This is a genomic window from Klebsiella sp. HC6 (assembly GCF_022605325.1).
In the GTDB taxonomy this organism is placed as follows: domain Bacteria; phylum Pseudomonadota; class Gammaproteobacteria; order Enterobacterales; family Enterobacteriaceae; genus Klebsiella; species Klebsiella terrigena.
Genome location: NZ_CP093276.1, coordinates 510,893 through 623,549 on the forward strand (window position 1 = coordinate 510,893; position 112,657 = coordinate 623,549).

Here is a 112,657-nt window from a genome sequence, read left to right on the forward strand (position 1 = left end):
ATGTCCCGCTGCGGGAAGCTTACTACCGGCACGATGCGGGCCTGCTGGGCGCGGCATTATGGGGACAGGGAGATAACCAATGATTTTGGGCAATGTTCAGCAGCCATTCGCTGCCGGCCTTCCGCCGGCGCTGGCGCAGGCAATTCTTCTGGCGCAGGCTCACGACCTGCAAAGCATCGCGCCGGGGCGCTACGAGCTGCAGGGTGACAGCGTATTTATGAACGTGATGCGGTTCAGTAGCGGGGTGCCGGCAGAGAAAAAGGCGGAGCTGCATACGCGGTTTATTGATATCCAGATCCTGCTTGCGGGGGAAGAGCGGATATTTTTCGGCGTAGCGGGAGCCGCTCGCGAGTGCGAAGACGCGTACGATGAGGATGATTATCAGCTGTGTCGAAGCATTGACGGCGAACAGGTATTGACCCTGCAGGCCGGTATGTTTGCGGTATTCATGCCCGATGAACCGCATAAACTGGGCTGCATGGTGACGCAGGCCGCTGAGATTAAAAAGGTGGTGATCAAAGTTAGCGCCAGCCTGCTGGTGAAATAGAAAAAGCCCGATGGCGACAAACCATCGGGCTTTTTTTGGCGACCCGGATAAGCAGCTATCCGGGCCCTGGCGTTACACTTCCAGGTAGTTGAGGATCCCGTCAGCCGCTTTGCGACCTTCGGCAATCGCCGTCACCACCAGGTCAGAACCGCGCACGATATCGCCACCGGCGAAGATCTTCGGGTTGCTGGTCTGGAACGCGTTTTCGTTACCTTCAGGGGCAATAATACGCCCCTGTGAGTCGAGCTCAACGCTGTGTTTCGCCAGCCATTCCATGCTGTGCGGACGGAAGCCAAACGCCATAACTACCGCATCGACTGGAATGACGTGCTCGGAGCCGGCAACGATTTCGGCCCGACGGCGGCCCTTCGCATCCGGCTGGCCCATCTCGGTGCGCGCCATCTTCACGCCGCACACTTTACCGTTGGCATTCACCTCAACGCCCAGCGGCTGAACGTTGAACTGGAACTCCACGCCCTCTTCACGCGCGTTTTTGACTTCGCGTTTCGAGCCCGGCATGTTCTCTTCGTCACGGCGGTAGGCGCAGATAACGTGAGTAGCGCCCTGGCGGATAGAAGTACGCACGCAGTCCATTGCGGTGTCGCCACCGCCGAGAACCACGACGCGCTTGCCTTCCATGCTGACGTACGGCTCGTCCGGCGTTTCGCCAAAGCCCATCGTCTGCTTGGTGTTGGCGATCAGGAACGGCAGCGCATCATACACGCCGTTCGCATCTTCGTTTTCCAGCCCGCCGCGCATCGACTGATAGGTGCCGACGCCGAGGAACACTGCATCGTACTCTTTCAGCAGGTCGTCGAGCTGAACGTCGCGGCCCACTTCAACGTTGAGTTTGAACTCAATCCCCATGCCGGTGAAAATTTCCCGGCGGCGGGTCATGACCTCTTTTTCCAGCTTAAATGCCGGAATACCGAAGGTCAGCAGGCCGCCGATTTCCGGATGGCGGTCGAACACCACCGCCTTCACGCCGTTGCGGGTCAGGACGTCAGCACAGGCGAGGCCCGCCGGGCCCGCGCCAATGATGGCGACCGTTTTGCCGACCGGCTTGACGCCGGAAAGGTCGGGACGCCAGCCCATCTCGAACGCTTTATCGTTGATATAGCGCTCGATATTGCCGATGGTCACGGCGCCAAACTCATCGTTCAGCGTACAGGAACCTTCACACAGACGGTCCTGCGGGCACACGCGGCCGCACACTTCCGGCAGGGTGTTGGTTTGATGCGACAGCTCAGCCGCTTCAAAAATACGACCTTCATTGGCCAGCTTCAGCCAGTTAGGGATGTAGTTGTGAACCGGGCACTTCCATTCACAGTACGGGTTGCCGCAGGAGAGGCAGCGGTCTGCCTGCGCCTTAGCCTGGCCCTCTGAAAACGGCTCGTAAATCTCGACAAATTCAATTTTGCGGATCTTCAGCGGCTTCTTTGGCGGATCAACGCGCTGTAAGTCGATAAACTGGTATACGTTCTGGCTCATCTGAATTCCTTACTGCGCCTGCACACGCAGCTCTGCTGCGCTACGACTACGGTGACCCAACAGTGCTTTAACATCGCTGGACTTTGGTTTAACCAGCGCGAATTTCGCCGAGAAGGCCGGCCAGTTGGCCAGGATCTCTTCCCCGCGCGACGAGCCGGTCAGCTGCACGTGTTCGGTAATCAAACCGCGCAGATGCTCCTCGTGGATAGCCAGAGAGTCAACGTCCAGCATTTCCACCAGCTCAGGGTTCACGCGTTTGCGGAAGTCGCCGGCTTCATCCAGCACGTAGGCGAATCCGCCGGTCATCCCTGCGCCAAAGTTGACGCCGGTTTTACCGATCACGCAGACGATGCCGCCGGTCATATATTCGCAGCCGTTATCGCCAATGCCTTCAACGACGGTGATGGCACCGGAGTTACGCACCGCAAAACGTTCACCTGCACGACCCGCCGCGTACAGACGACCGCCGGTCGCGCCGTACAGGCAGGTATTGCCGATGATGCTCGCCTCGTGGCTGCGGAAGGCGGAGCCCACCGGAGGACGAATCGCGAGCAGGCCGCCGGCCATACCTTTACCGACGTAGTCGTTCGCATCACCGGTCAGGTGCAGCTCCACGCCGCCGGCGTTCCACACGCCGAAGCTCTGGCCCGCGGTACCGCTGAAGTGGGCGGTAATCGGGTCGGCAGCCAGCCCCTGGTCGCCGTGAGTCTGGGCAATATAGCCGGACAGCGAGGCGCCAACGGAGCGGTCGGTGTTGCGGATATCAAACCAGAACGTTTTGCTCTGCTTGCCGTCAACGAACGGTTTTGCCTGCTGCAGCAGCTGCGCGTTCAGCACGCCGTTATCAAACGGCGGGTTGTTCTCGGTGCAGTACAGCGCTTTGCCCGCATGCGGCTCGGCGGTTTCCAGCAGTTTTGACAGATCCAGCTTCTGCTGTTTCGCGGTAAAGCCGTCCAGCACCTTCAGCAGATCGGTGCGACCGATCAGATCCACCAGACGCTTCACGCCCAGCTGAGCCATCAGCTCGCGGGTTTCGCGGGCGATGAATTCAAAGTAGTTGGTCACTTTGAACGGCAGGCCGTGGTAGTGGTTCTTACGCAGTTTGTCATCCTGGGTTGCTACGCCGGTTGCGCAGTTGTTCAGGTGGCAAATACGCAGGTATTTACAGCCCAGCGCTACCATCGGACCGGTGCCGAAGCCGAAGCTTTCCGCGCCGAGGATCGCCGCTTTGATGATATCGAGGCCGGTTTTCAGGCCGCCATCTACCTGCAGGCGAATCTTATGCCGCAGGCCGTTGGCCACCAGCGCCTGCTGGGTTTCCACCAGGCCGAGCTCCCACGGACATCCCGCATATTTCACCGAGGAGAGCGGGCTGGCGCCGGTGCCGCCGTCATAGCCGGCGATAGTGATAAGGTCGGCATAGGCTTTCGCCACGCCGGTGGCAATGGTGCCAACGCCCGGCTCGGAGACCAGCTTCACGGAAATCATCGCTTTCGGATTGACCTGTTTCAGGTCAAAAATCAGCTGCGCCAGATCTTCGATCGAGTAAATATCGTGATGCGGCGGCGGTGAAATCAGCGTCACGCCCGGTACCGAGTAGCGCAGTTTGGCAATGTACGGGGTGACTTTATCACCCGGCAGCTGGCCACCTTCGCCCGGTTTGGCGCCCTGAGCGACTTTAATCTGAATAACGTCGGCGTTAACCAGGTAAGCCGGGGTGACGCCGAAGCGGCCGGAAGCAACCTGCTTGATGCGCGACACTTTGTTGGTGCCGTAGCGCGCCGGGTCTTCGCCGCCTTCGCCGGAGTTGGAGAAGCCGCCGATGCCGTTCATCGCTTCCGCCAGCGATTCATGCGCTTCCGGGCTTAATGCGCCGATAGACATGGCCGCGGTATCGAAGCGTTTGTACAGCTCTTTTGCCGACTCAACGTGGGCGATATCGATCGCTTCATCGCCAGGATTCAGCGCCAGCAGATCGCGCAGCGTAGCGGCCGGGCGCTCGTTGACCAGCTGAGAATACTGTTGGTAATCGCGGTATTCACCGCTCTGAACCGCCTGCTGCAGGGTGCGTACGACGTCCGGGTTATAGGCGTGATATTCGCCGCCGTGAACGTATTTCAGCAGACCACCCTGGTCCAGCGGTTTGCGGACCAGCCAGGCGCGTTTCGACAGATTCAGCAGGTCCTGCTGGAAGTCGTCGAAGCCTGCACCGCCGATGCGGCTGACTACGCCGAGGAAGCAGAGGTCGGAAACGTCGCGATGCAGGCCAACGGCTTCAAACAGCTTCGAGCAGCGATAGGAGGCGATGGTTGAAATACCCATCTTCGACATGATCTTGTAGAGGCCTTTGTTGATGCCGTTACGGTAGTTTAGCATCACCGTGCGGTAGTCTCTGTCGATGGCTTTGCTATCCACCAGTCTTGCCAGGGTTTCATAGGCCAGATAGGGGTAGATAGCCGTTGCGCCGAAGCCCAGCAGGACTGCGAAGTGGTGCGGGTCGCGGGCGCTGGCGGTTTCAACAATGATGTTGGCATCGCAGCGCAGGCTCTTATCGACCAGACGAGTCTGGATAGCACCGACCGCCATTGGCGCCGGTACCGGCAGGCGATCTTTCGCAATGTTGCGATCCGACAGCACCAGCAGCACGGTACCGTTGCGCACCATCTGCTCCGCTTTGTCGCACAGCGCCTTCACCGTCTCGGCCAGGGTTGTTTCCGCGGCGTTGAAGGTAATGTCCAGGGTATCGGCGCGATAGTGCTCCTCTTCCATGGTGGTCAGCTGTTTGAAATCAGAGTACAGCAGGATCGGCGATTTGAAGCTCAGGCGATGCGCCTGGCCTTCCGCTTCGCAGAAGACGTTCATTTCGCGGCCAATGCTGGTGGCCAGAGACATCACGTGCGCTTCACGCAGCGGGTCGATCGGCGGGTTGGTCACCTGCGCGAACTGCTGGCGGAAGTAGTCGTAAATAATACGCGGCTGGCTGGAGAGCACGGCAAACGGCGTGTCGTCGCCCATGGAGCCGACGGCTTCCTGGCCGTTCTCGCCCAGCACGCGCAGCACGGAATCCAGCTCTTCAGCGCTGTAGTTAAACTGTTTCTGATAGCTGGCGAGCGTATCGTCATCCAGCTGGCGGCTGCCAACGTCTTCGTCAGGCAGGTCTTCGAACGGTACCAGGCGACGAACGTTTTTCTCCATCCACTCTTTGTAAGGGTGGCGGCTTTTCAGGTCGTCGTCGGTCTCTGCTGAGTGCAGAATGCGGCCGCCGCGGGTATCGATAACCATCAGTTCGCCTGGACCAACGCGGCCTTTTTCAACCACTTCGTCAGGCTGATAATCCCAGATGCCCACTTCGGAGGCGCAGGTGATCAGCTTGTCTTTGGTGATGACGTAGCGCGCCGGACGCAGACCGTTACGGTCGAGGTTACAGGCAGCGTAGCGCCCATCGGACATGACGATGCCCGCCGGGCCGTCCCACGGCTCCATATGCATGGAGTTAAAGTCGAAGAACGCGCGCAGCTCCGGATCCATATCCGGGTTGTTCTGCCAGGCCGGCGGAACGAGCAGGCGCATGGCGCGAACGATATCCATCCCGCCTGCCAGCAGCAGTTCCAGCATGTTATCCATAGAGCTGGAGTCCGATCCCGTTTCGTTGACGAACGGTGCGGCATCGTGCAGATCGGGGATCAGCGGGGTCTGGAACTTATAGGTACGCGCGCGCGCCCACTGGCGGTTGCCGGTGATGGTGTTGATTTCGCCGTTGTGCGCCAGGTAGCGGAACGGCTGTGCCAGCGGCCAGCGCGGCACGGTGTTGGTGGAGAAGCGCTGGTGGAACAGGCAGATTGCCGACTCCAGACGCAGGTCCGCAAGGTCCAGGTAGAAGCGCGGCAAATCCGCCGGCATACACAGACCTTTATAGATATTCACCAGGTTCGACAGGCTGCAAACGTAAAAATCTTTATCATCCTGCAGGCGTTTTTCAAGGCGACGACGCGCGATGAACAGGCGACGTTCCATATCACGCGGGCGCCAGCCTGCCGGTGCGTTAACAAAAATTTGTTCAATACGGGGCAGCGAGGAGAGGGCGATTTCACCGAGAACCCCTTCGTTAGTTGGCACTTCGCGCCAGCCGACGATAGACAGGGTTTCACGTTGCAGTTCTTCTTCAACGATGCGGCGTGAGGCAGCAGCCAGTTCAGGATCTTTATTAAGGAACAGCATCCCAACGGCGTAATTTTTGGCTAAACGCCAGCCGCGTTCTTCCGCAACGATACGGAAGAAACGATCGGGTTTTTGCAGCAGCAAGCCACAACCGTCGCCGGTTTTACCGTCGGCGAGGATCGCGCCGCGGTGCTGCATTCGGGCCAGTGCGTGTATAGCGGTACGCACTACCTTGTGGCTAGGTTCGCCTTCTATGTGGGCGATCAGGCCGAAACCACAGTTATCCCTCTCAAGGGATTTATCGTACAACATATCAGTGAACCTCCCCAGGCTCTACGGGACACCCTCCGATACCGATTGCGCACGGGCACAGAAAGAGCATGGCGACGGGGTTTGCACCTCGCATTCGCCCTCTTTAAATCCTTTTCGCATCGGTACGCAAGTTTGAGGACTTGCTGTAAGAGGGAATCTCAATTACTGCATAAATATGATGAGCAGAGAGCTCATCCAGAAAGCTTCCAGCGGATTCCCAACTTATCGGGAATCCACACTTACGTCAAATGGCAATCTTATTTATACAAAAATGTGCTATGAGGTGTTTAATATTATGATTATTAAAGATATTAACGGGTTTTTAACGCTATTGAAACGTGCCGGAAAGCGTAATCTAGTGTGATCTGTCTCACTATATCGATAGCGTAACATTATCGATCTGTGCTGAAGTGTCTTTTTATTGCAGAATATTTAGCTGCTTATTGTCTCTGGGGCCAGAAATAACACTGTTTTTAACCCTGGCGAAGATAATGGCAAACCAGAGGCTAAGTATAAGGAAAAGTCATCATAGAAATCGTGAATGAAATTGCAGTTATATTGAGTGGTTATGCAATGAGGTGAGCGGTCACTCTGACGATTGATCCAGGTCATCGCCGTAGGTGACTAAAAATGGCAGGCTTGGCCCCTTTCTTCAGGCCGGTCTATCAGATTATGCAGTTACAAAAATTAGTCAATATGTTTGGTGGGGATCTTATGCGTCGCTATGGCGAAAAGGTTCATAAACTGACGCTGCATGGCGGATTTAGCTGCCCAAATCGTGATGGCACCCTTGGCCGGGGCGGCTGCACGTTCTGCAACGTGGCCTCTTTTGCCGACGAAGAGCAGCAGCACCGCTCGATTACCGAGCAGCTGGCGCTTCAGGCGCAGCGGGTGAACCGCGCGAAGCGCTATCTGGCCTATTTTCAGGCCTACACCAGCACCTTTGCCGAAGTGCAGGTGCTGCGCGCGATGTACCAGCAGGCGGTGAGCCAGGCCAATATTGTCGGGCTCTGCGTTGGCACCCGTCCGGACTGTGTCCCCGAAGCGGTGCTGGACCTGCTGTCGGAGTACCGGGAGCAGGGCTACGAAGTCTGGCTGGAGCTGGGGCTGCAAACGGCGCACGATAAAACGCTGCATCGCATTAACCGCGGCCACGATTTTGCCTGCTATCAGCGCACGACCCGGCTGGCGAGAGCGCGCGGGCTGAAGGTGTGCGCGCATTTGATTGTCGGGCTGCCGGGCGAAGGGCCGGGACACTGCCTGCAAACGCTGGAGCAGGTGGTCGGGACCGGCGTGGACGGCATCAAGCTGCATCCGCTGCATATCGTCACCGGCAGCACTATGGCGAAAGCCTGGCAGGCCGGGCGCCTTAACGGCATTGAGCTGGATGACTATACCGTCACCGCCGGAGAGATGATTCGACATACGCCGCCGGAGGTGATTTATCACCGAATCTCGGCCAGCGCCCGCCGTCCCACCCTGCTGGCGCCGCTGTGGTGCGAAAATCGCTGGACCGGGATGGTTGAACTGGACCGCTATCTGAACCAGCACGGCGTGCAGGGTTCGGCACTGGGACGCGCGTGGAGCCCGACCGCCGCATAGTCCGTGAATAGTGCAGCGTCGCGGATAGTTCAGCTGCGGCCCGCGCTGCGGCGGCCTGAAGTATGAAGAGGATCGGCATTTTTCGCACAACTTACGGCGCCTCGCTCAGAATTGGGTATTATTGTGCACAGTTGTGGCGAAGGAATCCCTTATGAAGCAAATTCGTATGCTGGCGCAGTACTATGTTGACCTGATGATGAAGCTGGGTCTGGTGCGTTTTTCCATGCTGTTAGCCCTGGCCCTGGTGGTGCTGGCGATTGTGGTGCAGATGGCCGTTACGATGGTGCTGCACGGCCAGGTTGAAAGCATCGATGTGATCCGCTCTATCTTCTTTGGCCTGCTGATTACCCCGTGGGCGGTCTACTTTCTGTCGGTGGTGGTTGAGCAGCTTGAGGAGTCGCGACAGCGCCTCTCGAGGCTGGTGGAGAAGCTGGAGGAGATGCGCGAGCGGGATCTGAAGCTCAACGTGCAGCTCAAAGACAACATCGCCCAGCTCAATCAGGAGATTGGCGAGCGCGAGAAGGCGGAAGCCGAGCGCGAAACCACGCTGGAACAGCTAAAAATTGAGATGAAGGAACGTGAAGAGACGCAGATTCAGCTCGAGCAGCAGTCCTCCTTCCTGCGCTCATTCCTCGACGCCTCGCCGGACCTTGTTTTCTATCGCAATGAAGATAAAGAGTTTTCCGGCTGTAACCGGGCGATGGAGCTGCTGACGGGTAAAAGCGAGAAGCAGCTTATTCACCTCAAGCCGCAGGATGTCTATAACGAGGAAGCGGCGGAGAAAGTGCTGGAAACGGATGAAAAGGTATTCCGACATAACGTCTCTCTGACCTATGAGCAGTGGCTGGATTACCCGGACGGGCGCAAAGCCTGCTTTGAAATCCGCAAGGTTCCCTACTACGATCGCGTCGGTAAACGCCGTGGCCTGATGGGCTTCGGTCGCGATATTACCGAACGTAAGCGCTATCAGGACGCTCTGGAGCGCGCCAGCCGCGATAAGACGACCTTTATCTCCACCATCAGCCACGAGCTGCGTACGCCGCTTAACGGCATCGTGGGCCTCAGCCGCATCCTGCTGGATACCGAACTTACCGGCGAGCAGGAAAAATACCTGAAAACGATCCACGTATCGGCGGTGACGTTGGGTAACATCTTCAACGATATTATCGATATGGATAAGATGGAGCGGCGTAAGGTCCAGCTCGATAATCAGCCGGTGGACTTCACCAGCTTCCTTGCCGACCTCGAAAACCTCTCCGGCCTGCAGGCGCAGCAGAAAGGGCTGCGCTTCGTGATGGATCCGACGCTGCCGCTGCCGCATAAGGTCGTCACCGACGGTACGCGCCTGCGGCAGATCCTGTGGAACCTCATCAGCAACGCGGTCAAATTTACCCCTCAGGGCGGCAACGTGACCGTCCGTATTCGCTACGATGAGGGCAATATTCTGCATTTTGAGGTCGAGGATTCCGGTATCGGTATTCCGCAGGCGGAGCAGGATAAAATCTTCGCCATGTACTATCAGGTTAAGGATAGCCACGGCGGGAAACCTGCCACCGGCACCGGAATTGGTCTGGCGGTGTCGCGCCGCCTGGCACGCAATATGGGCGGCGATATTAACGTCGCCAGCCAGCCGGGCCAGGGCGCAACCTTTACCTTAACGGTGCATGCGCCGGCGGTAGCGGAGGAGGTGGAAGACACGCTGGCGGAAGATGAAATGCCGCTCCCGGCGCTGAACGTGCTGCTGGTAGAGGATATTGAGCTTAACGTGATTGTCGCCCGCTCGGTGCTGGAAAAACTGGGCAATAGCGTTGATGTGGCGATGACCGGTAAAGCCGCGCTGGAGATGTTCGAACCCGGTGAATATGACCTGGTGCTGCTGGATATTCAGCTACCGGATATGACCGGCCTCGATATCTCACGCCACCTGAAGCAGCGCTTTGCCGCCGACGAGCTGCCGCCGCTGGTGGCGCTCACGGCCAACGTTCTGAAGGACAAAAAAGAGTACCTGAATGCCGGTATGGATGATGTGCTGAGTAAGCCGCTGTCGGTCCCGGCGCTCACCGCCATCATCAAAAAGTTCTGGGATTCGCCGGAAGATGACGAAGACGAGGCACCGGCCGTGGATGAGGCTAAATCGGCCTCGGTGCTGGATATTCCGATGCTGGAGCAGTATATCGAGCTGGTGGGGCCGAAGCTTATCAGCGACGGTCTGGCGGTTTTCGAGAAGATGATGCCGGGGTATCTGGCGGTGCTGGAGTCCAACCTTACCGCCCGCGACCAGAAAGGGATCGTCGATGAAGGCCATAAGATTAAGGGCGCCGCGGGCTCTATCGGCCTGCGCCACATTCAGCAGCTTGGACAGCAGATTCAGACGCCGGACCTGCCCGCGTGGTCAGATAACGTTGGTGAATGGGTTGAAGAGATGAAATCGGAGTGGCAGAACGATGTGGCGGTGCTGAAGGCGTGGGTTGCGGCGGCACATAAAAAATGACCCCGGATAAACCGGGGTGCGCGAACACTGCGCCAACACCAGGGAACCGGTCGTTGCGCCACAATTTTTAGAGATATTTTTTACACGGCGCAACCTGAGGATTTGGTTTGCTCGCTGATCAAGATAGCAAACCTTAAATTATTTGTTACATGAATCAGTCAAATATGTGAAGCAATACGGGTAAATCAAAATTTTTGACTGGTTTCAGCGAATTTGCACTAAGGAGCAGGGGTGATGAAAAAGATTGGCGTCGTATTAAGCGGCTGCGGTGTCTATGACGGCACCGAGATTCATGAGGCGGTTATTACGCTGCTGGCGATTGCTCGCGGCGGCGCCCAGGCGGTGTGCTTTGCCCCTGATAAGGCGCAAACGGATGTGATCAACCATCTGACCGGCGAGCTCCTGCCGGAAAGCCGCAACGTGCTGATTGAAGCCGCGCGCATCGCCCGCGGTGAGATCCAGCCTCTGTCCGACGCCCGGGCCGATGATCTGGATGCGCTGATTGTCCCCGGTGGATTTGGCGCCGCGAAAAACCTCAGCAGCTTCGCCTCCCGGGGCAGCGAATGCGTCGTCGACGGCGAGCTGAAGGCGCTGACGCAGGCTATGCATCGGGCCGGTAAACCGCTGGGCTTTATCTGCATCGCGCCGGCGCTGCTGCCAAAAATCTTACCCGCCCCGCTGCGGGTCACCATTGGCACCGATCTGGACACCGCCGAAGCGCTGGAGGATATGGGGGCCGAGCATGTGCCCTGTCCGGTCGATGACATTGTGGTGGATGAAGAGAATAAAGTCGTGACCACCCCGGCCTATATGCTGGCGCAAAATATCGCCGAAGCGGCGAGCGGGATTGAGAAGCTGGTGGCGCGCGTGCTGGTTCTCACGGCATGAAGACCCGCTTTTCGCCGCTGCGAACGGTAAAGCGTGGGCTGCTGCGGGTGCTGCTGGTGGCCGCCGCCTTCTGGGGCGGCGGCATTGCGCTGTTTAGCGTGCTGCCGGTGCCCTTTTCGGCGGTGATGCTGGAGCGGCAGGTCGGCGCCTGGCTGAGCGGCAATTTTCATTATGTCGCCCACTCTGATTGGGTGGGGATGGATGAGATATCGCCGTGGATGGGGCTGGCGGTGATGGCGGCTGAGGACCAAAAGTTCCCCGACCATTGGGGCTTTGACGTTCCGGCGATAGAAAAGGCGCTGGCGCACAATGAGCGTAACGAAAACCGCGTGCGCGGCGCCTCGACCCTGTCGCAGCAAACGGCCAAAAACCTGTTTTTATGGGATGGTCGCAGCTGGCTGCGTAAGGGGCTGGAGGCCGGTCTGACGGTCGGGATTGAAACGGTATGGAGTAAAAAACGCATCCTCACCGTTTATCTGAATATCGCCGAGTTTGGCGAGGGGACGTTTGGCGTTGAAGCCGCGTCGCAGCGCTACTTCCACAAGCCTGCGAGCAGGTTAACTCCGGCGGAAGCGGCCCTGCTGGCCGCCGTATTGCCTAATCCGATCCGCTTTCGTGCGGACGCGCCGTCGGGCTATGTCCGCAGTCGACAGGCGTGGATTTTACGCCAGATGCGTCAGCTCGGCGGGGAAGGGTTTATGCGGGAGAACAGGCTGTATTAATACGGTCGGTGGGTGTGTTACCCCGGTAAGCATCGAGCGACCGGGGGAATGACGCCGGCGCTAGTCTTCGTCAAAACCGGCGTTAAACAGCGCAATAACCGCGGCCAGCGCTTCGACTTCCTGCGGACCGCTGGCCTCAATTTCAATTTGCCGACCCTTCGCGGAGTCGAGCATCAGCAGAGCAATCACGCTATTGGCTTCCGCCTCCGTGCCCTCATCGTTGCGCAGCAGCACTTCGGCATCGAAATTTTGCATTAGCTCGAACAGCTTCATCGCCGGGCGCGCGTGCATGCCCAGCTTGTTAGTGATCTCAACGCTCTGCTTTACGGTCATGATTTGCGTTTTTCCAGCGTCCGGTGACGCGACTGCACGTTCTTACCGCGCGAGCGGAAGTAGTCAGCCAGTTGTTCGGCGATATAGACCGAACGATGTTTACCGCCGGTACAACCGATAGCGACCGTCAGATAGCTGCGGTTATTGGTCTCCAGCATGGGTAACCATAGCTCAAGATAGCTGCGGGTCTGATAAATAAAGTTGTGAACCTCGGTGTGCCGGTCGAGGAAGGCGGCAACGGGTTTATCGAGGCCGGTCATCGGGCGCAGCTTGGGATCCCAGTGCGGGTTAGGCAGGAAGCGCACGTCGAAGACGTAATCGGCATCGATCGGAATACCGTGCTTAAAGCCAAAGGATTCAAAGACCATGGTGAGCTCACGCTCGCGTTTGCCCAGCAGGCGCGTACGCAGCATTTCTGCCAGCTCGTGTACCGACATTTCGGAGGTGTCGACGATCAGGTCGGCGCGGGAGCGCAGCGGCTCCAGCAGCGCGCTCTCTTCGTCGATGGCGCTCTCAAGCGACAGGTTTTTGCTTGAAAGCGGATGCAGGCGACGCGTGTCGCTGTAGCGACGAATCAGCGTATTGCGATCGGCATCAAGGAACAGCAGCTGAGGAGAAAACGCCTCAGGCAGGCTCTTCATCGCCTGTTCAAAGATTTCTGGCGACTCCGGCATGTTGCGCACGTCAATGCTGACGGCGGCGGAAATGTTTCTGTCGGCCAGCGATCTCGCCAGCTCGGGCAGCAGCACTACCGGCAGGTTATCTACGCAGTAGAAGCCCATATCTTCCAGCGCCCGCAGGGCGACGGATTTCCCCGAACCTGAGCGGCCGCTGACGATCATCAGTACCATGTACCGTTTCTCCTCAGTACGATAAAGGGGAGGCTATCGCTCCCGTTATGCGTCATCGCTGCTTCCTGCTTCGGTGATAATCTCATATAGCTCTTCGTCGCTTTGCGCGGCGCGCAGGCGACGGCAAATCGTTTTATCCGCCAGCCGTTTTGCCACCAGCGACAGCGTATGCAGATGGGTTTTTGTCTGATCCGCCGGCACTAAAAGCGCAAACAGCAGGTCGACGGGCTGATTGTCGATTGCATCAAAGGCGATCGGCGTTTCCAGCTGCACAAAAACGCCAACGGCGCGCAGCGTATCCTCTTCAAGCTTGCCGTGCGGAATGGCGATGCCGTTGCCAATTCCGGTACTGCCCATTTTCTCACGGGTGAGGATCGCCTCGAATACCACCTGGGACGGCAGACCTAGCTGCTTTGCCGCCAGCTCGCTGATGATCTCCAGCGCGCGCTTTTTGCTCTGGCAGTGAACCTGGCTACGGGTACATTCCTGATTAAGGACATTACTCAGTTGTAGAGCTGAATCGTTGTTCATCATAATTTCACCTGAGCTCGCTCTCTGCCAGCTGCCGACAATAGCCAACGGCTGGCAGGGACGACCGCCCGGACAATTAGTGTTGTTTTAGTTTATCTTTATGTTTTGTTAACTGTCGTGCCAGCTTATCGATGAGACCATCGATAGCGGCATACATATCCTGCCCTTCCGCACTGGCATGGATTTCGCCACCGTTGACATGCAGATTGGCGTCCGCAATTTGCGTCACCTTCTCTACTTTTAACACAATGTAGACCTGATTGATCCTGTCGAAAAACTGCTCCAGTTTGCTGAACTTCGCGTTGACGAACTCGCGCAGGGCCGGGGTGATTTCGACGTTGTGTCCTGTAATGTTGAGCTGCATAGTGTCTTCCTTATCGGTTGGGTCACACCAGCTGTTTACGCTGGTTAGACGGCGGAATGGATAAAGACTCTCGGTACTTAGCGACGGTGCGGCGCGCCACCATGATACCCTGTTCAGACAGGATGGTGGTGAGCTTACTGTCACTCAACGGCTTCGCGGGGTTCTCCGCGGCGATTAACTTCTTCACCAGCGCGCGAATGGCGGTCGACGATGCCTCGCCTCCGCCTTCGGTATTCACGTGGCTGGAGAAGAAATACTTCAGTTCAAAAATACCGCGCGGGCTGTGCAGGTACTTTTGCGTGGTCACGCGTGAAATCGTCGATTCATGCATCTCGACGGCCTGAGCGATGTCCGCCAGCACCATCGGCTTCATAAACTCTTCGCCCTGTTCAAAGAAGGCCTGCTGCTGTTCGACGATGCAGCGGCTGACGCGCAGCAGCGTATCGTTGCGGCTTTCCAGGCTTTTTATCAGCCAGCGGGCTTCCTGCAGGTTGCTGCGGATAAACTGGCTATCGGCGTCGTTACGCGTGCTGTTGCCCATTGCGGCGTAGTGCTGGTTGATCTTCAGGCGCGGGATGCTGTCGGAATTCAGCTCTACGATCCAGCGATCGCTCACCTTACGCACCAGCACATCCGGGATCACGTATTCCGGTTCGCTGGTTTGGATCGACTGACCCGGGCGCGGATCTAACGACTGGATCAGATTAACCGCTTCTTTCAGAACGTCCTCTTTCAGCCGCGTGACGCGCATCAGGGAGCGAAAGTCGTGGTTGGCGAGCAGATCGAGATGATCGCTGATGATGAGCCGGGCCTCTTCCAGCCACGGCGTCTCTTTGGCAAACTGCGAAAGCTGAACCAGCAGACAGTCGCGCAGATCTTTTGCCGCGACGCCAACCGGGTCAAAGCGCTGGATGCGCTTCAGTACCGCTTCAACTTCTTCGAGGCCGATTTCGTCATCGTCAATGCTCTCAACGATATCCTCCACCCGCAGGGTGAGGTAGCCGGTATCATCAACGGCATCGACGATAGAGGTGGCGATAGCGCGGTCGGTATCGGTGAACGGCGTCAGCTGGACCTGCCACATCAGGTAATCCTGCAGGCTCTGGGTCGTTTCACCTTGATAGATAGGTAGCTCGTCATCCTGGTAATCGACGCCGTTGCCAGAAGGCGTGCCGGCGGTGTAGATCTCATCCCAGCTGGCGTCGAGCGGTAGCTCATCGGGCATATCTTTTTGCTCAAGGGCGTCCACGGTATCCAGAGACTCGCGGTCCTCAACTTCTTTCGTTTCTACCTCTTCATGAAGATCGGTTTGCTCAAGCAACGGATTACTCTCCAGCGCCTGCTGGAGTTCCTGCTGGAGTTCTAACGTGGACAGCTGCAGCAAACGAATGGCCTGCTGCAGTTGTGGCGTCATGGCAAGCTGTTGGCTTAGCCTTAATTGCAAACCTTGCTTCATATTCAGGGCTAATATCTCCGGCTAAAACGTCTGTAACCTCTACCCTATCAGAGTCTGAAGTCTTCCCCAAGATACACGCGCTTAACCTGCTCGTCTTCCAGGATTTGCTGCGGTGTACCGTGGGCGATCAGGTGGCCCTGGCTGACGATATACGCGCGTTCGCAGACGGCCAGCGTTTCCCTGACGTTATGGTCGGTGATCAGCACGCCAAGACCGCTGTCGCGCAGGTGCTCGATGATGCGTTTGATATCGATAACTGAAATGGGGTCAACGCCGGCAAACGGTTCATCCAGAAGGATAAATTTAGGGTTCGCGGCCAGCGCGCGGGCAATTTCAACGCGGCGACGTTCGCCGCCGGAAAGCGCCTGACCGAGGCTATCGCGCAGATGCTCGATATGGAACTCTTCCATCAGCTCTTTCGCGCGATCGTCACGCTGTTCGCTGCTCAGATCGTCACGAATCTGCAGTACCGCCATCAGGTTATCGTAGACGCTCAGGCGACGGAAAATTGAGGCTTCCTGCGGCAGGTAGCCAATGCCCCGGCGCGCGCGGGCGTGAAGCGGCAGCAGGCTGATATCTTCATCGTCGATGATAATATTACCGGCGTCACGCGGCACGATCCCGACGACCATGTAGAAGGTGGTGGTCTTGCCGGCGCCGTTTGGGCCGAGCAGGCCGACAATCTCACCGGAGTTGACGGTCAGACTGACGTCTTCCACCACGCGGCGGCCTTTATAAGCTTTGGCGAGATTCTTTGCAGTTAATGTTGCCATAACGAATTACTTACCTTTCTTTGGCTGATCGGTGCCTTTGTCCTGCAGCTGCGAAGGAACCAGCACCGTAGTCACGCGCCCGCCTTTGTTGCTGAACGCCTGCATTTTCTGCTCTTTCACCAGATAGGTGATCTTGTCGCCCTGGATATTGCTATCGATCTGTTCCAGATGCGCATTGCCGGTCAGGACGACGAAATCATTTTGCAGTTCATAATGCATTTTTGACGCGCGGCCTTTAACCGGCTTGCCGTTATCCTGCATCTGGAAGAAGGTTGCCGGATTACCGTATCCGTCGATCACCTCTTTACCCCTCTCGCCGCCGGGACGAGTGACCACGACCTTATCGGCATTGATCTTGATGGTGCCCTGGGTCACGACGACATTACCGGTAAAGGTGACAACATTGCCCTGCATATCCAGCGACTGCTGATCGGATTCGATATGAATCGGCTGATCGGTGTCGCCAGTCTTTGCCAGTGCCGGCAGGCTGGCGGCCAGTATGGCGCTGGCGAGCGCAATCTTAAGGCTGAGTTTGTTTGTTCTGAATTTCATAAGAGGTTCTAACCTTTTCAATCAGCTCGGCATTTTTGCTGCGCAGATTCCCGCGCATTTTTAGGCCACTGGAATTAAATGTTGTCCCGTACAACGTCACCATGTCATCGGAGGTAACATCCTGCGTCACCAGGTTTATCTGGGCGTTATCCGTCGTAATTTTGCGCAGTTGAGAGTCTGGGCTTAGCGCATTTACCTCAACGTGCCCATAAAGATACAGCATACGATCGTTGGTCAGCTTGGCTTTATCCGCTTTGATTGACCAGCTCGGGGCTTTGTTGGTATCAAAGGTGGTCATCACCGGCTGAGTGAACCACGACAGCTCCTGCGCAGAGAAATACGCGACATGCTCGGCGATAAGGCGATAGTTAAGCGCCCCTTCCGGGCTGTAAACGACGGTATCGGTATGCTCGCTGGTATAGGTTGGGTCATCAGGATTGACCTCCGGCTGAGCGGTATCGTCGGTACCCGCCAGGTTAAGGCCGATCAGGATCAGCGCGACCAGCGACAGTAAAATGATAACCCAACGTCTGGTTTTACTCATATTGATTGCCCTTTGGCCTCATCCAGCTTGCCCTGCGCCAATAGTAACAAATCGCAGACTTCGCGTACCGCTCCGCGCCCGCCGTTGATGCGGGTAACATAGTCTGCGCGTGGAAGCAGCAGCGGGTGCGCATCCGCCACGGCAACGCTTAAGCCTGTTTCTGCCATTACCGGCCAGTCGATCAGGTCGTCGCCAATATAGGCCACTTCGTCCGCACGGACGGCCAGCTTGCTCAATAAGTCACGGAAGGCCAGCAGCTTATCGGACTGCCCTTGATACAGATGCGTAATGCCTAACGTCTGACAGCGATCTTCTACCAGTTTAGCGTTTCGCCCGGTAATAATCGCCACTTCAATACCTGAAGTCAGCGCGCAGCGGATCCCGTAGCCATCGCGTACGTTGAACGCTTTCAGCTCTTCGCCGTTGTTGCCCATATAGATAAGACCGTCGGAAAGCACGCCGTCAACGTCGAGGATCAGTAAACGGATCTTCGCCGCGCGTTCGAGAAATTCAGGGCTTACCGGTCCGTAGCAGGTCGCTAGCGGAGCATCAGCATTATTCATTATTTTATCCTTACTTACACTACGCCTGCGCGCAGGAGATCGTGCATATGTACCACACCCAACAGACGGTCGCCATCGGCAACTAATACGCAGGTGATATGACGGGCTTGCATCAGGTTTAGCGCATCGACGGCCAGAATGCCGGGACGGATGCGAATCCCACCCGGCGTCATGACCTCGGCGATGCCGGCATTACGCATATCGACCCCGGAATCGAACACCCGGCGCAGGTCGCCGTCGGTGAAAATACCGATGATGTTCATGTCATCATCGCAGATAGCGGTCATGCCTAAATTTTTACGCGTGATTTCCAGCAGCGCGTCGCGCAGCGTGGCCTGCAGAGTCACGTGCGGGATTTCATCTCCGGTGTGCATGATATCATTGACCCGCAGCAGCAGCTTACGGCCCAGCGCGCCGCCGGGGTGGGAGAGCGCGAAATCTTCGGCGGTAAAGCCGCGAGCTTCCAGCAGCGCGACCGCCAGAGCATCGCCCATCACCAGCGCCGCGGTGGTGCTTGACGTCGGGGCAAGGCCAAGCGGACAGGCTTCTTTCAGCACCCTCACGCACAGGTGGATATCCGCCGCGCGCGCCATGCTGCTTTCCGGGCGGCTGGTCATGCAGATCAGCGGCACCCGCTGGCGCTTAAGCACCGGGATCAGCGCGAGCATTTCGTTCGATTCGCCGGAGTTCGACAGGGCGATAATAACGTCCTGCGGCGTGACCATGCCTAAATCGCCGTGGGCCGCCTCGCCGGGATGAACGAAGAACGACGGCGTACCGGTGCTGGCGAAGGTGGCTGCCATTTTGCGTCCGATATGGCCGGACTTACCCATCCCCATGACCACCACTTTGCCCGTGCAGCGGAAAATCGTTTCGCAGGCGCGCGTAAAATCTTCATTAATGTATTGATCGAGCTGAGCCAGACCTTCACGTTCAATTTCCAGGACCTCGCGGCCTGCCCGTTGAAAGTCAAAATCCGTTGGCAAATCTGTTTGCGACATAATGGTATCCCGATTCATTCACCAAAGAGCGGTGCTGCCCAGTACAGCATCGCCAACCAAACCACAAAACCGCCGACCAGCAGCGCCCCGGCAAGTCGGCTGGGCTGCCGTTTTCGGCGCCAGCACAGCAGGGCGAAAATTACGCTGACCAGCATCATGACGGCATAGTCGCGCGTAAACGCTTCGGGGGCGAAGGATCCCGGCGCGATCAGCGCCGGCAGCCCGAGAACCAGGACAATATTCAGGATATTGGCGCCAATGATATTCCCGATGGCGATATCATCTTCCCCTTTACGGGCACCAGCAATCGCCGTTGCCAGTTCCGGCAGGCTGGTGCCGATGGCGACCACCGTGAGGCCAACGGTCAGCTCGCTGATGGCGAAGTAGTTCGCCAGCACGGTGGCATTATCCACCACCATGCGGGTCGCCATCGGCATGACAATCATCGCCACCCCGAGCCACAGTAGGGCGACGGGGAGCGAACCTTCTCGCGGCAGCTCCGCTATCTGCTCCCGGGTCAGGCTATCGTTACCCTGACGCTCGGCGATGCGCGCTATTTTTACCGTGAACAGTAGCCATAGTATGGCTAACGCCAGTAAAAAAAGGCCGTCCATGCGCGAGAGCTGGCCGTCATAGAGGACAAAGCTCGCGAGCAGGCTGACCAGCAACATTAGCGGCAGTTCGCGGCGCAGGATATCAGAATGTACGGTAAATGGATGAAGTAAGGCTGCGAGGCCAAGAATTAACAGGATATTGGTGATGTTCGATCCGATCGCCGTCCCGATGGCCAGATCGGTCTGCCCGTGCAGGGAGGCGGCCGCAGAGACGATGATCTCGGGCAGGCTGGTGCCGATACTCACCACCGTCATGCCAATGATAAGCGGCGGGATCCCTATCATGCGGCACAGTATTGAAGCGGCGTAGACCAGACGATCGGCGCTGTAGACCACCAGCAGTAAACCAATTATTAACAGAGCCGTCGCTAAGAGCATCTAAAGTCCTTTCTTCAGGTATAATCGTCGCCTCGCTGATCGTCCGTACGCAGCGTAACGAATTCTTAATTTTGACTTTATGTTTGTCAAAAGTAAAACAAATGCCAGCTTTCGCTAACCCAGGCAGGTAAGATTCTGTAAAAATGTTGGGTTTATGGTGGAAGAAAGCACCATGCTTAGCCTGAGGGATGTTTTGTAAGGATGATTTTATGAGCCAAACTCTGGCGAATTTAGTCGAAGTACGCGGTATCAGCTTCTCTCGAGGCGATCGCGCGATCTTTGATGATATCTCGCTGTCGGTGCCGCGCGGTAAGATCACGGCGATCATGGGGCCATCGGGAATCGGTAAAACGACCCTGCTGCGCCTGATCGGCGGCCAGATCCCGCCGGACAGCGGCGAGATCCTGTTTGATGGCGAAAACGTGCCGCAGATGTCGCGTTCGCGCCTGTATACCGTACGTAAGCGTATGAGCATGCTGTTTCAGTCCGGCGCGCTGTTCACCGATATGAACGTCTTTAATAACGTCGCCTATCCGCTGCGTGAGCACACTCATCTGCCCGAAGCGCTGCTGCATACTACCGTGATGATGAAGCTTGAGGCCGTTGGCCTGCGCGGAGCGGCAATGCTGATGCCTTCTGAGCTATCCGGCGGCATGGCGCGCCGCGCGGCGCTGGCAAGAGCTATCGCGCTCGAACCGGATCTCATCATGTTCGACGAACCGTTCGTCGGCCAGGACCCCATCACCATGGGCGTGCTGGTTAAGCTGATTTCTGAACTCAACAGCACCCTGGGCGTTACGTGTATCGTGGTATCGCACGACGTACCGGAAGTGCTCAGTATTGCGGATTACGCCTATATTGTGGCCGATAAGAAAATCGTCGCCCACGGCAGCGCCCGGTCGCTGCGGGAAAATGCCGACCCTCGTGTTCGCCAGTTTATTGATGGTATCGCCGACGGCCCGGTGCCGTTCCGCTATCCGGCAGGCGACTATCAGCATGATTTATTAGGCATAGGGAGTTAAACGACTGATGCTGCTAAATATGCTGGCATCGCTCGGCCATCGGGGGATTAAAACCACCGCGGCTTTTGGGCGTGCCGGATTAATGCTTTTCAACGCCGTAGTGGGCAAGCCGGAGTTTCGCAAGCACGCGCCGCTGCTGGTGCGTCAGCTGTACAACGTTGGCGTGCTGTCGATGCTGATCATCATCGTGTCGGGGCTGTTTATCGGCATGGTGCTCGGCCTGCAGGGGTATCTGGTGTTAACCACCTACAGCGCAGAAACCAGTCTTGGTATGCTGGTGGCGCTGTCTCTGCTGCGCGAGCTGGGACCGGTGGTTGCCGCGCTGCTGTTTGCCGGGCGTGCCGGTTCGGCTCTGACAGCCGAAATAGGGCTGATGCGCGCGACCGAACAGCTCTCGAGCATGGAGATGATGGCCGTCGATCCGCTGCGTCGCGTGATATCACCGCGCTTCTGGGCCGGCGTCATCTCACTGCCGCTGCTGACGGTTATTTTTGTCGCGGTGGGGATCTGGGGCGGTTCGCTGGTTGGCGTTAACTGGAAAGGTATCGACAGCGGCTTCTTCTGGACCGCGATGCAAAACGCCGTCGACTGGCGAATGGATCTGGTTAACTGCCTGATTAAGAGTCTGGTTTTCGCCATTACGGTGACATGGGTAGCGTTATTTAACGGTTATGATGCTATCCCCACTTCCGCAGGGATTAGCCGGGCAACGACGCGCACCGTGGTGCATTCGTCGCTGGCGGTTCTGGGGCTGGATTTTGTGCTGACTGCGCTGATGTTTGGGAATTGAGTTCATGCAAACGAAAAAAAGTGAAATCTGGGTAGGCGTATTTTTACTGGTGGCGCTGCTGGCGGCGCTGTTTGTATGCCTGAAGGCCGCGAACGTGACCTCTCTGCGGACCGAGCCGACGTATCGTCTTTACGCGACGTTTGACAATATCGGTGGCCTGAAGGCGCGGTCGCCGGTACGCATTGGCGGCGTGGTCGTGGGCCGGGTGGCGGACATCACCCTCGATCCAAAAACCTACCTGCCGCGGGTAGCCATCGATATTGATGAGAGCTACAACCATATTCCTGACTCCAGCTCGCTGGCCATTCGTACTTCCGGCCTGCTGGGCGAGCAGTACCTGGCTCTGAACATGGGGTTTGAAGACCCGGAGCTGGGAACATCTATCCTTAAAGATGGTGGGACGATCCAGGACACGAAATCGGCCATGGTTCTGGAAGATCTGATTGGCCAGTTCCTTTACAACAGTAAAGGCAGCGACAATAAGAATTCTGGCGATGATCCGGCAGCCCAGGAAAGTCATACTGACGCAGCGCAGCCTGCCGCCACGACGCACTAACTCAGGAGAGACCCGATATGTTTAAACGCTTACTGATGATCGCCATGCTGGCGATTGCGCCATTGACCGCAGCGACCGCAGCGGATCAGTCCAATCCGTACAAGCTGATGGATGAAGCCGCGCAGAAAACCTTTGACCGCCTGAAAAACGAGCAGCCGAAGATTCAGGCTAACCCGAACTATCTGCGTGAAATCGTCGACCAGGAGCTGATGCCGTACGTGCAGGTGAAGTATGCCGGCGCGCTGGTGCTGGGCCGCTATTACAAAGATGCGACCCCGGCGCAGCGTGAGGCCTACTTTACCGCCTTCCGCGAGTATCTGAAGCAGGCGTACGGCCAGGCGCTGGCGATGTATCACGGTCAGACCTATCAAATCGCGCCGGAACAGCCGCTGGGCGATGCGACTATCGTTCCTATCCGCGTGACGATCCTCGATCCTAACGGTCGTCCGCCGGTGCGCCTGGACTTCCAGTGGCGTAAAAACACCCAGACCGGCAACTGGCAGGCCTACGATATGATTGCTGAAGGGGTGAGCATGATCACCACCAAGCAGAACGAGTGGAGCGATCTGCTGCGTACTAAAGGCGTCGATGGTCTGACCGCGCAGCTGAAATCAATCTCCGCCCAGCCGATTACCCTGGAACAGAAAAAATAATGAGCGGTCAGCTGAGCTGGACCCGCAGCGGCGAGCGCCTGGCACTGCAGGGTGAGCTGGACCAGGATCTGCTGGTCCCGCTCTGGGACGACCGCGCGCGGGCGACTGAAGGCGTATCAACTATCGACCTGAGCGCGGTAACCCGGGTCGATACCGCGGGCCTGGCGCTGCTGGTGCATTTCGTGGCGCTGATTCGTCGCCAGGGCAGGGAGGCACAGCTGATCGGCAAGAGCGATAATTTGCAAACGCTGATCGGTCTTTACAACCTTCCTGCCGATATGATCCCATAATTTTTCAGAGTGTTACCACTGGCGCTATCCGCAAAGCCTCATCAATATTTTCGATGGGGCTTTTTGCTTGTTTAAGACCGCGCCACTTTCCTCTAAGATGTTGGGCTATTTTCACTACCAGATAAAATTTGAACCCATGGAAAATCATGAAATTCAGACCGTGCTGATGAACGCACTCTCCCTCCAGGAAGTCCACGTCTCTGGCGATGGCAGTCACTTTCAGGTTATTGCTGTGGGCGAGCTGTTCGACGGCATGAGCCGCGTGAAGAAGCAGCAGACTATCTACGCCCCGCTGATGGAATATATTGCCGACAACCGCATCCATGCTCTGTCGATCAAGGCGTATACCCCGCAGGAGTGGGCCCGCGATCGCAAGCTAAATGGCTTTTAAGCTGTAGGGATGCTCCCTGCAGCGTATATGAATTCTTAACAGAGAACAGAATCAATGGATAAATTCCGTGTTCAGGGTCCGACTCGTCTCCAGGGCGAAGTCACCATCTCCGGTGCGAAAAACGCAGCCCTGCCGATCCTCTTTGCCGCACTGCTGGCAGAAGAGCCGATTGAGATCCAGAATGTACCGAAGCTGAAAGACATCGATACCACGATGAAACTGCTGAGCCAGCTCGGCGCCAAAGTTGAGCGTAACGGTTCGGTATGGATTGATGCGGGCCCGGTTGACGTCTTCTGTGCTCCGTACGATTTAGTCAAAACCATGCGCGCCTCTATCTGGGCGCTGGGGCCGCTGGTGGCGCGTTTTGGCCAGGGCCAGGTTTCACTGCCGGGTGGCTGTGCGATCGGCGCCCGTCCGGTTGACCTGCATATTACCGGCCTGGAGCAGCTGGGTGCTGAGATCAAGCTGGAAGAGGGCTACGTCAAGGCATCGGTCAATGGACGCCTCAAAGGCGCGCATATCGTTATGGATAAGGTCAGCGTTGGCGCGACCGTCACCATCATGAGCGCCGCGACGCTGGCAGAAGGCACCACCGTTATCGAAAACGCCGCGCGTGAGCCGGAAATCGTCGATACGGCCAACTTCCTCGTTGCGCTGGGCGCGAAAATTAAAGGCCAGGGTTCTGACCGCATTACTATTGAAGGCGTAGAGCGTCTGGGCGGCGGCGTATATCGCGTTCTGCCGGACCGCATCGAAACCGGGACCTTCCTGGTCGCGGCGGCAATCTCCGGCGGTAAAATTGTCTGCCGCAATGCGCAGCCTGATACCCTCGACGCCGTGCTGGCGAAGCTGCGTGACGCGGGTGCCGATATTGAGACCGGTGAAGACTGGATTAGCCTTGATATGCACGGCAATCGTCCTAAAGCCGTCAACGTACGTACCGCGCCGCACCCGGGATTCCCGACCGACATGCAGGCGCAGTTTACGCTGCTAAACCTGGTGGCTGAAGGCACCGGCGTGATTACCGAGACCATTTTCGAAAACCGCTTTATGCACATTCCGGAACTGATCCGTATGGGCGCACACGCGGAAATCGAAAGCAATACGGCGATCTGCCACGGCGTGGCCCAGCTGTCCGGTGCTCAGGTAATGGCAACCGACCTGCGCGCATCGGCAAGCCTGGTACTGGCGGGCTGTATTGCGGAAGGCACCACGATTGTCGATCGTATCTATCACATCGACCGCGGATACGAGCGGATTGAAGATAAGCTGCAGGCGCTGGGCGCGAATATCGAACGCGTCAAAGGCGAGTAAAGCTGCTATCGCAGCCCTCTGACGTTGGTCCGGGGGCTGCATCCTGTATTACCTCGACTCACTTCTCACTTTTCTTCTGGCGTATCATCTGCGTTCTGTCGATAAACCGATGGGTAATCGGGTCATGGTAGCGTGACGGCCAAATAGCCCATGGCGTGGTTCCCAGCGCGTTCGCAATAATCAGTTCGCCTTTGGGCCACGGCCGGGTTAGGGCATTGGCCAGGGTTGAGGAACTCAGACCGTTGCGTCGTGATTCCGCTGCCAGCGACGTGCCCTTTTTGCGTAATCCGGCGATAATATCGGCCGGGTGCCAATCGATGAACTTATCCATAAATTCTCCTGGTGATAAGGTTCCAGATCGCCCCAAGCGGACGACAGGGTCACTATACCCCTGGTTTATTAAAGTTCTAACAAGTTCCAGTAAATCGAACGAATATTCAGAATTCATCAAGGTTCAGTGGATGAAGGGGCGGGCTGGGGATTTTTTAGGAACTTTCCCGCGCGATGCGCGGGAAGGGTCGAAAGGGCGATTAGCGATCGCGCTGTACGGCGATGTGCGCCAGGCCGATGAGCGCTTCGCGCCACGGCGAGTCGGGTAAAACCTGAAGCGCAACAATCGCCTTATCGGCTTCTTCTTCCGCGCGCTTTTGGGTCCATTCCAGCGAACCGCAGGCGGCCATGGCCTCCAGAACGGCTGCCAGCAGGTGACGTCCGTTACCCTGTTCGATTGCGCCGCGGATCATGGCGGACTGCTCCGGAGTGCCGTGGCGCATCGCATGCAGCAGCGGCAGAGTAGGTTTACCCTCGTTCAGGTCATCGCCCACGTTTTTACCCAAACGGTCGCCGTCGGAGCTGTAGTCCAGCAAATCATCGATCAGCTGGAAAGCGGTGCCCAAATAGCGGCCGTAGTCCTGTAATGCCCGCTCCTGTTCTTCGGTGCAGCCAGCCAGGATCCCGGAACATTGCGCGGCGGCCTCGAACAGTCGGGCCGTTTTGCTGTAAATCACCCGCATGTAGTTTTCTTCGGTGATGTCCGGGTCGTTAACGTTCATGAGCTGCAGGACTTCGCCTTCGGCAATCACGTTAACGGCTTTCGACATGACCTCCAGCACCTTCAGCGAGCCGAGGCTGGTCATCATCTGGAAAGAGCGGGTATAGATAAAATCACCAACCAGCACGCTGGCTGCATTGCCGAAGGCCGCATTGGCCGTGGCTTTGCCACGACGCATATCCGACTCGTCAACGACATCATCATGAAGCAGGGTCGCGGTATGGATAAATTCGATCAGCGCGGCAATGGTGACGTGCGCATTCCCCTGATAACCGACGGCGCGCGCCGCGAGGACCGCAATCATCGGACGAATACGTTTACCGCCTCCGCTGACGATGTAATAGCCTAACTGATTGATAAGCTGAACATCTGAGTCGAGTTGCTCAAGGATTGTCGCATTGACACCCGCCATATCTTGCGCGGTTAACTCATTGATTTTTTCTAAATTCATCGCAAAAGCCGGGCCACATGTCCTGTTACCGCGAATCCAGGTGGGTTCACAGCAGGATTAAGATAGAATTAAAAGAAGATATGATTGTACTGAAAAAATGGCATAGATAAACGTTAGCGTGAAAGTTGTGTTTTTTTTCTGCGTTGAGCGACGATCGCTCTTGTCAAAGGCTCGCCTTTTGCGTAATATTCGCGCCCTATTGTGAATATTTATAGCGCACTCTAAATCACATTAAGAGGTGCGCGGAAGCGGAGTTTTATATGTACGCGGTTTTCCAAAGTGGTGGTAAACAACACCGAGTAAGCGAAGGTCAGACCATTCGCCTGGAAAAGCTGGACATCGCAACTGGCGAAGCTGTTGAGTTCGCTGAAGTGCTGATGGTCGCAAACGGTGAAGAAATCAAGATCGGCGTTCCTTTCGTTGAGGGCGGCGTAATCAAAGCTGAAGTTGTTGCTCACGGTCGTGGCGAGAAAGTTAAAATCGTTAAGTTTCGTCGTCGTAAACACTACCGTAAGCAGCAGGGCCATCGTCAGTGGTTCACTGATGTGAAAATTACTGGCATCAGCGCCTAAGACCTGAGGAGAGATTTAAATGGCACATAAAAAGGCTGGCGGCTCAACTCGTAACGGTCGCGACTCAGAAGCTAAACGCCTGGGCGTTAAGCGTTTCGGTGGCGAAACCGTTCTGGCGGGTAGCATCATCGTTCGTCAGCGTGGTACCAAATTCCACGCTGGTAGCAACGTAGGTTGCGGTCGTGACCACACTCTGTTTGCTAAAGCAGACGGTAAAGTGAAATTTGAAGTTAAAGGCCCGAACAACCGTAAATATATCAGCATCGTTGCTGAGTAAGGTTTTCGAGGTCCGGTAACGGATTAAAGCCCCGCAACGTGTTGCGGGGCTTTTTACATTAGAAGTCCGGAAAATTTTCCGCAGGTAAAACGGGCATGAAGCAGCAGGCCGGCATAGGTATTGTTTTGGCGCTCACCACCGCAATGTGCTGGGGTGCGCTGCCCATCGCAATGAAGCAGGTTCTGGAAGTGATGGAACCGCCAACGGTGGTGTTCTATCGCTTTTTAATGGCGAGTATTGGCCTCGGGGCGATCCTGGCGATTAAAGGCAAGCTGCCGCCGCTGCATCTTTTCCGCAAGCCTCGCTGGCTAATTTTACTGGCTATCGCGACGGGCGGTCTGTTCGGTAACTTCATTCTGTTCAGCTCGTCCTTGCAATATTTAAGCCCGACGGCCTCGCAGGTGATTGGCCAGCTGTCCCCGGTTGGCATGATGGTCGCCAGCGTCTTTATTCTCAAGGAGAAGATGCGCGGGACCCAGGTTATCGGTGCGATAATGCTGCTCTGCGGGCTGGTGATGTTCTTCAACACCAGCCTGATAGAGATTTTTACCCGCCTGACGGATTACACCTGGGGTGTGATTTTTGGCGTGGCTGCAGCGACGGTGTGGGTGAGCTACGGCGTCGCGCAAAAGGTGTTATTGCGTCGTCTGGCGTCACAGCAAATCCTGTTTTTGCTGTACACTTTATGTACGATTGCACTATTGCCGCTGGCAAAGCCGGGTGTGATATCCCAGCTAAGCGACTGGCAGCTGGCGTGCCTGATCTTTTGTGGTTTGAACACGCTGGTAGGTTATGGCGCACTCGCGGAAGCGATGGCGCGTTGGCAGGCAGCGCAGGTGAGCGCATTAATTACGCTAACCCCGCTGTTTACGCTGTTATTTTCAGATTTATTATCAATTGCCTGGCCCGATTTCTTCGTCAAACCGATGTTAAACCTGTTGGGTTATCTCGGTGCGTTTGTCGTGGTTGCGGGCGCGATGTTTTCCGCCATTGGTCATCGTCTTTGGGGACGCTGGCGTAAAAATGAAGCGGTTGTAGTAGTCCCCCGCTCAGGCGAATGATTTACGGAGAGTAAAATGAAGTTTGTTGATGAAGCAACGATCCTGGTCGTAGCAGGTGATGGCGGCAACGGTTGCGTGAGCTTCCGCCGTGAAAAATATATCCCAAGAGGCGGCCCTGACGGCGGCGACGGTGGTGATGGCGGTGACGTTTGGCTGGAAGCGGACGAGAACCTGAACACCCTGATTGACTACCGTTTTGAGAAAGCGTTCCGCGCTGAACGCGGGCAGAACGGGCAAAGCCGTGACTGTACCGGTAAGCGTGGTAAAGACGTCTCGGTGAAGGTGCCCGTAGGGACCCGTGTTATCGATCAGGGAACCGGCGAGACCATGGGCGATATGACCAAGCACGGTCAGCGCCTGATGGTCGCCAAAGGCGGCTGGCATGGCCTGGGTAACACCCGCTTCAAATCGTCCGTCAACCGTACCCCGCGTCAGAAAACGATGGGTACGCCGGGCGACAAGCGCGACCTGCAGCTTGAGCTGATGCTGCTGGCAGACGTTGGGATGCTGGGGATGCCGAACGCCGGTAAATCCACCTTCATTCGCGCCGTTTCTGCAGCGAAGCCGAAAGTTGCCGATTATCCGTTCACCACGCTGGTTCCTAGCCTCGGCGTTGTACGTATGGATAACGAGAAGAGCTTCGTCGTGGCGGATATTCCAGGGCTGATTGAAGGTGCCGCTGAAGGCGCAGGCCTTGGTATTCGCTTCCTCAAGCACCTTGAGCGCTGCCGCGTGCAGCTGCACCTCATCGATATTGAGCCGATCGACGGTTCCGATCCGGTCGAGAATGCGCGCATTATCATCGGCGAGCTGGAGAAATACAGCGAGAACCTGGCGTCGAAACCACGCTGGCTGGTCTTCAACAAGATCGACCTGATGGATAAAGCGCAGGCCGAAGAGAAGGCAAAAGCCATTGCCGAAGCGCTGGGCTGGGATGATAAGTTCTACCTGATTTCTGCGGCGAGCCAGCAGGGCGTGAAGGACCTGTGCTGGGACGTGATGACCTTTATCATCGAAAACCCAATCGTGCATGCGCAGGAAGATAAGCCGGCTGAGAAAGTCGAGTTCATGTGGGATGACTACCACCGCGAGCAGCTTGAAAGCGCTGAGATCGAAGTGGAAGACGACGAAGACTGGGATGACGACTGGGACGAAGACGACGAAGAAGGCGTTGAGTTCATCTACAAGCGTTAATTCTGGTTTGCACCGGTCCCCGCGGCGTCATGCTAAGCGGGGAACATCGCCGGGTAGAACGAAAGGGCCGCATCTGATGCGGCCCTTTTGTATTTAGTTGTTCTGGTACAAATCCTTATACAGCCGGCTTTCGAAGCGCACCAGCGGAATTCGACGGTTGCGCTGATCGGCTGGCGGTACCGCATAGCCTGACAGATACTGCACGAAAGCGATTTTCTGCCCGCTGGCACCGGTGATAAAGCCTGCCAGATTATAGACCCCCTGCAGGGAGCCGGTCTTCGCGGAAACCTTACCATCAACGCCCGCCTGATGCAGACCCGCACGGTACTGCAGCGACCCGTCATGACCGGCGAGCGGCAGCATCGAGATGAAGTTGAGCTCATTATCGTGCTGGGCAATATATTGCAGCACCTGCATCATCGTGGCGGGAGCAATCAGGTTGTGGCGCGACAGACCGGAACCGTCGGCAATAATCGTATTGCCCAGGTCGACGCCAGCCTGCTGACGCAGAATTTGGCGTACCGCATCGGAGCCCGCGCGCCAGGTGCCCGGCACGCCGAGACGCGCGTGACCAATGGTGCGGAATACGGTATCGGCAATCATGTTGTCTGATTTTTTCAGCATGATGCGCAGAAGGTCGTGCAGCGGCGCCGACTGGGTGGTCGCCAGCACGGTACCGGGATCGTTGGCCAGGGTTTGGCGTAGCAGGGTGCCGCTGTAGGTGATGCCGGCCTGGGTCAGTTCAGACTTAAGAATTACGCCGGCATAGCTGGCGCCGTCCTGAATGGCAAAGGCCAGCGGCAGCGGCTCGCTACGCTGCGGCAGACAGCCGGTCAGGGTGTAGCGGTTAAGATCGCCGGGCACCACGTCGAGCTCGCAGTACTGGGCTTCCGCAGAGCCGCGGGCCAGCGTGCGGACCTGGCTGAACATGGTGACCGGGTAATACGAGGCGACGCGAATAAATGCCAGGTCGCCGGGTTTCTGCGCGCTGTACAGCGAGATCGAGAAACAGTTGCGATCGACGATCGCCGCCGCCGGCGGGGCGCTAAAGCACTGCGTCATATCGTTCCACGGCCAGCCCGGCGCTTTGTCATGGCTGGCGAAGACCGAGGTATCGATCAGGACGTTCCCTTCGATCCGCTGGACGCCGGCCTTTTTGAGCGTGGCCACCATATTGCGAATATCCTGACGCCTGAGCGTAGGATCGCCGCCAAACCGGGCAATCAGGTCACCTTTCAGCACGCCGCCGTCGAGACTGCCTTTGGTTTCCAGGGTGGTGGTGAAACGGAAGTCTGGCCCCAGCTGGAGAAGGGCAGCCAGGGCGGTGATCACCTTCTGAGTACTGGCCGGTAGCGCCATTTGCTGGCTGTGAAAGTCTATCTCCGGCGTAGGGGAGCCAACCTTTTGCGCCATAAAGGCGAGGTTAGCACCCGCAGGAAGCTGGTTGATGTACTCGTCAATGTTCGCCGCCTGAGCGCTAAACGCAATGCCGGCAGTCAATCCGATGATAAATCTGGAAAATCGCATAATCTCGCGCTAACAACCTGAAACCGAGCCGTCATACTACGGTGCAACACCCTGTAAAGTAAACGATGACCCATAGTGAACTTCAGGGTAAAATACGTATCAAATTGAAAATTGCTGCTGACCTGGGGAATGTTTCCCGGGTTGGTTTTCTTTTTGCTCCTGTCCTGCTTTTTGCCAGGCAGGTTGCGGAACGGGGATATCCGTTCCATGAAGGAATGATAAAGAGGTATAACAAATGCAAGCTATTCCGATGACCTTACGTGGCGCTGAAAAACTACGCGAAGAGCTGGATTTTCTGAAATCCGTTCGTCGCCCTGAAATCATTGCAGCCATCGCCGACGCCCGTGAACATGGCGATCTCAAAGAGAACGCTGAGTACCATGCGGCCCGCGAACAGCAGGGTTTCTGTGAAGGTCGTATCAAAGATATTGAGGCCAAGCTGTCCAATGCGCAGGTTATCGATATCACCAAAATGCCGAATAACGGCCGCGTGATTTTTGGTTCGACGGTGAGCGTTCTCAACGTTGATACCGACGAAGAGCAGATTTATCGCATCGTCGGCGACGACGAAGCGGATTTTAAGCAGAATCTTATCTCCGTGAACTCGCCGATCGCTCGCGGGCTGATCGGTAAAGAGCAGGATGATGTGGTGACAATCCGCACGCCGGGTGGCGAGGTCGAATACGAAATTATCAAGGTTGAGTACCTTTAATTAGTATTTCCCGCTACGCTGTTGATGGATTGTAAAGAAAGGAAAAAGGCCGCATAGCGGCCTTTTATCAACGTCCAGAGCATGGCATTTTGCTCGTCTACCCGCAGAAATCCCTCGTTTTACACAAAGTTGTGTCGAGATTCAGGATATTCTTAGCGTGGCAGCGAGATTTTACGCTCTTTAGATGGGCGGTACAGTACCAGCGTTTTACCGATGACCTGTACGTTACAGGCGCCGGTTTCGCGTACGATAGCTTCCACGATCAGGGTTTTAGTCTCGCGGTCTTCCGAGGCGATTTTCACCTTGATGAGCTCATGGTGCGCTAGCGCTTGTTCGATCTCGGCCAGTACCCCTTCGGTCAAACCATTATTGCCAAGCATAACTACCGGCTTGAGCGGATGTGCCAGACCTTTCAGGTGCTGTTTTTGTTTAGTACTCAGATTCATCGTATTTTTTTGCTTACGTTGGGATTGAAAACGGTTCATTCTACCGCCATCTCCCATATATCGCCAAACTACAGTGTCGATTTTTACGTCGCAAAGTATGATGAACCCGAAATGGGAATGTTAAATGACAGGTAAAAAGCGTTCTGCCAGTTCCAGCCGCTGGCTTCAGGAACACTTTAGCGATAAATATGTTCTCCAGGCACAGAAAAAGGGGTTACGTTCCCGAGCCTGGTTTAAACTTGATGAAATACAGCAAAGTGACAAAATTTTTAAGCCGGGGATGACGGTTGTTGACCTCGGTGCTGCACCCGGAGGCTGGTCGCAATATGCGGTCACGCAGATCGGAAACAGCGGCCGCATCATCGCTTGCGATCTTTTACCGATGGATCCAATCGTTGGTGTGGACTTCCTTCAGGGCGACTTTCGTGATGAATTAGTCCTGAAAGCGTTACTTGAGCGCGTAGGTGACAGTAAAGTACAAGTTGTCATGTCCGATATGGCGCCAAACATGTGCGGAACACCGGCGGTGGACATCCCCCGGGCCATGTATTTGGTGGAACTGGCGCTTGGAATGGCTCGTGATGTATTAGCGCCAGGTGGTAGTTTTGTAGTTAAGGTGTTCCAGGGCGAAGGCTTCGATGAGTATCTAAGAGAAATTCGCTCCCTGTTTACGAAGGTCAAAGTTCGTAAGCCGGACTCTTCCCGTGCTCGTTCGCGTGAAGTGTACATTGTAGCGACCGGGCGAAAACCATAACCGGTAGATTTCAAACGAAAGTTTGAAAGAAACTGGATATAGAGTATCCTGACGCTGTTTTTAACACAGTTGTAATAAGAGGTTAATCCCTTGAGTGACATGGCGAAAAACCTAATACTCTGGCTGGTCATTGCCGTCGTGCTGATGTCAGTATTCCAGAGCTTTGGGCCCAGCGAGTCTAATGGCCGTAAGGTGGATTATTCAACCTTCCTGCAAGAGGTCAACCAGGACCAGGTTCGCGAAGCGCGTATCAACGGACGTGAGATCAACGTTACCAAGAAAGATAGTAACCGTTACACGACTTACATTCCGGTTAACGATCCGAAGCTGCTCGATAACCTGTTGACGAAAAACGTCAAAGTGGTTGGCGAACCGCCGGAAGAGCCGAGCCTGCTGGCTTCCATCTTCATTTCCTGGTTCCCGATGCTGTTGCTGATCGGCGTCTGGATCTTCTTTATGCGGCAAATGCAGGGCGGCGGCGGAAAGGGCGCGATGTCCTTCGGCAAAAGCAAAGCCCGTATGCTAACGGAAGACCAGATCAAAACCACTTTTGCTGATGTCGCGGGTTGCGATGAAGCGAAAGATGAAGTGGCCGAACTGGTGGAATATCTGCGTGAGCCGAGCCGTTTCCAGAAGCTGGGCGGTAAAATCCCGAAAGGCGTCCTGATGGTCGGCCCTCCGGGTACCGGTAAAACGCTGCTGGCGAAAGCGATCGCCGGTGAAGCGAAAGTGCCGTTCTTCACAATTTCCGGTTCTGACTTCGTAGAAATGTTCGTGGGTGTCGGCGCATCTCGCGTGCGTGACATGTTCGAACAGGCTAAGAAAGCGGCTCCGTGCATTATCTTCATCGATGAAATCGACGCCGTCGGTCGCCAGCGTGGCGCTGGTCTGGGCGGTGGTCACGATGAGCGTGAGCAGACGCTGAACCAGATGCTGGTTGAGATGGATGGTTTCGAAGGTAACGAAGGTATTATCGTTATCGCCGCAACAAACCGTCCGGACGTTCTGGACCCCGCGCTGCTGCGTCCGGGCCGCTTCGACCGTCAGGTTGTTGTTGGTCTGCCGGATGTTCGCGGTCGTGAGCAGATCCTGAAAGTTCACATGCGTCGCGTTCCGCTGTCGCCTGATATCGACGCGGCAATCATCGCGCGCGGTACCCCGGGCTTCTCCGGTGCTGACCTGGCGAACCTGGTGAACGAAGCCGCTCTGTTTGCTGCCCGTGGCAACAAGCGCGTGGTATCGATGGTTGAGTTCGAAAAGGCTAAAGACAAAATCATGATGGGTGCGGAACGCCGCTCCATGGTGATGACGGAAGCGCAGAAAGAGTCGACCGCTTATCACGAAGCAGGCCATGCGATTATTGGTCGCCTGGTGCCGGAACACGATCCGGTGCATAAGGTGACGATTATTCCGCGCGGCCGCGCTCTGGGCGTCACGTTCTTCCTGCCGGAAGGCGATGCAATCAGCGCCAGCCGTCAGAAGCTGGAAAGCCAGATTTCGACCCTGTACGGCGGTCGTCTTGCAGAAGAGATTATCTACGGCGTAGAGCATGTTTCTACCGGCGCGTCGAACGACATTAAAGTCGCGACCAACCTGGCACGCAACATGGTGACTCAGTGGGGCTTCTCCGACAAACTCGGTCCGCTGCTGTATGCGGAAGAAGAGGGTGAAGTATTCCTCGGACGCAGCGTAGCGAAAGCTAAGCATATGTCCGATGAGACCGCGCGCATTATTGACCAGGAAGTGAAATCACTGGTTGAGCGTAACTACAACCGCGCCCGTCAGATCCTTAACGACAATCTGGATATTCTGCACTCGATGAAAGATGCGCTCATGAAGTATGAGACCATCGATGCACCGCAGATTGATGACCTGATGGCACGTCGTGACGTTCGTCCGCCGGCTGGTTGGGAAGATCCTGGCGCCAACAATTCTGGCAATAACGGCACCCCGAGTGCGCCGCGTCCGGTCGACGAACCGCGTACGCCAAACCCGGGTAACACGATGTCAGAGCAGCTAGGCGACAAATAAGTTAGCCGCTGTTGATGTGGTTGTGCATATCTAAACCCTGGGGCGTCCGCTCTGGGGTTTTTCTTTTTATCTATCTCTCCTGATTCAGGGATCTCGCGATGAAACTTGTAGCCCAGGGCTCAACCCTCGATCTCACCCACCCGCACGTGATGGGTATCCTTAACGTTACGCCAGACTCCTTCTCCGACGGCGGGGCGCACAATTCGCTGGTAGACGCAGTGAAGCACGCCAATCTGATGATTAATGCCGGCGCGACTATCATTGATATCGGCGGCGAATCGACGCGTCCTGGGGCGCTGGATGTTAGCGTTGAGGAAGAGCTGGCGCGCGTGATCCCGGTTGTGGAAGCCATTGCTCAGCGCTTTGAGGTGTGGATTTCGGTCGATACGTCGAAGCCTGAAGTGATCCGTGAAGCCGCACAGGTAGGGGCGCATATCATCAACGATATCCGTTCGCTAACGGAGCCAGGCGCGCTGGAAGCGGCGGCAGAAACCGGTCTGCCGGTGTGCCTGATGCATATGCAAGGGCAGCCGAAAACCATGCAGGCTGCGCCGAAGTACGAAGACGTCTTCGCCGATGTGACCCGCTTTTTCACAGAGCATATTGTGCGCTGCGAGCGGGCTGGGATCGCAAAAGATAAATTGTTGCTCGACCCAGGATTCGGTTTCGGTAAAAATCTTTCCCATAATTATGAGCTGCTTGCTCGACTCGGTGAGTTCCATCATTTTGGTCTCCCGCTGTTGGTAGGCATGTCGCGTAAGTCGATGGTCGGCCAGTTACTGAACGTTGGGCCGACGGAGCGCCTCAGCGGTAGCCTGGCTTGCGCAGTAATTGCGGCGATGCAGGGCGCGCAGATAGTTCGCGTCCATGACGTCAAAGAAACGGTAGAAGCGCTGCGCGTGGTGGAAGCCACACTGGCCACAAAGGAAAATAAACGTTATGAGTAACCGTAAGTATTTTGGCACCGATGGTATCCGTGGCCGCGTTGGCGATGCGCCAATTACGCCGGAATTTGTGCTTAAACTGGGCTGGGCTGCAGGAAAAGTTCTCGCGCGTCACGGTTCGCGTAAAATCATTATCGGTAAAGATACCCGCATCTCCGGCTATATGCTGGAGTCGGCCCTCGAAGCGGGCCTGGCGGCAGCCGGTCTCTCCGCCTCATTCACTGGCCCAATGCCTACGCCGGCGGTGGCTTATCTGACCCGCGCTTTCCGCGCGGAGGCCGGGATCGTCATTTCAGCGTCGCATAACCCTTTCTACGACAACGGGATCAAGTTCTTCTCTATTGAGGGAACCAAGCTGCCGGATAACGTCGAAGAGGCTATTGAAGCCGAGATGGAGAAAGAGCTGACCTGCGTCGATTCCGCTGAACTAGGCAAAGCCAGCCGGATTGTTGATGCGGCCGGGCGCTACATCGAGTTCTGCAAAGGCACTTTCCCGAATGAGCTGAGCCTGAACGAGCTGAAGGTGGTTGTCGACTGCGCCCACGGCGCGACCTACCACATTGCGCCTAACGTCTTCCGCGAGCTCGGGGCACAGGTTATTGCCATGGGCTGTGAGCCCAACGGCCTTAATATCAACGAAGAGGTCGGAGCCACCGACGTGCGGGCCCTACAGGCTCGGGTGCTGGCGGAAAAGGCCGATTTGGGCATTGCCTACGACGGCGATGGTGACCGCGTCATTATGGTCGACCATGAAGGCAATAAGGTCGATGGCGACCAGATTCTCTACATCATTGCCCGCGAAGGCCTGCGTCAGGGTCAGCTGCGCGGCGGCGCCGTGGGCACGCTAATGAGTAATATGGGGCTGGAGCTGGCGCTCAAACAGCTGGGCATCCCGTTTGCTCGCGCAAAAGTGGGCGACCGCTATGTGCTGGAGAAAATGCAGGAGAAAGGCTGGCGCATTGGCGCCGAAAACTCCGGCCACGTTATCCTGCTGGATAAGACGACCACCGGAGACGGCATTGTTGCAAGCCTGCAGGTCGTTGCCGCGATGGTACGTAACCATATGAGCCTGCACGATCTGTGCAGCGGCATGAAGATGTTCCCGCAGATACTGGTCAACGTGCGCTTTACCGATAACAACAGCAACCCGCTCGAGCATGAGAGCGTAAAAGCGGTCGCCGCTGAGGTTGAGGCCGCATTAGGTAAACGTGGCCGGGTGCTGTTACGTAAATCCGGCACCGAGCCGCTGATTCGCGTGATGGTTGAAGGCGAGCACGAAGAGCAGGTGCACGAATTCGCTCACCGCATCGCTGATGCGGTTAAAAACGCATAGCTTGTGGCGCTAAGTGATTAAAAAGGCGGCGCTTGCCGCTTTTTTAATTGCCAGTAAACGGTTTTTTGCTGTTTTTTTCTGCAGTTGATACAATGCGTCGAAATTGCCCTTGCGAAGGTCATTCGCTTTGGTTAGTATTCACACCCGCTTCAGTGGGAAACGTTAATGCGTCCCGCTTTATTGGTCGAAGCAATTGGTATGCGGCGAATCCGCAAGGAACAGGTTGATTATGCAAGAAGCTCTTTTAGTTGTTTTCCTTATTGTGGCGATTGGCCTTGTTGGTCTGATCATGCTGCAGCAAGGTAAAGGCGCTGATATGGGAGCCTCGTTCGGAGCAGGCGCTTCCGGCACGTTGTTCGGTTCCAGCGGTTCTGGTAACTTCATGACCCGCATGACCGGTATCCTGGCTGCGTTGTTCTTCATCATTAGTTTGGTGCTGGGCAATATCAACAGCAACAAGACCAGTAAAGGAAGTGAGTGGGATAATCTGAGCGCGCCGAAATCCGAGCAGACTCAGCCAGCAGCGCCGGCGCAGCCGAGCAGCGATATCCCGCACTGATAAGTAGTATCTGTACCGAGGTGGTGGAATTGGTAGACACGCTACCTTGAGGTGGTAGTGCCCTAACGGGCTTGTGGGTTCGAGTCCCATCCTCGGTACCAATATTCCAAAAAAAAGACGCTGAAAAGCGTCTTTTTTTTGCCTTAAATCGACGGCTGTTTATTTATAAATAACTCTCCGCTGGCCTTGATCCCATCCAGGTCGCTAAAGTCGCGCTCATCTATTTATCAGAGGTGAGTAACGCAATGAAGCATTTCAGGCTGTTTATCCTTGCCGGCGTGCTGTGCTTGTCCGGATGTAGTACGACACCAGCGGCGGATCCGGTAGCGACTATTAATGCGCTGGCGGTACCGGTAATGCATAGCGACGTTCAGCCCACGGGACAAAACACTCAGTCAATTACCCGCTGCTTTCAGGATAACTCGGTGCTGATTGGCAGCCTTAGCCGGTCATTAAAAGACAACTATCTGCAGGATGTGGAGAGAAAGGATATCTTCGATAAGGATAGCGATGCCTATCACGTCTACAGCGCGCTCACCAGGCTCGAACAGATGTCGGCGATGAATGAGGTCTACCGCAAAGAAAATAATATTGCCGGGCTAGAAGAGATTAATAAGGTACTGAAGGCCGTTCCCCTGGCGACGTAAGTGAGGGATTGCCGTCCGGCAATCCCTGCTGATAACGATCAGAAGCGGAAGTTGAAGCCGGCGTAGGCGCCGTCGGCCAGCGTATTATCACGATGGCTGTCTTTGCCCGCCATATCCATATAGCGATAACCCGCTTCGATACTCAGCGACTTAATGACGTTTATTCGCACACCCGCGTTCGCTTCAACGTAGTCGTCTACGCCGCTGGACATGGAGTCCGGAGAGTAATAGGCCTCCCCGAAGAGAGTGAAGAAATCGCCGAGCGGTAATTGTGCCCCGCCGCCAAGCGCGATGGCGTACCCCTCATCGCTGTCCTGTGGATTCAGGTAGAGCGCTTTGCCCCCCATGGTCAGCAGAAACGGGCCGAGGTCAAAGTTATAGCCCATACCTAACCCTGCGATATCCCCATCGTTATTGCTATGCGCCCAGCTGCCGTTGAAGGTCATGCCCGGATCGTCTGCGTTAAAGCTGGCGGAAAGATGAGTAAACTCTTCCCCCGCCTCGCCGTGGAGGTTAACCGATGCACTAGCGGCGCCGCTGGCGCAGAGCGCCGCGACGAGCAGAACTGATTTTGACGTGAACATGCTCATTGTAAATTCCTTCAGGTAAAAAAATACCCGACACGAGCGTTCGGGCAAATAAGTAGCGTGTTTGGGTTCTAATCGCCGTTGGCCGCAGAGCTAAACGGCAGCCGTTATCGCGCCACGCAGAGCGACACGCTTGGCGTGAGTGCTGATGTGGGCAGCGGAGTCGGGTGAACAGCAGGGTTGGGTGCTGACGCGTTTGACCTCAGAGAATGCAGAGGCAAAAGCAGCCGGCACAGCGCGGGTATTTAATGCGAACGCTGGCGGAAGAGCTGTCTTCATTTCTGGGCCTGTTGTTTGGTTTTTAACGCACATTTTTCAGTGCGATAAATACAGACGCCCAGAATAAAATTATTTATCGCTTGCCGTTATCATTTGTTTGTTTAAATTTAAATTGCATCCAGCGCCCTGGCAGCCGGTTCAGCAATACATCAGCGATAAGCACAGGCACGGTTGCTTAGAATTTCTCAGGTAGCGTGTTCACGCTTTGCAAATAACCACCGCGGGCAAATTCAATATATCCGCCTTTTTTTAACGCTGACAGCACGTTCAGAATACTGCTGCGCGAAAGAAGGGTTCGGTCCTGAATATATTCCAGAATAGATACGCGTAGCCGCGTTTCATCAGGCATAAGAAGCATCTCCATCAGATGATTGCGGATGACCGAGTAGGTTCGCTGCTGCAGGACCAAATCGTCCCGATAAACCAGGTACGAGGTATGGTATGCGAGCAGGCTGGTGACCTCTTCCCACAGGCTGTGCTCCCGGAACAGCTGGATGGCGCGATCGCTATCGATACGTAAAACATCGGAAGGGATCTCCGCCCGTAGCCCGTGGCTCCGGCTAGGCTGGAGCATTTCCGCGACGCCAAAGAGATGCGGTTCATAGACGGTAACGATGAGTAATTTATCAGATGAACGGATAACTGACAGCTCGCCCTTTTTAAAAAGATAGAGCTGAGTTTTGCCTTTATAGTCGCTGGTCAGTCTTTTTCTCGCAATCACATTCATTGGCGTGGCGTAAGGTTCAAGCGTCTCCAGCAGGCGATCGATATCCCGCTGTGGTCTGACCGGGGGGTTTATATTCATTGGGGCCTCACATCGGAAAGGGCAAATCTATGCGGAAGATTATAGACAATAATTATTAGATACCGCGACCGGTAAAATTATGAGCCGCAGGTTTTAGGGGGCGCAATTCTGACGAAAGAAAAAAGCCGACGGATTAGCGTCGGCTGAAAGAGTAGATGAAAATAGATTATTTGTCTCTATTTTCCAAATTCTCAACCTGCGGCAGACCGGTGGTTGAAGACGCGGTGAGCAGGCCGGATTGTGCGTAACCGAACAGCTTATCGCGGGTATCGGTGATATCCAGATTACGCATGGTCAACTGGCCAATACGGTCTTCTGCGGAGAACATTGAATCTCCTTTCTCCATTGTCAGACGCTCTGCTTTATAGGTCAGATTGTCGGAGACGGTGTTCAGAATGGAGTAATCATTACCGCGACGCAGCTCCAGCGTCACCTCACCGGTAATCGCGCTCGCCACCCAACGCTGCAGCGCATCACGCAGCATCAGCGCCTGAGAGTCAAACCAGCGTCCCTGATACAGCAGGCGACCCAGCTGGCGCCCGTGGGCGTGGTACTGCTCAATGGTATCTTCGTTATGGATGCCGGTCAGCAGACGCTCATAGGCAATGTGCAGCAGCGCCATGCCCGGTGCTTCATAGATGCCGCGGCTTTTTGCTTCGATGATACGGTTTTCAATCTGGTCGCTCATGCCAAGCCCGTGGCGACCGCCGATGCGGTTTGCTTCCAGCATCAGCTCCACGTCATCGCTGAAGGTTTGGCCGTTGAGCGCGACCGGATGGCCCTGCTCAAAGCGAATGGTCACTTCTTCTGCCGGGATCTTCACGCTCTCATCCCAGAACTTAACCCCCATGATCGGGGTGACGATTTTGACGCTGGAGTTCAGGAATTCCAGGTCCTTCGCTTCGTGGGTTGCGCCCAGCATGTTGGAGTCAGTGGAGTAGGCTTTCTCAACGGACATTTTGTAGTCAAAACCGCAGGCAATCATAAACTCGGACATTTCCTGACGTCCACCAAGCTCATCGATAAAGTCGCTATCCAGCCACGGTTTGTAAATTTTCAGCTCAGCGTTGGTCAGCAGGCCGTAACGATAGAAGCGCTCAATATCGTTGCCTTTATAAGTACTGCCGTCACCCCAGATGTTAACGCCATCTTCTTTCATCGCGGCAACCAGCATGGTGCCGGTAACGGCACGACCGAGCGGGGTGGTGTTAAAATAGGTCAGGCCGCCGGTGGTGTTATGGAATGCGCCGCACTGGATAGCGGCAATGCCTTCGGCAACCAGCTGTTTACGGCAGTCGATCAGACGAGCGCCCTCGGCACCGTACTCTTTGGCGCGGCGAGGAATAGCATCGTAATCCTCTTCGTCCGGCTGGCCCAGGTTAGCGGTATAGGCGTAAGGTACCGCGCCTTTTTTACGCATCCACAGCAGGGCGGCGCTGGTATCCAGTCCACCAGAGAAAGCGATACCAATACGTTGACCAATCGGGAGATGCTTAAGAATCGTCGTCATAAAATAAAACCCTGCTAGATAGACTGTTGTGAGTTCGGTTTACCAGGTCCAGAACCTGTCCCATTTGACTATTCCGTTTGCCATTGAGGTTCAGGGTCATGCTTGAAAACCTTTATGTATAACCATACACGCCGGTCTTCTCGCGCTGTCCATGCCAAGGTGGCGTAAAAATCACGTCAAATGGGATATGTCCCTATTGCATGTTTATGCACTAATAGTGAGTTTTCATTTAATCATCTTTTATGGATGACAGGAAGTGATTCATTGTTTTTTTGCTAAAAAAGGGCGAAATGCCAGCATAAACGGTAACCGGGCAATGTGAAAAACATGTTGACAAAATATAGGGTTTATCAATACACTTTACCACGATTTTATGTCCCGTCCTCGGTACCAAATCCCAGCAGTATTTGCGTCTTTTACTCAATAAGAGTAAAATATGCCACGTTTCAGGCGCGGGGTGGAGCAGCCTGGTAGCTCGTCGGGCTCATAACCCGAAGGTCGTCGGTTCAAATCCGGCCCCCGCAACCACTTTCCCTTTGAGTACTTTTTCAAATATACTGTGAGGACCTGGTCCTTCGTAGCCGAATTTGAAAGAATTCTCCTGGAAGTGTTCCAGATCGCAGTTGCGATCGCAGGGTTCAGTTATCTAAAACCCCGATTTATCGGGGTTTTTTGTTATCTGACTTCAGAATAACTGGGCTATACGCCCTTTTTTTATGTCTTGGGGGTGGGTTTGTCCACATTAGAGCAAAAATTAACAGAGATGCTCACTGCGCCGGTTGAAGCGCTTGGCTTTGAGCTGGTCGGCATCGAATTCGTTCGTGGTCGCACTTCCACACTGCGCATCTATATTGATAGTGACAATGGCATCAATGTTGATGATTGTGCTGATGTAAGCCACCAGGTCAGTGCTGTCATGGACGTCGAAGATCCGATCACCGTTGCTTATAACCTGGAAGTGTCTTCACCTGGTCTCGATCGCCCGATGTTTACCGCCGAACACTATGCGCGTTTTTCCGGTGAAGAAGTTGCGCTGGTACTGCGTATGGCGGTGCAAAATCGCCGCAAATGGCAGGGCGTTATCAAAGCGGTAGACGGTGAAATGATCACGGTAACCGTCGAAGGCAAAGATGAAGTGTTCGCGCTGAGTAACATCCAGAAGGCGAACCTGGTTCCCCACTTTTAACAGTCTGGATTGAGGTGAAAGGCCCCGATGAACAAAGAAATTTTGGCTGTTGTTGAAGCCGTTTCCAACGAAAAATCGCTGCCGCGCGAAAAGATTTTCGAAGCGCTGGAAAGTGCTCTGGCAACGGCAACAAAGAAAAAATACGAGCAAGAGATCGACGTGCGTGTGAGCATCGATCGTCGTAGCGGTGATTTTGACACCTTCCGTCGCTGGCTGGTCGTTGAAGAAGTTACCCAGCCGACTCGCGAAATTACGCTTGAAGCGGCGCGTTACGAAGACGAAAGCATGAATCCTGGTGACTTTGTCGAAGACCAGATTGAATCCGTCACCTTCGACCGTATCACCACGCAAACGGCAAAACAGGTTATTGTACAGAAAGTACGTGAAGCCGAACGCGCAATGGTTGTCGATCAGTTCCGCGAGCACGAAGGTGAAATCATCACCGGCGTGGTGAAAAAAGTGAACCGCGATAACATCACTCTGGATCTGGGCAGCAATGCTGAAGCCGTGATCCTGCGTGAAGATATGCTGCCGCGTGAAAACTTCCGTCCAGGCGACCGTATTCGCGGCGTTCTGTACGCGGTACGTCCGGAAGCGCGCGGCGCTCAGCTGTTCGTTACCCGTTCTAAGCCGGAAATGCTGATCGAACTGTTCCGCATTGAGGTGCCGGAAATCGGTGAAGAAGTTCTCGAGATTAAAGCTGCCGCTCGCGATCCGGGTTCTCGTGCGAAAATCGCGGTGAAAACCAACGATAAGCGTATCGATCCGGTTGGCGCCTGTGTCGGCATGCGCGGTGCGCGCGTTCAGGCGGTTTCTACCGAACTGGGCGGCGAGCGTATCGATATCGTCCTGTGGGATGATAACCCGGCGCAGTTCGTGATTAACGCGATGGCTCCGGCTGACGTGGCGTCTATCGTGGTGGATGAAGACAAGCACACCATGGATATCGCCGTTGAAGCGGGCAATCTGGCGCAGGCGATCGGCCGTAACGGTCAGAACGTGCGTCTGGCATCGCAGCTGAGCGGCTGGGAACTCAACGTAATGACCGTTGATGACCTGCAGGCTAAGCACCAGGCTGAAGCCCATGCGGCGATCGATACTTTTACTAAGTATCTTGATATTGATGAAGATTTCGCCACGATGCTGGTTGAAGAAGGTTTCGCCACTCTGGAAGAACTGGCCTATGTGCCGGTGAAAGAACTGCTGGAAATCGACGGTCTGGATGAAGCCACCGTTGAAGCACTTCGTGAGCGTGCGAAAAATGCGCTGACCACGTTGGCGCTGGCTCAGGAAGAAAGCCTGGGAGACACCAAACCTGCCGATGATTTACTGAATCTGGAAGGTCTGGAACGTCTGATGGCTTTCAAACTGGCTGCCCGTGGCGTTTGTACGCTGGAAGATCTCGCCGAGCAGGGCATTGATGATCTGGCTGATATCGAAGGCTTGACCGACGAAAAAGCCGGAGAGCTCATCATGGCCGCCCGTAATATTTGTTGGTTCGGCGACGAAGCGTAATAAACTGTAGCAGGAAGGAACAGCATGACAGATGTGACCATTAAAGCGCTGGCCTCAGAGATTCAGACCTCTGTGGATCGCCTGATACAGCAATTTGCTGATGCAGGGATCCGCAAATCGGTCGATGACTCTGTGACCGCGCAAGAGAAGCAAACCTTGTTGACGCACCTGAACCGTGAACACGGCTCGGCGCCCGACAAGCTGACGCTGCAGCGCAAAACGCGCAGCACGTTAAATATTCCAGGTACCGGTGGAAAGAGCAAATCGGTACAAATCGAAGTCCGCAAGAAACGCACCTTTGTGAAACGCGATCCGCAAGAGGCAGAACGCCTTGCCGCGGAAGAGCAGGCGCAGCGTGAAGCGGAAGAGCAGGCCCATCGTGAAGCTGAAGAAACGGCTAAGCGAGAGGCGCAATTAAAAGCTGAACGTGAGGCCGCAGAACAAGCTAAACGTGAAGTCGCTGATAAAGCGAAACGTGAAGCTGCGGAAAAAGACAAAGTGAGCAATCAACAAACCGACGAAATGACAAAAAACGCCCAGGCTGAAAAGAGCCGCCGTGAAAACGAAGCTGCAGAGCTGAAGCGTAAATCGGAAGAAGAAGCACGTCGCAAGCTTGAAGAAGAAGCGCGCCGCGTGGCGGACGATGCACGCCGTATGGCCGCAGAAAACGAAAAGAACTGGACAGAAACCCCAGAAACGCCTGTTGAAGAAACCTCTGACTATCACGTGACCACGTCTCAGCATGCTCGTCAGGCAGAAGACGACAACGACCGTGAAGTTGAAGGCGGTCGTGGCCGTGGCCGTAACGCCAAAGCAGCACGTCCTCAGAAGAAAGGCAACAAGCACGCTGAATCCAAAGCCGATCGCGAAGAAGCCCGTGCGGCAGTACGCGGTGGTAAAGGCGGCAAGCGTAAAGGTTCTTCTCTGCAGCAGGGCTTCCAGAAGCCGGCTCAGGCCGTGAACCGTGACGTTATCATTGGCGAAACCATCACCGTTGGCGATCTGGCTAACAAGATGGCGGTCAAAGGCTCTCAGGTCATCAAAGCGATGATGAAGCTGGGCGCAATGGCGACCATCAACCAGGTCATCGACCAGGAAACCGCGCAGCTGGTTGCCGAAGAGATGGGCCACAAGGTTATCCTGCGTCGTGAGAACGAGCTGGAAGAAGCGGTAATGAGCGACCGTGATACCGGCGCTGCGGCAGAAGCCCGTGCACCGGTTGTGACCATCATGGGTCACGTTGACCACGGTAAAACCTCGCTGCTCGACTATATCCGTTCAACCAAAGTAGCGTCCGGCGAAGCGGGTGGTATTACCCAGCACATCGGTGCGTACCACGTTGAAACTGAAAACGGCATGATCACCTTCCTGGATACCCCGGGCCACGCCGCGTTCACCTCAATGCGTGCTCGTGGTGCTCAGGCAACGGATATCGTTGTTCTGGTTGTTGCCGCGGACGATGGCGTGATGCCGCAGACTATCGAAGCTATCCAGCATGCGAAAGCAGCGCAGGTGCCGGTGGTTGTTGCGGTCAACAAAATCGATAAGCCAGAAGCGGATATGGATCGCGTTAAAACCGAACTGTCTCAGTACGGCGTGATGCCGGAAGAGTGGGGCGGTGAGTCGCAGTTCATCCCTGTTTCTGCGAAAGCCGGTACCGGTATCGACGATCTGCTGAACGCCATCCTGCTGCAGGCTGAAGTTCTGGAGCTGAAGGCCGTTCGTAACGGTATGGCAAGCGGTGCGGTTATCGAATCCTTCCTGGATAAAGGTCGTGGTCCGGTTGCTACCGTTCTGGTACGTGAAGGTACTCTGAACAAGGGCGATATCGTTCTGTGTGGCTTCGAATACGGCCGCGTTCGTGCAATGCGTAACGAACTGGGTCAGGAAGTGCTGGAAGCAGGTCCGTCTATTCCGGTTGAGATCCTCGGCCTGTCCGGCGTTCCGGCAGCGGGTGATGAAGTGACCGTCGTTCGTGACGAGAAAAAAGCGCGTGAAGTTGCGCTCTATCGTCAGGGCAAATTCCGCGAAGTCAAACTGGCGCGTCAGCAGAAGTCTAAGCTTGAGAACATGTTCGCTAACATGACCGAAGGCGAAGTTCACGAAGTGAACGTAGTACTGAAAGCGGACGTTCAGGGCTCTGTGGAAGCAATCTCTGACTCTTTACTGAAGCTGTCTACCGACGAAGTCAAAGTGAAGATCATTGGTTCTGGCGTAGGTGGTATCACTGAAACCGACGCGACCCTGGCTGCGGCATCCAACGCTATCCTGGTTGGCTTCAACGTACGTGCTGATGCCTCTGCTCGTAAAGTGATTGAATCTGAAAGTCTGGATCTGCGCTACTACTCCGTCATCTATAACCTGATCGACGAAGTTAAAGCAGCAATGAGCGGCATGCTGTCTCCGGAACTGAAACAGCAGATCATTGGTCTGGCTGAAGTGCGTGATGTGTTCAAATCGCCGAAATTTGGCGCCATCGCGGGCTGTATGGTTACCGAAGGTACGATTAAGCGTCACAACCCAATCCGCGTACTGCGTGACAACGTGGTTATCTATGAAGGCGAGCTCGAATCCCTGCGCCGCTTCAAAGATGACGTTAACGAAGTCCGTAACGGCATGGAATGTGGTATCGGCGTTAAGAACTACAACGACGTTCGCGTTGGCGACATGATCGAAGTGTTCGAAATCATCGAGATCCAACGCACCATCGCGTAATCTTCGTCGACTGCTGGGCCGCAGCGCCTGTTGCTGCAGCCTAACATTGTCAGAAGATCGCTGAAGGTAAGCCGGGTTAGCGAAGCGCCACCCGGCAATAATTCTAAAAAGGGGCTTATAGCCCCTTTTTTGTCTTTATTCTGGAGAATTTATTATGGCGAAAGAATTTGGTCGCCCGCAGCGCGTAGCTCAGGAGATGCAAAAAGAGATTGCTATCATCCTGCAGCGCGAAATTAAAGATCCGCGCCTGGGCATGATGACTACCGTCTCAGGCGTAGAAATGTCCCGCGATCTGGCCTATGCCAAAGTGTTCGTGACGTTCCTGAACGACAAAGATGAAGCCGCTGTTAAGGCGGGTATTAAAGCGCTGCAGGAAGCATCCGGATTTATCCGCTCTCTGCTGGGTAAAGCGATGCGTCTGCGTATCGTGCCGGAACTGACCTTCTTCTACGACAACTCGCTGGTCGAAGGGATGCGCATGTCTAACCTGGTGACCAGCGTGGTGAAGCATGACGATGAGCGTCGTGTGAATCCGGACGACGTCAAGGAGGACTAATGAGTCGTCCTCGTCGTCGCGGCCGCGATGTGCACGGCGTGCTGTTGCTGGATAAACCCCAGGGGGCTTCCAGCAATGACGTACTGCAAAAAGTAAAACGTATTTATAACGCTAACCGGGCAGGGCACACCGGCGCGCTGGATCCGCTGGCAACCGGCATGCTGCCGATTTGCCTCGGAGAAGCGACCAAGTTTTCCCAGTACCTGCTCGATTCCGACAAGCGTTACCGCGTCATTGCCAAACTGGGTCAACGCACTGACACCTCTGATGCCGATGGTCAGGTTGTGGAAGAGCGCCCGCTGGCCTTTAGCGAGGCTCAGCTGGCCTCTGCGCTGGAAGGCTTTCGCGGCGAAACTCAGCAGGTGCCCTCCATGTATTCGGCGCTGAAGTACCAGGGTAAAAAGCTGTATGAGTATGCCCGCCAGGGGATTGACGTCCCGCGCGAAGCCCGGCCGATTACCGTCTACGAGCTGCTGTTTATTCGCCATGAAGGCGATGAGCTCGAGCTGGAAATCCACTGTTCAAAAGGGACCTATATTCGTACGATTATCGACGATTTAGGCGAAAAGCTAGGCTGCGGCGCGCACGTTATTTTCCTGCGCCGCCTGGCGGTCAGCAAGTATCCTGTTGAACGTATGGTGACGCTAGAACAGCTGCAGGCGCTGGTTGAACAGGCGCAAGAGCAGGATATTCCTGCCGCGCAGCTGCTCGACCCGCTGCTGATGCCGATGGACAGCCCGGCGTCGGATTATCCGTTGGTTAATATTCCCGAAACGTCGGCGGTATACTTTAAAAACGGTAATCCGGTCCGCACTTCTGGCGCGCCGAAGCAGGGTCTGGTTCGCGTAACGGAAGGTGAAGACGAGAAGTTTCTCGGCATGGGCGAGATTGATGACGAAGGCCGCGTGGCGCCGCGTCGTCTGGTCGTTGAATACCCTGTCTGAGGGCTGTTCTTGCGATAAAAGCTGGCTGCGAGTAGAATATCGCCGCCTGACGTCCGCAAAAATGTTTTAACATTTTCGGGCGTCGCATCAGGGGTTGCTGAATTAGAGATCGGCACCCTTTCTTTCTTTTAATTTTTGGAGTTCAAAATGTCTCTAAGCGTTGAAGCTAAAGCAAAAATCGTTTCTGAGTTTGGTCGTGGCGAAAACGACAGCGGTTCTACCGAAGTTCAGGTTGCACTGCTGACTGCCCAGATTAACCATCTGCAGGGTCACTTCTCCGAGCATAAAAAAGATCACCACAGCCGTCGTGGTCTGCTGCGCATGGTTTCCCAGCGTCGTAAACTGCTCGACTACCTGAAACGTAAAGATGTTGCACGTTACTCTTCGCTGATCGAGCGTCTGGGTCTGCGTCGCTAGTTCTGCGAGTTTCAGAAAAAGGGGCCTCAGGGCCCCTTTTTTCGACCAGGCGGCAGCAATTAGCTAAAAACTCATGTATTGTTGCTATTAATGATCTTCGTGCAGAGGTTCGCGCGGCTAATGAGAGGCTTCATCCGCAGGGGCGGGTAAAGGTTGTCATTAGTCGCGAGGATGCAGAAGATCGGGTCATCTGACGCTATATCCTCGATATAGCGTCACTTTTTGATAAAAGGATAGAATTTTGCTAAATCCGATCGTTCGTAAATTCCAGTACGGCCAACACACCGTAACCCTGGAAACCGGCATGATGGCCCGCCAGGCCACTGCTGCTGTCATGGTAAGCATGGATGACACCGCGGTATTCGTTACCGTTGTTGGCCAGAAGAAAGCGAAGCCAGGCCAGGACTTCTTCCCGCTGACCGTAAACTATCAAGAACGTACCTATGCAGCAGGTAAAATCCCGGGTGGTTTCTTCCGTCGTGAAGGCCGTCCAAGCGAAGGCGAAACCCTGATTGCGCGTCTGATTGACCGCCCGGTTCGTCCGCTGTTCCCGGAAGGTTTTGTTAACGAAGTTCAGGTTATTGCTACCGTTGTTTCCGTTAACCCGCAGGTTAACCCGGACATCGTTGCCATGATCGGTGCTTCCGCTGCGCTGTCCCTGTCCGGTATTCCGTTTAACGGTCCTATCGGCTCCGCGCGCGTTGGCTACATCAACGACCAGTACGTGCTGAACCCGACTCAGGATGAGCTGAAAGAAAGTAAGCTGGACCTGGTTGTTGCCGGTACCGAAGCTGCGGTCCTGATGGTTGAATCCGAAGCAGAACTGCTGAGCGAAGACCAGATGCTGGGCGCGGTGGTGTTCGGCCACGAGCAGCAGCAGATTGTTATTCAGACCATCAACGATCTGGTGAAAGAAGCGGGTAAACCGCGCTGGGAATGGCAGCCGGAAGTCGTAGACGCCGCGCTGAATGCCCGCGTTGCAGCCCTGGCTGAAGCTCGCCTGAGCGATGCTTACCGCATCACTGACAAACAAGAGCGCTATGCTCAGATTGGCGTGATCAAAGCTGAAACTATCGCCACGCTGACCGCTGAAGATGAAACCCTGGACGCTAACGAGCTGGGTGAAATTCTGCACGCTATCGAGAAAAATGCCGTTCGTAGCCGCGTACTGGCAGGCGAGCCGCGCATCGATGGCCGTGAAAAAGATATGATTCGTGGTCTGGACGTTCGTACCGGCGTACTGCCGCGTACCCACGGTTCTGCACTGTTCACCCGTGGCGAAACTCAGGCGCTGGTTACCGCGACCCTGGGCACCGCGCGTGACGCACAGAACATCGATGAGCTGATGGGCGACCGTACCGACTCCTTCCTGTTCCACTACAACTTCCCTCCGTACTCCGTAGGCGAGACCGGAATGGTAGGTTCACCGAAGCGTCGTGAAATTGGTCACGGTCGTCTGGCTAAGCGCGGCGTGCTGGCCGTGATGCCGACCACCGAAGAGTTCCCGTACACCGTTCGCGTGGTTTCTGAAATCACTGAATCTAACGGCTCTTCTTCCATGGCTTCCGTTTGCGGTGCCTCTCTGGCACTGATGGACGCCGGCGTGCCGATTAAAGCCTCCGTTGCGGGTATCGCGATGGGTCTGGTGAAAGAAGGCGACAACTATGTCGTTCTCTCCGATATTCTGGGCGACGAAGATCACCTGGGCGATATGGACTTCAAAGTTGCGGGTTCCCGCGACGGTATCTCTGCTCTGCAGATGGATATCAAAATTGAAGGTATCACCAAAGAGATCATGCAGGTTGCGCTGAATCAGGCTAAAGGTGCGCGTCTGCACATTCTGGGCGTCATGGAGCAGGCGATTAACGCGCCGCGCGGCGACATCTCCGAATTCGCACCGCGTATCCACACCATCAAGATCAGCCCGGACAAGATCAAAGACGTTATCGGTAAGGGCGGCTCCGTAATCCGTGCGCTGACTGAAGAGACCGGCACCACCATCGAAATCGAAGATGACGGTACCGTGAAAATCGCAGCGACCGATGGCGACAAAGCGCAGCACGCGATTCGTCGTATCGAAGAGATTACCGCTGAGATCGAAGTTGGCCGTATCTACAATGGTAAAGTGACCCGTATCGTTGACTTTGGCGCATTCGTTGCCATCGGTGGCGGTAAAGAAGGTCTGGTGCATATTTCTCAGATCGCCGACAAGCGCGTAGAGAAAGTCACCGATTACCTGCAGATGGGTCAGGAAGTGCCGGTTAAGGTTCTGGAAGTTGACCGTCAGGGCCGCGTCCGTCTGAGCATCAAAGAAGCAACTGAGCAGACTCAGCCTGTCAGCGCACCGGAAGCTCCGGTCGCAGAGCAGGGCGAGTAAGGTTGCCGTTTGCCCTCCGCGTTTGCGGAGGGCGTATTACGGGCAGGACGCCTTGTTTGCAGCCGGGGAACTGGACGTTCATCCAATCGTTGTCTTCGGGAGTGGGAAATGAAGCCTTTTTTGCGCTGGTGTTTCGTGGCGACAGCTCTCACGCTGGCAGGATGCAGCAGCTCTGCCTGGCGTAAGGACGCAGTCCTCGCGGTGCCATTGCAACCGACTTTGCAGCAAGAAGTGATTCTGGCGCGCATGGAACAAATTCTTGCCAGTCGGGCTTTAACCGATGATGAACGCGCACAGCTTTTATATGAGCGCGGAGTGTTGTATGATAGTCTCGGTCTGAGGGCACTAGCGCGAAACGATTTTTCACAAGCGCTGGCAATCCGACCTGATATGCCCGAAGTATTCAACTACTTAGGCATATATTTAACGCAGGCAGGCAATTTTGATGCTGCCTATGAAGCGTTTGATTCTGTACTTGAGCTTGATCCAACTTATAACTACGCGCACTTAAATCGCGGCATCGCCCTGTATTACGGGGGTCGTGCTAAGTTAGCGCAAGATGATCTGCTGGCGTTTTATCAAGACGATCCCAATGATCCTTTCCGTAGCCTGTGGCTTTATCTCGCTGAGCGCAAACTCGACGAGAAGCAGGCGCTTGAAGCACTGAAACAGCGCTTCGACAAATCGGACAAAGAGCAATGGGGATGGAACATTGTCGAGTTCTACCTTAACGATATCAGCGAAAAAACGCTGATGGATCGTTTGAAGGCAGACGCAACGGATAACACCTCGCTCGCTGAGCATCTCAGTGAAACCAACTTCTATTTAGGTAAGTACTACCTAAGTCTGGGGGACAAGGACAGCGCTACGGCACTGTTCAAACTGGCGGTCGCAAACAACGTTCACAACTACGTTGAGCACCGATACGCATTGTTGGAATTATCGCTCTTGGGCCAGGAGCAAGATGACCTGGCAGAATCGGACCAGCAATAGCTGACGAACAAACATCAGCCCAAATTTTTATTGCCATCACCTTCGCGGGTGAGGGCGTTGTTGTTCGTTAATACACCTACTTTGAGCCGGTTCACACTTTTCAATGAAAATTACTGTAAATTTTCACGTTGAGTTATGTAGACTGGCCGCCATTAATTTTGAGGCACACGTACTACATGGCTGAATTCGAAACCACTTTTGCAGATCTGGGCCTGAAGGCTCCTATCCTTGAAGCCCTTAACGATCTGGGTTACGAAAAACCATCTCCGATCCAGGCTGAATGCATTCCGCATCTGCTGGGCGGCCGCGATGTTCTGGGTATGGCCCAGACGGGTAGCGGTAAAACCGCAGCGTTCTCTTTACCGCTGCTGAACAATCTTGATCCTGAGCTCAAAGCACCGCAAATCCTGGTGCTGGCACCGACCCGCGAACTGGCGGTACAGGTTGCTGAAGCGATGACGGACTTCTCTAAACATATGCGCGGCGTAAACGTGGTAGCCCTTTACGGCGGCCAGCGTTATGACGTGCAGCTGCGTGCTCTGCGCCAGGGACCACAAATCGTTGTCGGTACCCCGGGTCGTCTGCTTGACCACCTGAAGCGCGGTACTCTGGATCTCTCTAAGCTGAGCGGTCTGGTGCTGGATGAAGCTGACGAAATGCTGCGCATGGGCTTCATCGAAGACGTAGAAACGATTATGGCTCAGATCCCGGAAGGTCATCAGACCGCTCTGTTCTCTGCCACTATGCCGGAAGCGATCCGCCGTATTACCCGCCGCTTTATGAAAGAGCCGCAGGAAGTGCGCATCCAGTCCAGCGTAACCACTCGCCCGGACATCAGCCAGAGCTACTGGACTGCTTACGGCATGCGTAAAAACGAAGCGCTGGTGCGTTTCCTGGAAGCGGAAGATTTTGATGCGGCGATTATCTTCGTTCGTACCAAAAATGCGACCCTGGAAGTGGCCGAAGCGCTGGAGCGTAGCGGCTATAACAGCGCCGCGCTGAACGGTGACATGAACCAGTCCCTGCGTGAGCAGACTCTGGAGCGTCTGAAAGATGGTCGTCTGGACATCCTGATTGCGACCGACGTTGCGGCCCGTGGCCTTGACGTTGAGCGTATCAGCCTGGTTGTTAACTACGACATCCCGATGGACTCCGAGTCTTACGTTCACCGTATCGGCCGTACCGGTCGTGCAGGTCGTGCAGGCCGTGCGCTGCTGTTCGTTGAGAACCGCGAACGCCGTCTGCTGCGTAACATCGAACGCACCATGAAGCTGACCATTCCGGAAGTAGAGCTGCCAAACGCAGAGCTGCTGGGCAAACGCCGTCTGGAAAAATTCGCCGCTAAAGTTCAGCAGCAGCTGGAAAGCAGCGATCTGGATCAGTACCGTGCTCTGCTGACGAACATCAAGCCGTCCGCTGAAGGCGAAGAGCTGGATATCGAAACTCTGGCCGCAGCACTGCTGAAAATGGCTCAGGGCGAACGTCCTCTGATCCTGCCGCCGGATGCGCCGATGCGTGCTAAACGCGAATTCCGCGATCGCGACGATCGTTTCGAACGTCGTAATGACCGTAACGATCGCAATGACCGTGGCCCGCGTGGCGACCGTCCTGAGCGTAGCGGTGAAGATCGTCCTAAACGCGAGCGTCGTGACGTTGGTGATATGGAACTGTATCGCATTGAAGTGGGCCGCGACGATGGTGTTGAAGTTCGTCACATTGTTGGCGCTATCGCTAACGAAGGCGACATCAGCAGCCGTTACATCGGTAACATCAAGCTGTTCGGTACCCACTCAACGATCGAGCTGCCGAAAGGCATGCCGGGCGAAGTGCTGCAGCACTTTACTCGTACCCGTATCCTGAACAAGCCGATGAACATGCAGCTGATGGGCGATGCCCAGCCGCGCCCTGAGCGTAGCGGTGGCGAGCGTCGTGGCGGCGGTGAACGTCGTGAAGGCGGCCGTGCTTTCGGCGGTGAACGTCGTGAAGGCGGTCGTGGTTTCGGCGGTGAACGTCGCGAAGGCGGTCGTGGTGATGGTCGTCGTTTCAGCGGCGAACGTCGTGAAGGCCAGGCACCTCGTCGTGAAGGTCATGCTCCGCGCCGTGATGATTCAGCGCCGCGTCGCGAAGATTCCGCCCCGCGTCGGGATGACTCTTCAAGCCGTCGTCGTTTCGGTGGCGATGCGTAATTAGCTTCCGCTAGCGTAAAGTAAATGATACAGCCCCGATCTTAACGATTGGGGCTTTTTTTATTTCAATTGTACTCGTGTACTGGTACAGTGCTGCACGCTAACGATGAGCAAAGTATTATTGACTGGAGATTACGCTAAATGGCGACACTAACCACTACGGCATCGCGCCCGTCCTTAATTGGCGGCGTGGTGATTATCGGCGGAACCATTATTGGCGCGGGCATGTTCTCGCTGCCGGTGGTCATGTCCGGCGCGTGGTTCTTCTGGTCGCTGGCGGCTCTGGTTTTCACCTGGTTCTGCATGCTGCATTCCGGGCTGATGATTCTGGAAGCCAACCTGAATTACCGCATTGGCTCCAGCTTCGATACCATCACCAAAGATCTGCTCGGCAGAGGCTGGAACCTGATTAACGGCGTGTCGATTGCCTTCGTGCTCTATATCCTCACCTACGCCTACATCTCGGCCAGCGGCTCAATATTGCACCATACCTTTTCCGAGATGTCGCTCAACGTTCCGGCGCGGGCGGCAGGATTGGGCTTTGCCCTGCTGGTGGCGTTTGTCGTGTGGCTGAGCACCAGGGCGGTAAGCCGCATGACGGCGATTATGCTGGGAGCGAAGGTCATTACGTTTTTCCTGACCTTCGGCAGCCTGCTGGGACACGTACAGCCGACGACGTTATTCAACGTTGCCGAGCAAAACGCATCCTATATGCCGTACCTGCTGATGACGCTGCCGTTTTGCCTGGCATCCTTCGGCTATCACGGCAACGTCCCCAGCCTGATGAAGTACTACGGTAAAGATCCGCGCACCATTACGCGCTGCCTGGTTTACGGCACGCTGCTGGCGCTGGGGCTGTACGTTATCTGGCTGCTGGTGACGATGGGCAATATCCCGCGCGCGGAGTTTGTCGGCATCGCGCAGAAGGGCGGTAACATTGATGTCCTGGTGCAGGCGCTGAGCGGCGTGCTGAACAGCCGCAGCCTGGATCTGCTGCTGGTGGTGTTCTCAAACTTTGCGGTAGCCAGCTCGTTCCTCGGCGTGACGCTGGGGCTGTTTGACTATCTGGCAGACCTGTTCGGTTTCGATGACTCCGCGCTGGGGCGCTTTAAGACCGCGCTCCTGACCTTCGTACCGCCGGTTATCGGTGGCCTACTGTGGCCGAACGGCTTCCTGTATGCCATCGGCTATGCGGGACTGGCGGCAACCATCTGGGCGGCAATCGTCCCGGCTCTGCTGGCTCGCGCATCGCGTAAGCGCTTCGGTAGCCCACAATTCCGCGTTTGGGGCGGAAAGCCGATGATTGCGCTGATTCTGCTATTCGGCGTCGGCAACGTTATCGTCCACTTCTTATCGAGCTTTAACGTTCTGCCGGTTTATCAATAACGACTTCGCTTCCCGGCCGGCATTACGCGCGGTCGGGAAGCGGGGCGGACGTTAACCCAACAGCTCCTCTTTCACCTGCATTGCCAGCTCAAACGAGTGCAGGCGCGCCTGATGATCGAAAATCTGGCCGTTAACCATCAGCTCATCGGCCTGAGTTTCGCGCAATATCGACTCCAGACCGTGACGGACCTTCGCCTTATCCCCGACCAGAGACATGCTCAACGCCTGCTGTACGCCGTATTGCTCGGAGGCAGACCACAGCTGATGCATATTCTCCACCGGCGGCGGCAGCTGGCCGGTTTCACCCCGGCGTAGCTTAGCGAAAGCCTGCTGCATTGAGGTAAACAGGAACTCCGCATCGCGGTTACTGTCGGCGGCAACAATATTGATGCACACCATCGCATACGGTTTCTCCAGCCGCGCCGAGGGTTTGAAATGCGTGCGGTACAGGTGCAGGGCCTGGAACAGCATGTCTGGTGCAAAGTGCGAAGCGAAGGCAAACGGCAGGCCGAGCTGCGCCGCCAGCTGGGCGCTGTAGAGGCTGGATCCAAGCAGCCATACCGGGATCTGCTCCCCGTAGCCGGGCACCGGGCGCACGTGCGGATTCGGGTCACGGGCATCGAACCAGTCAACCAGCTCCGCAACATCGCGCGGGAAGTTATCGACGTCACCGCTCATGTGGCGGCGCAGCGCGCGCATGGTGGGCTGATCGCTACCCGGGGCGCGGCCAAGACCGAGGTCGATGCGGCCAGGATAGAGGGTATTCAGCGTGCCAAACTGCTCGGCAATCACCAGCGGCGAGTGGTTGGGCAGCATCACGCCGCCGGAACCGAGGTGCAGAGTGCGGGTGTTGGCCGCCAGATAGCCGATAAGCACCGACGTCGCGGCGCTGGCAATACCGACCATATTGTGGTGCTCCGCCAGCCAGTAGCGGTGATAGCCGCGTTTTTCAGCCAGCTGCGCCAGGTCTAACGAATGGGAGAAGGCTTCTTTCGCCGAAGAACCTTGCGGGATCGGTGCCAGATCGAGCACCGAGAACGGAATAGATTTGTCAGTCATAAAGGCTCACTTTGCTACAGCATAGTCATCAGATTGAAGGTCTTCTTCCAGCCTGGCGCATCCGGGGCGCGCCGGCCAGAAAAGCTGCGGCTTCAATAGTGCATTAAAAAGTGACGATAGCTATTAACAAAGTGAGCGGTTTATCAGCTCTGTAGCTCCAGCCCGGCCAGCCGTTTCCAGTAGCCATTGCACTCGCTGTTGGCAGTGAGCGGCAGCGGCGAGGCGCCGTTTTCGTTTGCCCGGAAGGCATCGAGCGTGGCAAAGACGTTGTTATCCAGCGGCGACAGGCGAACCATATCGACCAGGCCGCGCATCGACGCCAGCTCGTTGCCGAGGTTATAGACGTATCCGCTCATGGTCTGAATGCCGTTGAGCACAAAGACCTGCTGGTTTTCCTGCGACAGCACGTCGCGGCCGTTGGGGTACTTGATGCAGCAGGTTTCGCACTCATCCTTCGGTTTGTCTTCCGAGCGGGCGGTAAAGCAGCGCGCGGAGTAGGCCAGCGGCAGGTGGCCATAGCTCAGCACTTCAACCTCGAACCGCTCGCGGATCCCCAGCTCTTCACACTGCGTCAGCAGGTTCATTAGCCAGTCGCGGGAAAGTTCGACCGGCATACACCAGCGCACCATTCCCTGCCTGAGCAGCAGGCGCAGGGTCACGGCGTTATAGCAGTTGAGCGCATGGCCGGCGACGAACGGCAGCTTGCGTTCAGCGCACATATTGACGACCCCCAGATCGCTGGCCTCAATCAAAAACTCACCGTTGTCGACGTAGCGTTTCAGCTCCCCCAGTTCAGAGGAGGCCTGCACCAGGGCGAGGGTAGAGAGGACCACCTGCTTGCCGCTGCTCGCCAGCATTCTTGCCATATCGATCCAGTCGCCGACTTTGGTCGCGCGGCGCTTGCTGCATACCGCTTCCCCGAGATAAATCGTCTCGGCGCTACAGCCTGCCGCCTGCTGGTAAAAATCTTCCAGCGTCTCTTTTGGCCAGTAGTACAGCACCGGCCCTAATGAATATTTCATCACGTTTCTCACTGCCATTTACGGTGATAGGCGCCAAGGGTGGTTTGCGTCCCCTCGGACATTGCGCCGAGAGTCTCCATCCATGCGGATTGTGGGACAAAATCCTGCGGGGAGGCCTTGCAGCGATCGATTGCCTGACGCCAGACCTTCGCTACCTGGGTGACGTAGGCCGGGCTACGCTGGCGGCCCTCAATTTTCACCGAGGTAATATTCGCCGCCATCAGCTCCGGCAGCAGCTCAAGAGTATTCAGGCTGGTGGGTTCTTCCAGCGCGTGATAGCGCTCGCCGTCGACCAGGTAGCGGCCTTTGCACAGGGTGGGGTAGCCGGCGTTCTCGCCGTCCTGATAGCGGTCAATCAGGACTTCATTAAGGCGCGACTCCAGGCCCTGCGGAGTCTGCTGCCAGCGAACAAAGCGCGCGGGCGAACAGGCGCCGACGGTATTCGGCGACTCGCCGGTCAGGTATGAGGAGAGATAGCAGCGGCCTTCCGCCATAATGCACAGGCTGCCGAAGGCGAAGACCTCCAGCGGAACAGGGGTGGCGCGCGCCAGCTGTTTGACCTGATGGATGGAGAGCACGCGCGGCAGCACCACGCGGGCGACGTCGAAATTGCGGTGATAGAAGCGCACCGCTTCTTCGTTGGTCGCAGACGCCTGAACCGAAACGTGACGCTCAATATGCGGATAGCGCTCGGCGGCATATTCCAGCATGGCGATATCGGCGAGGATCAGGGCATCGGCCCCCAGCTGGGCGGCCATATCCACCGCGCGCTGCCAGCGGGCGTAACCGTCCGGGTGGGCGAAGGTGTTGATCGCAATATGCAGCTTGCGGCGATGCTGATGGACGAAGCTGACGGCTTCCTGCAGCTTCTTTTCGGTGAAATTAAGACCGGCAAAGTGGCGGGCGTTGGTGTCATCTTTCAGCCCGATATACACGGCATCGGCACCGTTTTCGATGGCCGCCTTAAGCGCCGGGAGGTTGCCGGCTGGGCAGAGCAGCTCCATAATTTTTCCTGAAAAACGCGGCCTGTCGGCGACGCTGAATGGTTAACGAGCAGGGATTTTAGTTAACCTTCTGGTGACAATTTTTGATTTGAGGCAGTTAAAAGCGTATTGGTGGCGCCAATAATAGGTACCCGTCATGGTGATTTTGTTGATTTACGCCGCTATGTTGTTTATTTGATATGGCACAATAGCGGAACTGTCGCTTTCATGGAGTAAAGCTTGTGTTGGATAAATTGCGTTCCCGGCTGGTCCACTTTGGCCCGTCTTTGATGAGCGTGCCGGTTAAGCTGGCGCCTTTTGCCCTCAAGCGCCAGGTGCTGGAGCAGGTGCTCAGCTGGCAGTTTCGTCAGGCGCTGGCGGATGGAGAACTGGATTTTCTCGAAGGCCGCTGGTTAAGTATTAATGTGCGCGATATTGGCCTGCTGTGGTATACCTCAGTGAGCGAGGGTCGGCTGGTGGTTAGCCCGACGGCAGAAGCGGACGTCAGCTTTAGCGCTGATGCCAGCGATCTGCTGATGATCGCGGCGCGTAAGCAGGATCCGGATACGCTGTTCTTCCAGCGTCGGCTGGTTATCGAAGGCGATACCGAGCTGGGGCTGTACGTAAAAAACCTGATGGATGCCATTGAGCTGGAGCAGATGCCGAAAGCGCTGCGCATAATGCTGCTGCAACTGGCGGATTTTGTTGAAGCTGGCCTAAGCAGCCCGCGGAAACCTGAACAGACATCGGTAGGTGAGGCATGCTGATTCGAGTTGAAATTGGAATTGATGCACCGGGAATCGACGCGTTGCTGCGCCGAACCTTCGGCGGCGATGCCGAAGCGCAGCTGGTGCACGATTTACGGGAAGATGGCCTGATCACGCTAGGCGTGGTGGCAACGGACGATGAAGGTCAGGTGGTTGGCTATGTTGCCTTCAGTCCGGTCTCCGTTGAAGGCGAAGAGCTGCAGTGGGTTGGCATGGCGCCGCTGGCGGTAGAAGAAAGCTACCGCGGTCAGGGGATTGGCCGCCAGCTGGTCTATGAAGGGCTGGATTCGCTGAATGAATTTAGCTATGCCGCGGTCGTTACCCTCGGCGAGCCGGCGCTGTACGGCCGCCTGGGCTTTGAACCGGCCGCGCGTTTCGATCTGCGCTGCCGCTGGCCGGACACCTCTGAGGCATTTCAGGTACGCCCTCTGGCCGATGACGCGCTGCAAGGGGTCCACGGACTGGTCGAGTACAGCGACCACTTCAATCGCTTCTAAGGCTCTCCAGCAGGGCTTCAAACGTACCATCTCCGGCAACGAGGCGCTCCTTCTGGCGCTTCGTTAGCTGCTTGATGCGATACTCCAGCCTCAGCGCTAGTGAGTGTTCACCAACTTCCTGACTAAAGGCCAGCTGCAGCGCGCCTTTCCCGCGTAAAGCTTTCGCTCCTTTGCCATCCTGATGCTGACAAAAGCGGCGAGAGACGTCGGTGGTAATCCCGGTATAGAGGCGATTATCGGCGGTACGAATCAGATAGAGAAACCAGCGCACGGTCCAAAGGTCGGTATGTTAAGGTGTGTGCACCATAGCATACTGGAGAAAAAAGATGGATACGCTTGCCGCGATCGGCCGCTGGCTGGGCAAACAGCACGTCGTCACCTGGTGCGTCGCCAGCGAGGGTGAGCTCTGGTGTGCCAACGCTTTCTATATTTATGATCCTGAAAACGTGGCATTTTATCTCCTTAGCGACGAGAAAACTCGCCACGGTCAAATGACCGGCGAGCGCGCTAAGGTTGCCGGGACGGTAAACGGTCAGCCGAAAACCGTGGCGCTGATCCGCGGAGTTCAGTTTAAAGGCGAGATTCGCCGGCTTCACGGAGAAGAGGAGGCAGAGATGCGCCAGCGCTACGTGAGGCGCTTCCCGGTTGCCCGCGCGCTGCCGGCAGCGGTATGGGAAATCAGCCCCGACGAGCTCAAGTTTACCGACAATACCCTCGGCTTCGGCAAGAAGCTGTACTGGCAGCGCGAGGCTGCGAGAGAGTAATTCCCCCGGTAGACGTGCAATTCCTCCCTTTTCTTGCATACTTTTTCTCAAGCTATCCGCCGCCCGTCGCGGCGGAACCTCAGGAGAGATCATGAGCCAGGTGCTGATAACAGGCGCGACCGGTTTAGTCGGTGGGCACTTACTTCGAATGCTGGTGCGTGAGCCGACCGTTTCGGCGATAGCCGCGCCCACTCGCCGCCCGCTGGCGGATACGCAGGGTGTATTCAATCCCCATGACCCTCAGCTGAGCGATGCGCTGGCGCAGGTCGTTGACCCGATAGACACCGTCTTTTGCTGCCTGGGCACCACGCGACGCGAGGCGGGGAGCAAAGCGGCCTTTATCCATGCTGACTATACGCTGGTGGTGGATACGGCGCTGACCGGGCTGCGGCTGGGGGCGAAACATATGCTGGTCGTCAGCGCCATGGGCGCCGACCCGCATTCGCTGTTTTTCTACAATCGCGTCAAAGGGGAAATGGAGCAGGCGCTGCGCGCTCAGGCGTGGCGCAATCTGACCATCCTTCGCCCCTCTATGCTGCTGGGCGAGCGGGACAACAGGCGCGCCAATGAAGCGCTGCTGGCGCCGCTGTTCCGCCTGCTGCCGGGGAACTGGAAGTCTATCGACGCCCGCGACGTCGCACAGGCGATGCTCAGCGAAGCGCTCGCGCCCGCTCAGGAAGGCGTCACCGTTCTGCCATCGGCAAAACTGCGTGAAATCGCCGCCAGCGAGGCGTAGTATTCAGCGCTTCGCTGTATAACCACATTTCTTGCTGGGGAATGCTATGACTGGTCAGTCTTCATCTCAGGCGGCATCATCTTTTCAATGGTGGAAGCCCGCGCTCTTTTTCCTCGTTGTCATCGTCGGCCTGTGGTTTGTCAAATGGCAGCCCTATTACGGTAAGGCCTTCACCGCCGCAGAAACGCACAGCATTGGAAAATCTATTCTCGTCCAGGCCGATAGCAACCCGCTAAAAGCCGCGTGGGATTACGCGCTGGTCTACTTCCTGGCGGTCTGGAAAGCGGCGGTGCTGGGCGTGCTGCTGGGCTCGCTGATTCAGGTGCTGATCCCGCGCAACTGGCTGCTGCGCACGCTGGGGCAATCGCGTTTTCGCGGTACGCTGCTGGGGGCGATTTTCTCGCTGCCCGGCATGATGTGCACCTGCTGCGCCGCGCCGGTGGCGGCAGGCATGCGTAAACAGCAGGTGTCGATGGGCGGCGCGCTGGCGTTCTGGATGGGTAATCCTCTGCTGAACCCGGCGACGCTGGTGTTTATGGGATTTGTGCTCGGCTGGCAGTTTGCCTTGATTCGCCTGGTGGCCGGTCTCGCGACCGTGCTGGTGGTGGCGACGCTGGTACAAAAATGGGTGAAAGAGGCCGCGACTCAGCCGGCGGCGGTGCCCGACGTTTCCCCGCAAATTGCCGAGGGCGGTTTCTTTAGCCGCTGGCTGCGGGCGCTGTGGACGCTGTTCTGGAACACGATCCCGGTCTATATTCTGGCGGTGCTGGCGCTGGGCGCCGCGCGCGTCTGGCTGTTCCCGCACGCCGACGGCGCGATCGGTAACACCCTGTTCTGGGTCCTGGCGATGGCGATAGCCGGCTGCCTGTTCGTTATCCCGACGGCGGCGGAGATCCCTATCGTTCAGACCATGATGCTGGCGGGAATGGGCGTTGCGCCGGCGCTGGCTCTGCTGATCACTCTGCCTGCGGTCAGCGTACCGTCGCTGATTATGCTGCATAAGGCGTTTCCGGCGAAGGCCCTTTGGCTGACCGGCGGGCTGGTGGCGCTGTGCGGCGCGATTGTGGGCGGGCTGGCGTTACTGTGATGATTTTCCGGGCGACAACGCTGAGGGGGTGTCGCCCGGGATGCGGTGTTTACTTGAGGTAGGTAAACGCGGTTGTGACGCGAGAAACGCCGCTGACCCGGCTGGCGATGTCCGCCGCAGCGCGACCTTCGCGGTCGGTTACCAGCCCCATCAGGAACACTTCTCCGTTCTCGGTGGTCACCTTCACGTTCGATGATTTCACCTGGTCAGTGCCCAGCAGCTGGGAGCGAACCTTGGTGGTAATCCAGGTATCCGAAGAGGCGGTGCCGAGTCCGATCGGCTGACCCTGACGCACTTCGTTAAAGACTTCCGTGGTTCCTTCGACGCCCATCGCAATTTGCTTCGCGCGCGCGGAGAGATCGGCCACCGGAGATTGACCGGTCAGCAGGACTTTGCCCTGGTAGGCGGTGACGTTAATGCGGGCCTGCTTCTTAATTTGTTCATCTTTCGACAACGCGCTGTTGACGCGTAGCTCAAGCGTACTGTCATCGACCTGTGTGCCGACCGTACGCGGGTCCGTTGCGGCCTTGGTGCCGACTGCTGCCGTTCCGACGACTGCTGCGGCAACGCATCCCTGAAGCAGTAGCGCAGAAAGAAGGATGGCGAGGGGCGAGAGAGCCTTCATGTGTTCTCCTTATTCGTCCTGGTGTGGAAAAAGCGTGTTATCAATCAAATCGCACAGACAGTTGACGGTAAGCATATGCATTTCCTGAATACGCGCGCTGCGATGCGAGGGAATGCGAATCTCGACGTCCTGCTGACCCAGCAGGCCGGCCAGCTCGCCGCCGTCATAGCCGGTTAACGCAACGATGGTCATATCGCGAGTGACGGCCGCTTCGACGGCTTTCACGATATCCCGACTATTGCCGCGGGTGGAGATCGCCAGCAGTACATCACCAGCGTGCCCAAGCGCGCGCACCTGCTTGGCGTAAACCTCGTCATGCAGGCGATCGTTGGCTATTGCCGTTAAGACCACATTATCGGTATTTAGTGCAATGGCAGGTAAACCAGGGCGCTCCGTTTCGAAACGATTGATCATGCTGGCAGCAAAATGCTGTGCGTTGGCGGCAGAGGTGCCATTGCCACAACAGAGGATTTTGTTGCCGTTGAGGAGTGACTGCACGAGGGTCATCGCCGCGCGGGAGATGGCGTCCGGGAGTGCTTCCGCTGCTGCAATTTGGGTTTGAATGCTTTCAGTGAAGCAGGCTTTAATTCTATCGAGCACGGGATCCCTTAAATTCGTTTACGCTATTCGCCAAAGGCGTTTTTCAGCCATTGGATGTCGTTTCCGGTGAAGGCTACCACATCGAAACGGCAATCCACAGTATCAAAGCTCCCATTATGTCGGGAGAGCCACAGACGCGCGGCATGGAGGAGTCGTTGTTGCTTTTTCAGCGTGACGCTGGAGGCGGCATCGCCGTAGCCTGCGCTACGACGATAGCGCACTTCGACAAAGACGGTAACCGCCCCGTCGCGCATTATCAGGTCAATCTCGCCGCCCCGCTCGCGGGCGTTGGCGGCGATAAAACGCAGTCCCTGGCTTTCCAGCCAACGGCGGGCCTGGGCTTCCCAGGCGTCGCCGGTTCGTTTGGCTAGTTGGCTGAGACGATCTGTCCGCGCTGGTACTTGAGCCATGACAGTTTCCTGTTGATCACGCAGTCCTGCGTGGCCGTCAAATCGCCGGTGTTACCGTTCAGCTCAAATCCCGGCACCTGACGTATTTGCGAGAAATGGTTGGCCAGTGACCAGGCGTCGGCGCCCATCGCGTACAGGCGAGCCAGCGAGTAGTCGTTACGCACGGCGGACAGCGCCTGCTGCATCAGCGCCGGGTTGCTGCCGGCGAGCATTGGGATTTCGCTGTACTGCAGGCCGTCCATTTCCAGGCGGAAGTCCGGGCCAGCGGTGCCCTGAGCGCTGCGAGAGCTGGCGTACAGGGTCACGTTGCTTTGGCTGCCGTTGCGCAGGGCAATCATCGGTTTGATGTAGCCAATTTGTTCCGGCGTCGCGAGGATCCAGGCGGCATCGACGCTGCCGCCGCTGCTGACCGGCACGTCGCTCGGGCTACCCAGCGCGCTATCCTGAGCGGAAGGCAGGGTGGACACCGGGCTACCGGTCAACGAGATACCGCCGTTGACGCTGGACTTCAGCTCGGAGGTTGAGCCAATACGCTGCTGTAAAACCGTGCCGCCGCCAATCTTAAGCCACTCGTTGGCAAAGGCGCTGACCACGCGATCGCCCAGCGCTCCGCGCGGAACCAGCAGCAGCGGAGTCTGCTTGCCCTGATCGTGAATATGGCGTGCCGCATCGCGCGCTTCGTCTTCCGGGGAGAGGGCGAAATAGCAGATATTGGCGCGGTTCTCGACTTTTTCCGGCTGGTTCAGCGCGAGGACGTTCAGGGAGGTGTTGCTTTTAATGACCTCTTCGACGTTGTTTTTAAGCAACGGCCCGACGACGATGGTCGCGCCGTCCTGCTGCACCTGGGCCAGCAGCTGGCTCATCGGCTGGCTGGTGGTGTCATAGATTTTCAGTTCGGCAGCAGGGTTGGCCGGGGTTGAGGCAACCGTCTGGGCCTGCGGCGCCGTCACCGGAGGCTGAGCGGCGTCGGCAGGCGCATCGCTGGTGGCGGCTGGCGTTACCGCTGGCGTCGCGCTCTGTGCGGCCGCCGGAGCGGCGGTTGGCGCAGTGACTGGCTCTGCTGCCGGCGGCGTCGCCTGGTCCGCTGCCGGCGTCTGTACCGGCGCCTGCGCGGCGTTTGCCGCGGTGAGATCGCTGATTTCCGCCTGCGACGGGCTGACTACCTCGCCCCCGGCGGCGTTTGCCGCCTGCGCGACCTGCGCAGGCACCGCGCTTCCGGCAACCGCCGGAGCGCCGTTTTTCGCCGCCTCAAATCCCTGCTGTATCGTGCGGCCAAATACCGCCGCCTGGCCGTTTAACGGCAGCAGCAGGGCGATTTTATTGGTTGATGCCGGCTTATAATTTTGCATGTTCACCAGCGCCGTCGGCAGCATCTTCGCGCCTGGGTTCTGCGGATAGCGGGTCTGCCAGTCTTTCACTCCGGCTTTGAGCAGGGTCGGATCGTTACGATTATCAAACCACATGCGCTGCAGATCCAGCCAGCCCTGCAGGACGTTCTCGTCGGCATTGATAACCAGCGCGTTGGCCTGATCCTGGGTCATCGAGGTCAGCGCTTTCCAGGTCTCGTCGATATTCTTCTGCTGCTGTTTCGGCTGGCTTAGCAGCGGCTGCTGGGCGATAAGGGCGCGCAGCAGGGTAATCGACGGGCGTCCCTGGCTGGCATCGATTTGCGCCTGCCAGTAGCGGGGCTGCTGATTCGTCTCGAAGCTTGCCGGATCGAGCTTGCTCAGCAGCGCCTGAGCGCCCGGGAAATCGTTCTGAGCCAGCTTAACTTCGACCGCCAGCAGCGACTGCTCGCGGGCCTGCGTTTTGTTGAGGTTAGCCGGCAGCTGGTTGAACAGATCGATGGCCTGCTGCTTTTTGCCCTCCTGCAGCAGTGCACGAATGGCGAGTAATTGCCAGTTGGTCTTGCTATCATTCGCGCTTTGCTGCATTTGCTGCAGGTAGTAACTGGAGTTTGCCTGTGCCGTACCCTGTAAAAACGCCGTGCTTTGATCCGGGGTATGGGTGCCGCAGCCAGCGAAGATCAGAGCAGCCAGCAGTACGGGCAGACAACGCGCGGGTTTAGAACGAAGAAATGTTGACGGTACCATATGTATCCAGTGATATTTTTTTGGCTCAATGCTCAATATTAATTCGGCAATACGGACGAGACAATGAAACAACACGAATCAGCAGATAATTCTCAGGGGCAGCTCTATATCGTGCCCACGCCGATAGGTAATCTGTCTGATATCACGCAGCGTGCGCTGGAGGTGTTGCAAGCCGTTGATTTAATTGCTGCAGAAGATACCCGCCATACCGGTTTACTGCTCCAGCACTTTGGGATTAACGCCCGGTTATTTGCCCTTCACGACCATAACGAGCAGCAAAAAGCTGAAACACTTCTGGCAAAGCTGAAGGATGGGCAAAACATCGCCCTGGTCTCTGATGCGGGGACCCCGCTGATCAACGATCCCGGCTATCATCTGGTGCGCACCTGCCGCGAGGCCAATATCCGCGTCGTGCCGCTGCCGGGGCCGTGCGCGGCGATTGCCGCACTGAGCGCGGCGGGCCTGCCGTCGGACCGCTTCTGCTATGAAGGCTTTCTGCCGGCAAAATCGAAGGGACGCCGCGATACGCTGAGGGCGCTGGAAGAAGAGCCGCGGACGATTATTTTTTATGAGTCCACTCACCGCCTGCTGGAAAGCCTGGAAGATATCTGCACGGTGCTGGGAGAGTCCCGCTACGTGGTGCTGGCGCGCGAGCTGACGAAAACCTGGGAATCGATCCACGGCGCGCCGATTGGCGAGCTGGTGGCGTGGGTGAAGGAAGATGAGAACCGCCGTAAGGGCGAAATGGTGCTGATCGTCGAAGGGTTCAAGGCTCAGGAAGAGGCCCTGCCTGCGGACGCGCTGCGGACGCTGGCCCTGCTGCAGGCGGAGCTGCCGCTGAAAAAAGCCGCCGCGCTGGCCGCTGAAATTCACGGCGTGAAGAAAAACGCGCTGTATAAGCACGCGCTGGAGCAGCAGGGCGAGTAGTTTGCTCTGTACTCGATAAGCCGGGCAGGCGTGGCGCCGCCCGGCTGGTCTTACATTGCGCAGTACAAACAGGTTGCCTGCGGGTGTAGCCACAGGAACGATGCCGGAACGCGGGTTGATACTTTTCCTTCTCTGAACGCGGCGAACGCCTGCTGTTTTCCCTCACCGGCTACCAGCAGTAATACCTCTTTTGCCGCCAGAATATCCCTAAGACCCAAGGTTACCCCCTGCTCGACGGGAGCTGATGCCTGTTTCAGCATATCGTGCAGGCGGGTGCGCTCATCGAGATAGGTAATATGACAGGCGGGTTCCAGGAAGTCGTCCGGTTCGTTAAGTCCTAAATGACCGTTCTTACCTATCCCCAACAGGCAAAGGTCTAAACCGCCACACCGCGCAATCTGTTCAACAACCCGCTGGCATTCCCGTTCGTCAGCCTTATCGGAAGCAAACGAAATATAGCGATCGGGCGTGACGGCGAGCGGCAGAATAATTTGCTGCTGCAAAAACGCTTCGCAGGTTGCCGGGCTATCGGCCGATAGCCCAACCCATTCATCGAGCTTCACGAAGGTAACCTGACTGGTATCAGTTTTTTGTGCCTGCACCTTTTCAACAAACATTTGATAGGCCAGCAGCGGCGTAGCGCCCGTCGCCAGACAAATTACCGCGTCGGGCTTACGCTGAATGAGCGCCAGCAATCGCTCGCTGACCTCCTCGCTCAGCGCACGGTAATCGCTCAGCTCCTGAAAAGCTATCCTGCTCATTTACAAAATCCCCAGCGCGGAGCCCAGAATCGCCAGCACAAAGGTGACGGCAATCAGCAATACCGGATGCGCCTTTTTCACGCGCAGCAGGTAATACATCAGCAGGGTGTAGCCCATCGGTAAGATGTTTGGGAACACCTTGTCGAAAAAGTCCTGCTGCAGCGCAACGTTATGCGTGGCGTCGATGGCAAAGGTGGTGACGACGTTAATATGCACGTAGGACGCAATCAGACCGCCAATGACCGTGATCCCAAGTATCGTCGCCGAGCGGGCGATCATCTGCGAGTTTTCCCGCACTTTATCTATCGCTTTTATCCCCACAGAATAGCCGACATGCGTCCAGCCCACGCGCAGGAAGAAGATGGCAAGATAGACCGCGAAGAACAAAATAGGCCCCAGCAGGTTGCCCTGGCTGGCGAAGGAGGAGCAGATCCCGGCCATAATCGGCAACAGGGTGAACCAGAATATGGCGTCGCCGATGCCGGCGATAGGACCAAAAAGCGCGACTTTCAGCCCTTTTATCGTGCTGCGGTCTTCACCTTTCTCTTCCATTGAAATCAGCAGACCCATCAGGAAGCCGACCAGGTTAGGGTGCGTGTTAATGAACTCCAGATGATCCTTCATGGCGGCGCTGAGGCCTTCTTTGTCGCCTTTGTAGATCTTCTTCAGGATCGGCAGCATTGCCCACGTAAACCCACCGGCCTGCATACGCTCATAGTTGAAGCTGGCCTGAAGCAGAGAGGAACGAAACCCCAGGCGAGTAATGTCTTTTTTACTGATTTCAGATCCCATTGCTGTAATCCTCTGCATCGTTTTTCTGGGTTGCCGCCTGCGCCTGCGCGGCATTTTTAGCTTTGGCATTAAAGAATTCATAGACCGCAAACCCGGCGCCTAATACCGCAACCGGCAGCAGGTTACTGACCTGGATATAGCATACGAACAGGAAGCCGGCGATGAGGTAAGGAATGTACTGCGCCTTGAACATAACGCGCAGCAGGAGGCCAAAACCGACCGCAGGCAGTATGCCGCCAGCGACTTCAAAACCGTGCGTCAGCCAGGCCGGCATGGCTTTTACCAGCGCCTGCATCGCGCCCTGCGCAAGATAGGTGCAGAGAAAGGCGATAGCCGCATAGGAACAGGCGACAATGAGCGTTGTCGTCCAGTTAAGACGGGAAAACGCCGCCGTATTCGCCTCCTTCGCGCACTTATCGGCCTTTGACATAAAGAGTGAAAATGCCGAGTAGAAAAACAGAATGACGTACTGCATCAGCAGACTAAACGGCAGCCCTAAACCAATTGCGGTTTTCGCATCCACCCCGGTTGTCCAGGCGATGACGGTCGTCATTACGCCTGCCATAATGGGGTTTGGCGGCTGCACGCCTCCGGCAGGCGTCAGGCCGGCAAAAGCCAGCTCGGTGAGACCGCCGGTGATCAACCCGATATGGATGTCGCCAAGAATCGCACCGGTAAGAGTACAGACGATAATCGGACGAAAAAGGAACAGCGCTTCCAGCCAAAAATCTATCCCAAGAACAAAAACTAACGCGGCCAGGGATATTCCCTGAAGGAGTGTAATTTCGTGCATTTTGTTGCCTCGTAATGGTGACTTTCGCTATTAGAATATCGAGACACTGCAATTAATCAGGAATGCCCTCTTTCGCATCACCAGGAACATCCTGAATAAATAGATTAATACCGCTGCGCTTGATAAATCGCAGGTCGTCTAAATCACTATCATCGACATATACCTTGCTGCTGATCTGTTTTTTCCCCTCAGAGAAATGCATATTTCCTACGTTGACGTCTTTCAACGACAGGCCGCCTTCGATCAGCTTTCTGACGATGGCCGGAGTGCGGCAGATTAGAAAGATCTTCTGATGAGGGGCCGCCTTCGCAATGATCGCGATTGTTTTCTCGATTGAGAAAAAACGGATGCCGAAGCCATAGGTATCAGCGGTAATGCCCATCAGCTTTTGCTGTATATCGTCATTTGCGACTTCATCATCGACGACAATCAGTAAGTTAGCGCCAATGGTTGATGTCCACGTGACGCCAACCTGGCCATGTACCAGGCGGTTATCAATCCGGGTTAATAAAATATTTGGAGTACTCATATTAGTAATTCCTGCCGATATAGGCTGTGAGTTACGCGTTGTTGAAATAATATAATTATGTTTAATTTACGAAATGGATGGCGAACAGGTCACTAATTTATTCGCTGAACCGCAGACGTTGATTTTGCTTTTTACCACTTCTTTCATGGCATCCATACCGACACGCATGTAATAGCGTGGGTCATTGCCATCAGGATGTTCACCGAACCACTGTTTTACGGCGCCGGAAAACGCAATTTTCAGCTCGGTTGCCACATTGACTTTGCAGACCCCGAGCTCAATGGCGCGACGTACGTACTCGTCAGGGACATCGCTCGCGCCGTGCAGGACCAGGGGCACATCCACCACGTCGCGAATCTCCCCCAGACGGTGAAAATCAATTTTTGGCGTTTTGGTATAAAGTCCGTGAGCGGTGCCGATAGCCACCGCCAGGCTGTCAACGCCGGTCAGCTCGACAAAGCGTTTTGCTTCCTGCGGGTCGGTCAGAAACGCGCTTTCGGCGTCCACGCTCATGTCATCTTCCATGCCGCCCAGGCGACCGAGTTCGGCCTCTACGCTGCAATCATGCTGGTGGCAGAATTCGACGACTGATTTCACCAGCTTTACGTTCTCATCGAAGGGGAAGTGGCTGCCGTCGATCATGGCGCTACGCACGCCGGCGTTAACCTTGCGGCGGATATCGTCCAGCGATTCATGGTGATCGAGATGCAGCGCCAGCGGCATGTCGTAGGTGGTGGCGTAGGCGCTGCACAGGGCGTAGATCTCCTCCAGCGCGATATGCTTAAAGGTGCCCGGCGTGCCGGCGAGGATCACCGGCGATCGCATGGCGCTGCAGACTTCGAGGATCGCCTGGATCGTCTCGGCGTTATGAATGTTAAATGCCGGCACCGCATAGCCTTTTGCCTGGGCATCCAGAAGGAGATATTTAGTTGAAATAATGCTCATGATGCGATCCTCTTACGCCTGCCATGGATGAATAACAACGCCCTGTACCACGCGGTTAACCGTTCCGCTGGCGGATGGGGTGTCCGGAGTATTACCAACGCTGATGGACTGCGTGAGGGCGAATACCTGGGCATACATCAGGAAACAGAAAGCCAGCTCGACGTCGATAAACGTGCGGGAAGGCGGCAGCAGAATGTGCGGACCCGCTGCGATAACGGCATTTGATTCGTCGCTAATCGCCACCACGCGCATTGCCTGTTTATCGCGACGCAGCTCGGCCAGCAGGTCGAGGTCGTACTGGCGCGTGTAGGGATGGCTAGAGACAAATACCACCACCAGCGTTTCGTTATCCACCAGCGATTTCGGCCCGTGACGAAAGCCGGTTGGGGAGTCATAGAACGCCGCCAGCTTACCGGCGGTCAGCTCGAGGACCTTGAGGGCAGATTCGCGCGCCGCGCCCTGTAATCCGCCGCTGCCGAGATAGACGATCCGTCGCCACGGCTCATTGCCAAATACGCCGTTATTAAATTCGCCGAGCGACGTGAGGATCGTCTGACAGCGATCCGCCACGTCGCGGAAGGTTCTGCTGCCGATCGCCTCGGGCGCGAACACCGCAAGGCAGCTCGCCATCATGGTGGTAATACTGCTGGTCATTGCAAAGCCGCGGTCGTGCGTTTCCGCCGGCATCAGTAGCGCAAAGGCGTTGTCGCTGTTTACCGCGTTTTGATACAGGCTGCCGGATTCATTACAGGTAATCGACAGGTGGTAACAGTCCGGGACGAACTGATTGGCCAGCTCTACGGCGGCAACGCTCTCCGGGCTATTGCCAGAGCGGGCGAAGGAGACCAGCAGCAGCGGGTGTTCGGCGTTGAGGTAGTCCATCGGATTGGTGACCAGGTCGGTCGTTGGCACCGCGCTGATGTTTTTTCCGGTATGGCGCGCCAGCCAGGGCGCAACGATCTCGCCGATAAAGGCGGAGGTTCCTGCTCCCGTCAGAACGATCCGCAGGTCGTCTTTACGCAGCAATGGCGCAAGAAAGTCGTCGATCGCCGAACGGAGATTGTCGATGTTGGTGAGCGAGCGGATCCAGCAGGTGGGCTGTTGGCGGATTTCGGTTTCTGTCCAGGTGCCGGTCGCGGCGGAGGTAGCGGTATAGGTTTCAGGCATAACACAGTCCTTAGTCGTGTGAATTCCACATCAGACGCTGGCAAAATTGTCGCTATCTTTCGTTTCGTTTCACTTATTCATGTAATCAGCTAGATAAAATCTATAGGAAAGAAATCGAAACTTCAATCAAAGAAACAAGAAATAAAACGAAAACTGTGATCGGTAAACAATGAATACGTCTATCTATATGATTAATAAATTATTTTAATTAAATGACGTAGAGGATTACGTTATTTTAGAAAGAAAAAGAAAGGCCTTGCGCGACGAGGGTGAAGGCCAATATGACGCATAATGAAAGGGCTAAAGGGGGAGAGCCTGGCCCTGAATCCAGATTTGCTGAAGGTGTAGCCCGTCGTTTAGCGCAATAACGTTCGCGCATTTTCCCATGCGTAACGATCCAAGCCGATCGTCAATACCCAGCAGGCGGGCGGGGTGCAGCGAAGCCATATGAATGGCCTCTTCCGGCGCAGTCCCCGCCAGTTCGACCATGTTGCGAACGGCCGCATCAAGCGAGAGCGTACTGCCTGCGAGGCTACCGGAGGCCGTTCGTACGATACCGCCGCGCATTTCCACCGCTTCGCCGCAGAGCGAATAGCGGCCATCGGGCATACCGGCTGCCTGCATCGCATCTGTTATCAGGACCATGCGCTGCCCGGCGCAGCAGGAGCACAGACGCATGGCGGCGGGATGAACATGATGCCCGTCGGCAATAAGCTCCAGCCAAGCCTGCGGCATAGTTAACCCGGCACCGACCATGCCCGGCTCCCGGTGATGTAATCCGCTCATCCCGTTGTAGCAGTGCACCAGCCCGTCGGCTCCGGCAGCGAATGCGGCGCAGGTTTGTTCATAGGTGGCGGCGCTATGGCCCAGCATCACCCGCACGCCATGCCGTTTAAGATGATGAATTGCCGCTATTGCCCCCGGCTTTTCCGGCGCCAGCGCCACCACCCGCAGCGTTTGCCGCGAGCGGGCAATGAGCGTATCCAGCTCGGCGACGTCCAGCTCGCGGAACAGTTCAGGCGGATGGGCGCCTTTATTCTGCGGGGTGAAGTAGGGCCCTTCCAGGTAGCTGCCCAGCACCAGCGCGCCGGGACCACCGGAAAATACGCGCCGGGCGATGCGTTCCAGCGCGCCGTGGATGGCCGGCAGCGGCGCGGTGACGGTAGTTGGCAGCCAGGCGCCGACCCCCTCGCGCGTTTTATATATTGCCAACCGGTCGAGCGCGTCCGGCGCTTCGTCCATCACATCAATACCCGCGCCGCCGTGGACATGAATATCGATGTAAGCCGGGCAAAGGAGATCGGCGTCGCGAGCGGTTACGCCGGCGGGGACAGGCTCGACTGCGGTGATGACCCCTGCTTCAATACGCAGCTGATGATCGGCAAGCCAGCCCTGCTCGGTTAGCAGTCGTCTGGCGCGCAGAATCTGCGTCATATCCCTTCCTCTATCGGTTTGTCTTCGCGGCAGCGCGCGAGCTCGTCGACCAGGCTGGTTAATCCGCGGTGCCCGCACTCCAGCGCCTGCAGGCGAAAGGCTTCGCTGTTCAGGCCCTCTCGTTCCAGGACCATTTCCAGCAGCAGCTGCAGATTGGTGCCGGTTATCACTTCACTCCCTGGTTTTTGCATCGCCAGCGTTGAGGCCACGCGAAATGGCGTACCGCCCAGAAGGTCAGTGAGAAAAACGATATCATCTTCAGCGCCCAGCTGGCCTACCGCCTGCTCCAGCTGCGAGGTGAGCAGTGCGGTGGTTGAAGTCTCTGGAAAATCGATAGCGATAAACTGCGACTGCTCGCCCAGTATTTGTTTCATCGCCATTGCCATACCGCTGGCAAAACCGCCATGACCCGTCAAAATAATACCTAACATTGCATACCTCTTTGTATTTACAGGAAGTGGCAGAATTTACCCACTACGCCCAGGACGACGGTGAGCGCGATGAGGCGCAGCGGGCTCCAGCCGCGGCGTACCAGCCAGAACATGGCCAGGGTATAAACCAGCGGTAGAAACGCCGGCATCAGCTTATCGATAACATCCGTTTGCAGCTTCACCACCGCATCACCCGCGGTGATTTCCAGGGTGGTGCTGAGGCGAACATAGGTTGCCACCAGCGCGCCGATCACCGTCATCCCGACGATTGACGCCGCATGCCCGACCTTTTTGGTATTGGCTTTAATTAACGGTATCGCCGCCACGCCCATACGATAAGCGTAGTGTGCCAGGCCAAAGCGCAATCCGAGATGTACCACGTTAAACAGCACAATAAACACCATCGCGCCGAGAATAGAACCCTGCAGCGCAAGGCTGGCACCAATGCCGCCGCAAATCGGCAGCAGCGTCAGCCAGAACATCGCATCGCCAATCCCGCCGAGCGGGGCACCGACGGCGATTTTGGTGCTCTGAATGCTGTTGACGTCCTGCTTGGAGCGCTCCATCGCGAGGATAATGCCGATGACAAAGGTCACCAGGAACGGGTGGGTGTTGAAGAAGCCCATATGGCCTTTCATGGCACGTGCCAGGTCGCGCTCGTTGGTGTGGATCTTTTTCAGCGCCGGCAGCAGGCCATACAGCCAGCCTGACGCCTGCATACGTTCGTAGTTGAACGAGGCCTGCAGAAGCATGGAGCGCCAGGCGACGCGGTTAATATCTTTTTTCGTTAGCTCCGCACCGAGGGTCTGGTCTTCGTAGACGTTTTCATTCACGCCGGAAAGCAGCGTCCCTTCGGATGTGGAGACGCCTGGCAGAGTGGTTTGATTAGATGCCATCTTCGAATTCCTCTTTCTGTGCCGCCGGCGCAGCCGGTTCTGGAGATTTGCGCAGCAGGTCAATGAGCGCCATAGCCAGCGCCGCGGCGGCAATCGCCAGTACCGGTAGCTTCAGCCACGCTGCGGCCACAAAGCCGATGATAAAGTAGGGGATATAGACGTTTTTCATCATGATTTTCAGCAGCACGGCGAAGCCGATAGCCGGCATGATGCCGCCCGCCACGCCGAGGCCGTCAATCAGGCGCTCCGGTAGCACATCAATGGCGGTTTTCGCATGTTCCGCCCCGAAAAAGATAGGCAGGAAGGCGCAGAGAAAATAGAAGGTCCCTAACGCCAGCAGGGCCAGATAGTTCACCCGCTCAATACCCCTGGTATCGGCGTTTGCCGCCATGCGGTCGCAGCGGGACATCACGCCGGACATTACCGAGAACAGGAAGGTGATTCCCATCTGTACCGCGACGGCGAAGGGGACGGCGACGCCGACCGCGACATCAGGCTTCACGCCGGTGGTAATGGCAAAGGTGGTACCGACGATAGTACCGATAATCACGTTTGGCGGCTGGGCACCCGCCAGCGGGGCCAGCCCCATCCAGACCAGCTCCAGCGTGCCGCCGGTTAAAATACCGGTATGCAGATCGCCCAAAATCAGGCCCACCAGCGGGCCGAGGACCACCGGACGGTGCATATGGGTTAACCCGTTGAACATATCCAGGCCGGCAATAAAGGCAAGAATACCTAATGCAAAAGCCTGCAACAGACTGATTTCCATTATGAATCCCTCAGAGTAGTTTAAAGAGATCCAAAGCGGGTTCTGTTGGAACGCCCTGAACGAAGCATTCCACCCCGGCGGCCTTGAGGCCGTTAAACGCGGCAATATCGTTCGCGTCTACAGAAACCGTTTTGGCAATATGCTGTTTGCCATTGGCGTAGTGCATATTTCCTACGTTGATCCGCGTGACGGGAACCCCGCCCTCCACCAGCCTGAGGAAGTCAGCCGGTGTTTTACAGACCAGCAGAATTTTTTGCCTGTCGGCCGCGCGGTGGATATTTTCAATCACTTTTTGCAGCGACCAGAAGCGGACGGCGATCCCCTCCGCCAGCACCATCTCCATCAGATTTTGCTGTACCGAATCTTCAGCAACCTCATCGTTGGCCACCAGCACCAGGTTCGCTCCCGCAAAGCCGACCCACTGGACGCCCACCTGGCCGTGGATCAAACGTTCATCAATACGACTTAAGACAATGTTTGGCATCGCGTTTTCCTCTTCGTTGTTATGCGTTATGGGACGTAACGCCCTGACAGGCAGCGTGGTACTGCTGCAGTATGTCCTGAATATGGTCGATGATGAGCTCCCGCGGTGTTGCCTTGAGATCGCCCTCGCGAACTTTGATGTACTGCAACGGCATATACTGGCTGATGAGCGGCAGCGGAATCGGCCAGTCGGCAAGATTGCGCACCAGGCGTGCAAAGGCCTCATCGATCTGGCTGTCCGGCCAGTAGTAGCGGACGCGGTCGGAGTAGCTGTATCCGCGCGCCAGGCGCCGCGCATTGCCGTCACCGTGATAGTGGTTTTGCCAATATTCCGGGCGATCGAGCATGACGTTTTCCAGCACGTGACGCAGGCCGGAGCACGCTTTCGCGGGCAGGAGTTCTTCCTCCATCGCCGCCAGCGAGAACAGCGCTTCGCGCAGGGCGAAGGTGAGCGCTGGGCCGACTTTGAGAATGGCAAAGTGATCTTTCACCAGCTGACGAAGCGCCTGCGGCGTCTGATAGTCCGTGGAGTGGGCTTCAAATATCAGGGTGTCATAAGCTTCCACCATTGCGCTCAGCGCGACGGCTTCCTCCGGCTGATAGTCGATAACGTTGATATGATCGAATTCGACGCCGGGCTGAACCACCAGGCCGATAATGCGCGGCCAGATATGGCTCAGCCCCTGCTTTGCAAAGGCATGGCGATGCGCTTCCAGCGTCGTGCGCGCCGCATCAGGCGTGGTGACCTGCAGTTCGGTAAGCGTTTCATGGGCGCCGCCTGGGACGGGCACTTCGGTACCGATCGCGTAGACAAGGTCGGATTCGCCAAAGTGCTCACGACAGGTCTCTTCTGCAATCTTTGCCAGTCGGGCAGCGCGATCGGCGACGATCTCATCGGTTAACGGCAGCGGATCGCCCTCGCAGGACATGCTGCAATCGAGATGGATCTTCTTAAAGCCGGCGGCGACGTAGCTTTTAATGAGATCGTCGGCATTGGCCATCGCCTGCGCGGCGGGCAGGTTTTGCCAGCGATTAGGGCCGAGATGATCGCCGCCGAGGATCAGCTGCGACTGGGGAAAATCGAGCGAGCTGGCAAGCTGGCAGACGAAGCCGCGGAAGTCAGTGGGCGTCATACCGGTATAGCCACCGAACTGATCCACCTGATTGGAGGTGGCTTCGATCAGCAGCGGAGCCTGCTGGGCCCGGGCGTAACGAATGGACGCTTCGAGTACCAGTGGATGCGCGGAACAGACGGCATAAATCCCGCTTGTGCTCCCTCGTTTATGCTGTGCCACCATTTCTGTAAGATGTTTCACTTTCCTCTCCATTTCGGATGGTAATGACATTAATCTTTCGTTTTGTTTCATTTAATACTGCGTCATGGTGCTGTAAAAATAAAACGAAAGATAATAGTTTTCCGATCTGTTTCACAAAAGAAACATAATGAAAGGTTTCAGCGTCAAGGTATCTCCCCCTTAACCGCGTTGCGGGGCTTGCATTCCGCTAAAAGAAAGGTGTTAATAGGCAAATCGAAATGAAATGAAAGATTAGTTTAGGGAATGCTTATGAGTGGCACCGATTCTTCCATAGAGAAGCGCCTCGCCGGGACCAGCGAAAGGCGAGAGCAAATTATTCAGCGGTTGCGGCAGCAGGGAAGCGTGCAGGTTAACGATCTTTCCCTTTTGTTTGGTGTCTCCACGGTTACGATCCGCAACGATCTGGCGTTTCTGGAAAAGCAGGGCATTGCGGTTCGTGCCTACGGCGGGGCTCTGATTTGCGATAGCAGTACGCCGGGCGTGGAACCTTCTGTTGAGGATAAAAGCTCGCTGAATACCGCGGTAAAGCACAATATTGCCAAAGCGGCCGTTAAGCTGATTCAGCCGGGCCACCGCGTCATCCTTGACTCAGGCACCACCACGTATGAAATAGCTCGCCTGATGCGCCAGCATGCTGATGTGATTGTGATGACTAACGGCATGAACGTCGGCAATGCGTTACTGGAGGCGGAAGGAGTAGAGCTGCTGATGACCGGGGGCCATCTGCGCCGCCAGTCGCAGTCGTTTTATGGCGACCAGGCCGAGCAGTCTTTACAGAATTACCACTTCGATATGCTGTTTCTCGGCGTGGATGCTATCGATCTGGAACGTGGTGTCAGCACGCATAATGAGGATGAAGCCAGGCTCAACCGCCGGATGTGTGAAGTGGCGGAGCGTATTATTGTCGTGACGGACTCCAGCAAGTTCAACCGTTCCAGCCTGCATAAAATCATTGATACTCAGCGTATTGATATGATTATCGTCGATGAAGGCATCCCTGCAGAAAGCCTGGAAGCGCTACGTAAGCATGGAATAGATGTTATTTTAGTGAATGCCTGAAGCGTCATTCTGCAGCCCTCTCCTGAAGCAGAGAGGGCTGACCCTGCCGGGGATCAGGTTACCGGCGCCGGGTTAAACACCGCCAGCTGGTTATGCAGCCCCCACTGGTCTGAGAAGGTTTTCTTCCGGCCGCTGGCGACGTCAAGAATAAACTCAAACAGCTTCAGGCCCACGTCTTCGATAGTCTCTTCGCCGGTGGCGATAGTCCCGGCGTTAATATCCATCAGATCGTACCAGCGGTTCGCCAGCTCGGTGCGGGTTGCCATTTTAATGACCGGCACCGCGACGAGGCCGTACGGCGTACCGCGGCCGGTGGTGAACACCTGAACCGTAATGCCGGATGCGACCTGCTGGGTACCGCAAACAAAATCGCTGGCGGGCGTGGCGGCAAATATCAGCCCGCGCTTCGTCGGACGCTGGCCCGGCGATAGCACTTCGACAATTGCGCTTTTCCCCGACTTGGCGATAGAGCCCAGCGCCTTTTCCACCACGTTGGCGAGGCCGCCTTTTTTATTTCCCGGGGAGGGGTTGGCGCTGCGATCGGTTTGGCCGAGATCGAGATAGTTATCGTACCAGGCCATCTCTTCGAGCAGGCGTTTACCGACCTCCTCGTTCACCGCGCGTGGCGTGAGCAGATGAATGGCGTCACGGACTTCGGTGACTTCTGAGAACATCACCGTCGCGCCGCAGCGTACCAGCAGGTCGGAGGCATAGCCGACCGCCGGGTTGGCGGTGACGCCGGAAAACGCGTCGCTGCCGCCGCACTGCATGCCGACCACCAGCTCGGACGCCGGGCAGGTTTCGCGCTGGCGCTGGTTGAGCTTCGCCAGGTGACGCTCCGCAACCTGCAGAATATCGTCGACCATGGATTGAAAACCCACGTGATGCTCATCCTGCAGCCGCACGATGCTGGCGCTATCAACGGCAACGGGCTGAACATCTTCCGTCCCCTGCAGCAGGCGCTCCGGCTGCAGCTTTTCGCAGCCCAGGCCAACAACCATTACCTCGCCGCCAAAATTCGGGTTCAACGAGATATTGTGGATAGTGCGGATAGGCACCACGGCCGCCGGCGCGTTGATGGCGACGCCGCAGCCGTACAGGTGATTGAGTCCTACCACGCCATCGACGTTCGGATACTTCGGCAGCAGATCGCGTTCGATGATTTTGACCACGTAATCGACAACCCCGGCCACGCAGTGCACGCTGGTGGTGATGCCGAGCAGATTCTTGGTCCCGACGCTGCCGTCGGCATTGCGATAGCCTTCAAAGGTATAGCCTTCAAGCGCGGGCAGCGCCTGCGGGACTTTGGTCGCCAGCGGCAGGGTATTCAGCGGCGGTGCGCTGGGCAGCTCTACCGTGGACTCGTCAATCCAGCTGCCGCGCGCGATATCGCGGACGGCGTAACCGATGACTTCGCCATAGCGAATGATTTCGCCGTGAACCGGAATATCCACCAGCGCCACCTTATGGCCCTGAGGAATATGTTCAATCAGCTCCAGCCCGTCCGGGAAACGACTTCCCGCTTTCAGGCCATTATCATTGACAATAATTGCCACATTATCGGTGTCGTGTACTTTAATATAAAACGCGCTGGGCGATTGTTGTCTAATTTCGATCTCGGCCATTGTCCAGTATTCTCCAGCCAGGTGGGGATAATAAAATAATTAGCTCTATATAAAATATAATTGAGGATGTTCTCAGTATTGTGGAATTAGAATGTCAGGAGTTAGCGAGCAAAAATGTGACGGCGATCACTCATTATCGCGATAGCCGCGCCAGCAGCGGCATCAAAGCGTAAATATGTGCATTAGCGCCCATTATTATATGCATATGTGCAAAGTAATATTTATATAACCCTCATTAATTGTGCTTTTGCACAATGCGCGGCCGATGCCTGCTGTTTATACTGAATGACGATTTCATTACGCCAGACTGGCTATTTGATGTTTGTTTTTATTTAAAAGACATCTTTAGCATAACGCTTAAATAATAATAAAATAACTTCTCGAGTACCTGAGGTAAATAAAATGATACTTGATACGGTTGAAGGAACAAAAAAAGGTTTCCCCACCCGATATTTAATTTTACTAATAATCTTTATCGTCACCGCCGTGAACTATGCCGACCGCGCAACGCTCTCCATTGCCGGAACCGCAGTAGCAGAAGAGCTTCAGCTCAGCGCCGTATCGATGGGATACATTTTCTCCGCCTTTGGCTGGGCCTATTTGCTGATGCAAATCCCCGGCGGCTGGCTGCTCGATAAGTTTGGCTCGAAGAAAGTCTACACCTACAGCCTGTTCTTCTGGTCGCTGTTTACCTTCCTGCAGGGCTTTGTGGACGTCTTTCCCATCGCCTGGGCCGGGATTTCGATGTTTATTATGCGGTTTATGCTGGGCTTTTCTGAAGCGCCGTCATTTCCGGCTAACGCCCGCATCGTTGCGGCCTGGTTCCCGACCAAAGAGCGCGGTACCGCCTCCGCTATCTTTAACTCTGCGCAATATTTTTCCCTGGCGCTGTTCTCGCCTCTGCTCGGCTGGTTAACCTTCGCCTGGGGCTGGGAGCACGTGTTTACCGTGATGGGGGTCATCGGTTTTGTCCTCACCGGCCTGTGGGTAAAGCTGATTCATAACCCGACCGACCATCCGCGGATGTCAAAGGAGGAGCTGAAGTTCATCTCTGACAACGGCGCGGTGGTGGATATGGACCATAAAAAGCCCGGCGGCAATACCGCCAGCGGGCCGAAACTCCACTATATCAAGCAGCTGTTAACCAACCGCATGATGCTGGGCGTATTCTTCGGCCAATATTTTATCAACACCATCACCTGGTTCTTCCTCACCTGGTTCCCGATTTACCTGGTGCAGGAAAAGGGGATGTCGATTCTGAAAGTGGGGCTGGTGGCATCCATCCCGGCGCTGTGTGGTTTTGCCGGCGGCGTGCTGGGCGGCGTGTTCTCTGACTATCTGATTAAACGCGGCTTTTCTATCACGCTGGCCCGTAAGCTGCCTATCGTTCTCGGCATGCTGCTGGCTTCAACCATTATTCTGTGTAACTACACCGATAACACCGCGCTGGTGGTCATCCTGATGGCGCTGGCGTTCTTCGGCAAAGGCTTTGGCGCCCTCGGCTGGCCGGTCATTTCTGATACCGCACCGAAAGAGATTGTTGGTCTGTGCGGCGGGGTCTTCAACGTATTCGGTAACGTGGCCTCCATCGTTACTCCGCTGGTCATTGGTTATCTGGTCAGCGAGCTGCATTCATTTAACGCAGCGCTGGTGTTTGTCGGTTGTTCAGCTCTGATGGCGATGGTTTGCTACCTCTTCATTGTTGGCGACATCAAACGTATGGAACTGCAAAAATAATTCACGGTTAAGTGACAAGGTATAAGCGATGAATAACGATATCTTCCCGAACAAATTCAAGGCAGCGCTGGCTGCGCACCAGGTACAGATTGGCTGCTGGTCCGCGCTGGCAAGCCCCATTAGCACCGAAGTCTTAGGCCTTGCGGGCTTTGACTGGCTGGTGCTGGACGGCGAGCATGCGCCAAACGACATTACGACCTTTATCCCACAGCTGATGGCCCTGAAGGGCAGCGCCAGCGCCGCGGTTGTGCGGGTCCCGACCAACGAGCCGGTGATTATTAAGCGCCTGCTGGATATCGGTTTTTACAACTTCCTGATCCCGTTTGTGGAAAGCAAAGAAGAGGCGGTGAACGCGGTGGCCTCCACCCGCTATCCGCCGGAAGGTATCCGCGGGGTCTCCGTTTCTCACCGCGCCAACATGTTTGGCACCGTGCCGGACTACTTCGCGCAATCCAACAAAAACATCACCATCCTCGTACAGATTGAGAGCCAGCAGGGCGTAGATAACGTCGATGCCATCGCGGCAACCGAAGGCGTTGACGGCATTTTTGTCGGCCCAAGCGACCTGGCCGCGGCGTTGGGCCATCTCGGCAACGCCTCTCACCCTGACGTTCAGCGCGCGATTCAGCAGATTTTTGCGAGTGCGAGGAAGCACGGTAAGCCGAGCGGCATTCTGGCGCCGGTAGAGGCCGATGCGCGCCGCTATCTGGAATGGGGCGCCACCTTTGTTGCCGTCGGCAGCGACCTGGGCGCATTCCGCTCCGCCACGCAGAAGCTTGCGGATTCTTTTAAAAAATAACCCTCGGGATCAAAAGAGAGAGAACGTTATGACGATGAAAGTTGGTTTTATTGGCCTGGGCATCATGGGCAAGCCTATGAGCAAAAACTTGCTGAAAGCCGGTTACTCGCTGGTGGTTTCCGATCGTAATCCTGAAGCGGTTGCTGAAGTGATGGCTGCCGGGGCAGAAACGGCGGCTACGGCGAAGGCGATTGCCGAGCAATGCGATGTGATTATCACGATGCTGCCGAACTCCCCGCATGTGAAAGACGTAGCGTTGGGTGAAAACGGCATCATTGAAGGCGCGAAGCCGGGCACCGTACTGATTGATATGAGCTCCATCGCGCCGCTGGCCAGCCGCGAAATTAGCGAAGCGCTGAAGGCGAAGGGCGTGGATATGCTCGACGCGCCGGTAAGCGGCGGCGAGCCGAAGGCGATCGACGGCACGCTGTCGGTGATGGTCGGCGGCGATAAGATTATCTTCGATAAATACTACGACCTGATGAAGACGATGGCCGGCTCGGTCGTGCACACCGGCGAAGTGGGGGCAGGCAACGTGACGAAGCTCGCCAACCAGGTGATCGTCGCGCTGAATATTGCCGCGATGTCTGAAGCGCTGACTCTCGCCACCAAAGCGGGCGTCAATCCGGATCTGGTGTATCAGGCTATCCGCGGCGGCCTGGCGGGGAGCACCGTGCTGGATGCGAAGGCGCCGATGGTGATGGATCGTAACTTCAAACCAGGCTTTCGCATCGACCTGCATATTAAGGACCTGGCCAACGCGCTGGATACATCCCACGGCGTGGGCGCTCAGCTGCCGCTGACGGCGGCGGTGATGGAAATGATGCAGGCGCTGCGTGCCGATGGTCTGGGTACCGCCGACCACAGCGCGCTGGCATGCTATTACGAAAAACTGGCGAAAGTGGAAGTCACTCGCTAACAAGAAGGGCGTGAAACGCGCCCTGTAATTCTTGCCTTGCGCGGCACTGTCAGGCTACATAACTATGAAAATCGTAATCGCCCCAGACTCTTATAAAGAAAGCCTTTCTGCCATTGAGGTAGCTCAGGCAATAGAAAAAGGATTTCGGGAAATTTTCCCCGATGCGGAGTATGTTTCCGTCCCGGTTGCCGACGGTGGTGAAGGCACCGTTGAGGCCATGATTGCCGCCACGCAGGGTGCTGAATATACCGCTCTGGTTACCGGGCCGTTAGGTGAAAAGGTGAACGCCAGCTGGGGAATGTCCGGCGACGGTAAAACGGCGTTTATCGAGATGGCGGCCGCCAGCGGACTGGGCCTGGTTCCGCCGGCGCTGCGCAATCCGCTGCTGACGACATCGCGCGGGACCGGCGAGCTGATTCTCCAGGCGCTGGATCATGGGGCGAAAAATATCATCATCGGCATCGGTGGCAGCGCCACTAACGATGGCGGCGCTGGCATGGTGCAGGCGCTAGGGGCCAGCCTTCGCGATGCTAACGGCAGCGAGATTGGCAACGGCGGCGGGAGCCTCGCCAGCCTGAATGCCATCGATCTCCGCGGTCTGGACGCCCGGCTGCAGGAATGTGCCATCCGCGTAGCCTGCGACGTGACCAATCCGCTAACTGGCGATGTGGGCGCCTCGCGTATTTTTGGCCCGCAGAAGGGGGCGAGCGAAGCGATGATCCTCGAGCTGGATCGCAATCTTGAACACTATGCCGATGTGATAAAAAACGATTTGCGCGTGGACGTGAAACAGGTGGCGGGAGCCGGCGCCGCCGGAGGCATGGGGGCTGCGCTGATGGCGTTCCTCAATGCTGAACTGCGCAGCGGGATCGAGATTGTCACCCAGGCGCTGAATCTGGAAGAGCATATCCTCGACTGCTCGCTGGTGGTGACCGGCGAAGGGCGGCTTGATAGCCAGAGCATCCACGGCAAGGTGCCGGTCGGCGTGGCGAGCGTGGCGAAGAAGTACCATAAGCCGGTGATTGGCATTGCCGGTAGCCTGACCCGCGACGTTGGCGTGGTGCATCAGTTTGGCATCGACGCGGTATTCAGCGTGCTGACCAATATTACGACGCTGGAGGAGGCCTTTCGCGGGGCATCGGACAATATTTATCGCGCGTCGCGCAACATCGCCGCGACATTGCGGGCCGGGATGGCGATGGAGGGATGACAACCGGCGGCAAACCCTCTATACTTCGCGCCGAAGCTGACCAGACAGTCGCCGCTTCGTCGTCGTCCTCCTTCGGGGGGAGACGGGCGGAGGGGAGGAAAGTCCGGGCTCCATAGGGCAGGGTGCCAGGTAACGCCTGGGGGGGAAACCCACGACCAGTGCAACAGAGAGCAAACCGCCGATGGCCCGCGCAAGCGGGATCAGGTAAGGGTGAAAGGGTGCGGTAAGAGCGCACCGCGCGGCTGGTAACAGTTCGCGGCACGGTAAACTCCACCCGGAGCAAGGCCAAATAGGGGTTCATAAGGTACGGCCCGTACTGAACCCGGGTAGGCTGCTTGAGCCAGTGAGCGATTGCTGGCCTAGATGAATGACTGTCCACGACAGAACCCGGCTTATCGGTCAGCTTCAACTCTTCAGAAAACCCCGCCTCGGCGGGGTTTTTGCTTTCTGAACAAAGAATGAAGCAGAAAGAAAAGGATGGGACAGAAAGGGCGAATGACAGTCCACGACGCTCTTCATGAAAAGAACGCGGCTTAGCGGCCAGCTTCAACTCATTCGACAAAACCCCGCCTCGGCGGGGTTTTTGCTTTCTGAACAAAGAATGAAGCAGAAAGAAAAGGATGGGACAGAAAGGGCGAATGACAGTCCACGACGCTCTTCATGAAAAGAACGCGGCTTAGCGGCCAGCTTCAACTCATTCGACAAAACCCCGCCTCGGCGGGGTTTTTGCTTTCTGAACAAAGAATGAAGCAGAAAGAAAAGGATGGGACAGAAAGGGCGAATGACAGTCCACGACGCTCTTCATGAAAAGAACGCGGCTTAGCGGCCAGCTTCAACTCATTCGACAAAACCCCGCCTCGGCGGGGTTTTTGCTTTCTGCTGCCGGATATGGCTTATCAAAGCCGCACGGCGGAGGTAAAAATGGCCTGGTCAGGCGGGATAAAGCAGAGTCGGCCCCGGCTGGAGCCGATTTTTGGCATCAGGCGGCGTTTTCTTCATCCTGAAGTCGTATCTCCGCATCGGCGACGATAGCCTCCAGCTCGCTCAGCATCTCTTCGTAGCCAAAGCCGACGACGTTGGTTGTTTCCGGCAAGGTCGGCTGAATCGGCGATGCGGTCTTCTTCGGTTTCTTCTTACTCACTGATAAGCTCCATGACTCCCGTTTTTACACCGGTAAATCTATCAGTAAAGCGCGCAAAGGCGTATCGGCAACGAGGGTAATGTTAGCTTCATCACGAATAAAGGCGCCATCGCCGCAGGTCAGCGCCTGCTTTTCCTCTTCATGCGCGACGGCGTGCACGGTCCCGTGAATAGACTGCAGATAGGCGCGCGGTCCGTGAAGCTGCACGTTAATCCTCTCGCCTTTCGCCAGATCGAGATGATGGATCCAGACCTGCTGGCGTAGCTGCAAACTATCCTGCGCCCCGTCCGGTGAGGCCAGCAGCTGCTGCGGACCCTCGGTGATACTCATCTTCTGTACCAGCGGATTTTCGCGCTCCGGGCAGGCGTCCAGCCACAGCTGCATCCGCGTGAGCGAACAATCTTTACTCAGATTATGCTCGCTATAGCTGACGCCCGGCTGGGTCGAAATCAGCAGCGCTTCGCCGGCTTTGGCCTGCACGTGGTTGCCGTCACTATCGCGGTACTCCGCTTCCCCTTCCAGGATCAGATTCAGGATATCGACCTTCGGGTAGGTACGCGGCTGAAACGATGCGCCCGGTGCCAGAACTTCCTGGTTGAGCACGCGCAGGGAGGCGTAGCCTAACAGTTTAGGGTCGAAGTAGTGTCCAAAGGAAAAGGTGTAGCGGGCCTGCAGCCAGCCGAAATCTGCTTGTCCGCATTGTTTGGCTGTTCGGGTAGTAATCATTGTCTTGACCTCTCTTTACACTAAAACAATGGTAAAGGTATGGACGCTGTATTGTTAGCCAGATATTCTGCCCGGTATATTCAAATTTCCTGAACGAGAGTGCTATGGCCAGAGAGAGAGCATTAACGCTGGAAGCGTTGCGCGTAATGGATGCGATCGACCGGCGCGGGAGCTTTGCCGCCGCGGCTGACGAGCTCGGACGCGTCCCTTCTGCACTTAGCTACACGATGCAAAAACTGGAAGAGGAGCTGGACGTGGTGCTGTTTGACCGCTCCGGTCATCGAACAAAATTCACCAACGTCGGCCGCATGCTGCTGGAGCGCGGACGGGTCCTGCTGGAGGCGGCGGATAAGCTCACCACTGATGCCGAAGCGCTGTCCCGCGGTTGGGAAACCCATCTGACCATCGTCACCGAAGCGCTGGTGCCGACCAGCGACTTTTTCCCGCTGATTGAAAAGCTGGCGACCAAATCCAACACGCAGCTCTCGGTGATTACCGAAGTGCTCGCCGGCGCATGGGAGCGCCTGGAGCAGGGCCGGGCGGATATCGTCGTTGCGCCGGATATGCATTTTCGCTCTTCGTCGGAAATTAACTCGCGTAAGCTCTATTCGGTGCTGAACGTCTACGTTGCCGCGCCGAATCACCCTATTCATCAGGAGCCGGAGCCGCTTTCCGAAGTCACGCGGGTGAAGTATCGCGGCGTGGCGGTAGCGGATACCGCGCGTGAACGTCCGGTGCTGACGGTGCAGCTGCTCGACAAGCAGCCGCGTTTAACGGTCAGCACCATTGAAGATAAGCGCCAGGCGCTGCTGGCAGGGCTGGGAGTGGCGACCATGCCCTATCCGCTGGTGGAGCAGGATATCGCCGAAGGGCGCTTACGGGTTGTCAGCCCGGAATATACCAATGAGATTGACATTATTATGGCCTGGCGCCGCGATAGTATGGGCGAGGCCAAATCCTGGTGCCTGCGGGAAATTCCCAGACTGTTTACCGGGAAGTAAATCAGCGCTGCGCACCGCGCGAAGGCGGTGCGCATAATGAGCTATGAAAGGGGTTTTGGGTCGGGCCCGAAGCGGTTATTTCCGGGCGTTCCGCTTTGGCAATTGAAGACCAGAATCGCCAGCCAGCCGATGACCGGGATCAGCAGCAGTAGTAGCCACCACGCCGAACGGTCCGTGTCGTGCAAACGCCGAAACTGCACCGCCCACCATGGCAAAAAGATCAGCACGCCGTAAATCGTCGTCAGGATGCCTTCACCCCCCGCTCGCTGCCAGCCCAGCATTTTATCGATAACGCTGAGCACGCCGGTGAGGATGATATTGACCAGAATAAACATCCAGTACTCTTTACGACGGGCGCGACCGCCAAAGCCAATATAGTTTCTTATTACCTGTAGATACCAGTCCATGTCTATGCCTCGATTAGCCGTCAATCACTTGTTTTTAAAGCGATCGTAATAAGAATAGACGGGAATGAAAGGCGGGTAAATATCGCGGCTGTGAAATTTCAGGCGCCGCTGGGGGCGCCCGATATATCAGCGGAAAAGAAGGTCGCGGCCGTGCGGCTCGTTGAGATCCTGCTGCGGACCGACGGAGATAATTCCGGTCGGGTTGATGGTTTTATGGCTGCGATAGTAGTGGTTGCGAATATGGCCAAAATCGACGGTCTCGGCAATGCCCGGCATCTGATAGATATCGCGCAGGAAGCCGTACAAATTTGGGTAATCGCTGATGCGCCGCTGGTCACACTTAAAATGGGTGACATACACCGGATCGAAGCGCACGAGGGTGGTCCACAGACGAATATCGGCTTCGGTTAGCTGGCTGCCGGTCAGGTAACGGTGCTGGCCGAGGAGCTGCTCCAGGCGTTCCAGCGAAGCAAATACGCCATCAACGGCTTCATCATAAGCCTGCTGGCTGGTGGCGAACCCGGCTTTATAAACGCCGTTGTTCACGCTGTCGTAAATCCAGCCGTTCAGCTCATCGATGTTCTCGCGCAATGCAGGCGGGTAGTAATCGCCGGCGGTTGCCCCCAGCCCGTCGAAGGCGGTATTGAACATACGAATAATTTCAGCCGACTCGTTGCTGACGATAGTTTGCTGCTTTTTATCCCACAGGACCGGCACCGTCACTCTCCCGGTATATTGCGGGTCGGCATGCAGATAGAGCTGATAGAGAAACTGGTGCTGATACAGCGTATCGCCGGTGGCGTCCGGGAAGCTGCTATCGAACGTCCAGCCGTTCTCGAACATCAGGGGATTGACGACCGAGACGGAGATAAACGGCTCCAGGCCTTTTAGCTTGCGCAGAATCAGGGTGCGATGCGCCCAGGGGCAGGCGAGAGAAACGTACAGGTGATAGCGATCTTTTTCGGCAGCGAAGCCGCCATCGCCGCTCGGCCCGGGTGCGCCATCGGCGGTCAGCCAGTTGCGGAAGGCCGAAACGGAACGCTTGAATCGTCCTCCGGTGGATTTGGTGTCATACCAGGTATCGTGCCAGACGCCGTCGACTAATTGTCCCATTGTTTCCTCCTTCAGACTGTAGATAGCAAAAGCGAGGAGATATCTCCTCGCTTTTTGATTCAGTATAGTGTGCTTACCATTTTTTATTCAGCACGCGGTCGATGCTGAATGCGCCTGGACCGGTGATAGCCAGCAGCAGGAAGCCGCCTGCGATGGTCAGGTTTTTCATAAACATCAGCGAGTTCACGCCTTCAGCAAAGTTGCTGTGGAACAGGAACGCGGTCAGCAGGGTAAAACCGGCGGTGAACAGCGCGGTCGTACGGGTCAGGAAGCCGAACAGAATGGCCAGGCCGCCGCCGAACTCAAGCAGAATGGTTAACGGCAGTAATGCACCCGGGACGCCCATCGCTTCCATGTATTGCTGAGTGCCTGCATATCCGGTGATTTTTCCCCAGCCTGCGGTGATAAACAGGATTGGCATCAGGATACGTGCTACCAGTACACCAACATCTTCTAATTTTTTCATTTCTTACTCCAGAAAACCCAAAGGGCGGCGGTTTTGTTTTTTGGTGCAATCCTGCGTAGTTACGCGGGGTTGCTGTCGATGGAGTGAATATTAGCGAGACGTTGAGGGAATTGTTAGCAAGGAAAACTGTAGATCTTTATCAAGAATTCTGAGCAACTGCCCGGGAGACAGGCAAATAAAAGGACCGGTTAAGGTCCTGAGAACAAAGCAGGTGGGGAACTCAGCGCGGTGCGCCTTAGCGCGATGATTGCTGGCGCAGCAGGCCTCTGACCATGCGCCAGGTACTCCAGGCGCCGACGCCGCGCCGGGTCCAACGCAGAAGAAAGCGAGGATGGCGAACGGACCAGATGGCCATGATGCCGCTGCCGACCATCGCCCACGAGCGCAGGTTTTGCAGCGTCAGCCAGCTTCGGTCGAGCGGGGCGGTGGCCGCCAGCCAGTCGCGGCGGCCGGCGGTTAGATCCAGCCGCTGCTGCTGGATCTGGCGCAGCAGAAGCGTCTTGCGCCGCTCACGTTCCTGTTGACTGCTCACGATTAATCATCCTCCAGCAGCGCTCTGTCGTTAGCCAGCTCCGTGCGGGTATGACGCAGGAACGTCGAACGCCGGGCCTTGCGTAGCGTCCAGATACCGCCGATCAGCGAAGCGAGCAGCAGCACGGCGGTAGTGGCTATCATGACGTTCAGGCGATACTGCGGATCGACGGCCCAGATAATGAGCACCAGCAGGCTCATTAAGCCGAACGCGGCGAACAGCAGGGTCAGCCCCAGCATCAGGAACAGCTGGAAGAGGTTAGCCTTCTCTTCTTCCAGCTCCACGACCACCAGACGCAGACGCGTTTCCACCATTTCAACCAGCAGCGATACGATGCGCTGGCCGATGCCGAAAACGCTCTGACCCGGTCCTTGCGTGCGTTGAGAGTCCGCCATAATTAGCGACGCGTCAGCAGGACACCCAGCACCAGCCCAACGGCTGCGCCAATACCTACGCCGGTCCACGGATTTTCGCGAACGTACTCGTCGGCGCGCGCGGCGCTTTCACGGGTCTGCCTGACGATGGCATCGCCGGTTTCACCCAGGCGTACGCGGCTCTCTTTCAGCGCGCTTTCTGCTTTGCTACGCAGCTTGCCTATCTCTTCCTTCGATTTATCCGTGGAGGAGTTCAGCACTTCTTCCAGGGTATCAGCCAGAGTCTTCAGTTCTGCACGCAGGTCGTCTGCAACGTTATCTTTAGGCATCTTTCTCTCCTGTAGAGTGGTCCATATACATACTAGTACTCACGTGACTCAAGCGCTTTCAGCTCTTGCTGCGCTTCATCAAGCTTATGCTGGCGCTTGCTGATTTTCTCAGCATCGCCTTTCTGTTCGGCTTCGCGCAGATCGCGCTGACGCTCGTTAATCTCTTCCCGCTGTTTAGCGATTTTTTGCTGATGATCGGCTTTAAGCTTACTGTCGCTACAGTGGGCCTGAACTTCACGCAGCGCCTTATTGAGGCCATCAATACGGTTCTGATTGTGATGTTTCTCGGCATAGCTAATCTCCCGCTGGATATCCTGCTCTTTTTCCTGACAGGGGGAGATGGCAAAGGCGCTGGAGCTAAGCGAAGTTAAAACCAGGATCAAAGCGATGCGGTGTTTCATGGATGCTACCTTCCATTGTGTGAGGGCATATCCGTAGGATAGACCCGATCCAGTTGATTAACGTCAGCCCGGTGGCTCCCGCAGTCTTAAGCATAGTAAGGAAAACAGGAAATCACCAAACTGCGTGAAAATATTCAGAATTTTGGAAATTATCCAAACCTGTGTGGCGTATCGCGCAGGCGGGAGAGCCATGCTGTCGGGGTGTTATCTTCCTCCAGCAAAGCAATAATATAGCCGTGCGGCAGGGCGCGTCCCAGCACTTCTTTCGCCGCTATTCCCTGGGCGCTGGAATCAAATTTGATCAGCAGGCCATCTTTTTGCGGCGTGATGCTTTTAAAACGAATGCCGTTGGCATCAAGATGGTGCCAGACGGAAAAACCGTCCGGCATGCCAACATCCTGACTTACGGGGTGGATAGCGAGGGTGGCTTCCTGCTGTTGCGCCGCCAGCCACAGCCAGAACAGAGCGCACAGCAAAAGTGAACCGCCCAGCATCCAACCCAACTTACGCAGAGAAGGGCGTTTTTTAACCATCATCAGCCCCGACTTCTGTGTTTTTTCTTCCACATCACCACGAGCGAGCCGATTAAGCCAAATACCAGCAGCACCACCGGCAGCAGCATCAGGCAGGACATGAGCTGATCTTCATATTTCAGGAATACCGGCGTTTTGCCCAGCAGGTAGCCCAGAGAGGTCAGAATCAGTACCCACAGCAGGCCGCTCATCCAGTTAAAGAACTGGAAGCGCGCGTTGTTCAGCCCCGAGATGCCGGCAATCGTCGGCAGCAGGGTACGAACGAAAGCGATAAAGCGGCCAATCAGCAGTGCGGAAAGCCCGTGCTTATGGAACAGATGGTGCGCGCGCTGATGGTAGTGCGAGGGCAGATGCGAAAGCCAGTTCTGCACAATCCGCGTGTTGCCTAGCCAGCGGCCCTGAATATAGCTCAGCCAGCAGCCGAGGCTGGCGGCCGTTGTGAGCAGCAGCAGCGTTTCAGGGAAGCCCATTGCGCCCTTAGCAATCAGGACGCCAACCAAAACCAGCAGGCTATCGCCCGGTAAAAAAGCGGCCGGAAGCAGGCCGTTTTCGAGGAATAAAATCATAAATAAGACGAAATACAGCATGCCAATCATGGAGGGATTGGCGAGAGTTTCGTAATCCTGGCTCCATAGAGCATTTAACAATTGGGTTAATAGTTCCATTCACGATTCCTGGTACATCGGTTAACGGTACGTCTGAACGCAGTGTAAATATAGCGACATAGGTTGTTATTGGATTATGGTCGCTGCTGATGCGGTCTGAACGGATCCCTGTCTGGCATCATCTTCTTCAGGTCGTTCCAGGCTACTTTTGCGCGGAAAAACCAGCCCCACGTTGCCGGGTTTTTCTTTCTTTGCCCTCTGAACGCACCCTGAATTGTTTTGTGCATCAGATAAACATAAGCAAATGTGGGCTACAGAACGACGAAATGCATCTAATTGTAACAAAACCGCTGACTTTACGGCAGATAAATTGCAGTTTGTTGCTTGTTGATTTTGCTGATTGCGGCGGCGAGTGGCGAGTGTCTTTACACAGGCTGACACTATAGATGTTTGCTTACCTGGTCAGGATGGCGGGCAGACGCTGGGCGCCGGCCCGGAATGAGGATAATCGCTTATTTTACGCCATTGGCGGCGGTATCGAGGTGAACAACCGGATTTTCCGCAAACAGGTAGCGATCGGCGTTGAATTCAAAATCATCGCTGGTTTCGTTGAACAGCATCAGCTTGGTATTTTCCAGATGCTGCCACATCGCCAGCTTCGCGGCATGCGGATCTTTACGAATCAGCGCTTTAAGGATCTGGTCGTGATCGTCGCACCAGCTATCGACGGTGCGGGTGTCGATATGGTCGTGCAGCTTTTTCCAGTAGGGGTTGTGTACGCGCTGGGTCCACATTTTTTCGACAATTGCCGCAAGGGCGGAGTTCTGGGTCGCCAGCGCAACCTGAACGTGAAACTGGAGGTCCCACTCGGAATCGCGGAAGCACTTCTCTTTGCGCGCGTTCTCCTGGATCTCCATAAGCTTCATGATGTCCTGCTTGGTCACCTGGGTGGCGGCAAACTCGGCGATATTGCTCTCAATCAGCTGCCGGGCCTGCAGCAGCTCAAACGGGCCGTAGTTGGCGAACTCCAGGGTCTCGTCGATGGGCTGCTGGTGCTTCGGATGATTGGAGATAACGTGAATGCCCGAGCCTTTGCGCACTTCCACATAGCCTTCGACTTCCAGCATGATAATGGCTTCGCGAACCACGGTACGGCTAACGCTTTTCTCGTCGGCAATAAACCGCTCTGCGGGCAGCTTATCGCCCACCAGGTAGACACCCTGTTCAATACGTGCCTTCAACTCTGCGGCCAGCTGTTGATACAAACGACGTGGTTCTGTGATTTCCATATTCGCTCCCGGAAGATGGCGACAATATTGGATTTGTTATACCACTTTTACGCGCATCCCACCACTGTCAGGCATGAAAAAGCCGCCTTTATAGAGGCGGCTTCAGCGGGTCAATCTTGCGGTGCAGACGCTAGCTTTGCGTCACCGGTTTACTGGTTCTGAGCGGGGTGGGGTCGTCGTCGTCCGCAGATTTGTTCTTCAGTACGGTCCAGATGACGACGGCGCCCAGCAGGTCGAAGACCGCCAGCACGGCAAACAGCGGGCTAAAGCCGATGGTGTCCGCCAGCGCGCCGACCACCAGCGCAAACATGGTGCTCGCCATCCAGGCCGCCATACCGGTCAGGCCGTTAGCGGTCGCCACTTCATTACGACCGAAAACATCGGAAGAGAGCGTAATCAGCGCCCCGGACAGCGCCTGGTGAGCAAAGCCGCCGACGCACAGCAGGGCGATAGCCACGAACGGGCTGGTGAACAGGCCAATCATACCCGGGCCAATCATCAGGACGGCGCCCATGGTGACGACCATTTTACGCGAGACGATCAGGTTGACGCCAAACCAGCGCTGGAACAGCGGCGGCAGGTAGCCACCTACGATGCAGCCGAGGTCAGCGAACAGCATTGGCATCCATGCGAACATGGCGATCTCTTTCAGGTTAAAGCCATACACTTTAAACATGAACAGTGGGATCCACGCGTTGAAGGTCCCCCAGGCCGGCTCCGCAAGGAAGCGCGGCAGGGCGATACCCCAGAACTGACGGTTGCGCAGGATCTGCCACGGCGACATCTTCTTACCGTTGTTGGTCTGATGCTGAGACTCCTGGCCGCCGATGATATAGTCGCGCTCTTCGCTGGTTAATTTTTTCTGGTCACGCGGATGTTTATAGAACACCAGCCACGCCATTGCCCATGCGAAGCTCAGAACTCCGGAAATAATGAACGCCATCTGCCAGCTGTGCATCACAATCGCCCACACCACCAGCGGCGGCGCGATCATCGCCCCGATCGAGGAGCCAACGTTGAAGTAGCCAACGGCAATAGAGCGCTCCTTTGCCGGGAACCATTCAGAGCTGGCCTTCAGCCCTGCTGGGATCATGGCGGCCTCAGCGGCACCCACGGCGCCACGCGCCAGGGCTAATCCGCCCCAGCTGCCTGCCAGCGCCGTTGAGCCACAAAAAATAGCCCAGGCGATAGCGAAGAAGGCGTAGCCGATTTTGGTACCCAGAATATCCAGCACGTAGCCCGCAACAGGCTGCATAACGGTATAAGCAGCCGAGTAGGCCGCGATGATATAGGAATACTGTTGGGTGGAGATGTGTAACTCTTCCATCAGAGTTGGCGCAGCCGCAGCCACAGTGTTACGCGTCAGGTACCCCAGCACGGTGCCCAATGTCACCAGTGCGATCATATACCAACGTAACCCTTTAATTTTACGCATGTAAAACCTCATCGTTTATTTTATATCCGCAGCGTGTGCGGCCATCTTCAGTTCTGTAACAGAGATGAAGAGGGAGAACGGAGGGCTCAGGGTGGGAAACCCGTATGGCCCGAACCTTGCCATCAATCGTTATGTTTAATCCGGCATCCATACCGTTCAATCCGATGCCTGTTGTCATCGGTAATGCATTCCGTCGGTTCATATGTTTCGACGAAAGCAAGATAACTTGTCATACAACTTCAAAGGTTGAGTGCCGTCACAAAAGTGGGAAAGTTTATGGGGGTATTATTCTCTGCGAGCAAAGCCAGTACTGGCGCGGCCTGGCGAAGCTTTTACTCCTTTGGCGGTAATTTTTTTGTCAGCGTTTATTGATCTAACTCACGAAAAAGATTTCAGCCTCTGGAAATTGGTGTGATAACTTTGACAGCATGATAGTCAATCATCTGAAGGGCTCCCCAAAGGGGCGAAGAGGAAAAGAAAATGACACCGTTTATGACTGAAGATTTTCTGCTTGATACCGAATTTTCCCGCCGTCTGTACCATGACTACGCCAAAGATCAGCCGATTTTCGACTATCACTGCCACCTGCCTCCGCAGCAGATTGCCGAAAATTATCGTTTTAAAAATCTGTATGACATCTGGCTGAAAGGCGATCATTACAAATGGCGCGCGATGCGCACTAACGGCGTTGCTGAACGCCTGTGTACCGGCGATGCGTCGGATCGCGAGAAGTTTGCCGCCTGGGCCGCCACCGTGCCGCATACCATTGGCAACCCGTTATACCACTGGACGCATCTTGAGCTGCGTCGTCCTTTTGGTATTACAGGTAAGGTGCTGTCTCCGACTACCGCCGATGAGATCTGGGATCGGTGCAACGCGCTGCTGGCGGAGGAGCGTTTTTCTGCCCGCGGCATCATGCAGCAGATGAACGTGAAAATGGTCGGGACCACCGACGATCCGGTTGATTCGCTGGAACACCACGCGGCGGTGGCAAAAGACGCGAGCTTCACCACCAAAGTTCTGCCGAGCTGGCGTCCGGATAAGGCGTTTAATATCGAACAGGCGACCTTTGGTGACTACATGGCGACGCTGGGCGAAGTCTCCGATACCGATATTCGCCGCTTTGCCGACCTGCAGTCTGCGTTAACGAAGCGTCTCGATCACTTCGCGGCTCACGGCTGTAAAGTCTCTGACCACGCGCTGGACGTGGTGCTGTTTGCCGAAGCCAGCGAGGCCGAGCTGGATAGTATCCTCGCCCGCCGCCTGACCGGCGCCGTCCTGAGCGAGCGCGAGGTCGCGCAGTTCAAAACCGCCGTGCTGGTGTTCCTCGGCGCAGAGTACGCCCGCCGCGGCTGGGTCCAGCAGTACCACATCGGCGCGCTGCGTAACAATAACCAGCGTCAGTTCAAGCTGTTAGGGCCAGACGTTGGCTTCGACTCCATCAACGATCGGCCGATGGCGGAAGAGCTGTCGAAGCTGCTGAGCAAGCAGAATGAAGAGAACCTGCTGCCGAAAACCATCCTCTACTGCCTGAACCCGCGCGACAACGAAGTACTGGGCACCATGATCGGCAACTTCCAGGGCGAGGGGATGCCGGGCAAGATGCAGTTCGGCTCCGGCTGGTGGTTCAACGATCAGAAAGATGGCATGGAGCGCCAGATGACCCAGCTGGCTCAGCTTGGCCTGCTGAGCCGCTTCGTCGGCATGCTGACCGATAGCCGCAGCTTCCTGTCCTACACGCGTCATGAATATTTCCGCCGCATCCTGTGCCAGATGATCGGTCGCTGGGTCGAAGCGGGCGAAGCGCCGGCGGATATTCAGCTGCTGGGCGAGATGGTGCAAAACATCTGCTTTAACAATGCGCGTGATTACTTCGCCATTGAACTGAACTAAGACCAGAGGTCGGTTGATATGCAATACATTAAAATCCATTCGCAGGATAACGTCGCGGTGGCGTTGGCTGATATGGCGGCAGGCACGACGGTCACTATCGACGATGCGGTGGTGACGCTAAGCCAGGATATCGTCCGCGGGCACAAGTTCGCGCTATGCGGCATTGCGAAGGGAAAAAACGTCATTAAGTATGGTTTGCCTATTGGTCATGCGCTGGCGGATATCGCGCCAGGGGAGCATATTCACGCCCATAATACGCGGACCAACCTGAGCGACCTTGACGAGTATAGCTATCAACCGGATCTCGCCGAGCCGTCGGCGCAGCCCGCCGATCGCGAGGTGCAGATTTATCGTCGGGCTAACGGCGACGTCGGGGTGCGCAACGAGCTGTGGATCCTGCCGACCGTTGGCTGCGTCAACGGCATCGCGCGTCAGATCCAGAATCGCTTCCTGAAAGAGACCCAGGACGCGGAAGGCACCGACGGCGTTTTCCTCTTCAGCCATACCTACGGCTGCTCGCAGCTGGGGGATGACCATATCAACACCCGCACCATGCTGCAAAACATGGTGCGTCATCCCAACGCCGGCGCGGTGCTGGTGATTGGCCTCGGCTGTGAAAATAATCAGGTCGACGCCTTCCGGGAGACGCTGGGCGATTTCGACCCGCAGCGCGTGCGCTTTATGGTCTGCCAGGCCCAGGAAGATGAAGTGGAAGCGGGGATCGAACATCTCCATCAGCTTTATCAGGCGATGCGCGAAGACAAGCGCGAGCCGGGCAAGCTCAGCGAGCTGAAGTTTGGCCTCGAATGCGGCGGCTCGGACGGGCTGTCGGGGATCACCGCCAACCCGATGCTGGGGCGTTTTTCTGACTACCTGATTGCTAACGGCGGCACAACCGTACTCACGGAGGTGCCGGAAATGTTCGGCGCCGAGCGGCTGCTGATGAGCCACTGCCGCGATGAAGCGACCTTCGACAAGCTGGTTACCATGGTGAACGACTTTAAGCAGTACTTCATTGCGCACAACCAGCCCATTTACGAGAACCCGTCGCCGGGCAACAAGGCGGGCGGGATCACCACCCTCGAAGATAAGTCGCTGGGCTGCACGCAGAAAGCGGGCTCCAGCCAGGTGGTGGACGTCCTGCGCTACGGCGAGCGCCTGAAGGTGCACGGCCTGAATCTGCTGAGCGCCCCGGGCAACGATGCGGTGGCGACCAGCGCGCTGGCCGGCGCCGGCTGCCACATGGTGCTATTCAGCACCGGGCGCGGCACGCCTTACGGCGGCTTTGTGCCGACGGTAAAAATCGCCACCAACAGCGAGCTGGCGGCGAAAAAGAAACACTGGATTGACTTTGATGCCGGCCAGCTGATTCACGGTAAAGCCATGCCGCAGCTGCTGGAAGAGTTTGTCGACACAATCGCCGAGATTGCCAGCGGCAGGCAGACCTGCAACGAACGTAACGACTTCCGCGAGCTGGCGATCTTTAAAAGCGGCGTCACCCTCTAGTTTCCCCGTCGTTCTTCACGCCGCCGCGGCGTTGGCTCCGTTGAGCGGCCGGGAAGGTCTGAAATAAAGGGAAGGCGATGCAAAAACGGCGTATCAGATGATGATACGCCGTTTTGTTTTACAGGCCTTCACTGCCGCCGGGATTAGCCGCGCAGGGCGTTTTTCGCTAAACGCGCATCTTCCGCCTGGCATACCGCAGCGGTAAACATCACGTCGGTGGAGGAGTTAATGGCGGTTTCGCAGGAATCCTGCAGGACGCCGATAATAAAGCCGACGGCCACGACCTGCATGGCGATCTCGTTGGGAATACCGAACATGTTGCAGGCCAGCGGGATCAGCAGCAGCGAACCGCCCGCCACGCCGGAAGCGCCGCAGGCGCACAGCGAGGCGACGACGCTCAGCAGCAGCGCCGTGGGAAGGTCAACCGGAATGCCCAGCGTATTTACCGCCGCCAGCGTCAGCACGGTAATGGTGATGGCCGCCCCGGCCATGTTCACCGTTGCGCCCAGCGGAATGGAGACGGAATAGGTATCGCGGTCGAGATTCAGCTTTTCGCATAGCGACATATTCACCGGAATGTTGGCCGCCGAGCTGCGGGTAAAGAATGCCGTCACGCCGCTTTCGCGCAGGCACATCAGGACCAGCGGATAGGGATTCCTGCGGGTTTGCACAAAAACCAGCAGCGGGTTAACCACCAGCGCGACGACCGCCATGCAGCCAATCAGCACCAGCAGCAGCTGAGCGTAGCCCCACAGGGCGGAAAAACCGGTGGTTGCCAGCGTGGATGACACGAGCCCAAAAATACCGACTGGCGCAAAGCGGATCACCAGCCTGACGATAAAGGTCACCGCATCGGAGAAATCATTGACCAGGTTTTTGGTGCTCTGGTTACCGTGACGCAGGGCAAAGCCGAGGCCAACCGCCCACACCAGAATCCCGATATAGTTGGCGTTGATAAGGGCATGAACCGGGTTCGCCACAATGCTCATCAGCAGGCCGTGGATAACTTCGACGATACCTGAAGGCGGGGTGATATCCGTGGCCCCTGTTGTCAGCTGCAGCGTAGAAGGGAAGACAAAGCTGAACAGCACTGCGATCAGCGCGGCGCTAAAGGTGCCCAGCAGATAAAGGAATAAAATGGGGCGAATATTGGTCTTTTGCCCCTGCTGGTGGTTGGCGATAGAGGCCATTACCAGCATCAGAACCAGTACCGGCGCGACGGCTTTCAGCGCCCCGACGAACAGCGTACCCAGCAGGCCAACGGCGATGGCGGCAGGTTTTGACACCAGCGCCAGCAGCACGCCGAGAACCAGACCCAGTAAAATTTGTTTCACCAGGCTACCCTGGGACAGGCGCTTCAGCAGGCCCGATGGGGGAGTGTGAGTCGTCATGATTTATTCCTTCCAGTGATGTTGCTGTCCGTTCCGGGGCGTATTATTTGTTACGTTTATGTCCGGATGTAAGTAAATGTTTGCCTGGTTGAGTATACGGAAACAGTGCGAGGGAGGAAGCGTAAAATGCTGCTAATTGCGGCGAGATCTGATTTTTTAACTGTATTTTAACGGTTTTGTGACATTGGTAAAATAATGCGCGATGAAGGCGAAGGGCCGGGGGAAAAGGAGACTCCATCCGGCCCATGAGCGGCTTACTGCAGCCGCTTTTTCTTATCGTGCTGCTGGTTGACCCAGGCGTTAATCAGCAGCGTCAGCGCCAGAATCCCGCCTACCGTACCGAGCGAAACGCCGATCGGGATATGGTAGAAATCGACGATCAGCATCTTGATACCGATAAAGACCAGAATGATCGACAGGCCGTATTTCAGCATCGAGAAGCGTTCCGCCACGCCTGCCAGCAGAAAGTACATCGCGCGCAGGCCGAGGATCGCGAACAGGTTCGAGGTCAGGACGATAAACGGATCGGTGGTGACGGCGAAAATAGCCGGAATGCTATCGACGGCGAAAATGACGTCGCTTATCTCCACGAGGATCAGCACCAGCAGCAGCGGCGTGGCGAACAGCACGCCGTTTTGCCGGGTAAAGAAGTGCTCGCCCTCAATTTTGTCGGTCATCCGCAGGTGGCTGCGGATCCAGCGTACCAGCGGCTTATCGCCGATGCCGGAATCATCCTCTTTCGCCAGCGCCATCTTCACCCCGGTAAACAGCAGGAACGCGCCGAAGATATAGAGCAGCCACTCAAACTGGGAGATAAGCCAGCTGCCGGCGAAAATCATCACCGTACGCAGCACGATCGCCCCCAGAACTCCGTATACCAGCACCCGACGCTGTAGCGCAGGCGGGACGGCGAAGTAGCTAAACAGCATCAGCCAGACAAAGACGTTATCGACGGCCAGGGCTTTTTCGATCAGGTAGCCGGTGAGGAAGGCCAGCGCCTGCGGATCGGCGACCGCGCGCCCTTCGGTTTGTACCAGATACCACCAGAAAGCGGCGTTAAAGAGGAGGGAGAGCGTGACCCACAAAATTGACCAGCCCGCGGCCTGCTTCATGGTCATGCTATGCGCACCGCGACGTCCCTGAAGCAGCAGGTCGATAGCCAGCATGATCGCTACGACAACAGCGAATCCGCCCCATAACAACGGTGTGCCGACACTATTCATTACGATATTCCTTACATAAAAACAAAACGGCTGACGTCGGAAGACGGCAGCCGCTGCGTGTTTATGCATAGACCTCGCCTTCCGGCAAGGTCTCACTTACAACGGTAAAAGAACTCGCCCACAGGACGCGGCCTTTTACCGTTGCCCGGCGACCGGATGCGCTTTAACACGCATCGTAATGACGATCCACCGGCAAGGAAGTTACTCCCCTTTGCGCGTAACAAAGTATTACAAGTCATAAATGGCGTCAATGGTCGCTGACGGCACCTTACACTCTTTTACGCCGCAGGCTGGCTGTCCGCCGGGAAAACGACCCCGGTCTGACGGCGGATCTCGCTCAGCAGCTTCGCCGTAATGCGGCTAACCTCCAGACCCGGGTGAGTCACCTGATTGGCTTCAACCAGCCGGGCAAACTCTTCCGCTTCATACAGCATAGTATTGATATGCTGCGGCTGCGTCAGGTCCTGGGCTTTCCCGCCACGCGGAATGAAGCACACCTTCTGGCATTCGGAGATTTTCTCGATAACCAGCGCGCCGGCCTCCCCCTGGATTTCACTCGGCAGCGTCGAGTCGCTCACTTTCGAATGGTGCAGGGTGACGTCGAAATCAGGATAGCTCAGCACCACCGTGCCCTGGGCGTCGACGCCGCTCTCCAGCAGGCTGGCGCTGGCGTGGACGGCGCGCGGCTCGCCCCACAGCGCGACCGCCGAGGCCAGGCAGTAAAAGCCGATATCCATGATCGAGCCGTTAGAGAAGGCCGGATTGAAGGTGTTCGGGTTCTCGCCGTCGAGGTAGCGCTGATAGCGTGAAGAGTACTGGCAGTAGTTGATAAAGGCTTTATGCAGGCGGCCCACTTTGCTCAGCGACTGCTGCAGCAGCTGGAAGTTTGGCAGACTGGCGGTTTTAAAGGCTTCGAACAGCACCACCTGGTTTTCCTTCGCGGCGGCGATAGCGGCTTCGGCTTCGCGGATATTGGAGGCCAGCGGCTTTTCGCAAATCACGTGCTTTTTATGCGTCAAAAACAGATGCGTTTGCGGGAAGTGCAGGGAGTTCGGGCTGGCAATATACACCGCGTCAACGGCGTCGCTCTGCGCCAGATCGTCCAGCGAGGTGAACAGGTGTTCGACCGGATAATCTTTAGCGAAAGCCTGCGCCTGTTCAAGGCTGCGGGAGTAGATGGCGGTGAGCTTATACTTGCCGGTTTCATGGGCGGCATCGACAAACTGGCGGGTTATCCAGTTTGTGCCAACAACTGCGAAACGAATCATAAAGGTTGACGAACTCCGTGAAAGGGAACCTTTTGTCACTCTAGCATGCCATCATGACAAAACCAGTGCGCTACTGCGCAGAACGATTTAGCGAAAGGTGCGTTAGCCACAGGCGGGTATCGAACTCCAGCTGGTGATACTGCGGCTCCATATAGCAGCAGAGCTGATAGAAGGCTTTGTTGTGGTCCTTTTCCTTCAAATGCGCCAGCTCGTGAACCACAATCATCCGCAGAAAGGCTTCCGGCGCGTCGCGGAACACCGTCGCGACGCGAATTTCGGCCTTCGCCTTCAGCTTGCCGCCCTGCACGCGCGAAATGGCGGTATGCAGGCCGAGGGCGTTGTTCAGCACGTGGATCTTGCTGTCATACATCACTTTATTCACCGGCGCCGCGCCGCGCAAAAAGCGGGTTTTCAGATCCTGGGTATATTGATACAACGCCTTATCGCTGTTGACGTCGTGGCTCTGCGGATAGCGTTTTTCCAGCACCGCGCCAAGGCGCTGCTCGGCAATTAATGTGCGCACCTGGGAGAGTAAACTCTCCGGATAGCCCTGCAGGTAAGTTAGTTGACTCATCAAAGCCCCAAATAAAAAATAAAAAGGGTATACTCACGCACCCTTTTCAGGGATAACGCCAAAATTTTACCACTCAGGAGGGCCGATGAGCCACTTAGACAACGGTTTCCGTTCACTGACACTGAAACGTTTCCCGGAAACGGACGACGTTAACCCGCTGCTGGCGTGGGAAGCGGCGGATGAATACCTGCTGCAGCAGTTGGACGATACGGAGATTAACGGCCCGGTCCTGATTCTGAACGACACCTTCGGCGCCTTGAGCTGCGCGCTGGCCGAACATACGCCTTACAGCATCGGCGATTCGTACCTCACCGAGCTCGCCACCCGCGAGAACCTGCGCCATAACGATATTGCGGAATCCAGCGTTAAGTTTCTCGACAGCACCGCCGAATACCCGCAGGCGCCGGGCGTGGTGCTGATAAAAGTGCCGAAAACGATGGCGCTGCTGGAGCAGCAGCTGCGCGCGCTGCGCCTGGTGGTGACGCCGCAAACCCGCATTATCGCGGGAGCCAAGGCGCGGGATATCCATACCTCGACGCTGGAGCTGTTTGAAAAGGTGCTGGGCCCGACCACCACGACCCTGGCCTGGAAGAAAGCGCGCCTGATCAACTGCACCTTCAGCGCGCCCGCGCTGGCCGATGCGCCGGAGACCCTCAGCTGGAAGCTGGACGGCACCAACTGGACTATCCACAACCATGCGAACGTCTTCTCCCGCACCGGGCTGGATATTGGCGCGCGCTTCTTTATTGAGCATCTTCCTTCCAACCTCGAAGGCGAGATTGTCGATCTCGGCTGCGGCAACGGCGTGGTTGGCCTGACGCTGCTGGAGAAAAACCCGCAGGCCAGCGTGGTGTTCGTGGATGAATCGCCGATGGCCGTTGCCTCCAGCCGCCTGAACGTTGAAACCAACATGCCGGAAGCGCTGGACCGCTGCGAATTTATGATTAACAACGCGCTGTCGGGCGTGGAGCCTTTCCGCTTCAACGCCGTGCTGTGCAACCCGCCGTTCCACCAGAAGCATGCGCTGACGGATAATATCGCCTGGGAGATGTTCCACCACGCGCGCCGCTGCCTGAAGATCAACGGCGAGCTGTATATTGTGGCAAACCGTCACCTCGACTATTTCCATAAGCTGAAGAAAATTTTCGGCAACTGCACCACCATCGCCACTAACAATAAGTTCGTGGTATTGAAAGCGGTGAAGGCGCGCAGGCTGCGCTGATTGACGAACTTGCCAGCGGCGGTTGCCCGGACGGACGCAGCGCCGCCGGGCAAGCACGGCTAAATCTCCAGCGCCAGCCGGGTTCCCTGGGCAATCGCGCGGCGGGCATCGAGCTCCGTCGCCACGTCGCAGCCGCCTATCAGATGTACCGTTTTCCCCGCTGCCCGCAGCGGATCCGCCAGCTCGCGCTTCGGCTCCTGGCCGGCGCAGATAATCACCCGATCGACGCTGAACAACTGCGCTTCGCCGTCGATCGTCACGTGCAGCCCCTCATCGTCGATCTTCTGATAGCTTACCGACGGGATCATTTTCACGCCGCGAGCCAGCAGGGTGGCGCGGTGGATCCAGCCGGTGGTTTTGCCTAAGCCGTCGCCGGGCTTACCGGCTTTACGCTGAAGCATGACGATCCTGCGCGGGCTTTTCGGCTGCCGGGCGCCTTCCGCCCGCAGTCCGCCCGCGCTCTGCAGGCTGGTATCAATTCCCCACTCCTCGCAGAAGCCGGCAATATCCTGGCTGGTGGCGGGCCCCGGCTGGCTGAGGTACATCGCGGTATCAAAGCCGATGCCGCCGCAGCCGATAATCGCCACGCTATCGCCCACCGGCGCCTTATCGCGCAGCACGTCGAGATAGCTCAGCACCTTCGGATGCGTAATGCCGTCGATATCCGGCATCCGCGGGGCGATACCGGTGGCGAGGATCGTCTCGTCAAACGCCATCAGCCGATCGGCGTCGATCGGCGTATTCAGCCGCAGATCGACGCCGGTCAGATCCAGCATCCGCCGGTAGTAGCGCAGGGTTTCATAGAACTCCTCTTTGCCGGGGATCTGCTTGGCGATATTAAACTGGCCGCCGATCTCCTTTTGCGCGTCGAACAGCGTCACATGGTGCCCGCGCGAGGCGGCGTTGACGGCAAAGGCCAGCCCGGCGGGGCCCGCGCCAACCACCGCCAGCCGTTTCGGCGCGGCGGCGGGGATGACCGGCATCAGGGTTTCGTGGCAGGCGCGCGGGTTAACCAGACAGGAGGTCACTTTACCGACGAAGATCCGATCGAGGCAGGCCTGGTTGCAGCCGATGCAGGTATTGATCTCATCCGCCCGGCCGCTTTGCGCTTTCGTCAGGAATTCACCGTCGGCGAGGAAGGGGCGGGCCATCGATACCATATCGGCGTCGCCGCGGGCGAGGATCGCCTCCGCCACCTGCGGATCGTTAATTCTGTTGGTGGTAATGAGCGGAATCGACACCGCGCCTTTCAGCTTGCGGGTCACCCAGCTAAAGGCGCCGCGCGGCACCGGGGTGGCGATGGTCGGAATGCGCGCCTCGTGCCAGCCGATGCCGGTATTGATAATCGTCGCGCCCGCCGCCTCAACGGCTTTTGCCAGCGTAATCACTTCCGGCAGGGTGCTGCCATCGTGCACCAGATCGAGCATCGACAGGCGATAAATAATAATAAAGTCGTCACCCGCGCGCTGGCGCACGGCCCGCACGACCTCGACGGCGAAGCGCATGCGCTGAGCGTAGTCGCCGCCCCAGCCGTCGTCGCGGTGGTTGGTGCGCGCGGCGAGAAATTCGTTGATCAGGTAGCCTTCCGAGCCCATCACCTCGACGCCGTCGTAGCCCGCTTCCCGCGCCAGCTGGGCGCAGAGGGCAAAATCGTCGATCAGCTGCAGAATCTCGTCGTGGCTCAGGGCGTGCGGGGTAAAGCGGTTAATGGGGGCCTGCAGCGGCGAAGGGGCCACCAGCTGCGGCTGGTAGCTGTAGCGGCCGGTATGCAGGATCTGCAGGGCGATTTTGCCGCCTTCGCGGTGCACCGCGTCGGTAATGTGCCGGTGATGCGCAAGGTGGCTGGCGTCGTTGAGCACCGCGCCGCCGGCCATCGTAACGCCGGAGGCGGCAGGCGCCACGCCGCCGGTCACAATCAGCGCGACCCCGTGACGCGCGCGCTCGGCGTAAAAGGCCGCCAGCCGTTCCGCGCCGTCGGCGTGTTCCTCCAGCCCGGTATGCATGGAGCCCATCAGCACGCGGTTTTTAAGCTGGGTAAAGCCCAGGTCGAGCGGAGCGAATAACGACGGATAGTGGCTCATAATGGCTTCCAGTGACGAATATGTAACATTATTGTTATGTGGTCGGATGAGTTACTAATTTAGCCGTCGTGGGAAAAAAGGGAAAAGGGGAGTGCGGCGATTGTGATGGGATTCAAAGAATGATGCGCGGCGCCGCGCCATCGGCTCTCTGCGATGGCGCGGTAGCCGGTGGGTTACGTCCGCTGGCGAGGCGCTGTCGGAGAGAGCCCCGGCGCCTGCCACATGGAGGTGGTTAGTCCGCTGTCCACCAGTCCGAGCTGGTCGGCGTAGACCGACTGCCATTTGCTCATCATCTCCTGATAGAGCTCGCGGTGCGCCGGGTCAGGGGTAAACTCCCGATGCCAGCCCACCAGCTTTTCACCCGTCGCCGCCATATCGGCGTACAGCCCGGCGCCGGTCCCGGCGGCGATGGCGCAGCCGAGGGCGGTGGCCTCGCGCACCACCGGGACGCGCACCGGCAGGCCGGTGACGTCGCTGAGGATCTGGCTCCACAGCGCGCCTTTCGACCCGCCGCCGGCGAAGACCAGGCTATCGAAGGTGACCCCCGAGAAGCGGGAGATTTGCGCGAGATTGCAGGCGGAGACAATCGCCGCATTCTCTTCCAGCGCGCGGAACAGGGTCGCCTTATTGCACTTTTCCGGGTCGATGGAGAGGTTAATAAACGACGGCGCGGCGTGGTACCACTGCTTAAAATGCATCGCATCGGAGAAGATCGGCATCACTCCGTGGGAGCCGGCGGGCACCCGGCTGGCCATCTCCTCCAGCAGGGAGTAAGCGTCAACGCCGAGGCGCTCGGCCACCAGCTTCTCTTCGGCGCAGAAGGCGTCGCGGAACCAGCGCATGGTGAGGCCGGTAAAGAAGCTAATCGACTCCGCCTGGGCCATGCCGGGAATGACGTGGGGATTGACGCGAATATTCATCTCCGGGTCGGTACGCGGCTGCGGCAGGTTGACCACCTGCTGCCAGAAAGTGCCCCCCAGCACCGCGGTTTGCCCCGCGCGTACCACCCCGAGGCCGAGGCAGCCCAGCTGCACGTCGCCGCCGCCCATCACCACCGGCGTGCCCGCCCGCAGCCCGCACTGCTGCGCCGCGGCGTCGGTGACCGCTCCCAGCAGCGTGCCGGTCTCTTTCACCGGCGAGAGCATATCGGCGCGCAGCCCGGCCATATCCAGCAGCGCCGGACGCCAGTCGCGGCTGAAGAGATCGAGCATCCCGGTGGTGCCGGCGTTGGACGGGTCGACGGCCAGCTCGCCGGAGAGTTTTGCCGCCAGCCAGTCGCTGATCATGGTGACGGTGGCCGCCTGGCGATAGATATCCGGGCGATGGTGGGCCAGCCACAGCAGGCGCGGCATGGCGCTGAGCGCCAGGGTTTGGCCGGAAACCTCATACACTTCGGACTCAAAGCGGAAATCGTGGATCTCTTTGAGCTCCGCCACCTCGCGGCTGGCGCGCGCATCGACGTTGGCACAGGCCCAGATGGCCTCGCCGTTGCGGTCATATAAAACGATCCCTTCGCGCATCGAGCAGCAGGCGACGGACTGAATATCCGCCGCGCTGAGGTGAGCGGCGGCGAGCGCCTGGCGGATGCACTGGCAGGCCAGCTGCCAGTTGGTGATCAGGTCGAACTCCATCGAGCCGGGGACATTTTCCACGCTCAGGTGCTTCCATTCGGCCTGGCCGACCGCCACCTGGCGCCCCGCAAGATCGAAAACCACCGCCCGAATGCTGCCGGTCCCGGCATCTAACGCTAACAGGTAACTCATGACATGCGCCTCGCTGGTGTTGCGCGGCGCAGGGCCATCAGGAGGCCAGCGTGAGCACCGCGCGTGCTGTTGTCTCTTCCGTTACCAGGCCATTAATCCGCTTGCCGATCAGAGCCGCGTAAATCGCCTGCGCTTTTTCCGTTCCTCCGGCAACGCCGACGATAGTTGGCAGCTGCGCCAGCTCGTCGAGGGTCACGCCGAGCAGTTCCCGGTGAATTTCCAGCCCCTCAACCCGCCTGCCGTCGGCCTGCAGGAAATAACCCAAAATGTCGCCTATCGCTCCTTTGCGGGCGTACATCAGCTGTTCGCCTTCGCTGATATAGCCGGAGCGCAGGATGGTGGCGTCGCGGCGCTGGTCGATAGCCCCGATGCCCACCACCGCCGCATCCGCCGCGGTGGCGGCGAGGATCACGTCGCGCACGCTCGACTCCCGACGCAGGATCTCGGCGACGTCGGCGGAGGAGACCCGCAGCGGCGCCGGGATAATGCTGACGCTACAGGCGGCGTCCAGCTGGCCGATGCCGGTCATGTAGGGACCCACGCCGCCGGAAAGGGTCACCAGCCGTACCTGCTGAGAGCTGATAAAGCCGCTCAGATGCTGCAGGCAGCTCATGGTCGCTTCGCCGAAACCGACCGCCAGCAGCTGCCCCGGCGCCAGCACGCCCATCAGCGACTGCGCCGCGCCGATCCCCAGGCGGGTGTTCATCGGCGGGGTGTTCAGCGCCGGAAGCACGCGCGCAATCTTGAGGTCAAAACGCCGCTGCAGCTCGGTCTCCAGCGCCAGGCACCCTTCGTAGCGGGAGTTGATCTGCACGCGGATCACCCCGGACTGGCGGCCTTTCTCCAGCAGCCGGGAGATCTTCAGCCGCGGCAGCCCCAGGCGTTCACCAATGTCGTTCTGCGTCAGGCCGTCGTGGTAGTAGCACCAGGCCACCCGCGCCACCAGCTCTTCCTCGGCTAACGCCAGCCCGGCGTAGCGGCTCTCTTCCGTAATGCGTTTTTCGCTCATAAAGTGAACTCTTATAAAAATTTAGATCATATGTTCGCTATTGCACGGTCGGAAAATGTGAGCCGGCCGGCAAAACCGATCTTTGGCTGTTCGCTGGTTTTGTCCAAACGATCTAAAGCATAAAACTGTGATCCTCGCACGGTTGTAAATATAGTTCAGGGTCTACGCTTTTGAACATTATTAAATTAAAAAATCATTTGTTCAAACCGAGGCGTGATAATGAAGCCACTGCTTGAAGCCCGCCAAATCTGCAAACAGTTCTCCGGCATTAGCGTGCTGAAGGCGATTGATTTCACGTTATTTTCCGGCCAGGTACATGCCCTGATGGGCGGCAACGGCGCCGGGAAATCGACGCTAATGAAGATTGTCGCCGGCGTAGAAACCCCCGACAGCGGCGAACTGGCCCTAGGCGGCAGCACCTTTACGCGCCTGACCCCCGCGCTGGCCCATCAGCAGGGCGTCTATCTGGTGCCGCAGGAGCCGATGCTGTTCCCTAACCTGACGGTGCGGGAAAACATTCTGTTCCGCCTGCCGAAGCGCGCCGATAGCGCCGCGCAGCTGCAGGAAAAGCTGCAGCAGCTCAGCTGCCAGCTGAATCTCGACGCGGCGGCCAGCACCCTTGAGGTGGCGGATCAGCAAATGGTCGAGATCCTGCGCGGCCTGATGCGCAAAGCGCAGATCCTGATCCTCGACGAGCCCACCGCCTCCTTAACGCCGGGCGAAACGGCGCGTCTGTTTTGCCAGATCCGCGCGCTGCAGGATCTCGGCGTCGGCATCGTCTTTATCTCGCACAAGCTGCCGGAGATCCGCCAGATCGCCAGCCACGTCTCGGTGATTCGCGACGGCGCGGTGGTGCTGAGCGGGCATACCGCCGACTACAGCGACAATCAGCTGGTGAGCGCCATGACGCCCGCCGACCGGGAGCACGCCCTTAGCGATACGCAGAAGCTATGGCTGGCGCTGCCGGGCAACCGACGTACCCAGCCGCAGGACTTCCCGGTGCTGCGGGTGGAGGATCTCACCGGCGAGGGGTTTATCGATCTTAGCCTCGAGATCTACGCCGGGGAGATCGTCGGCCTCGCCGGGCTGGTGGGGTCCGGGCGCACCGAATTTGCCGAAACCCTTTACGGCCTGCGGCCGCCGCGCGCGGGGCGGGTCTGGCTGGAGAACCGCGATATCAGCGACGCCAGCACCCGGTCGCGGCTGGCCGCCGGGCTGGTCTATCTGCCGGAAGACCGCCAGGTTTCCGGGCTGTTTCTCGACGCGCCGGTGCGCTGGAACACGGTGATGTTTAACCAGCCGTCGCTGTGGCAGCAGAATAAACGCGAGGCGGCGGTGGTGGAGCGCTATCACCGGGCGCTGGGGATCAAATTTGCCGATAGCGACCAGCCGGTGCGCACCCTCTCCGGCGGTAACCAGCAGAAGGTGCTGCTGGCGCGCTGCCTTGAGGCCAACCCGCTGCTGCTGATCGTCGACGAGCCGACGCGCGGCGTGGACGTTTCCGCCCGCGCCGATATCTACCAGCTGCTGAAAAGCGTCGCCGCGCAGAACGTGGCGGTGCTGATGATCTCCAGCGATCTGGACGAGTTCGTTGGCCTGGCCGACCGGGTGCTGGTGATGCATCAGGGCCGACAGAGCGGCGAGCTGGCGCGCCGGGCGGTGACCGTTGAACGCATGATGACGCTGGCATTTGGAGGCGCGGCATGAAAACGTTATTGAAAAATCGCGAACTGAGCGCCTTTCTCGCCATCGTGGTGCTGTTTGCCGGGCTGGTGGCGCTCAACCCGGCCTACTTCAGCCTGCAGACCCTGGGCATGATCTTCGCCAGCTCGCAGATCCTCTGCCTGCTGGCGCTCGGGGCAACCCTGGTGATGCTGACCCGCAACATCGACGTTTCCGTCGGCTCCACCGTCGGCCTGAGCGCCATCGCGGTGGGCGTGGCGCTCAACGGCGGCTATGGCCTGACGGCGGCGATTGCGTTTGCGCTGGCGATTGGCGCCCTGGCGGGGGCCTTTAACGGCCTGCTGGTGGTGGGTCTGCGTATTCCGGCGATTGTCGCCACCCTTGGCACCCTCGGGCTGTATCGCGGGGTGATGCTGCTGTGGACCGGCGGCAAATGGATCGAAGGCCTGCCGGATAGCCTCAAGTCGCTCTCGGAACCGGCGTTTATCGGCGTCTCGCCGCTGGGCTGGCTGGTGCTGGCGCTGCTGCTGGCCGGGGCCTGGATGCTGTCGCGCACCGCCGCTGGCCGCGATTTCTACGCCGTCGGCGATAATCTCACCGCCGCGCGCCAGCTGGGCGTGGCGGTCAACCGCACGCGGATGATCGCTTTCACCCTTAACGGCATGCTGGCCGCCTGCGCCGGCGTCGTTTTTGCCGCCCAGATTGGCTTTGTGCCCAACCAGACCGGCAGCGGGCTGGAGATGAAGGCCATCGCCGCCTGCGTGCTCGGCGGTATTTCCCTGCTCGGCGGCACCGGGACGCTCATCGGCGCGTTTCTCGGCGCCTTCTTCCTTACTCAGATTGATACCGTGCTGGTGCTGCTCAGGCTCCCGGCGTGGTGGAATGACTTTATTGCCGGCCTGGTGCTGCTCGGCGTGCTGGTGCTCGACGGGCGGCTGCGCCAGGCGCTGAGCCGCCACCAGCGGGCGCTGAAATATGCCCGCTTTCAGCCCGGTAATAAGGGGGGAAAGGGCGTGGCCCCGTTCACAAAGCGTAAAAACAAAGAGGTGGCGTGATGAAGCTCAGCTGGGAAAGCGCGCTGCTGGCGCTGCTGGTGGTGGAAATTCTGCTGTTCGGGGCCATTAACCCGCGGATGCTGGATATTAATATGCTGCTGTTCAGCACCAGCGATTTTATCTGTATCGGCATTGTGGCCCTGCCGCTGACGCTGGTGATCGTTAGCGGCGGGATCGATATTTCGCTTGGCTCGACCATC

112 protein-coding genes, 2 tRNA genes, 1 other RNA gene and 2 pseudogenes (2 of these 117 cut by a window edge) are annotated in these 112,657 nt (G+C 56.9%); 56 read left to right on the forward strand and 61 right to left on the reverse strand.

Annotated elements, in window-relative coordinates:
- Positions 1-83: the 3' end of an N-acetylmannosamine kinase gene (gene nanK / locus MMW58_RS02450; protein WP_241722700.1), read on the forward strand. 793 nt of this gene lie to the left of the window's left edge; 83 of the gene's 876 nt are visible here — the last part of the coding sequence; its start codon lies off the left edge, out of view; the stop codon is at positions 81-83.
- Positions 80-547 carry an N-acetylneuraminate anomerase gene (gene nanQ, locus MMW58_RS02455; protein ID WP_241722701.1) on the forward strand — a complete coding sequence of 156 codons (468 nt, stop codon included), beginning with the start codon at positions 80-82 and terminating at the stop codon, positions 545-547. The genes nanK and nanQ overlap by 4 nt, the downstream gene beginning before the upstream one ends.
- A gap of 72 nt (positions 548-619) precedes the next feature.
- On the opposite strand, the gene MMW58_RS02460 is transcribed toward nanQ, so the two are convergent.
- Together MMW58_RS02460 and gltB are read right to left on the reverse strand one after the other, a co-directional pair.
- A complete protein-coding gene (locus MMW58_RS02460; RefSeq protein WP_041147429.1) occupies positions 620-2,038 on the reverse strand; it encodes a glutamate synthase small subunit in 1,419 nt (472 codons plus the stop codon).
- A 9-nt stretch (positions 2,039-2,047) separates the two neighbouring features.
- The gene (gltB, locus tag MMW58_RS02465) at positions 2,048-6,508 is read right to left on the reverse strand and encodes a glutamate synthase large subunit (RefSeq protein WP_241722702.1); all 4,461 of its coding nucleotides are present in this window, start codon (positions 6,506-6,508) and stop codon (positions 2,048-2,050) included.
- Between the two features lie 672 nt (positions 6,509-7,180).
- On the opposite strand from gltB, the gene mnmL reads away from it, so the two are divergent.
- The 4 genes from mnmL (at position 7,181) to mtgA (ending at position 12,211) form a co-directional block, all read left to right on the forward strand.
- Positions 7,181-8,110: a tRNA modification radical SAM protein MnmL/YtqA gene (gene mnmL / locus MMW58_RS02470; RefSeq protein ID WP_133600979.1), complete on the forward strand. Its 930-nt coding sequence runs from the start codon at positions 7,181-7,183 to the stop codon at positions 8,108-8,110.
- A gap of 151 nt (positions 8,111-8,261) precedes the next feature.
- Positions 8,262-10,601 carry an aerobic respiration two-component sensor histidine kinase ArcB gene (gene arcB, locus MMW58_RS02475; protein ID WP_241722703.1) on the forward strand — a complete coding sequence of 780 codons (2,340 nt, stop codon included), beginning with the start codon at positions 8,262-8,264 and terminating at the stop codon, positions 10,599-10,601.
- A gap of 234 nt (positions 10,602-10,835) precedes the next feature.
- Positions 10,836-11,489: an isoprenoid biosynthesis glyoxalase ElbB gene (gene elbB / locus MMW58_RS02480; protein ID WP_133600828.1), complete on the forward strand. Its 654-nt coding sequence runs from the start codon at positions 10,836-10,838 to the stop codon at positions 11,487-11,489.
- Positions 11,486-12,211: a monofunctional biosynthetic peptidoglycan transglycosylase gene (gene mtgA, locus MMW58_RS02485; protein WP_045856569.1), complete on the forward strand. Its 726-nt coding sequence runs from the start codon at positions 11,486-11,488 to the stop codon at positions 12,209-12,211. Before elbB ends, mtgA begins: the two co-directional genes overlap by 4 nt.
- 60 nt (positions 12,212-12,271) lie before the next feature.
- Here the strand turns inward: mtgA and npr are convergent, their stop codons facing one another.
- The 11 genes from npr to MMW58_RS02540 all read right to left on the reverse strand — a co-directional run bounded on the left by npr (position 12,272) and on the right by MMW58_RS02540 (position 20,171).
- The gene (npr, locus tag MMW58_RS02490; RefSeq protein WP_041147423.1) at positions 12,272-12,544 is read right to left on the reverse strand and encodes a PTS phosphocarrier protein NPr; all 273 of its coding nucleotides are present in this window, start codon (positions 12,542-12,544) and stop codon (positions 12,272-12,274) included.
- Positions 12,541-13,395, reverse strand: a complete 855-nt coding sequence (gene rapZ, locus MMW58_RS02495) for an RNase adapter RapZ (protein ID WP_041147422.1) — start codon at positions 13,393-13,395, stop codon at positions 12,541-12,543. The genes npr and rapZ overlap by 4 nt, the downstream gene beginning before the upstream one ends.
- A 45-nt stretch (positions 13,396-13,440) precedes the next feature.
- A complete protein-coding gene (ptsN, locus tag MMW58_RS02500) occupies positions 13,441-13,929 on the reverse strand; it encodes a PTS IIA-like nitrogen regulatory protein PtsN (protein WP_041147421.1) in 489 nt (162 codons plus the stop codon).
- 73 nt (positions 13,930-14,002) lie between these two features.
- Positions 14,003-14,290, reverse strand: coding sequence for a ribosome hibernation promoting factor (gene hpf / locus MMW58_RS02505; protein WP_004868168.1), 288 nt, complete (start codon positions 14,288-14,290; stop codon positions 14,003-14,005).
- 22 nt (positions 14,291-14,312) lie between these two features.
- Positions 14,313-15,746 carry an RNA polymerase factor sigma-54 gene (gene rpoN, locus MMW58_RS02510; protein WP_133600829.1) on the reverse strand — a complete coding sequence of 478 codons (1,434 nt, stop codon included), beginning with the start codon at positions 15,744-15,746 and terminating at the stop codon, positions 14,313-14,315.
- Positions 15,747-15,793: 47 nt separating this feature from the next.
- Entirely contained in the window at positions 15,794-16,519 is a 726-nt protein-coding gene (lptB, locus tag MMW58_RS02515) for an LPS export ABC transporter ATP-binding protein (RefSeq protein WP_045856575.1), read from the reverse strand.
- A 6-nt stretch (positions 16,520-16,525) separates the two neighbouring features.
- Positions 16,526-17,071 carry a lipopolysaccharide ABC transporter substrate-binding protein LptA gene (lptA, locus tag MMW58_RS02520; protein WP_045856577.1) on the reverse strand — a complete coding sequence of 182 codons (546 nt, stop codon included), beginning with the start codon at positions 17,069-17,071 and terminating at the stop codon, positions 16,526-16,528.
- Positions 17,040-17,615, reverse strand: coding sequence for an LPS export ABC transporter periplasmic protein LptC (lptC, locus tag MMW58_RS02525; RefSeq protein WP_095099928.1), 576 nt, complete (start codon positions 17,613-17,615; stop codon positions 17,040-17,042). Before lptC ends, lptA begins: the two co-directional genes overlap by 32 nt.
- A complete protein-coding gene (kdsC, locus tag MMW58_RS02530) occupies positions 17,612-18,178 on the reverse strand; it encodes a 3-deoxy-manno-octulosonate-8-phosphatase KdsC (RefSeq protein WP_045856581.1) in 567 nt (188 codons plus the stop codon). The genes lptC and kdsC overlap by 4 nt, the downstream gene beginning before the upstream one ends.
- A gap of 14 nt (positions 18,179-18,192) precedes the next feature.
- Positions 18,193-19,197: an arabinose-5-phosphate isomerase KdsD gene (gene kdsD / locus MMW58_RS02535; protein WP_241722704.1), complete on the reverse strand. Its 1,005-nt coding sequence runs from the start codon at positions 19,195-19,197 to the stop codon at positions 18,193-18,195.
- Positions 19,194-20,171, reverse strand: a complete 978-nt coding sequence (locus MMW58_RS02540) for a calcium/sodium antiporter (RefSeq protein WP_045856583.1) — start codon at positions 20,169-20,171, stop codon at positions 19,194-19,196. Before MMW58_RS02540 ends, kdsD begins: the two co-directional genes overlap by 4 nt.
- A gap of 209 nt (positions 20,172-20,380) precedes the next feature.
- Between MMW58_RS02540 and mlaF the strand changes: the two genes are divergently transcribed.
- The 7 genes from mlaF to murA all read left to right on the forward strand — a co-directional run bounded on the left by mlaF (position 20,381) and on the right by murA (position 25,187).
- Positions 20,381-21,193 carry a phospholipid ABC transporter ATP-binding protein MlaF gene (gene mlaF / locus MMW58_RS02545; protein WP_095099923.1) on the forward strand — a complete coding sequence of 271 codons (813 nt, stop codon included), beginning with the start codon at positions 20,381-20,383 and terminating at the stop codon, positions 21,191-21,193.
- 7 nt (positions 21,194-21,200) lie between these two features.
- Positions 21,201-21,983 carry a lipid asymmetry maintenance ABC transporter permease subunit MlaE gene (mlaE, locus tag MMW58_RS02550; RefSeq protein WP_041147414.1) on the forward strand — a complete coding sequence of 261 codons (783 nt, stop codon included), beginning with the start codon at positions 21,201-21,203 and terminating at the stop codon, positions 21,981-21,983.
- A gap of 4 nt (positions 21,984-21,987) precedes the next feature.
- On the forward strand, positions 21,988-22,539 hold the full coding sequence (mlaD, locus tag MMW58_RS02555; RefSeq protein ID WP_045857854.1) for an outer membrane lipid asymmetry maintenance protein MlaD: 552 nt from the start codon (positions 21,988-21,990) through the stop codon (positions 22,537-22,539).
- A 17-nt stretch (positions 22,540-22,556) separates the two neighbouring features.
- Complete coding sequence (gene mlaC / locus MMW58_RS02560) at positions 22,557-23,192, forward strand: phospholipid-binding protein MlaC (RefSeq protein WP_045856587.1); 636 nt, start codon at positions 22,557-22,559, stop codon at positions 23,190-23,192.
- Positions 23,192-23,482 carry a lipid asymmetry maintenance protein MlaB gene (gene mlaB / locus MMW58_RS02565; RefSeq protein WP_133600831.1) on the forward strand — a complete coding sequence of 97 codons (291 nt, stop codon included), beginning with the start codon at positions 23,192-23,194 and terminating at the stop codon, positions 23,480-23,482. The genes mlaC and mlaB overlap by 1 nt, the downstream gene beginning before the upstream one ends.
- Positions 23,483-23,618: 136 nt before the next feature.
- Positions 23,619-23,873 carry a BolA family iron metabolism protein IbaG gene (ibaG, locus tag MMW58_RS02570; RefSeq protein ID WP_041147411.1) on the forward strand — a complete coding sequence of 85 codons (255 nt, stop codon included), beginning with the start codon at positions 23,619-23,621 and terminating at the stop codon, positions 23,871-23,873.
- Positions 23,874-23,927: 54 nt separating this feature from the next.
- Positions 23,928-25,187 (forward strand): UDP-N-acetylglucosamine 1-carboxyvinyltransferase, encoded by a 1,260-nt coding sequence (gene murA / locus MMW58_RS02575; RefSeq protein ID WP_133600832.1) that lies wholly within the window; start codon positions 23,928-23,930, stop codon positions 25,185-25,187.
- Between the two features lie 58 nt (positions 25,188-25,245).
- Here murA and sfsB read toward each other — a convergent pair whose 3' ends face one another.
- Positions 25,246-25,518, reverse strand: a complete 273-nt coding sequence (gene sfsB, locus MMW58_RS02580; RefSeq protein WP_133600833.1) for a DNA-binding transcriptional regulator SfsB — start codon at positions 25,516-25,518, stop codon at positions 25,246-25,248.
- Positions 25,519-25,717: 199 nt separating this feature from the next.
- Positions 25,718-26,689 (reverse strand): octaprenyl diphosphate synthase, encoded by a 972-nt coding sequence (ispB, locus tag MMW58_RS02585; protein WP_133600834.1) that lies wholly within the window; start codon positions 26,687-26,689, stop codon positions 25,718-25,720.
- 260 nt (positions 26,690-26,949) lie between these two features.
- On the opposite strand from ispB, the gene rplU reads away from it, so the two are divergent.
- From rplU to cgtA, 4 genes are all read left to right on the forward strand, one after another.
- A complete protein-coding gene (gene rplU / locus MMW58_RS02590; protein ID WP_041147407.1) occupies positions 26,950-27,261 on the forward strand; it encodes a 50S ribosomal protein L21 in 312 nt (103 codons plus the stop codon).
- 19 nt (positions 27,262-27,280) lie between these two features.
- Positions 27,281-27,538 (forward strand): 50S ribosomal protein L27, encoded by a 258-nt coding sequence (gene rpmA / locus MMW58_RS02595; RefSeq protein ID WP_041147406.1) that lies wholly within the window; start codon positions 27,281-27,283, stop codon positions 27,536-27,538.
- A 95-nt stretch (positions 27,539-27,633) separates the two neighbouring features.
- Complete coding sequence (locus MMW58_RS02600) at positions 27,634-28,599, forward strand: DMT family transporter (protein ID WP_133600835.1); 966 nt, start codon at positions 27,634-27,636, stop codon at positions 28,597-28,599.
- Positions 28,600-28,614: 15 nt separating this feature from the next.
- Positions 28,615-29,793, forward strand: a complete 1,179-nt coding sequence (gene cgtA, locus MMW58_RS02605; RefSeq protein ID WP_241722705.1) for an Obg family GTPase CgtA — start codon at positions 28,615-28,617, stop codon at positions 29,791-29,793.
- Positions 29,794-29,886: 93 nt separating this feature from the next.
- Here cgtA and dacB read toward each other — a convergent pair whose 3' ends face one another.
- The gene (dacB, locus tag MMW58_RS02610; RefSeq protein ID WP_095099903.1) at positions 29,887-31,320 is read right to left on the reverse strand and encodes a serine-type D-Ala-D-Ala carboxypeptidase; all 1,434 of its coding nucleotides are present in this window, start codon (positions 31,318-31,320) and stop codon (positions 29,887-29,889) included.
- A gap of 235 nt (positions 31,321-31,555) precedes the next feature.
- Here dacB and greA point away from each other — a divergent pair, with 235 nt between their 5' ends.
- Positions 31,556-32,032: a transcription elongation factor GreA gene (greA, locus tag MMW58_RS02615; protein WP_133600836.1), complete on the forward strand. Its 477-nt coding sequence runs from the start codon at positions 31,556-31,558 to the stop codon at positions 32,030-32,032.
- A gap of 152 nt (positions 32,033-32,184) precedes the next feature.
- Here the strand turns inward: greA and yhbY are convergent, their stop codons facing one another.
- Positions 32,185-32,478: a ribosome assembly RNA-binding protein YhbY gene (yhbY, locus tag MMW58_RS02620; protein WP_041147757.1), complete on the reverse strand. Its 294-nt coding sequence runs from the start codon at positions 32,476-32,478 to the stop codon at positions 32,185-32,187.
- Positions 32,479-32,602: 124 nt separating this feature from the next.
- On the opposite strand from yhbY, the gene rlmE reads away from it, so the two are divergent.
- From rlmE to MMW58_RS02655, 7 genes are all read left to right on the forward strand, one after another.
- On the forward strand, positions 32,603-33,232 hold the full coding sequence (rlmE, locus tag MMW58_RS02625; protein WP_041147401.1) for a 23S rRNA (uridine(2552)-2'-O)-methyltransferase RlmE: 630 nt from the start codon (positions 32,603-32,605) through the stop codon (positions 33,230-33,232).
- A gap of 99 nt (positions 33,233-33,331) precedes the next feature.
- Positions 33,332-35,263 carry an ATP-dependent zinc metalloprotease FtsH gene (gene ftsH / locus MMW58_RS02630; RefSeq protein ID WP_133600837.1) on the forward strand — a complete coding sequence of 644 codons (1,932 nt, stop codon included), beginning with the start codon at positions 33,332-33,334 and terminating at the stop codon, positions 35,261-35,263.
- Between the two features lie 98 nt (positions 35,264-35,361).
- Positions 35,362-36,210 carry a dihydropteroate synthase gene (gene folP, locus MMW58_RS02635; RefSeq protein WP_241722706.1) on the forward strand — a complete coding sequence of 283 codons (849 nt, stop codon included), beginning with the start codon at positions 35,362-35,364 and terminating at the stop codon, positions 36,208-36,210.
- Positions 36,203-37,540, forward strand: a complete 1,338-nt coding sequence (gene glmM / locus MMW58_RS02640) for a phosphoglucosamine mutase (protein WP_133600839.1) — start codon at positions 36,203-36,205, stop codon at positions 37,538-37,540. Before folP ends, glmM begins: the two co-directional genes overlap by 8 nt.
- A gap of 229 nt (positions 37,541-37,769) precedes the next feature.
- On the forward strand, positions 37,770-38,099 hold the full coding sequence (gene secG / locus MMW58_RS02645; RefSeq protein ID WP_041147397.1) for a preprotein translocase subunit SecG: 330 nt from the start codon (positions 37,770-37,772) through the stop codon (positions 38,097-38,099).
- A gap of 14 nt (positions 38,100-38,113) precedes the next feature.
- Positions 38,114-38,200 (forward strand) — tRNA-Leu (locus MMW58_RS02650).
- A gap of 144 nt (positions 38,201-38,344) precedes the next feature.
- Positions 38,345-38,746 carry a hypothetical protein gene (locus MMW58_RS02655; protein WP_166646226.1) on the forward strand — a complete coding sequence of 134 codons (402 nt, stop codon included), beginning with the start codon at positions 38,345-38,347 and terminating at the stop codon, positions 38,744-38,746.
- A gap of 38 nt (positions 38,747-38,784) precedes the next feature.
- Here the strand turns inward: MMW58_RS02655 and MMW58_RS02660 are convergent, their stop codons facing one another.
- From MMW58_RS02660 to argG, 3 genes are all read right to left on the reverse strand, one after another.
- Entirely contained in the window at positions 38,785-39,336 is a 552-nt protein-coding gene (locus tag MMW58_RS02660) for a YfaZ family outer membrane protein (RefSeq protein ID WP_241722707.1), read from the reverse strand.
- 451 nt (positions 39,337-39,787) lie between these two features.
- Complete coding sequence (locus tag MMW58_RS02665) at positions 39,788-40,417, reverse strand: winged helix-turn-helix transcriptional regulator (RefSeq protein ID WP_241722708.1); 630 nt, start codon at positions 40,415-40,417, stop codon at positions 39,788-39,790.
- 166 nt (positions 40,418-40,583) lie between these two features.
- Positions 40,584-41,927, reverse strand: coding sequence for an argininosuccinate synthase (gene argG / locus MMW58_RS02670; RefSeq protein ID WP_076946560.1), 1,344 nt, complete (start codon positions 41,925-41,927; stop codon positions 40,584-40,586).
- A 451-nt stretch (positions 41,928-42,378) separates the two neighbouring features.
- Here argG and MMW58_RS02675 point away from each other — a divergent pair.
- The 12 genes from MMW58_RS02675 (at position 42,379) to mtr (ending at position 56,202) form a co-directional block, all read left to right on the forward strand.
- Positions 42,379-42,455, forward strand: a tRNA-Met gene (locus tag MMW58_RS02675).
- Positions 42,456-42,660: 205 nt separating this feature from the next.
- Complete coding sequence (gene rimP / locus MMW58_RS02680; protein ID WP_072051836.1) at positions 42,661-43,113, forward strand: ribosome maturation factor RimP; 453 nt, start codon at positions 42,661-42,663, stop codon at positions 43,111-43,113.
- A 27-nt stretch (positions 43,114-43,140) separates the two neighbouring features.
- A complete protein-coding gene (nusA, locus tag MMW58_RS02685; RefSeq protein ID WP_045856615.1) occupies positions 43,141-44,628 on the forward strand; it encodes a transcription termination factor NusA in 1,488 nt (495 codons plus the stop codon).
- A gap of 24 nt (positions 44,629-44,652) precedes the next feature.
- Complete coding sequence (gene infB, locus MMW58_RS02690) at positions 44,653-47,343, forward strand: translation initiation factor IF-2 (RefSeq protein WP_133600842.1); 2,691 nt, start codon at positions 44,653-44,655, stop codon at positions 47,341-47,343.
- 154 nt (positions 47,344-47,497) lie between these two features.
- Entirely contained in the window at positions 47,498-47,899 is a 402-nt protein-coding gene (rbfA, locus tag MMW58_RS02695; RefSeq protein ID WP_041147389.1) for a 30S ribosome-binding factor RbfA, read from the forward strand.
- Complete coding sequence (truB, locus tag MMW58_RS02700) at positions 47,899-48,843, forward strand: tRNA pseudouridine(55) synthase TruB (protein WP_159237039.1); 945 nt, start codon at positions 47,899-47,901, stop codon at positions 48,841-48,843. Before rbfA ends, truB begins: the two co-directional genes overlap by 1 nt.
- Positions 48,844-48,990: 147 nt before the next feature.
- Positions 48,991-49,260: a 30S ribosomal protein S15 gene (gene rpsO, locus MMW58_RS02705; protein WP_004868066.1), complete on the forward strand. Its 270-nt coding sequence runs from the start codon at positions 48,991-48,993 to the stop codon at positions 49,258-49,260.
- A 241-nt stretch (positions 49,261-49,501) separates the two neighbouring features.
- Complete coding sequence (gene pnp / locus MMW58_RS02710; protein WP_045856622.1) at positions 49,502-51,637, forward strand: polyribonucleotide nucleotidyltransferase; 2,136 nt, start codon at positions 49,502-49,504, stop codon at positions 51,635-51,637.
- A gap of 108 nt (positions 51,638-51,745) precedes the next feature.
- The gene (nlpI, locus tag MMW58_RS02715; RefSeq protein WP_045856624.1) at positions 51,746-52,630 is read left to right on the forward strand and encodes a lipoprotein NlpI; all 885 of its coding nucleotides are present in this window, start codon (positions 51,746-51,748) and stop codon (positions 52,628-52,630) included.
- Positions 52,631-52,733: 103 nt separating this feature from the next.
- Positions 52,734-52,814: a protein YrbN gene (yrbN, locus tag MMW58_RS02720; protein WP_115191791.1), complete on the forward strand. Its 81-nt coding sequence runs from the start codon at positions 52,734-52,736 to the stop codon at positions 52,812-52,814.
- Positions 52,807-54,816 (forward strand): DEAD/DEAH family ATP-dependent RNA helicase, encoded by a 2,010-nt coding sequence (locus tag MMW58_RS02725; protein ID WP_128877087.1) that lies wholly within the window; start codon positions 52,807-52,809, stop codon positions 54,814-54,816. Before yrbN ends, MMW58_RS02725 begins: the two co-directional genes overlap by 8 nt.
- Before the next feature lie 141 nt (positions 54,817-54,957).
- Entirely contained in the window at positions 54,958-56,202 is a 1,245-nt protein-coding gene (gene mtr, locus MMW58_RS02730) for a tryptophan permease (protein ID WP_241722709.1), read from the forward strand.
- A gap of 51 nt (positions 56,203-56,253) precedes the next feature.
- On the opposite strand, the gene MMW58_RS02735 is transcribed toward mtr, so the two are convergent.
- From MMW58_RS02735 to ubiU, 3 genes are all read right to left on the reverse strand, one after another.
- Complete coding sequence (locus tag MMW58_RS02735; RefSeq protein WP_041147383.1) at positions 56,254-57,261, reverse strand: luciferase-like monooxygenase; 1,008 nt, start codon at positions 57,259-57,261, stop codon at positions 56,254-56,256.
- Between the two features lie 143 nt (positions 57,262-57,404).
- Positions 57,405-58,283, reverse strand: coding sequence for a U32 family peptidase (locus MMW58_RS02740; protein ID WP_241722710.1), 879 nt, complete (start codon positions 58,281-58,283; stop codon positions 57,405-57,407).
- Between the two features lie 8 nt (positions 58,284-58,291).
- On the reverse strand, positions 58,292-59,287 hold the full coding sequence (ubiU, locus tag MMW58_RS02745) for a ubiquinone anaerobic biosynthesis protein UbiU (RefSeq protein WP_241722711.1): 996 nt from the start codon (positions 59,285-59,287) through the stop codon (positions 58,292-58,294).
- 221 nt (positions 59,288-59,508) lie between these two features.
- On the opposite strand from ubiU, the gene ubiT reads away from it, so the two are divergent.
- A complete protein-coding gene (gene ubiT, locus MMW58_RS02750; RefSeq protein WP_041147380.1) occupies positions 59,509-60,033 on the forward strand; it encodes a ubiquinone anaerobic biosynthesis accessory factor UbiT in 525 nt (174 codons plus the stop codon).
- The gene (locus MMW58_RS02755; protein ID WP_241722712.1) at positions 60,027-60,530 is read left to right on the forward strand and encodes a GNAT family N-acetyltransferase; all 504 of its coding nucleotides are present in this window, start codon (positions 60,027-60,029) and stop codon (positions 60,528-60,530) included. The genes ubiT and MMW58_RS02755 overlap by 7 nt, the downstream gene beginning before the upstream one ends.
- Here the strand turns inward: MMW58_RS02755 and MMW58_RS02760 are convergent.
- Complete coding sequence (locus tag MMW58_RS02760; RefSeq protein ID WP_045856638.1) at positions 60,517-60,801, reverse strand: GIY-YIG nuclease family protein; 285 nt, start codon at positions 60,799-60,801, stop codon at positions 60,517-60,519. The genes MMW58_RS02755 and MMW58_RS02760 overlap by 14 nt on opposite strands.
- 55 nt (positions 60,802-60,856) lie before the next feature.
- Here MMW58_RS02760 and MMW58_RS02765 point away from each other — a divergent pair, with 55 nt between their 5' ends.
- The 3 genes from MMW58_RS02765 (at position 60,857) to MMW58_RS02775 (ending at position 63,117) form a co-directional block, all read left to right on the forward strand.
- Entirely contained in the window at positions 60,857-61,294 is a 438-nt protein-coding gene (locus MMW58_RS02765; protein WP_159237044.1) for a YhbP family protein, read from the forward strand.
- Between the two features lie 91 nt (positions 61,295-61,385).
- Positions 61,386-62,030, forward strand: a complete 645-nt coding sequence (locus MMW58_RS02770; protein ID WP_133600848.1) for an NAD(P)H-binding protein — start codon at positions 61,386-61,388, stop codon at positions 62,028-62,030.
- Positions 62,031-62,076: 46 nt separating this feature from the next.
- Complete coding sequence (locus MMW58_RS02775) at positions 62,077-63,117, forward strand: permease (protein WP_133600849.1); 1,041 nt, start codon at positions 62,077-62,079, stop codon at positions 63,115-63,117.
- A 49-nt stretch (positions 63,118-63,166) separates the two neighbouring features.
- Here the strand turns inward: MMW58_RS02775 and dolP are convergent, their stop codons facing one another.
- From dolP to MMW58_RS02795, 4 genes are read right to left on the reverse strand one after another with little or no spacing between them, the layout of a single operon-like run.
- A complete protein-coding gene (gene dolP, locus MMW58_RS02780; protein ID WP_041147374.1) occupies positions 63,167-63,742 on the reverse strand; it encodes a division/outer membrane stress-associated lipid-binding lipoprotein in 576 nt (191 codons plus the stop codon).
- A 9-nt stretch (positions 63,743-63,751) separates the two neighbouring features.
- Positions 63,752-64,342, reverse strand: a complete 591-nt coding sequence (gene diaA, locus MMW58_RS02785) for a DnaA initiator-associating protein DiaA (protein ID WP_041147373.1) — start codon at positions 64,340-64,342, stop codon at positions 63,752-63,754.
- Between the two features lie 23 nt (positions 64,343-64,365).
- Positions 64,366-64,752: a YraN family protein gene (locus tag MMW58_RS02790; protein ID WP_128877092.1), complete on the reverse strand. Its 387-nt coding sequence runs from the start codon at positions 64,750-64,752 to the stop codon at positions 64,366-64,368.
- Positions 64,710-66,845, reverse strand: coding sequence for a penicillin-binding protein activator (locus tag MMW58_RS02795; RefSeq protein ID WP_159237047.1), 2,136 nt, complete (start codon positions 66,843-66,845; stop codon positions 64,710-64,712). The genes MMW58_RS02790 and MMW58_RS02795 overlap by 43 nt, the downstream gene beginning before the upstream one ends.
- A gap of 63 nt (positions 66,846-66,908) precedes the next feature.
- Between MMW58_RS02795 and rsmI the strand changes: the two genes are divergently transcribed.
- Positions 66,909-67,772, forward strand: a complete 864-nt coding sequence (rsmI, locus tag MMW58_RS02800; protein WP_045856650.1) for a 16S rRNA (cytidine(1402)-2'-O)-methyltransferase — start codon at positions 66,909-66,911, stop codon at positions 67,770-67,772.
- A gap of 50 nt (positions 67,773-67,822) precedes the next feature.
- Here the strand turns inward: rsmI and MMW58_RS02805 are convergent, their stop codons facing one another.
- The 12 genes from MMW58_RS02805 to kbaZ all read right to left on the reverse strand — a co-directional run bounded on the left by MMW58_RS02805 (position 67,823) and on the right by kbaZ (position 78,088).
- A complete protein-coding gene (locus MMW58_RS02805) occupies positions 67,823-68,533 on the reverse strand; it encodes a galactosamine-6-phosphate isomerase (protein WP_133600851.1) in 711 nt (236 codons plus the stop codon).
- A complete protein-coding gene (gene agaD, locus MMW58_RS02810; protein ID WP_095099821.1) occupies positions 68,534-69,325 on the reverse strand; it encodes a PTS galactosamine transporter subunit IID in 792 nt (263 codons plus the stop codon). It abuts the gene before it with no gap.
- Positions 69,315-70,118: a PTS galactosamine transporter subunit IIC gene (agaC, locus tag MMW58_RS02815; RefSeq protein ID WP_045856660.1), complete on the reverse strand. Its 804-nt coding sequence runs from the start codon at positions 70,116-70,118 to the stop codon at positions 69,315-69,317. Before agaC ends, agaD begins: the two co-directional genes overlap by 11 nt.
- A gap of 52 nt (positions 70,119-70,170) precedes the next feature.
- Positions 70,171-70,647, reverse strand: coding sequence for a PTS galactosamine transporter subunit IIB (agaB, locus tag MMW58_RS02820; RefSeq protein ID WP_076946574.1), 477 nt, complete (start codon positions 70,645-70,647; stop codon positions 70,171-70,173).
- Between the two features lie 66 nt (positions 70,648-70,713).
- Positions 70,714-71,592 carry a tagatose-bisphosphate aldolase subunit KbaY gene (gene kbaY, locus MMW58_RS02825; RefSeq protein ID WP_241722713.1) on the reverse strand — a complete coding sequence of 293 codons (879 nt, stop codon included), beginning with the start codon at positions 71,590-71,592 and terminating at the stop codon, positions 70,714-70,716.
- A 12-nt stretch (positions 71,593-71,604) separates the two neighbouring features.
- Positions 71,605-72,759 (reverse strand): SIS domain-containing protein, encoded by a 1,155-nt coding sequence (locus MMW58_RS02830; RefSeq protein WP_133600853.1) that lies wholly within the window; start codon positions 72,757-72,759, stop codon positions 71,605-71,607.
- Positions 72,760-73,059: 300 nt separating this feature from the next.
- Positions 73,060-74,193, reverse strand: coding sequence for an N-acetylglucosamine-6-phosphate deacetylase (gene nagA, locus MMW58_RS02835; protein WP_241722714.1), 1,134 nt, complete (start codon positions 74,191-74,193; stop codon positions 73,060-73,062).
- Entirely contained in the window at positions 74,190-74,624 is a 435-nt protein-coding gene (gene agaF, locus MMW58_RS02840; RefSeq protein WP_045856672.1) for a PTS galactosamine/N-acetylgalactosamine transporter subunit IIA, read from the reverse strand. Before agaF ends, nagA begins: the two co-directional genes overlap by 4 nt.
- Before the next feature lie 17 nt (positions 74,625-74,641).
- Positions 74,642-75,520: a PTS N-acetylgalactosamine transporter subunit IID gene (gene agaE / locus MMW58_RS02845; RefSeq protein ID WP_241722715.1), complete on the reverse strand. Its 879-nt coding sequence runs from the start codon at positions 75,518-75,520 to the stop codon at positions 74,642-74,644.
- Positions 75,510-76,289 carry a PTS N-acetylgalactosamine transporter subunit IIC gene (gene agaW, locus MMW58_RS02850; RefSeq protein ID WP_041147363.1) on the reverse strand — a complete coding sequence of 260 codons (780 nt, stop codon included), beginning with the start codon at positions 76,287-76,289 and terminating at the stop codon, positions 75,510-75,512. Before agaW ends, agaE begins: the two co-directional genes overlap by 11 nt.
- Before the next feature lie 10 nt (positions 76,290-76,299).
- Positions 76,300-76,773 carry a PTS N-acetylgalactosamine transporter subunit IIB gene (gene agaV, locus MMW58_RS02855; protein ID WP_095099794.1) on the reverse strand — a complete coding sequence of 158 codons (474 nt, stop codon included), beginning with the start codon at positions 76,771-76,773 and terminating at the stop codon, positions 76,300-76,302.
- 19 nt (positions 76,774-76,792) lie between these two features.
- A complete protein-coding gene (kbaZ, locus tag MMW58_RS02860; RefSeq protein WP_241722716.1) occupies positions 76,793-78,088 on the reverse strand; it encodes a tagatose-bisphosphate aldolase subunit KbaZ in 1,296 nt (431 codons plus the stop codon).
- A gap of 249 nt (positions 78,089-78,337) precedes the next feature.
- Here kbaZ and MMW58_RS02865 point away from each other — a divergent pair, with 249 nt between their 5' ends.
- Positions 78,338-79,147 carry a DeoR family transcriptional regulator gene (locus MMW58_RS02865; RefSeq protein ID WP_045856682.1) on the forward strand — a complete coding sequence of 270 codons (810 nt, stop codon included), beginning with the start codon at positions 78,338-78,340 and terminating at the stop codon, positions 79,145-79,147.
- 53 nt (positions 79,148-79,200) lie between these two features.
- On the opposite strand, the gene garD is transcribed toward MMW58_RS02865, so the two are convergent.
- Positions 79,201-80,772, reverse strand: coding sequence for a galactarate dehydratase (gene garD / locus MMW58_RS02870; RefSeq protein WP_241722717.1), 1,572 nt, complete (start codon positions 80,770-80,772; stop codon positions 79,201-79,203).
- Between the two features lie 402 nt (positions 80,773-81,174).
- Here garD and garP point away from each other — a divergent pair, with 402 nt between their 5' ends.
- The 5 genes from garP (at position 81,175) to rnpB (ending at position 85,848) form a co-directional block, all read left to right on the forward strand.
- The gene (gene garP, locus MMW58_RS02875; protein WP_045856686.1) at positions 81,175-82,509 is read left to right on the forward strand and encodes a galactarate/glucarate/glycerate transporter GarP; all 1,335 of its coding nucleotides are present in this window, start codon (positions 81,175-81,177) and stop codon (positions 82,507-82,509) included.
- Positions 82,510-82,537: 28 nt separating this feature from the next.
- Complete coding sequence (gene garL, locus MMW58_RS02880; RefSeq protein WP_241722718.1) at positions 82,538-83,308, forward strand: 2-dehydro-3-deoxyglucarate aldolase; 771 nt, start codon at positions 82,538-82,540, stop codon at positions 83,306-83,308.
- A 28-nt stretch (positions 83,309-83,336) separates the two neighbouring features.
- Positions 83,337-84,227 carry a 2-hydroxy-3-oxopropionate reductase gene (garR, locus tag MMW58_RS02885; RefSeq protein WP_241722719.1) on the forward strand — a complete coding sequence of 297 codons (891 nt, stop codon included), beginning with the start codon at positions 83,337-83,339 and terminating at the stop codon, positions 84,225-84,227.
- 64 nt (positions 84,228-84,291) lie between these two features.
- Entirely contained in the window at positions 84,292-85,437 is a 1,146-nt protein-coding gene (gene garK, locus MMW58_RS02890; RefSeq protein ID WP_133600859.1) for a glycerate 2-kinase, read from the forward strand.
- Between the two features lie 32 nt (positions 85,438-85,469).
- Positions 85,470-85,848: RNase P RNA component class A (gene rnpB / locus MMW58_RS02895), an RNA gene on the forward strand.
- Between the two features lie 568 nt (positions 85,849-86,416).
- Here rnpB and MMW58_RS02900 read toward each other — a convergent pair.
- On the reverse strand, positions 86,417-86,578 hold the full coding sequence (locus MMW58_RS02900) for a hypothetical protein (protein ID WP_165973059.1): 162 nt from the start codon (positions 86,576-86,578) through the stop codon (positions 86,417-86,419).
- A gap of 24 nt (positions 86,579-86,602) precedes the next feature.
- Complete coding sequence (locus MMW58_RS02905; protein WP_041147353.1) at positions 86,603-87,304, reverse strand: pirin family protein; 702 nt, start codon at positions 87,302-87,304, stop codon at positions 86,603-86,605.
- Positions 87,305-87,408: 104 nt separating this feature from the next.
- On the opposite strand from MMW58_RS02905, the gene MMW58_RS02910 reads away from it, so the two are divergent.
- A complete protein-coding gene (locus tag MMW58_RS02910; RefSeq protein ID WP_133600860.1) occupies positions 87,409-88,305 on the forward strand; it encodes a LysR family transcriptional regulator in 897 nt (298 codons plus the stop codon).
- A gap of 41 nt (positions 88,306-88,346) precedes the next feature.
- On the opposite strand, the gene MMW58_RS02915 is transcribed toward MMW58_RS02910, so the two are convergent.
- The 11 genes from MMW58_RS02915 to MMW58_RS02965 form a co-directional block, all read right to left on the reverse strand.
- Positions 88,347-88,712, reverse strand: coding sequence for a DUF805 domain-containing protein (locus MMW58_RS02915; protein WP_045856699.1), 366 nt, complete (start codon positions 88,710-88,712; stop codon positions 88,347-88,349).
- A 126-nt stretch (positions 88,713-88,838) separates the two neighbouring features.
- The gene (locus MMW58_RS02920; RefSeq protein WP_241722720.1) at positions 88,839-89,825 is read right to left on the reverse strand and encodes a glutathione S-transferase family protein; all 987 of its coding nucleotides are present in this window, start codon (positions 89,823-89,825) and stop codon (positions 88,839-88,841) included.
- Between the two features lie 73 nt (positions 89,826-89,898).
- Positions 89,899-90,291 (reverse strand): DoxX family protein, encoded by a 393-nt coding sequence (locus MMW58_RS02925; protein WP_004867955.1) that lies wholly within the window; start codon positions 90,289-90,291, stop codon positions 89,899-89,901.
- A 235-nt stretch (positions 90,292-90,526) separates the two neighbouring features.
- Positions 90,527-90,823 (reverse strand): YqjK-like family protein, encoded by a 297-nt coding sequence (locus MMW58_RS02930; RefSeq protein ID WP_241722721.1) that lies wholly within the window; start codon positions 90,821-90,823, stop codon positions 90,527-90,529.
- Positions 90,824-90,825: 2 nt separating this feature from the next.
- Complete coding sequence (locus MMW58_RS02935; protein ID WP_076946587.1) at positions 90,826-91,218, reverse strand: phage holin family protein; 393 nt, start codon at positions 91,216-91,218, stop codon at positions 90,826-90,828.
- Positions 91,219-91,220: 2 nt separating this feature from the next.
- Complete coding sequence (locus MMW58_RS02940) at positions 91,221-91,526, reverse strand: ElaB/YgaM/YqjD family protein (RefSeq protein ID WP_041147347.1); 306 nt, start codon at positions 91,524-91,526, stop codon at positions 91,221-91,223.
- Between the two features lie 32 nt (positions 91,527-91,558).
- Positions 91,559-91,927, reverse strand: coding sequence for a DUF1090 domain-containing protein (locus MMW58_RS02945; protein ID WP_133600863.1), 369 nt, complete (start codon positions 91,925-91,927; stop codon positions 91,559-91,561).
- A gap of 149 nt (positions 91,928-92,076) precedes the next feature.
- Positions 92,077-92,463, reverse strand: coding sequence for an EnvZ/OmpR regulon moderator MzrA (mzrA, locus tag MMW58_RS02950; RefSeq protein ID WP_185022523.1), 387 nt, complete (start codon positions 92,461-92,463; stop codon positions 92,077-92,079).
- On the reverse strand, positions 92,463-93,125 hold the full coding sequence (gene yqjA, locus MMW58_RS02955; protein ID WP_041147345.1) for a DedA family general envelope maintenance protein YqjA: 663 nt from the start codon (positions 93,123-93,125) through the stop codon (positions 92,463-92,465). The genes mzrA and yqjA overlap by 1 nt, the downstream gene beginning before the upstream one ends.
- Before the next feature lie 452 nt (positions 93,126-93,577).
- Positions 93,578-94,354 carry a transcriptional regulator ExuR gene (gene exuR / locus MMW58_RS02960; RefSeq protein WP_045856712.1) on the reverse strand — a complete coding sequence of 259 codons (777 nt, stop codon included), beginning with the start codon at positions 94,352-94,354 and terminating at the stop codon, positions 93,578-93,580.
- 130 nt (positions 94,355-94,484) lie between these two features.
- Positions 94,485-95,789 (reverse strand): MFS transporter, encoded by a 1,305-nt coding sequence (locus MMW58_RS02965; RefSeq protein ID WP_241722722.1) that lies wholly within the window; start codon positions 95,787-95,789, stop codon positions 94,485-94,487.
- A 480-nt stretch (positions 95,790-96,269) separates the two neighbouring features.
- On the opposite strand from MMW58_RS02965, the gene uxaC reads away from it, so the two are divergent.
- Positions 96,270-97,682: a glucuronate isomerase gene (gene uxaC / locus MMW58_RS02970; RefSeq protein WP_241722723.1), complete on the forward strand. Its 1,413-nt coding sequence runs from the start codon at positions 96,270-96,272 to the stop codon at positions 97,680-97,682.
- Between the two features lie 18 nt (positions 97,683-97,700).
- A complete protein-coding gene (locus MMW58_RS02975; RefSeq protein ID WP_123708919.1) occupies positions 97,701-99,188 on the forward strand; it encodes a UxaA family hydrolase in 1,488 nt (495 codons plus the stop codon).
- 143 nt (positions 99,189-99,331) lie between these two features.
- Here the strand turns inward: MMW58_RS02975 and sstT are convergent, their stop codons facing one another.
- The 4 genes from sstT to MMW58_RS02995 all read right to left on the reverse strand — a co-directional run bounded on the left by sstT (position 99,332) and on the right by MMW58_RS02995 (position 103,644).
- The gene (gene sstT, locus MMW58_RS02980) at positions 99,332-100,579 is read right to left on the reverse strand and encodes a serine/threonine transporter SstT (protein ID WP_133600867.1); all 1,248 of its coding nucleotides are present in this window, start codon (positions 100,577-100,579) and stop codon (positions 99,332-99,334) included.
- 254 nt (positions 100,580-100,833) lie between these two features.
- Entirely contained in the window at positions 100,834-101,802 is a 969-nt protein-coding gene (locus MMW58_RS02985; protein ID WP_045856722.1) for a TerC family protein, read from the reverse strand.
- A 278-nt stretch (positions 101,803-102,080) separates the two neighbouring features.
- Positions 102,081-103,070 carry a Gfo/Idh/MocA family protein gene (locus tag MMW58_RS02990; protein ID WP_241722724.1) on the reverse strand — a complete coding sequence of 330 codons (990 nt, stop codon included), beginning with the start codon at positions 103,068-103,070 and terminating at the stop codon, positions 102,081-102,083.
- A gap of 70 nt (positions 103,071-103,140) precedes the next feature.
- On the reverse strand, positions 103,141-103,644 hold the full coding sequence (locus MMW58_RS02995; protein WP_041147337.1) for a M48 metallopeptidase family protein: 504 nt from the start codon (positions 103,642-103,644) through the stop codon (positions 103,141-103,143).
- 85 nt (positions 103,645-103,729) lie between these two features.
- Here MMW58_RS02995 and rlmG point away from each other — a divergent pair, with 85 nt between their 5' ends.
- On the forward strand, positions 103,730-104,866 hold the full coding sequence (gene rlmG, locus MMW58_RS03000; RefSeq protein ID WP_241722725.1) for a 23S rRNA (guanine(1835)-N(2))-methyltransferase RlmG: 1,137 nt from the start codon (positions 103,730-103,732) through the stop codon (positions 104,864-104,866).
- A 59-nt stretch (positions 104,867-104,925) separates the two neighbouring features.
- Here the strand turns inward: rlmG and MMW58_RS03005 are convergent, their stop codons facing one another.
- The 3 genes and pseudogenes from MMW58_RS03005 to lsrR form a co-directional block, all read right to left on the reverse strand.
- Positions 104,926-106,947: an NADPH-dependent 2,4-dienoyl-CoA reductase gene (locus MMW58_RS03005; protein WP_241722726.1), complete on the reverse strand. Its 2,022-nt coding sequence runs from the start codon at positions 106,945-106,947 to the stop codon at positions 104,926-104,928.
- A gap of 112 nt (positions 106,948-107,059) precedes the next feature.
- Positions 107,060-108,710, reverse strand: a pseudogene (gene lsrK, locus MMW58_RS03010) (autoinducer-2 kinase).
- 37 nt (positions 108,711-108,747) lie between these two features.
- Complete coding sequence (lsrR, locus tag MMW58_RS03015) at positions 108,748-109,719, reverse strand: transcriptional regulator LsrR (RefSeq protein WP_045856735.1); 972 nt, start codon at positions 109,717-109,719, stop codon at positions 108,748-108,750.
- Between the two features lie 219 nt (positions 109,720-109,938).
- Here lsrR and lsrA point away from each other — a divergent pair, with 219 nt between their 5' ends.
- The 3 genes and pseudogenes from lsrA to lsrD form a co-directional block, all read left to right on the forward strand.
- Positions 109,939-111,426 carry an autoinducer 2 ABC transporter ATP-binding protein LsrA gene (lsrA, locus tag MMW58_RS03020; protein WP_241722727.1) on the forward strand — a complete coding sequence of 496 codons (1,488 nt, stop codon included), beginning with the start codon at positions 109,939-109,941 and terminating at the stop codon, positions 111,424-111,426.
- A complete protein-coding gene (lsrC, locus tag MMW58_RS03025) occupies positions 111,423-112,457 on the forward strand; it encodes an autoinducer 2 ABC transporter permease LsrC (RefSeq protein ID WP_133600873.1) in 1,035 nt (344 codons plus the stop codon). Before lsrA ends, lsrC begins: the two co-directional genes overlap by 4 nt.
- Positions 112,457-112,657, forward strand: a pseudogene (gene lsrD / locus MMW58_RS03030) (autoinducer 2 ABC transporter permease LsrD) (it continues 793 nt past the right edge of the window). The gene lsrC and the pseudogene lsrD overlap by 1 nt, the downstream one beginning before the upstream one ends.

Coding starts and splice junctions, on each gene's coding strand:
- yhbY (WP_041147757.1), bottom strand. CDS start 32,478: ATGAATCTGAGTACTAAACAAAAACAGCACCTGAAAGGTCTGGCACAT.
- cgtA (WP_241722705.1), top strand. CDS start 28,615: ATGAAGTTTGTTGATGAAGCAACGATCCTGGTCGTAGCAGGTGATGGC.
- sfsB (WP_133600833.1), bottom strand. CDS start 25,518: ATGGATAAGTTCATCGATTGGCACCCGGCCGATATTATCGCCGGATTA.
- garP (WP_045856686.1), top strand. CDS start 81,175: ATGATACTTGATACGGTTGAAGGAACAAAAAAAGGTTTCCCCACCCGA.
- elbB (WP_133600828.1), top strand. CDS start 10,836: ATGAAAAAGATTGGCGTCGTATTAAGCGGCTGCGGTGTCTATGACGGC.
- garL (WP_241722718.1), top strand. CDS start 82,538: ATGAATAACGATATCTTCCCGAACAAATTCAAGGCAGCGCTGGCTGCG.
- mtgA (WP_045856569.1), top strand. CDS start 11,486: ATGAAGACCCGCTTTTCGCCGCTGCGAACGGTAAAGCGTGGGCTGCTG.
- dacB (WP_095099903.1), bottom strand. CDS start 31,320: ATGCGATTTTCCAGATTTATCATCGGATTGACTGCCGGCATTGCGTTT.
- MMW58_RS02765 (WP_159237044.1), top strand. CDS start 60,857: ATGGATACGCTTGCCGCGATCGGCCGCTGGCTGGGCAAACAGCACGTC.
- MMW58_RS02665 (WP_241722708.1), bottom strand. CDS start 40,417: ATGAATATAAACCCCCCGGTCAGACCACAGCGGGATATCGATCGCCTG.
- ubiU (WP_241722711.1), bottom strand. CDS start 59,287: ATGGAGCTGCTCTGCCCAGCCGGCAACCTCCCGGCGCTTAAGGCGGCC.
- lsrA (WP_241722727.1), top strand. CDS start 109,939: ATGAAGCCACTGCTTGAAGCCCGCCAAATCTGCAAACAGTTCTCCGGC.
- arcB (WP_241722703.1), top strand. CDS start 8,262: ATGAAGCAAATTCGTATGCTGGCGCAGTACTATGTTGACCTGATGATG.
- mlaE (WP_041147414.1), top strand. CDS start 21,201: ATGCTGCTAAATATGCTGGCATCGCTCGGCCATCGGGGGATTAAAACC.
- MMW58_RS02945 (WP_133600863.1), bottom strand. CDS start 91,927: ATGAAACACCGCATCGCTTTGATCCTGGTTTTAACTTCGCTTAGCTCC.
- MMW58_RS02995 (WP_041147337.1), bottom strand. CDS start 103,644: ATGAGTCAACTAACTTACCTGCAGGGCTATCCGGAGAGTTTACTCTCC.
- mtr (WP_241722709.1), top strand. CDS start 54,958: ATGGCGACACTAACCACTACGGCATCGCGCCCGTCCTTAATTGGCGGC.
- folP (WP_241722706.1), top strand. CDS start 35,362: ATGAAACTTGTAGCCCAGGGCTCAACCCTCGATCTCACCCACCCGCAC.
- infB (WP_133600842.1), top strand. CDS start 44,653: ATGACAGATGTGACCATTAAAGCGCTGGCCTCAGAGATTCAGACCTCT.
- agaB (WP_076946574.1), bottom strand. CDS start 70,647: ATGAGTACTCCAAATATTTTATTAACCCGGATTGATAACCGCCTGGTA.
- gltB (WP_241722702.1), bottom strand. CDS start 6,508: ATGTTGTACGATAAATCCCTTGAGAGGGATAACTGTGGTTTCGGCCTG.
- truB (WP_159237039.1), top strand. CDS start 47,899: ATGAGTCGTCCTCGTCGTCGCGGCCGCGATGTGCACGGCGTGCTGTTG.
- mlaD (WP_045857854.1), top strand. CDS start 21,988: ATGCAAACGAAAAAAAGTGAAATCTGGGTAGGCGTATTTTTACTGGTG.
- MMW58_RS02775 (WP_133600849.1), top strand. CDS start 62,077: ATGACTGGTCAGTCTTCATCTCAGGCGGCATCATCTTTTCAATGGTGG.
- agaF (WP_045856672.1), bottom strand. CDS start 74,624: ATGTTAGGTATTATTTTGACGGGTCATGGCGGTTTTGCCAGCGGTATG.
- glmM (WP_133600839.1), top strand. CDS start 36,203: ATGAGTAACCGTAAGTATTTTGGCACCGATGGTATCCGTGGCCGCGTT.
- npr (WP_041147423.1), bottom strand. CDS start 12,544: ATGACCGTAAAGCAGAGCGTTGAGATCACTAACAAGCTGGGCATGCAC.
- MMW58_RS02920 (WP_241722720.1), bottom strand. CDS start 89,825: ATGGGACAATTAGTCGACGGCGTCTGGCACGATACCTGGTATGACACC.
- ibaG (WP_041147411.1), top strand. CDS start 23,619: ATGGAAAATCATGAAATTCAGACCGTGCTGATGAACGCACTCTCCCTC.
- rapZ (WP_041147422.1), bottom strand. CDS start 13,395: ATGGTACTGATGATCGTCAGCGGCCGCTCAGGTTCGGGGAAATCCGTC.
- lsrR (WP_045856735.1), bottom strand. CDS start 109,719: ATGAGCGAAAAACGCATTACGGAAGAGAGCCGCTACGCCGGGCTGGCG.
- MMW58_RS02755 (WP_241722712.1), top strand. CDS start 60,027: ATGCTGATTCGAGTTGAAATTGGAATTGATGCACCGGGAATCGACGCG.
- MMW58_RS02725 (WP_128877087.1), top strand. CDS start 52,807: ATGGCTGAATTCGAAACCACTTTTGCAGATCTGGGCCTGAAGGCTCCT.
- secG (WP_041147397.1), top strand. CDS start 37,770: ATGCAAGAAGCTCTTTTAGTTGTTTTCCTTATTGTGGCGATTGGCCTT.
- MMW58_RS02975 (WP_123708919.1), top strand. CDS start 97,701: ATGCAATACATTAAAATCCATTCGCAGGATAACGTCGCGGTGGCGTTG.
- MMW58_RS02905 (WP_041147353.1), bottom strand. CDS start 87,304: ATGATTACTACCCGAACAGCCAAACAATGCGGACAAGCAGATTTCGGC.
- MMW58_RS02935 (WP_076946587.1), bottom strand. CDS start 91,218: ATGGCGGACTCTCAACGCACGCAAGGACCGGGTCAGAGCGTTTTCGGC.
- agaV (WP_095099794.1), bottom strand. CDS start 76,773: ATGCCAAACATTGTCTTAAGTCGTATTGATGAACGTTTGATCCACGGC.
- mlaF (WP_095099923.1), top strand. CDS start 20,381: ATGAGCCAAACTCTGGCGAATTTAGTCGAAGTACGCGGTATCAGCTTC.
- MMW58_RS02990 (WP_241722724.1), bottom strand. CDS start 103,070: ATGATTCGTTTCGCAGTTGTTGGCACAAACTGGATAACCCGCCAGTTT.
- nagA (WP_241722714.1), bottom strand. CDS start 74,193: ATGACGCAGATTCTGCGCGCCAGACGACTGCTAACCGAGCAGGGCTGG.
- MMW58_RS02925 (WP_004867955.1), bottom strand. CDS start 90,291: ATGAAAAAATTAGAAGATGTTGGTGTACTGGTAGCACGTATCCTGATG.
- MMW58_RS02460 (WP_041147429.1), bottom strand. CDS start 2,038: ATGAGCCAGAACGTATACCAGTTTATCGACTTACAGCGCGTTGATCCG.
- mlaC (WP_045856587.1), top strand. CDS start 22,557: ATGTTTAAACGCTTACTGATGATCGCCATGCTGGCGATTGCGCCATTG.
- MMW58_RS02805 (WP_133600851.1), bottom strand. CDS start 68,533: ATGAGCAGGATAGCTTTTCAGGAGCTGAGCGATTACCGTGCGCTGAGC.
- uxaC (WP_241722723.1), top strand. CDS start 96,270: ATGACACCGTTTATGACTGAAGATTTTCTGCTTGATACCGAATTTTCC.
- argG (WP_076946560.1), bottom strand. CDS start 41,927: ATGACGACGATTCTTAAGCATCTCCCGATTGGTCAACGTATTGGTATC.
- ftsH (WP_133600837.1), top strand. CDS start 33,332: ATGGCGAAAAACCTAATACTCTGGCTGGTCATTGCCGTCGTGCTGATG.
- rbfA (WP_041147389.1), top strand. CDS start 47,498: ATGGCGAAAGAATTTGGTCGCCCGCAGCGCGTAGCTCAGGAGATGCAA.
- rpsO (WP_004868066.1), top strand. CDS start 48,991: ATGTCTCTAAGCGTTGAAGCTAAAGCAAAAATCGTTTCTGAGTTTGGT.
- rpoN (WP_133600829.1), bottom strand. CDS start 15,746: ATGAAGCAAGGTTTGCAATTAAGGCTAAGCCAACAGCTTGCCATGACG.
- rlmG (WP_241722725.1), top strand. CDS start 103,730: ATGAGCCACTTAGACAACGGTTTCCGTTCACTGACACTGAAACGTTTC.
- MMW58_RS02600 (WP_133600835.1), top strand. CDS start 27,634: ATGAAGCAGCAGGCCGGCATAGGTATTGTTTTGGCGCTCACCACCGCA.
- MMW58_RS02915 (WP_045856699.1), bottom strand. CDS start 88,712: ATGGACTGGTATCTACAGGTAATAAGAAACTATATTGGCTTTGGCGGT.
- MMW58_RS02830 (WP_133600853.1), bottom strand. CDS start 72,759: ATGCCTGAAACCTATACCGCTACCTCCGCCGCGACCGGCACCTGGACA.
- garK (WP_133600859.1), top strand. CDS start 84,292: ATGAAAATCGTAATCGCCCCAGACTCTTATAAAGAAAGCCTTTCTGCC.
- mlaB (WP_133600831.1), top strand. CDS start 23,192: ATGAGCGGTCAGCTGAGCTGGACCCGCAGCGGCGAGCGCCTGGCACTG.
- MMW58_RS02540 (WP_045856583.1), bottom strand. CDS start 20,171: ATGCTCTTAGCGACGGCTCTGTTAATAATTGGTTTACTGCTGGTGGTC.
- kbaY (WP_241722713.1), bottom strand. CDS start 71,592: ATGAGCATTATTTCAACTAAATATCTCCTTCTGGATGCCCAGGCAAAA.
- sstT (WP_133600867.1), bottom strand. CDS start 100,579: ATGACGACTCACACTCCCCCATCGGGCCTGCTGAAGCGCCTGTCCCAG.
- lptB (WP_045856575.1), bottom strand. CDS start 16,519: ATGGCAACATTAACTGCAAAGAATCTCGCCAAAGCTTATAAAGGCCGC.
- lptC (WP_095099928.1), bottom strand. CDS start 17,615: ATGAGTAAAACCAGACGTTGGGTTATCATTTTACTGTCGCTGGTCGCG.
- greA (WP_133600836.1), top strand. CDS start 31,556: ATGCAAGCTATTCCGATGACCTTACGTGGCGCTGAAAAACTACGCGAA.
- MMW58_RS02910 (WP_133600860.1), top strand. CDS start 87,409: ATGGCCAGAGAGAGAGCATTAACGCTGGAAGCGTTGCGCGTAATGGAT.
- ptsN (WP_041147421.1), bottom strand. CDS start 13,929: ATGATGAACAACGATTCAGCTCTACAACTGAGTAATGTCCTTAATCAG.
- MMW58_RS02735 (WP_041147383.1), bottom strand. CDS start 57,261: ATGACTGACAAATCTATTCCGTTCTCGGTGCTCGATCTGGCACCGATC.
- mnmL (WP_133600979.1), top strand. CDS start 7,181: ATGCAGTTACAAAAATTAGTCAATATGTTTGGTGGGGATCTTATGCGT.
- garD (WP_241722717.1), bottom strand. CDS start 80,772: ATGGCCGAGATCGAAATTAGACAACAATCGCCCAGCGCGTTTTATATT.
- rpmA (WP_041147406.1), top strand. CDS start 27,281: ATGGCACATAAAAAGGCTGGCGGCTCAACTCGTAACGGTCGCGACTCA.
- MMW58_RS03005 (WP_241722726.1), bottom strand. CDS start 106,947: ATGAGCCACTATCCGTCGTTATTCGCTCCGCTCGACCTGGGCTTTACC.
- garR (WP_241722719.1), top strand. CDS start 83,337: ATGACGATGAAAGTTGGTTTTATTGGCCTGGGCATCATGGGCAAGCCT.
- MMW58_RS02795 (WP_159237047.1), bottom strand. CDS start 66,845: ATGGTACCGTCAACATTTCTTCGTTCTAAACCCGCGCGTTGTCTGCCC.
- agaE (WP_241722715.1), bottom strand. CDS start 75,520: ATGGCATCTAATCAAACCACTCTGCCAGGCGTCTCCACATCCGAAGGG.
- MMW58_RS02740 (WP_241722710.1), bottom strand. CDS start 58,283: ATGAAATATTCATTAGGGCCGGTGCTGTACTACTGGCCAAAAGAGACG.
- rsmI (WP_045856650.1), top strand. CDS start 66,909: ATGAAACAACACGAATCAGCAGATAATTCTCAGGGGCAGCTCTATATC.
- exuR (WP_045856712.1), bottom strand. CDS start 94,354: ATGGAAATCACAGAACCACGTCGTTTGTATCAACAGCTGGCCGCAGAG.
- rplU (WP_041147407.1), top strand. CDS start 26,950: ATGTACGCGGTTTTCCAAAGTGGTGGTAAACAACACCGAGTAAGCGAA.
- MMW58_RS02790 (WP_128877092.1), bottom strand. CDS start 64,752: ATGGCTCAAGTACCAGCGCGGACAGATCGTCTCAGCCAACTAGCCAAA.
- agaC (WP_045856660.1), bottom strand. CDS start 70,118: ATGCACGAAATTACACTCCTTCAGGGAATATCCCTGGCCGCGTTAGTT.
- MMW58_RS02965 (WP_241722722.1), bottom strand. CDS start 95,789: ATGCGTAAAATTAAAGGGTTACGTTGGTATATGATCGCACTGGTGACA.
- nanQ (WP_241722701.1), top strand. CDS start 80: ATGATTTTGGGCAATGTTCAGCAGCCATTCGCTGCCGGCCTTCCGCCG.
- lptA (WP_045856577.1), bottom strand. CDS start 17,071: ATGAAATTCAGAACAAACAAACTCAGCCTTAAGATTGCGCTCGCCAGC.
- lsrC (WP_133600873.1), top strand. CDS start 111,423: ATGAAAACGTTATTGAAAAATCGCGAACTGAGCGCCTTTCTCGCCATC.
- murA (WP_133600832.1), top strand. CDS start 23,928: ATGGATAAATTCCGTGTTCAGGGTCCGACTCGTCTCCAGGGCGAAGTC.
- MMW58_RS02660 (WP_241722707.1), bottom strand. CDS start 39,336: ATGAGCATGTTCACGTCAAAATCAGTTCTGCTCGTCGCGGCGCTCTGC.
- MMW58_RS02770 (WP_133600848.1), top strand. CDS start 61,386: ATGAGCCAGGTGCTGATAACAGGCGCGACCGGTTTAGTCGGTGGGCAC.
- yrbN (WP_115191791.1), top strand. CDS start 52,734: ATGAAAATTACTGTAAATTTTCACGTTGAGTTATGTAGACTGGCCGCC.
- kdsC (WP_045856581.1), bottom strand. CDS start 18,178: ATGAATAATGCTGATGCTCCGCTAGCGACCTGCTACGGACCGGTAAGC.
- agaD (WP_095099821.1), bottom strand. CDS start 69,325: ATGGGATCTGAAATCAGTAAAAAAGACATTACTCGCCTGGGGTTTCGT.
- MMW58_RS02655 (WP_166646226.1), top strand. CDS start 38,345: ATGAAGCATTTCAGGCTGTTTATCCTTGCCGGCGTGCTGTGCTTGTCC.
- hpf (WP_004868168.1), bottom strand. CDS start 14,290: ATGCAGCTCAACATTACAGGACACAACGTCGAAATCACCCCGGCCCTG.
- kdsD (WP_241722704.1), bottom strand. CDS start 19,197: ATGAATCGGGATACCATTATGTCGCAAACAGATTTGCCAACGGATTTT.
- agaW (WP_041147363.1), bottom strand. CDS start 76,289: ATGGAAATCAGTCTGTTGCAGGCTTTTGCATTAGGTATTCTTGCCTTT.
- rlmE (WP_041147401.1), top strand. CDS start 32,603: ATGACAGGTAAAAAGCGTTCTGCCAGTTCCAGCCGCTGGCTTCAGGAA.
- yqjA (WP_041147345.1), bottom strand. CDS start 93,125: ATGGAACTATTAACCCAATTGTTAAATGCTCTATGGAGCCAGGATTAC.
- nlpI (WP_045856624.1), top strand. CDS start 51,746: ATGAAGCCTTTTTTGCGCTGGTGTTTCGTGGCGACAGCTCTCACGCTG.
- nusA (WP_045856615.1), top strand. CDS start 43,141: ATGAACAAAGAAATTTTGGCTGTTGTTGAAGCCGTTTCCAACGAAAAA.
- MMW58_RS02985 (WP_045856722.1), bottom strand. CDS start 101,802: ATGAATAGTGTCGGCACACCGTTGTTATGGGGCGGATTCGCTGTTGTC.
- ispB (WP_133600834.1), bottom strand. CDS start 26,689: ATGAATTTAGAAAAAATCAATGAGTTAACCGCGCAAGATATGGCGGGT.
- dolP (WP_041147374.1), bottom strand. CDS start 63,742: ATGAAGGCTCTCTCGCCCCTCGCCATCCTTCTTTCTGCGCTACTGCTT.
- MMW58_RS02940 (WP_041147347.1), bottom strand. CDS start 91,526: ATGCCTAAAGATAACGTTGCAGACGACCTGCGTGCAGAACTGAAGACT.
- MMW58_RS02865 (WP_045856682.1), top strand. CDS start 78,338: ATGAGTGGCACCGATTCTTCCATAGAGAAGCGCCTCGCCGGGACCAGC.
- mzrA (WP_185022523.1), bottom strand. CDS start 92,463: ATGATGGTTAAAAAACGCCCTTCTCTGCGTAAGTTGGGTTGGATGCTG.